The sequence below is a fragment of the Trichococcus paludicola genome, from assembly GCF_003052295.1.
GTDB classification, from domain to species: Bacteria; Bacillota; Bacilli; order Lactobacillales; family Aerococcaceae; genus Trichococcus; species Trichococcus paludicola.
The window spans coordinates 173,015-288,357 of record NZ_QBLC01000001.1; the positions used below are offsets into that span (position 1 = coordinate 173,015).

At 49.9% G+C, this 115,343-nt stretch carries 107 protein-coding genes, 1 pseudogene and 1 other annotated feature (2 of these 109 running past the window's edge); of the genes and pseudogenes, 79 read left to right on the forward strand and 29 right to left on the reverse strand.

Annotated elements, in window-relative coordinates; translation table 11 throughout:
• Positions 1–427 carry the end of an ATP-binding cassette domain-containing protein gene (locus C7R56_RS00760; protein WP_107994734.1) on the forward strand. 2,027 nt of this gene lie to the left of the window's left edge, so 427 of the gene's 2,454 nt are visible here — the last part of the coding sequence; its start codon lies off the left edge, out of view; it ends in the stop codon at positions 425–427.
• Positions 428–767: 340 nt separating this feature from the next.
• Entirely contained in the window at positions 768–1,700 is a 933-nt protein-coding gene (locus C7R56_RS00765; protein WP_107994735.1) for a LysR family transcriptional regulator, read from the forward strand.
• 132 nt (positions 1,701–1,832) lie between these two features.
• Here C7R56_RS00765 and C7R56_RS00770 read toward each other — a convergent pair whose 3' ends face one another.
• The 3 genes from C7R56_RS00770 to C7R56_RS00780 form a co-directional block, all read right to left on the reverse strand.
• Positions 1,833–2,945 carry a YncE family protein gene (locus tag C7R56_RS00770; RefSeq protein WP_107994736.1) on the reverse strand — a complete coding sequence of 371 codons (1,113 nt, stop codon included), beginning with the start codon at positions 2,943–2,945 and terminating at the stop codon, positions 1,833–1,835.
• Positions 2,946–3,043: 98 nt separating this feature from the next.
• Positions 3,044–5,392, reverse strand: a complete 2,349-nt coding sequence (locus C7R56_RS00775) for an ABC transporter permease (RefSeq protein WP_107994737.1) — start codon at positions 5,390–5,392, stop codon at positions 3,044–3,046.
• 15 nt (positions 5,393–5,407) lie between these two features.
• Positions 5,408–6,097, reverse strand: a complete 690-nt coding sequence (locus tag C7R56_RS00780) for an ABC transporter ATP-binding protein (RefSeq protein ID WP_107995064.1) — start codon at positions 6,095–6,097, stop codon at positions 5,408–5,410.
• Positions 6,098–6,355: 258 nt separating this feature from the next.
• Between C7R56_RS00780 and C7R56_RS00785 the strand changes: the two genes are divergently transcribed.
• The 7 genes from C7R56_RS00785 to C7R56_RS00815 all read left to right on the forward strand — a co-directional run bounded on the left by C7R56_RS00785 (position 6,356) and on the right by C7R56_RS00815 (position 13,930).
• Positions 6,356–8,437 (forward strand): HlyD family efflux transporter periplasmic adaptor subunit, encoded by a 2,082-nt coding sequence (locus C7R56_RS00785; protein ID WP_159072110.1) that lies wholly within the window; start codon positions 6,356–6,358, stop codon positions 8,435–8,437.
• 198 nt (positions 8,438–8,635) lie between these two features.
• Entirely contained in the window at positions 8,636–9,136 is a 501-nt protein-coding gene (locus tag C7R56_RS00790; RefSeq protein ID WP_107994739.1) for a hypothetical protein, read from the forward strand.
• 97 nt (positions 9,137–9,233) lie between these two features.
• Positions 9,234–9,734 carry a GNAT family N-acetyltransferase gene (locus tag C7R56_RS00795; RefSeq protein WP_159072111.1) on the forward strand — a complete coding sequence of 167 codons (501 nt, stop codon included), beginning with the start codon at positions 9,234–9,236 and terminating at the stop codon, positions 9,732–9,734.
• Positions 9,735–9,839: 105 nt separating this feature from the next.
• Positions 9,840–10,373: a GNAT family N-acetyltransferase gene (locus tag C7R56_RS00800; protein WP_107994741.1), complete on the forward strand. Its 534-nt coding sequence runs from the start codon at positions 9,840–9,842 to the stop codon at positions 10,371–10,373.
• A gap of 40 nt (positions 10,374–10,413) precedes the next feature.
• Positions 10,414–11,535 (forward strand): YibE/F family protein, encoded by a 1,122-nt coding sequence (locus C7R56_RS00805; protein WP_234402538.1) that lies wholly within the window; start codon positions 10,414–10,416, stop codon positions 11,533–11,535.
• Positions 11,532–12,293, forward strand: a complete 762-nt coding sequence (locus tag C7R56_RS00810; protein WP_107994742.1) for a YibE/F family protein — start codon at positions 11,532–11,534, stop codon at positions 12,291–12,293. The genes C7R56_RS00805 and C7R56_RS00810 overlap by 4 nt, the downstream gene beginning before the upstream one ends.
• 128 nt (positions 12,294–12,421) lie before the next feature.
• Positions 12,422–13,930 carry a DUF1846 domain-containing protein gene (locus C7R56_RS00815; RefSeq protein ID WP_107994743.1) on the forward strand — a complete coding sequence of 503 codons (1,509 nt, stop codon included), beginning with the start codon at positions 12,422–12,424 and terminating at the stop codon, positions 13,928–13,930.
• Between the two features lie 104 nt (positions 13,931–14,034).
• On the opposite strand, the gene C7R56_RS00820 is transcribed toward C7R56_RS00815, so the two are convergent.
• Positions 14,035–14,475 (reverse strand): Lrp/AsnC family transcriptional regulator, encoded by a 441-nt coding sequence (locus C7R56_RS00820; RefSeq protein WP_107994744.1) that lies wholly within the window; start codon positions 14,473–14,475, stop codon positions 14,035–14,037.
• A gap of 252 nt (positions 14,476–14,727) precedes the next feature.
• Here C7R56_RS00820 and C7R56_RS00825 point away from each other — a divergent pair, with 252 nt between their 5' ends.
• The 18 genes from C7R56_RS00825 (at position 14,728) to C7R56_RS00915 (ending at position 32,897) form a co-directional block, all read left to right on the forward strand.
• Positions 14,728–16,146 carry an aspartate ammonia-lyase gene (locus C7R56_RS00825; protein ID WP_107994745.1) on the forward strand — a complete coding sequence of 473 codons (1,419 nt, stop codon included), beginning with the start codon at positions 14,728–14,730 and terminating at the stop codon, positions 16,144–16,146.
• Positions 16,147–16,451: 305 nt separating this feature from the next.
• Complete coding sequence (gene uraA, locus C7R56_RS00830; protein ID WP_107994746.1) at positions 16,452–17,720, forward strand: uracil permease; 1,269 nt, start codon at positions 16,452–16,454, stop codon at positions 17,718–17,720.
• Between the two features lie 166 nt (positions 17,721–17,886).
• On the forward strand, positions 17,887–18,222 hold the full coding sequence (locus C7R56_RS00835; RefSeq protein ID WP_107994747.1) for a hypothetical protein: 336 nt from the start codon (positions 17,887–17,889) through the stop codon (positions 18,220–18,222).
• Positions 18,223–18,226: 4 nt separating this feature from the next.
• Positions 18,227–18,898, forward strand: coding sequence for a DUF3159 domain-containing protein (locus C7R56_RS00840; RefSeq protein WP_199902952.1), 672 nt, complete (start codon positions 18,227–18,229; stop codon positions 18,896–18,898).
• A 30-nt stretch (positions 18,899–18,928) separates the two neighbouring features.
• Complete coding sequence (locus tag C7R56_RS00845; protein ID WP_107994749.1) at positions 18,929–19,630, forward strand: molybdopterin-dependent oxidoreductase; 702 nt, start codon at positions 18,929–18,931, stop codon at positions 19,628–19,630.
• A gap of 237 nt (positions 19,631–19,867) precedes the next feature.
• The gene (locus C7R56_RS00850; RefSeq protein ID WP_107994750.1) at positions 19,868–20,479 is read left to right on the forward strand and encodes an anthranilate synthase component II; all 612 of its coding nucleotides are present in this window, start codon (positions 19,868–19,870) and stop codon (positions 20,477–20,479) included.
• Positions 20,460–21,839, forward strand: a complete 1,380-nt coding sequence (gene pabB / locus C7R56_RS00855; RefSeq protein WP_199902953.1) for an aminodeoxychorismate synthase component I — start codon at positions 20,460–20,462, stop codon at positions 21,837–21,839. The genes C7R56_RS00850 and pabB overlap by 20 nt, the downstream gene beginning before the upstream one ends.
• Positions 21,836–22,648, forward strand: a complete 813-nt coding sequence (locus C7R56_RS00860; protein WP_107994751.1) for an aminotransferase class IV — start codon at positions 21,836–21,838, stop codon at positions 22,646–22,648. The genes pabB and C7R56_RS00860 overlap by 4 nt, the downstream gene beginning before the upstream one ends.
• A gap of 165 nt (positions 22,649–22,813) precedes the next feature.
• Entirely contained in the window at positions 22,814–23,677 is an 864-nt protein-coding gene (locus C7R56_RS00865; RefSeq protein ID WP_107994752.1) for a tRNA 2-thiocytidine biosynthesis TtcA family protein, read from the forward strand.
• 47 nt (positions 23,678–23,724) lie between these two features.
• Positions 23,725–24,189, forward strand: a complete 465-nt coding sequence (locus tag C7R56_RS00870) for a hypothetical protein (RefSeq protein ID WP_107994753.1) — start codon at positions 23,725–23,727, stop codon at positions 24,187–24,189.
• 30 nt (positions 24,190–24,219) lie between these two features.
• Positions 24,220–24,780, forward strand: a complete 561-nt coding sequence (locus C7R56_RS00875; RefSeq protein WP_107994754.1) for an NUDIX hydrolase — start codon at positions 24,220–24,222, stop codon at positions 24,778–24,780.
• 185 nt (positions 24,781–24,965) lie between these two features.
• The gene (locus C7R56_RS00880) at positions 24,966–25,850 is read left to right on the forward strand and encodes a VOC family protein (protein WP_107994755.1); all 885 of its coding nucleotides are present in this window, start codon (positions 24,966–24,968) and stop codon (positions 25,848–25,850) included.
• 41 nt (positions 25,851–25,891) lie between these two features.
• Positions 25,892–27,097: a bactofilin family protein gene (locus C7R56_RS00885; RefSeq protein WP_107994756.1), complete on the forward strand. Its 1,206-nt coding sequence runs from the start codon at positions 25,892–25,894 to the stop codon at positions 27,095–27,097.
• Between the two features lie 101 nt (positions 27,098–27,198).
• On the forward strand, positions 27,199–27,453 hold the full coding sequence (locus tag C7R56_RS00890) for a DUF6718 family protein (RefSeq protein WP_107994757.1): 255 nt from the start codon (positions 27,199–27,201) through the stop codon (positions 27,451–27,453).
• Between the two features lie 372 nt (positions 27,454–27,825).
• Entirely contained in the window at positions 27,826–28,737 is a 912-nt protein-coding gene (locus C7R56_RS00900; RefSeq protein ID WP_107994759.1) for a LysR family transcriptional regulator, read from the forward strand.
• 200 nt (positions 28,738–28,937) lie between these two features.
• Positions 28,938–29,837 (forward strand): methylenetetrahydrofolate reductase [NAD(P)H], encoded by a 900-nt coding sequence (gene metF / locus C7R56_RS00905; RefSeq protein ID WP_107994760.1) that lies wholly within the window; start codon positions 28,938–28,940, stop codon positions 29,835–29,837.
• On the forward strand, positions 29,834–30,499 hold the full coding sequence (locus C7R56_RS00910) for a vitamin B12 dependent-methionine synthase activation domain-containing protein (protein WP_107994761.1): 666 nt from the start codon (positions 29,834–29,836) through the stop codon (positions 30,497–30,499). The genes metF and C7R56_RS00910 overlap by 4 nt, the downstream gene beginning before the upstream one ends.
• Positions 30,500–30,515: 16 nt before the next feature.
• Positions 30,516–32,897, forward strand: coding sequence for a homocysteine S-methyltransferase family protein (locus C7R56_RS00915; RefSeq protein ID WP_107994762.1), 2,382 nt, complete (start codon positions 30,516–30,518; stop codon positions 32,895–32,897).
• Between the two features lie 52 nt (positions 32,898–32,949).
• On the opposite strand, the gene C7R56_RS00920 is transcribed toward C7R56_RS00915, so the two are convergent.
• The gene (locus C7R56_RS00920; protein ID WP_199902967.1) at positions 32,950–34,191 is read right to left on the reverse strand and encodes an OFA family MFS transporter; all 1,242 of its coding nucleotides are present in this window, start codon (positions 34,189–34,191) and stop codon (positions 32,950–32,952) included.
• Positions 34,192–34,437: 246 nt separating this feature from the next.
• On the opposite strand from C7R56_RS00920, the gene C7R56_RS09040 reads away from it, so the two are divergent.
• Positions 34,438–35,571, forward strand: coding sequence for a Maf family nucleotide pyrophosphatase (locus tag C7R56_RS09040; protein ID WP_199902954.1), 1,134 nt, complete (start codon positions 34,438–34,440; stop codon positions 35,569–35,571).
• A gap of 77 nt (positions 35,572–35,648) precedes the next feature.
• On the opposite strand, the pseudogene C7R56_RS00935 reads toward C7R56_RS09040, so the two are convergent.
• Positions 35,649–36,197, reverse strand: a pseudogene (locus tag C7R56_RS00935) (sugar O-acetyltransferase); the annotation flags it as partial.
• A 220-nt stretch (positions 36,198–36,417) separates the two neighbouring features.
• On the opposite strand from C7R56_RS00935, the gene amrS reads away from it, so the two are divergent.
• The 4 genes from amrS to C7R56_RS00955 all read left to right on the forward strand — a co-directional run bounded on the left by amrS (position 36,418) and on the right by C7R56_RS00955 (position 39,977).
• Positions 36,418–37,326 carry an AmmeMemoRadiSam system radical SAM enzyme gene (gene amrS, locus C7R56_RS00940; RefSeq protein WP_199902955.1) on the forward strand — a complete coding sequence of 303 codons (909 nt, stop codon included), beginning with the start codon at positions 36,418–36,420 and terminating at the stop codon, positions 37,324–37,326.
• A 16-nt stretch (positions 37,327–37,342) separates the two neighbouring features.
• Positions 37,343–37,963, forward strand: a complete 621-nt coding sequence (amrB, locus tag C7R56_RS00945; protein WP_107994766.1) for an AmmeMemoRadiSam system protein B — start codon at positions 37,343–37,345, stop codon at positions 37,961–37,963.
• Positions 37,964–38,056: 93 nt separating this feature from the next.
• Positions 38,057–39,289: a methionine adenosyltransferase gene (gene metK, locus C7R56_RS00950; RefSeq protein WP_327229072.1), complete on the forward strand. Its 1,233-nt coding sequence runs from the start codon at positions 38,057–38,059 to the stop codon at positions 39,287–39,289.
• Complete coding sequence (locus C7R56_RS00955) at positions 39,282–39,977, forward strand: methyltransferase family protein (RefSeq protein WP_159072112.1); 696 nt, start codon at positions 39,282–39,284, stop codon at positions 39,975–39,977. The genes metK and C7R56_RS00955 overlap by 8 nt, the downstream gene beginning before the upstream one ends.
• A gap of 94 nt (positions 39,978–40,071) precedes the next feature.
• On the opposite strand, the gene queC is transcribed toward C7R56_RS00955, so the two are convergent.
• Genes queC through C7R56_RS00970 form a run of 3 tightly spaced genes read right to left on the reverse strand, consistent with a single transcriptional unit; the run spans position 40,072 to position 41,757 of the window.
• The gene (queC, locus tag C7R56_RS00960; RefSeq protein WP_107994769.1) at positions 40,072–40,740 is read right to left on the reverse strand and encodes a 7-cyano-7-deazaguanine synthase QueC; all 669 of its coding nucleotides are present in this window, start codon (positions 40,738–40,740) and stop codon (positions 40,072–40,074) included.
• On the reverse strand, positions 40,741–41,241 hold the full coding sequence (gene queF, locus C7R56_RS00965; protein ID WP_107994770.1) for a preQ(1) synthase: 501 nt from the start codon (positions 41,239–41,241) through the stop codon (positions 40,741–40,743).
• Positions 41,242–41,259: 18 nt separating this feature from the next.
• On the reverse strand, positions 41,260–41,757 hold the full coding sequence (locus tag C7R56_RS00970; protein ID WP_086989254.1) for a QueT transporter family protein: 498 nt from the start codon (positions 41,755–41,757) through the stop codon (positions 41,260–41,262).
• A gap of 364 nt (positions 41,758–42,121) precedes the next feature.
• Between C7R56_RS00970 and C7R56_RS00975 the strand changes: the two genes are divergently transcribed.
• The 3 genes from C7R56_RS00975 to mnmH all read left to right on the forward strand — a co-directional run bounded on the left by C7R56_RS00975 (position 42,122) and on the right by mnmH (position 45,417).
• Positions 42,122–42,598 (forward strand): SRPBCC family protein, encoded by a 477-nt coding sequence (locus C7R56_RS00975; RefSeq protein ID WP_107994771.1) that lies wholly within the window; start codon positions 42,122–42,124, stop codon positions 42,596–42,598.
• 167 nt (positions 42,599–42,765) lie between these two features.
• On the forward strand, positions 42,766–44,214 hold the full coding sequence (locus tag C7R56_RS00980; RefSeq protein ID WP_107994772.1) for a DEAD/DEAH box helicase: 1,449 nt from the start codon (positions 42,766–42,768) through the stop codon (positions 44,212–44,214).
• Between the two features lie 153 nt (positions 44,215–44,367).
• Positions 44,368–45,417 (forward strand): tRNA 2-selenouridine(34) synthase MnmH, encoded by a 1,050-nt coding sequence (gene mnmH, locus C7R56_RS00985; RefSeq protein WP_159072113.1) that lies wholly within the window; start codon positions 44,368–44,370, stop codon positions 45,415–45,417.
• 138 nt (positions 45,418–45,555) lie between these two features.
• Here mnmH and C7R56_RS00990 read toward each other — a convergent pair whose 3' ends face one another.
• Genes C7R56_RS00990 through selD form a run of 4 tightly spaced genes read right to left on the reverse strand, consistent with a single transcriptional unit; the run spans position 45,556 to position 48,658 of the window.
• Positions 45,556–46,716, reverse strand: coding sequence for an aminotransferase class V-fold PLP-dependent enzyme (locus C7R56_RS00990; protein ID WP_107994774.1), 1,161 nt, complete (start codon positions 46,714–46,716; stop codon positions 45,556–45,558).
• Entirely contained in the window at positions 46,709–46,981 is a 273-nt protein-coding gene (locus tag C7R56_RS00995) for a DUF3343 domain-containing protein (protein ID WP_107994775.1), read from the reverse strand. The genes C7R56_RS00990 and C7R56_RS00995 overlap by 8 nt, the downstream gene beginning before the upstream one ends.
• Positions 46,978–47,583 (reverse strand): sulfurtransferase-like selenium metabolism protein YedF, encoded by a 606-nt coding sequence (yedF, locus tag C7R56_RS01000; RefSeq protein WP_107994776.1) that lies wholly within the window; start codon positions 47,581–47,583, stop codon positions 46,978–46,980. Before yedF ends, C7R56_RS00995 begins: the two co-directional genes overlap by 4 nt.
• Before the next feature lie 43 nt (positions 47,584–47,626).
• On the reverse strand, positions 47,627–48,658 hold the full coding sequence (gene selD / locus C7R56_RS01005) for a selenide, water dikinase SelD (protein WP_107994777.1): 1,032 nt from the start codon (positions 48,656–48,658) through the stop codon (positions 47,627–47,629).
• Between the two features lie 266 nt (positions 48,659–48,924).
• Between selD and recQ the strand changes: the two genes are divergently transcribed.
• From recQ to C7R56_RS01020, 3 genes are all read left to right on the forward strand, one after another.
• A complete protein-coding gene (gene recQ / locus C7R56_RS01010) occupies positions 48,925–51,114 on the forward strand; it encodes a DNA helicase RecQ (RefSeq protein ID WP_234402539.1) in 2,190 nt (729 codons plus the stop codon).
• 219 nt (positions 51,115–51,333) lie between these two features.
• Complete coding sequence (locus C7R56_RS01015; protein WP_159072114.1) at positions 51,334–52,992, forward strand: L,D-transpeptidase family protein; 1,659 nt, start codon at positions 51,334–51,336, stop codon at positions 52,990–52,992.
• Positions 52,993–53,043: 51 nt separating this feature from the next.
• Entirely contained in the window at positions 53,044–54,042 is a 999-nt protein-coding gene (locus tag C7R56_RS01020) for an asparaginase (RefSeq protein WP_234402540.1), read from the forward strand.
• A gap of 118 nt (positions 54,043–54,160) precedes the next feature.
• On the opposite strand, the gene C7R56_RS01025 is transcribed toward C7R56_RS01020, so the two are convergent.
• The 4 genes from C7R56_RS01025 to C7R56_RS01040 all read right to left on the reverse strand — a co-directional run bounded on the left by C7R56_RS01025 (position 54,161) and on the right by C7R56_RS01040 (position 59,025).
• Complete coding sequence (locus C7R56_RS01025) at positions 54,161–54,835, reverse strand: DUF6512 family protein (RefSeq protein WP_107994781.1); 675 nt, start codon at positions 54,833–54,835, stop codon at positions 54,161–54,163.
• A 77-nt stretch (positions 54,836–54,912) separates the two neighbouring features.
• Entirely contained in the window at positions 54,913–56,799 is a 1,887-nt protein-coding gene (locus C7R56_RS01030) for an ABC transporter ATP-binding protein (RefSeq protein ID WP_107994782.1), read from the reverse strand.
• Positions 56,789–58,528, reverse strand: a complete 1,740-nt coding sequence (locus C7R56_RS01035; protein WP_107994783.1) for an ABC transporter ATP-binding protein — start codon at positions 58,526–58,528, stop codon at positions 56,789–56,791. Before C7R56_RS01035 ends, C7R56_RS01030 begins: the two co-directional genes overlap by 11 nt.
• Before the next feature lie 56 nt (positions 58,529–58,584).
• The gene (locus C7R56_RS01040; protein WP_107994784.1) at positions 58,585–59,025 is read right to left on the reverse strand and encodes a MarR family winged helix-turn-helix transcriptional regulator; all 441 of its coding nucleotides are present in this window, start codon (positions 59,023–59,025) and stop codon (positions 58,585–58,587) included.
• A gap of 182 nt (positions 59,026–59,207) precedes the next feature.
• Between C7R56_RS01040 and trxA the strand changes: the two genes are divergently transcribed.
• Entirely contained in the window at positions 59,208–59,522 is a 315-nt protein-coding gene (gene trxA / locus C7R56_RS01045) for a thioredoxin (RefSeq protein WP_107994785.1), read from the forward strand.
• Between the two features lie 168 nt (positions 59,523–59,690).
• A complete protein-coding gene (budA, locus tag C7R56_RS01050) occupies positions 59,691–60,404 on the forward strand; it encodes an acetolactate decarboxylase (protein ID WP_107994786.1) in 714 nt (237 codons plus the stop codon).
• A 104-nt stretch (positions 60,405–60,508) separates the two neighbouring features.
• Here the strand turns inward: budA and pfkB are convergent, their stop codons facing one another.
• On the reverse strand, positions 60,509–61,423 hold the full coding sequence (pfkB, locus tag C7R56_RS01055) for a 1-phosphofructokinase (protein ID WP_107994787.1): 915 nt from the start codon (positions 61,421–61,423) through the stop codon (positions 60,509–60,511).
• 235 nt (positions 61,424–61,658) lie between these two features.
• On the opposite strand from pfkB, the gene C7R56_RS01060 reads away from it, so the two are divergent.
• The gene (locus C7R56_RS01060) at positions 61,659–64,049 is read left to right on the forward strand and encodes an AAA family ATPase (RefSeq protein WP_107994788.1); all 2,391 of its coding nucleotides are present in this window, start codon (positions 61,659–61,661) and stop codon (positions 64,047–64,049) included.
• A gap of 54 nt (positions 64,050–64,103) precedes the next feature.
• Here the strand turns inward: C7R56_RS01060 and C7R56_RS01065 are convergent, their stop codons facing one another.
• On the reverse strand, positions 64,104–64,970 hold the full coding sequence (locus C7R56_RS01065) for a DegV family protein (protein ID WP_107994789.1): 867 nt from the start codon (positions 64,968–64,970) through the stop codon (positions 64,104–64,106).
• Positions 64,971–65,105: 135 nt separating this feature from the next.
• Here C7R56_RS01065 and C7R56_RS01070 point away from each other — a divergent pair, with 135 nt between their 5' ends.
• Positions 65,106–65,444, forward strand: a complete 339-nt coding sequence (locus tag C7R56_RS01070) for a hypothetical protein (protein WP_107994790.1) — start codon at positions 65,106–65,108, stop codon at positions 65,442–65,444.
• Between the two features lie 47 nt (positions 65,445–65,491).
• On the opposite strand, the gene rlmN is transcribed toward C7R56_RS01070, so the two are convergent.
• Both rlmN and C7R56_RS01080 read right to left on the reverse strand, forming a co-directional pair.
• Positions 65,492–66,556: a 23S rRNA (adenine(2503)-C(2))-methyltransferase RlmN gene (gene rlmN, locus C7R56_RS01075; protein WP_107994791.1), complete on the reverse strand. Its 1,065-nt coding sequence runs from the start codon at positions 66,554–66,556 to the stop codon at positions 65,492–65,494.
• A gap of 240 nt (positions 66,557–66,796) precedes the next feature.
• On the reverse strand, positions 66,797–68,074 hold the full coding sequence (locus C7R56_RS01080; RefSeq protein WP_107994792.1) for an Nramp family divalent metal transporter: 1,278 nt from the start codon (positions 68,072–68,074) through the stop codon (positions 66,797–66,799).
• 240 nt (positions 68,075–68,314) lie between these two features.
• Between C7R56_RS01080 and C7R56_RS01085 the strand changes: the two genes are divergently transcribed.
• The 4 genes from C7R56_RS01085 (at position 68,315) to C7R56_RS01100 (ending at position 70,584) form a co-directional block, all read left to right on the forward strand.
• Positions 68,315–68,692 carry an iron chaperone gene (locus C7R56_RS01085; RefSeq protein WP_107994793.1) on the forward strand — a complete coding sequence of 126 codons (378 nt, stop codon included), beginning with the start codon at positions 68,315–68,317 and terminating at the stop codon, positions 68,690–68,692.
• A gap of 42 nt (positions 68,693–68,734) precedes the next feature.
• Positions 68,735–69,073, forward strand: a complete 339-nt coding sequence (locus C7R56_RS01090; RefSeq protein WP_234402541.1) for a DUF1622 domain-containing protein — start codon at positions 68,735–68,737, stop codon at positions 69,071–69,073.
• A gap of 146 nt (positions 69,074–69,219) precedes the next feature.
• Positions 69,220–69,762, forward strand: a complete 543-nt coding sequence (locus tag C7R56_RS01095; protein ID WP_107994794.1) for a ferritin-like domain-containing protein — start codon at positions 69,220–69,222, stop codon at positions 69,760–69,762.
• A 102-nt stretch (positions 69,763–69,864) separates the two neighbouring features.
• Positions 69,865–70,584, forward strand: coding sequence for a pseudouridine synthase (locus tag C7R56_RS01100; RefSeq protein ID WP_107994795.1), 720 nt, complete (start codon positions 69,865–69,867; stop codon positions 70,582–70,584).
• Positions 70,585–70,620: 36 nt separating this feature from the next.
• On the opposite strand, the gene C7R56_RS01105 is transcribed toward C7R56_RS01100, so the two are convergent.
• Positions 70,621–71,046, reverse strand: coding sequence for an MmcQ/YjbR family DNA-binding protein (locus tag C7R56_RS01105; protein WP_199902956.1), 426 nt, complete (start codon positions 71,044–71,046; stop codon positions 70,621–70,623).
• Positions 71,047–71,161: 115 nt separating this feature from the next.
• Between C7R56_RS01105 and C7R56_RS01110 the strand changes: the two genes are divergently transcribed.
• The 6 genes from C7R56_RS01110 to C7R56_RS01135 all read left to right on the forward strand — a co-directional run bounded on the left by C7R56_RS01110 (position 71,162) and on the right by C7R56_RS01135 (position 80,571).
• Positions 71,162–71,641 carry a MarR family winged helix-turn-helix transcriptional regulator gene (locus C7R56_RS01110; protein ID WP_159072115.1) on the forward strand — a complete coding sequence of 160 codons (480 nt, stop codon included), beginning with the start codon at positions 71,162–71,164 and terminating at the stop codon, positions 71,639–71,641.
• 24 nt (positions 71,642–71,665) lie between these two features.
• Positions 71,666–73,894 (forward strand): ABC transporter ATP-binding protein, encoded by a 2,229-nt coding sequence (locus tag C7R56_RS01115; protein ID WP_107994797.1) that lies wholly within the window; start codon positions 71,666–71,668, stop codon positions 73,892–73,894.
• The gene (locus tag C7R56_RS01120) at positions 73,891–75,756 is read left to right on the forward strand and encodes an ABC transporter ATP-binding protein (protein ID WP_107994798.1); all 1,866 of its coding nucleotides are present in this window, start codon (positions 73,891–73,893) and stop codon (positions 75,754–75,756) included. Before C7R56_RS01115 ends, C7R56_RS01120 begins: the two co-directional genes overlap by 4 nt.
• A gap of 693 nt (positions 75,757–76,449) precedes the next feature.
• Positions 76,450–77,973 (forward strand): MFS transporter, encoded by a 1,524-nt coding sequence (locus C7R56_RS01125; RefSeq protein ID WP_107994799.1) that lies wholly within the window; start codon positions 76,450–76,452, stop codon positions 77,971–77,973.
• A 252-nt stretch (positions 77,974–78,225) separates the two neighbouring features.
• Positions 78,226–79,698 carry an MFS transporter gene (locus C7R56_RS01130; protein WP_107994800.1) on the forward strand — a complete coding sequence of 491 codons (1,473 nt, stop codon included), beginning with the start codon at positions 78,226–78,228 and terminating at the stop codon, positions 79,696–79,698.
• An 18-nt stretch (positions 79,699–79,716) separates the two neighbouring features.
• A complete protein-coding gene (locus tag C7R56_RS01135) occupies positions 79,717–80,571 on the forward strand; it encodes a creatininase family protein (protein WP_107994801.1) in 855 nt (284 codons plus the stop codon).
• Positions 80,572–80,708: 137 nt separating this feature from the next.
• On the opposite strand, the gene C7R56_RS01140 is transcribed toward C7R56_RS01135, so the two are convergent.
• The gene (locus tag C7R56_RS01140; protein WP_107994802.1) at positions 80,709–81,041 is read right to left on the reverse strand and encodes an iron-sulfur cluster biosynthesis family protein; all 333 of its coding nucleotides are present in this window, start codon (positions 81,039–81,041) and stop codon (positions 80,709–80,711) included.
• Between the two features lie 515 nt (positions 81,042–81,556).
• On the opposite strand from C7R56_RS01140, the gene C7R56_RS01145 reads away from it, so the two are divergent.
• Both C7R56_RS01145 and C7R56_RS01150 read left to right on the forward strand, forming a co-directional pair.
• Positions 81,557–82,837 carry an O-acetylhomoserine aminocarboxypropyltransferase/cysteine synthase family protein gene (locus C7R56_RS01145; RefSeq protein WP_107994803.1) on the forward strand — a complete coding sequence of 427 codons (1,281 nt, stop codon included), beginning with the start codon at positions 81,557–81,559 and terminating at the stop codon, positions 82,835–82,837.
• A gap of 320 nt (positions 82,838–83,157) precedes the next feature.
• Positions 83,158–84,384, forward strand: a complete 1,227-nt coding sequence (locus tag C7R56_RS01150; protein ID WP_107994804.1) for an MFS transporter — start codon at positions 83,158–83,160, stop codon at positions 84,382–84,384.
• 109 nt (positions 84,385–84,493) lie between these two features.
• On the opposite strand, the gene C7R56_RS01155 is transcribed toward C7R56_RS01150, so the two are convergent.
• The gene (locus C7R56_RS01155; RefSeq protein WP_199902957.1) at positions 84,494–85,012 is read right to left on the reverse strand and encodes a DNA-deoxyinosine glycosylase; all 519 of its coding nucleotides are present in this window, start codon (positions 85,010–85,012) and stop codon (positions 84,494–84,496) included.
• Between the two features lie 161 nt (positions 85,013–85,173).
• Positions 85,174–85,416, forward strand: a binding site (T-box leader).
• Between the two features lie 51 nt (positions 85,417–85,467).
• Between C7R56_RS01155 and trpD the strand changes: the two genes are divergently transcribed.
• From trpD to gpmA, 6 genes are all read left to right on the forward strand, one after another.
• Positions 85,468–86,535, forward strand: coding sequence for an anthranilate phosphoribosyltransferase (gene trpD, locus C7R56_RS01160; protein WP_234402542.1), 1,068 nt, complete (start codon positions 85,468–85,470; stop codon positions 86,533–86,535).
• A complete protein-coding gene (gene trpC, locus C7R56_RS01165; protein WP_107994805.1) occupies positions 86,532–87,314 on the forward strand; it encodes an indole-3-glycerol phosphate synthase TrpC in 783 nt (260 codons plus the stop codon). The genes trpD and trpC overlap by 4 nt, the downstream gene beginning before the upstream one ends.
• Positions 87,314–87,925, forward strand: a complete 612-nt coding sequence (locus tag C7R56_RS01170; RefSeq protein ID WP_107994806.1) for a phosphoribosylanthranilate isomerase — start codon at positions 87,314–87,316, stop codon at positions 87,923–87,925. Before trpC ends, C7R56_RS01170 begins: the two co-directional genes overlap by 1 nt.
• Positions 87,922–89,103, forward strand: coding sequence for a tryptophan synthase subunit beta (gene trpB, locus C7R56_RS01175; protein ID WP_107994807.1), 1,182 nt, complete (start codon positions 87,922–87,924; stop codon positions 89,101–89,103). Before C7R56_RS01170 ends, trpB begins: the two co-directional genes overlap by 4 nt.
• The gene (gene trpA, locus C7R56_RS01180; RefSeq protein ID WP_107994808.1) at positions 89,096–89,872 is read left to right on the forward strand and encodes a tryptophan synthase subunit alpha; all 777 of its coding nucleotides are present in this window, start codon (positions 89,096–89,098) and stop codon (positions 89,870–89,872) included. The genes trpB and trpA overlap by 8 nt, the downstream gene beginning before the upstream one ends.
• A 74-nt stretch (positions 89,873–89,946) precedes the next feature.
• The gene (gpmA, locus tag C7R56_RS01185) at positions 89,947–90,633 is read left to right on the forward strand and encodes a 2,3-diphosphoglycerate-dependent phosphoglycerate mutase (protein WP_107994809.1); all 687 of its coding nucleotides are present in this window, start codon (positions 89,947–89,949) and stop codon (positions 90,631–90,633) included.
• 48 nt (positions 90,634–90,681) lie between these two features.
• Here the strand turns inward: gpmA and C7R56_RS01190 are convergent, their stop codons facing one another.
• Entirely contained in the window at positions 90,682–91,458 is a 777-nt protein-coding gene (locus tag C7R56_RS01190; protein WP_159072116.1) for an NRDE family protein, read from the reverse strand.
• 229 nt (positions 91,459–91,687) lie between these two features.
• On the opposite strand from C7R56_RS01190, the gene C7R56_RS01195 reads away from it, so the two are divergent.
• Both C7R56_RS01195 and C7R56_RS01200 read left to right on the forward strand, forming a co-directional pair.
• Entirely contained in the window at positions 91,688–92,410 is a 723-nt protein-coding gene (locus C7R56_RS01195; protein WP_107994811.1) for a hypothetical protein, read from the forward strand.
• 43 nt (positions 92,411–92,453) lie between these two features.
• A complete protein-coding gene (locus tag C7R56_RS01200) occupies positions 92,454–93,452 on the forward strand; it encodes a sodium:calcium antiporter (RefSeq protein WP_107994812.1) in 999 nt (332 codons plus the stop codon).
• Positions 93,453–93,492: 40 nt separating this feature from the next.
• Here C7R56_RS01200 and C7R56_RS01205 read toward each other — a convergent pair whose 3' ends face one another.
• Positions 93,493–94,764 (reverse strand): AI-2E family transporter, encoded by a 1,272-nt coding sequence (locus C7R56_RS01205; RefSeq protein WP_107994813.1) that lies wholly within the window; start codon positions 94,762–94,764, stop codon positions 93,493–93,495.
• A gap of 201 nt (positions 94,765–94,965) precedes the next feature.
• On the opposite strand from C7R56_RS01205, the gene C7R56_RS01210 reads away from it, so the two are divergent.
• Positions 94,966–95,571 (forward strand): cob(I)yrinic acid a,c-diamide adenosyltransferase, encoded by a 606-nt coding sequence (locus C7R56_RS01210; RefSeq protein ID WP_107994814.1) that lies wholly within the window; start codon positions 94,966–94,968, stop codon positions 95,569–95,571.
• Between the two features lie 308 nt (positions 95,572–95,879).
• Here C7R56_RS01210 and C7R56_RS01215 read toward each other — a convergent pair whose 3' ends face one another.
• Positions 95,880–97,427, reverse strand: coding sequence for an NAD(P)H-hydrate dehydratase (locus C7R56_RS01215; RefSeq protein WP_159072117.1), 1,548 nt, complete (start codon positions 97,425–97,427; stop codon positions 95,880–95,882).
• A 249-nt stretch (positions 97,428–97,676) separates the two neighbouring features.
• On the opposite strand from C7R56_RS01215, the gene C7R56_RS01220 reads away from it, so the two are divergent.
• Together C7R56_RS01220 and C7R56_RS01225 are read left to right on the forward strand one after the other, a co-directional pair.
• Positions 97,677–98,597: a peptidase U32 family protein gene (locus tag C7R56_RS01220; RefSeq protein WP_107994816.1), complete on the forward strand. Its 921-nt coding sequence runs from the start codon at positions 97,677–97,679 to the stop codon at positions 98,595–98,597.
• A gap of 36 nt (positions 98,598–98,633) precedes the next feature.
• Positions 98,634–99,872 (forward strand): peptidase U32 family protein, encoded by a 1,239-nt coding sequence (locus C7R56_RS01225; RefSeq protein WP_107994817.1) that lies wholly within the window; start codon positions 98,634–98,636, stop codon positions 99,870–99,872.
• Positions 99,873–99,968: 96 nt separating this feature from the next.
• Here C7R56_RS01225 and C7R56_RS01230 read toward each other — a convergent pair whose 3' ends face one another.
• Positions 99,969–101,159 carry an MFS transporter gene (locus tag C7R56_RS01230; RefSeq protein ID WP_159072118.1) on the reverse strand — a complete coding sequence of 397 codons (1,191 nt, stop codon included), beginning with the start codon at positions 101,157–101,159 and terminating at the stop codon, positions 99,969–99,971.
• A 214-nt stretch (positions 101,160–101,373) separates the two neighbouring features.
• On the opposite strand from C7R56_RS01230, the gene C7R56_RS01235 reads away from it, so the two are divergent.
• Positions 101,374–102,396, forward strand: a complete 1,023-nt coding sequence (locus C7R56_RS01235) for a serine hydrolase domain-containing protein (RefSeq protein ID WP_107994819.1) — start codon at positions 101,374–101,376, stop codon at positions 102,394–102,396.
• Between the two features lie 363 nt (positions 102,397–102,759).
• Here the strand turns inward: C7R56_RS01235 and C7R56_RS01240 are convergent, their stop codons facing one another.
• Positions 102,760–103,878 (reverse strand): 5-methyltetrahydropteroyltriglutamate--homocysteine S-methyltransferase, encoded by a 1,119-nt coding sequence (locus C7R56_RS01240; RefSeq protein WP_107995071.1) that lies wholly within the window; start codon positions 103,876–103,878, stop codon positions 102,760–102,762.
• A gap of 561 nt (positions 103,879–104,439) precedes the next feature.
• Between C7R56_RS01240 and C7R56_RS01245 the strand changes: the two genes are divergently transcribed.
• From C7R56_RS01245 to C7R56_RS01305, 13 genes are all read left to right on the forward strand, one after another.
• A complete protein-coding gene (locus C7R56_RS01245; protein WP_107994820.1) occupies positions 104,440–104,730 on the forward strand; it encodes an ArsR/SmtB family transcription factor in 291 nt (96 codons plus the stop codon).
• A gap of 22 nt (positions 104,731–104,752) precedes the next feature.
• Positions 104,753–104,986: a thioredoxin family protein gene (locus C7R56_RS01250; RefSeq protein WP_107994821.1), complete on the forward strand. Its 234-nt coding sequence runs from the start codon at positions 104,753–104,755 to the stop codon at positions 104,984–104,986.
• A gap of 199 nt (positions 104,987–105,185) precedes the next feature.
• Positions 105,186–106,190: a permease gene (locus C7R56_RS01255; protein ID WP_107994822.1), complete on the forward strand. Its 1,005-nt coding sequence runs from the start codon at positions 105,186–105,188 to the stop codon at positions 106,188–106,190.
• Between the two features lie 34 nt (positions 106,191–106,224).
• A complete protein-coding gene (locus C7R56_RS01260) occupies positions 106,225–106,458 on the forward strand; it encodes a thioredoxin family protein (RefSeq protein WP_107994823.1) in 234 nt (77 codons plus the stop codon).
• 174 nt (positions 106,459–106,632) lie between these two features.
• Positions 106,633–107,184, forward strand: coding sequence for an arsenite efflux transporter metallochaperone ArsD (arsD, locus tag C7R56_RS01265; RefSeq protein WP_199902958.1), 552 nt, complete (start codon positions 106,633–106,635; stop codon positions 107,182–107,184).
• Between the two features lie 13 nt (positions 107,185–107,197).
• The gene (gene arsA, locus C7R56_RS01270; protein WP_107994825.1) at positions 107,198–108,949 is read left to right on the forward strand and encodes an arsenical pump-driving ATPase; all 1,752 of its coding nucleotides are present in this window, start codon (positions 107,198–107,200) and stop codon (positions 108,947–108,949) included.
• A gap of 92 nt (positions 108,950–109,041) precedes the next feature.
• Positions 109,042–109,365, forward strand: a complete 324-nt coding sequence (locus C7R56_RS01275; protein WP_107994826.1) for an ArsR/SmtB family transcription factor — start codon at positions 109,042–109,044, stop codon at positions 109,363–109,365.
• A 65-nt stretch (positions 109,366–109,430) separates the two neighbouring features.
• Entirely contained in the window at positions 109,431–111,098 is a 1,668-nt protein-coding gene (locus C7R56_RS01280; protein WP_107994827.1) for an FAD-dependent oxidoreductase, read from the forward strand.
• Positions 111,099–111,144: 46 nt separating this feature from the next.
• The gene (locus C7R56_RS01285; RefSeq protein ID WP_107994828.1) at positions 111,145–111,864 is read left to right on the forward strand and encodes an MIP/aquaporin family protein; all 720 of its coding nucleotides are present in this window, start codon (positions 111,145–111,147) and stop codon (positions 111,862–111,864) included.
• Positions 111,865–111,997: 133 nt separating this feature from the next.
• On the forward strand, positions 111,998–113,197 hold the full coding sequence (locus C7R56_RS01290; RefSeq protein ID WP_107994829.1) for a MalY/PatB family protein: 1,200 nt from the start codon (positions 111,998–112,000) through the stop codon (positions 113,195–113,197).
• A 382-nt stretch (positions 113,198–113,579) separates the two neighbouring features.
• Positions 113,580–114,278 (forward strand): zinc metallopeptidase, encoded by a 699-nt coding sequence (locus C7R56_RS01295; RefSeq protein ID WP_107994830.1) that lies wholly within the window; start codon positions 113,580–113,582, stop codon positions 114,276–114,278.
• 214 nt (positions 114,279–114,492) lie between these two features.
• Positions 114,493–115,098 carry a TetR/AcrR family transcriptional regulator gene (locus C7R56_RS01300; RefSeq protein WP_107994831.1) on the forward strand — a complete coding sequence of 202 codons (606 nt, stop codon included), beginning with the start codon at positions 114,493–114,495 and terminating at the stop codon, positions 115,096–115,098.
• A 49-nt stretch (positions 115,099–115,147) separates the two neighbouring features.
• A protein-coding gene (locus C7R56_RS01305; RefSeq protein ID WP_107994832.1) for a YcjF family protein crosses the window boundary here: on the forward strand, positions 115,148–115,343 show its 5' portion. The gene runs 995 nt beyond the window's last position; the window shows 196 of its 1,191 coding nt (coding positions 1–196); the start codon lies at positions 115,148–115,150; the stop codon falls past the right edge of the window.

A 115,343-nucleotide genomic window follows, 5' to 3' on the forward strand; every position in this document is an offset into this window, starting at 1 on the left:
AGGCGCGGAATTGTTTGCGGATTCCCCAAAAATCAGTGCCATCCTGAAGCTGCTGCAGGATGTCGGTCTCGGGTACCTTGAGCTCGGCCAGACGACAACGACTTTATCGGGCGGCGAAGCGCAACGGCTCAAGTTGGCCGTGGAACTCTTGGCAAATCAGGGGAAAAAGAATCTGTATCTGATTGATGAACCGACTACCGGCCTGCATCCGCTCGATGTCGAGAAGTTCCTGGTATTATTGGATCGGATGGTCGATTCCGGCAGCACGGTGGTCGTTGTGGAACACAATCAGCAAATCATCGGAGCCGCGGATTGGATCATCGACCTTGGTCCGGGGGGCGGAGATGACGGTGGTAGAATCATTGCGGAAGGAACGCCATCCGACCTCCGGAAAAACCCGAATTCGGTGACCGGAAAATTCATATGAGGCCTAAAAAGTGAAAATGATTGACAGATGCCGGGAAAATCGCTATCTTATTAGAAAGCGATTAGGAAAAGAAGGGGAGGCAGAACCATGCAGAAGATGATGTGTTGTATGTGCGGATGTAAGAAACATGCAGGAATATTCTTATCATCTTTTGATCTCCACAACCGGGCGTTTTTGCCCGCTCTGTAAAGGGGATTATGGGGCAGATTGTGCATCCGCATCCAAGTGAAGCGCTGAAATGATGATGAATACTCGTGCATGTGTGTTTTGTTGACGCGCATGCACTTTTTTTGTGGAAATGATGGGAACCCATCGGAAAATAGAGCGGGGTGGCAAAAATATGAATCTGCAACAATTGCGATATGTCATAACTGTGGCGAAATACGGCACTTTTCGGGAGGCCGCGAGGCAATTATATATGGCGCAATCCAGTCTGTCGTCAAGCATCAAAGATCTGGAGGAAGAATATGGCATTCAGATTTTCGAGCGTTCCAAAAAAGGGATTGAAATAACCAAAGAAGGGGCTATGCTTTTGGAATTCGCCGATCAGATCGTAGCCCAAGCGGACCAATTGGATTACCGTTATCTGTATGCGACCGAAAACAGGAGACTGTTTTCGGTTTCCAGTCAGCACTATGATTTTGCTTCGGAAGGGTTTGCCCGACTGGTTTCGGAAAAAAAGGAAGAATCGCTGAATTTCCGTTTCCTGGAGACGAGCACCTCGAAAGTGATGGAAGACGTGCGGGATGCCGTCAGCGAAGTCGGCTTCATCTATCTGAACGACTTCAATGGGAAAGTCATCAGGCAGCATCTCGACGCTTTTGACCTGAAATTCGATCCGCTGATCGCGTTCCAGCCGCATGTATTCCTCAGCGAGTTCCATCCGTTGGCGAAGCAGGAGAGAATTACGCAGGAGGAGCTCCATCCGTACCCCGTCATTTCATTCGATCAAAGTAAAAATAGCACACTGCAACTGATGGAAGAGTCGATCCAAGTCGACCAAAATGCCCAGCGGATCAGTGCAAGCGACCGTGCGACCGTATTAAATCTGTTGTCAGTGACGAATGGATACTTGGTCGGTTCAGGTCTCTTGAAATCGAATACGCAGGATCATATTGTCGTGGTACCGATGGATGTCGATCAAAAAAACACCATCGGTTTCATCTATTCGAAAGTGCGGCCGCTCAGCACGATCTCCAAGCGCTACATGAAAATCGTAAGGGAATTGTTGGAGGGCGATCAACGTATTGAACTGACTTCTGCTGAAGAGTGAATCAAGAAATTTTATGACGTTTCTTGTTCAACCAATATAAAAAATGGCTATCCACAACGAGCGTATGCGCCTGTTGTGGATAGCCATTTTTTATGGAAAACAACATTTCAAGCGCACACGTAAAAGTGAGTGTCACTCTGCGAAAAGATTATCGATATTCATCCGCAGCACGCGATCGATGCTCGGATTGCCGTGGTCGCGATAAGGATACGCCCCGGATTCGAAGAGGATGTATAGGTGCTTTCCATCCACGACGACCTGTTCCATGTAGGAGGGCATGATGATTTCGGTGCTGGCATTCCTGTCCGTGAAATTCTCGTCTTCCTCCAGACGGTTGAAGGAAAGCAGGGTTGAGTCATGCTTTCTGCCGGAAGAGCGTGACAGCATCAGCTTTTCCTGATGAAAAGCCAGTCCTTGGATCTCTTTGCCTATTTTATCGACATCGTCAGGAGAAGCTTCTTCCGTGCTTTTTCCGGTATCCAGTGCATGGACTTTCTCTCCGTTGTCGTTTTCTGTTGTGGAGATCAGGTAGCGGTGCATAACACTCGTCTCTTCGTCATCGAAATGCGCCACGTAGAGATCATCGCCGTGGACCGTGATGGTTGAAGCACGCTTGATGTCGGGCAGGTTGATGCTATCGGTATATGCGATCGGTTCAGCGGAATCCGTGAAATCATAGGCTTCAATGTCCTTCAAAGACAGAGTGATGACTTGAGCGGTGTCGCCTTTTTCCGAGGTGACCCAGAGCAACTCATGGTTGTTGTCAAAGGCGAGGCCGCCTACATGCGGGATGCCATCCAGGACGATTTCCTTGATGAAGGATCCGCTTTTTTTGTCCAACACATAGATGACGGAATTGTGCTTTTTGGTGTAGCAATAGGCCGAAATAAACAGGTAATCTTGGTTCACGGCCAACCCTTGCGGCGTCATAGTGGTGCAGATGTCCGTTTCTTCGTGTTCATGATGGAGCGTCAATGTTTCATCCATACCGGGGATGACATAAGTATTTTCTTCCGGGTCGACACCATGCTCTTCAAAAACCGCTTGGTACAGTTCAGGGTGTTTGGACAATTCATCTTTCAACGACTTAAATGAACCGAGGCTGGCTTCCGTGTTCGTTTCTTCAGCGAAAGCTAACCGTTCGATTTTTCCGTTCTTTGTGAGGAGGCCGAGCGTGACCGCCCCTGTCATCATGCTGCCAATCAGTGCAAGGCTGATGAACTTCTTTCTCTTTTTCTTTTCCATAGTATCACTTCCCGAATGAATATTTATACGAGGTCGTCCAGTTTTTATATTTTACTATAGAAGTCAGCGGCTAACTAACAAAAAGCTTCCCGATAAGCTTATTCCTGATAGGATTTGAGTACTTCCTGAAGTGGGATTTTGGCGATTTTTCGCCTGCTTATGTAGGTGCCGACGAAGAAGATGAGGACCAGGATCAACAATGTCTGCAGCAGGAAAATCGGTCTGTACTGCAGCGGCAGGATGACGCCGTATTCCTCCGTGAAGAACCGCATCATCAGGTTCAGTATACCCAAGGCAATGGGAAGGCTGATCAGATAGGAAATCAAGGCATAAAAAAAATAGCTGTTCAAAATCATCGCATTGACTTCCCGGCGTTTGTAGCCCATCACTTTGAGCAACGAAATCACATAGTAATTTTTTTCTACGGTAAAGGAAGTGAGCACGAACAGGATGCTCGCGGCGATGATTGCGGATCCACCGATCATGACGTTCGAGATGAACTGCGTGTAGTTGGACATCGCCTTCGATTGTTCGATGAGTCCCGACTTGCTGATGATTGTGCTGTAGTAGGCATCGGACGGCTTTTTGAGCGAATAGATGCCGCTGTACAGGCGCGAAGTGCTGTTTTCCGACAACATATTGCTGAGCTTTTCGATGTTCAGGTACACCTTGTCGGAAATGTATTCATCAGTCACGCCTTTGACAAGAAAGGGGAAAGTGTCGTCGTTCACTTCCAGGCGGATGGTATCGCCTTCTACGACACCGAGCTTGATGCTGAGCCGTTTCGTGATCACGGCGCCGTTCTGGATATTTACGGTTATGTCATTGCCTTCCTCATCATACAGGCTGTAAAGTTTGTTGCGTGAAGACAGCCCTTGCAGCGATACAACGTTGCCGTCGAGGGAAGCAAAGGGATAGATGAGGAATTTTTCGTCGCCGGGCCGCGTTTCGGGCAGCCTTTGCGTGACATCGAGATAGGCCTCATATTCGTAGTCGACCTTATTCAGGTAGTCGACCGTCATCCGATCGACCATGCCGCCCATCATGAAGGAAAAGCTCATCAGGATCGTCGAGAACATGATGCCCAGAAAGAAAATGAAGAAACTACCGGTGCTCTTGATGGCGTGCAGGTATTTGAATTTTGTGCTGCCTTTCGCCTTCGAAAGGACCCGGCTGAGGTACCTGCCGATCCGGTTGATCGACTTGCCCTCATGCGGCTTCAGCAGTTCCAGGGCATTCTCTCCGAGGATGCGGTAGATGATGATCCAGGAAACCAAGGAGAAGAACAGGAGCGGCACCAGGATCGCAGTGGCGAAGACGGTGAAGCTCTGGGCGATTTTGACTTGGGGCAGGAGATAGAAATCCAGATACAATTTTTTCAACGGCTCGGAATAGAGCGTTCCGAGGAAGTAGCCAAGGATCAGCATAAGGGCGGCGAAGACCATCATCGCGACGAAATAGGGCCGGGCTATTTCCGAACGGCGGTAGCCGAGCGCCTTGAGGATGCCAATCTGGCCTCTTTCGGCATGGAGCAGGTTGTAGATCAGGATCGATACGATGATGACGGCGATGGCCGCGATGAAGACACTGAGTCCCAAAGCCATGACTTTTCCTTGGGTCAGTTCATCATAGATGGCCCCGCTCCTCATGCTGGTCTGCGTATCCGTAATCTGGCTTACGAAAGGCAACGCATCTTTGTCGTAGGCGGTGTCTATGCTCTCCTCGGTCAGGTTCATGCCGGCTAAACGGAAACTCTCCTTGTCGTCGAAGTTCTCGTATTCTTTATCAGACATGAGCAGCAGCGTCTGCAGCCCGGTATCCAAGTTGAAGGTTTCATCGAACATAGGAAGGGTGTAGTCCGGGAAAAGCACAAAGCCCGTCACTCGGTAGCTTTTGTTTTTGATGATGAGGGCGTCCCCGATGGTGAGGCCGTTCTTGTCGGCATAGACTTTGTTGACAGCGACTTCATCATCAGCTGAGGGTTTGCGGCCTTCCTCCATATAGGAAAGATTGATTTTTTCGCCATCCTTCACGAGGAGCGCTGTATGCGACTGTCCTTGGTACGTGTAGGAGGTGTTTTTGTATTCCCTCAGTTCGAGACTGACATCGCGGTAGCTCGCTTCAAACTCGGTGATCCTGTTTTCCATGAGCTTGTAGAAGGTGGCAGGTTCGACTTTCTTTATGTCGCTTAGCGAGTAGAAGCCTCTGGCAAGCAGCGCTGCTGCGATGGGGTAGGCCGCCTCTTCCAGCGTGACCCTATTCAGCATCTCAACGGCGAAGTCCTCTTGGTTGTGATCCGCCAAGTACGTTTCCGTGGGTTCTTCGATGCCGCTCAATCCGTAGAACATCATGGTGTAGGTGGCGGAGCTCAGGATGATGATGAAGCCGATGGCAACCAACTGCATCCATTTTTTTCGCAAGGTTTTGATGACATTTTTCAGCAGCATGATTCGCACCTCCCCCTATCCCCAAGAGATGTCCTGGGCATTCTTTTTGACTTCGTTGAGGGTGACTTCCGTAATTTGACCGGAGTTCATCTTGATGACCTTGTCCGCCATTTCGGCGATGCCCAAGTTATGGGTAATCACGATGATGGTTTTGTTGTAGTCCACATTCAGGTTCTGCAACAGCTGCAGAATCTTTTTCGAATTTTCTTCATCCAGCGAGCCGGTGGGTTCGTCGCAGAAGATGATGTCGGGATTCTTGGCCAGGCTCCTGACGATCGAAACACGTTGCTGCTCCCCTCCGGAGAGTTGACTGGGATATTTGTTGCGGGCTTTTTCCAGACCGACTTTTTCGAGCAGGTCGGTTATGTCGAGTGGAGCTGTCCCGATGTCCGAGCCGATTTGGATGTTCTCGTAGACGTTCAGATTCTGCAGCAGGTTGTATTGCTGGAAGATGAAGCCCAGATGTTTCCTTCTGAAAGCGGTCATCTCCTCTTCATCCAGGTTTGTCAGCGTTTCGCCCCGGAAGGTGATTTCACCCGAAGTGACGGTGTCCAAGCCGCTGATGACGTTCAGCAAGGTGCTCTTGCCGCTGCCACTGGGTCCGAGGATGACGACAAATTCGCCCTCTTCGATGGTGAGGTTGACGTCTTTCAGGGCGTAGGTTTCCACATCACCGGTCTTGTAAGTTTTCGTCACGTTGGTCATCGTTATCACCGCATCCACCCTCTTTTGAGATTGCTTCAATCAGTTCAAGTATATTTGTGTCGGGATTTTTTGTCAAAAAATTGAGAATGGAAAATACTTTGCTGAAATAGGAGATACCCAAAAAGATGAATTATCCAGAATGGTTTTGTATACGCTGACAATATCTTCACGGATGCATCGGTCGATATGGTAAAATTGAGATACCGAAACGATGGAATCAACTGGATTATCCAAAAATTGCGCGAGGGGGTCTTCTTTATGGGGAAATTGAAAGCTATCCTATTCAAATCAAAAAAATCGATCATTGTCACGGCGGTCCTTCTGCTGACTTTGCTGGTGGGTGGAGGTACTGCTTACTGGTTGTATCAGAATGCCCAGGTCCAGGAAGTGTCGGTGCATACGGCCTGGAAAGGGCAATTGGCTAAGTATGTGCCGATAACCGGCGACATCGAAGCCAGCAGCAGGAGCAGCCTTTATCCCTCGCCCACAGCCAAGATTGTTGAAGTGTTGGCGGAGGAAGGGCAGGCAGTCAAGAAAGGCGATGTCCTGGCGAGGATTGATGCGACCGAGTACCGCACCCAAATGGATAAGCAGGTTATCAATCTTGCGAATGCAGAGGCGACGCTCGCCTATCTTTCCGGGAGCAGCGCAGAAATGGATAAGGCATCCTCCCAGAACGCGGTGAGCCAAGCGGGGATTGTGCTGGAAACTGCCCAATCAAATTATAGTGCGGCGCAAGGGAATCTGGATGACATCAATACGCTCAATGCGAATGCCATCAGCCAGGCTAACATAGCCCTGGAGAATGCTCAGTCGAATTATGCTGCGGCCAACTCCAATCTATCGGCGCGGGGGACGCTCTACGACAATGCTGTGAGCCAAGCTCAAATAGTCTTGGAGAGTGCCCAATCGAATGCTGCCGCATTAGCGGATAAACTGCATAACGTCGAAATAGCCAACGCGAATGCGGTCGGCCAAGCCAAACTGACTTTGGAAAATGCGAAGGCGCATTACTGGATCGCAAAAAAGAATTTGGATGATCTGGAAAATGCCCTGCATGAAGCCAAATGTGCGTTGGAAACAGCTAAAGCAACCTATGAGAGTGCAAAACTGAATCTGGATATCGTCAAAACCTTGTACGACGCCGATCCGATTCTGTACGCAGTGGACTATCAGTTGGCGCAACAGGCTGTCACCGCTGCCGAAACGGCGGTATGGAATGCGGAACTGACTTTTGATAGCGCTGAAATGGGCTATCAAGCCGGCTATGATACGGCGAAATTGGCGGTGATCGATGCGGAAACAGCTGTCCGTAGCGCAGAAATCGCTCTTTCGAATGCCGAAAACGCAGCCGACGCTGAATATGCTGCAGCCGCAAAAGCGGTTTCGGACAGCGAAGCTGCTGTGAGCAACGCGGAAATCGCTCTTTCGAACGCCGAAAGCGCGGGCTCTCTTGAATATGCTGCAGCTGAAAAAGCCGTCAGCGACAGCGAAGCCGCTGTCCGTAACGCGGAAATCAGCGTTTCAAATGCCAGAAGCGGCGCTGCCGTAAAGTACGAGGCGGCGATCAAGGCAATCAGCGATGGCGAAAAATCCGTCCGGAGCGCGGAAATCGCTCTCTCGAATCTGAACACCACGGCAACGTTTTCGAGCGCGACAGCGGAGGAAAGAATCTCCAATCAGGCCGACCAGATTGCTCTCCTGAAAACAGACCTCGCCTACTTGAACAAAAAAATCGAGGAGAGCGATCTGAAGGCCAATGTCGACGGCATTGTGACGAAGATGGACGTCGTTGCGAATGAATATCCTCAGGTCGGCGATGCCATCATCGTCGATGGGGCGACCGAATATGTGATCAGCTTGGCTGTCAGCCAGTATGACAGCGTCAATATGCGTGTAGGCCAGAAGGCGACCGTTAAGGTGAAAGGGGTCGCTGCGGAATATGATGGGGTTGTCTCGGAAATCGGCCAATCGGCGGAGAAATCCGCGACCTCCGCGGATCAGGATGCGAAAGTTACGGTAAAAGTCACAATCACCGATCCTGACGAAAACATCAAGGTAGGCTACGAAGCCGATGCGGAAATCATCACGGTCGAAAAGCTCGATGCCCTGCGCGTAAACTTTGAGGCTGTCCAAATCGATGTGGAATCGGGCAAGTCCTACGTGTACGTGGTGGACAGCGGGAACCGAGTCGAAAAAAGGTACATCGAAACCGGGCTGGAAACCGAATATGACATCGAGGTAGTGGATGGTTTGGTGGAAGGGGAGCGCTATGTCGCTGATCCGAACAAGGAACTTGTGGCCGGTGTGAGGGTCAAGGACAGCGGTGACGCTGATTGACGGACGCGTCCGAAGAAGGGTAGGCATTTTTGAGCAGGGGAGCAGATGTCGGGAGCTCCTCTGTTTTGCGTACTTTGGACAATACCTTTTCACTACAATGCAGATAGCGTATAATGGAAGAACGGAATCAGGCAAAGCGCAATCGGCCTGAGGAATGGATCAACACTAATAAATAATGATCAGAAAGAGGATTTTCCCATGTCGAAGTTAGGTTTGCAGCTCAGCCCAGCAGACAGCGAAAGCAAATGTTGGGTGGCGGAAATTACCGGTGCGGACGAGGTATACATTTTAAAAAGGGACTTCATCCCAGCCGAACCGGAAGGCGGATGGATCCTCTATGATGGCTGGTACCAACTGAACGGTGCGGTGCCCGGCGTCACGGAATTCAAAAAAGAATATATCCGCATCAAGGACGGAAAAGTCAGAAGGAACCTTCCATTCCGGGAACTCGTCGAAAGCCTGGATGAAATAAAAGCCGGTGAAGGCCCGCGCGTCGAGAGGATGCGCAAGGAAATCATCGCCATTTTGGATGAAATAAAAGAAGCTGCCTATTGTGAGCAGGTGGTTGAAGGCATCGAAAAGCAAAAGGAAGACCTGGATATGGCGGATGAGCCGGATCAGATCAAAAATGCGCTCTACATGCTGAAAAAACAAAAGCAATCCTATATCGAGCAGTACCGAAAGATGTTCAACCTATAAGAATCCAGATTATCCGGAATGAAAAACAATAGAAATGCATGAAACCGACCATGTTTCCGGTATAATCCGAATAGAGAAAAAGAAAGGCGGTGGAGCAATGATCAGAAAAGCAACGCCAACGGATCTTCCCGCAATCATGGAAATCATCAATGAGGCGAAAGTCACGCTAAAGGCGTCCGGCATCGATCAATGGCAAAAAGGGTATCCGAACGAAGCAGTCATTCTTCAGGATATCAATGGAGGATACAGCTATATCTACCTGCGGGATGGCGTTCCCGGGGCAACTTTTGCATTTTTTTACGGCGAGGACCCTACCTATAAAGTCATCACCGAGGGCCAATGGTTGACGGATAATCCTTACAGTGTCATCCATCGCATCACGATCAAAGACGCTTTCCGTGGACAAGGCGTCCTTGGGGAAATCGTCGAATGGGCTGCGGATGAATCGCGTAAAAAAGGCTATTCCAGCATGCGTATCGATACGCATCCAGATAACAAAAGCATGCAGCGTGCCTTGCAGAAGTCAGGGTATGCCTACTGCGGACATATCCTGACAAGTATCAGCGATATGCGATGGGCATATGAGAAAGTGCTGTAAAATAATTATGGATATGCGAGAAGGATTGCGCCCGAACCTAGCGGTGCAATCCTTTTCGCATGGAATCAAGCATATGATTGATAAACCCGAAGGAGCGAAGAAATAATGGACTTGCAACTAAAAAATTTAGCTTTGAACGAGGAACTGATCCAGACGATACTCCGTTGGGAAAATGACCTGGCTATTTCGCCGTTCATCACCCCGCACTATGATGAAGAAAGCAAATTGCCTTTGGGGACGGAAGAGGGTGTCCGCGAGAGCCTGTCCAATCCGGACAAGCGGACTTATTTCATTTGCGTGGATGACAAGCCGGTCGGAATCGCGTCGATCATCCGCGACTTTCCTGCCCTGCTCAAGAAGGACGGAAATACAGCCTGGCTGGGCATCTACATCGGCGATCCGGATTGGCGCAGCAAAGGCATCGGCAAAACGGTCATGGCACTGTATGAAGAAGAATGCCGAAGACTCGGCTATCAGCGCATCGAGCTGGGGGTCTTTTCCCACAATGCCGGCGCAATCAGCCTGTACGAAAGATCCGGCTTCACACAAATAGGCGTGATCCCTCACTTCACCTATTCACAAGGCGAATGGCGCGACGATATCCGGATGGAGAAAATACTCGGTTCCGTTCTAGGGTAAACCCCATGCGGAAATTTTTTGGAGGGAGGGAAAACAACGGATGAAAAAAGGATTGTTGGTCAGGAAAAAAGCGATATTCTTGACCTTATTTGCGGCATTTTTGGGGTTTTTGACGCTGTTCAGCTACCATAACTACGCGTGGTACGAAGAACCAATCGCCAAAATCATTGCAGCGGAAGCCATTGGAACCAATGAAACGATCGGCGCCAATCGGGAAAGCTATCACGTATACAACCAAAAACTGACGGCTGTACTGATGAACGGGGAGTCGAAAGGGGCGCAGGTCATGATAGAAAACAACTATTCCGACTCACTTGCCTATAGCCAGATGTACCGTTCAGGCGATGAAGTTTTCCTTTCTCTTAGCGAGAGTGCTTCGGATGCAGTGACAGGCAAAATAATCGGAGTAAAGCGGGATAAATATGTTGCCCTTTTGGGTGCCTTGTTTCTTTTCGTGCTTGTGGCGGTAGCGGGGAAAAAAGGCCTGCTTTCCCTCGTCAGCATAGCGGGGAACATTTTTCTGTTCAGCCTAGCTCTGGACAGTTATGAAATTGCGGATAACGCCCAACTATTATGGATCAGCAGTGCTGCAGTGATCGGTTGGACCATCCTGACGCTGTTCTTGGTCAGCGGGAAAAACAGAAAGACTTACGCAGCCATCCTTTCCACTTTGATCGGAACATTCATGACTTTAATCATCGCTTACGGGGTCATTGCCTTGACGAACGGGCAGGGCCTGCGTTATGAGGAAATGCAGTTTGTGACGCATTACCCGCGGCGCATCTTCCTGTCGAGCATTTTGATTGGCTCGCTGGGTGCGGTGATGGATGTCGCCATCACAATGACCGCAGCCATCCAGGAACTGTACGAAAAAGACCCTGCGATATCCGCCGGAGCCTTATTGCAGTCCGGACGCGAAATCGGCAAGGACATCATGGGGACGATGGCGAATGTGCTGCTTTTTGCCTATGTCAGCGGAGCGATTCCCACACTCGTTTTTTATCTGGAGAACGGCTCCGATGTGTTCCATACCTTTTCGATGCAATTATCTTTGGAAATTACCCGGGCCTTGGCAGGCAGTATCGGCATTGTTTTGACGGTTCCGCTGGCTATGTTCACAGCCGTCCGTCTGATTCCTAAGAAAGCGGGTGATCAACAATGAGCGTGCAGTTGGTATTGGCTCTCTTGCTTTTGCTGATGATGGGGGCGGTGGGCGGCAGACGAGGGGTTTCTTCGTTCCTGTCGTTGTTTTTCAACTTTGCGGTCCTCTATATATTGGTGCTGCTATTGATCAATGGCTTTCCTGCTCTTTTTGTGACCCTGCTGGCTTGTTCGGTGGTAGGGTACATCAATTTATTCTACATAAACGGCGTGAACATCAAAACCAAGGCGGCTTTTATCGCCACGATTGTCACAACGTTTTTCTTGCTGTTGTTGATCATTGTCGTGCATCGGTTTGCGATGATACAGGGCTTCGGTCCTGAGGAAGTGGAAGAGTACACCACGCTTTCCTTTTTTGTGAATGTGGATTTTGTTCAAATCGGTATTTGCACGATGATTACAGGAACGATAGCGGCCATCACGGATACGGCTATTTCCATCTCATCCTCGTTGCATGAAGTCCATCACCGCAACCCACAGTTGGGCGAGAGGGAATTATTCCGGTCAGGGATGACGATCGGCAAGGATATCATCGGAACGACAACGAATACGCTGTATTTTTCATTCATCGGCGGTTACCTCGCTCTTTTCCTATGGTTCAGGGATCTGTCCTATTCTTTTGGGGAGGCACTGAACGCAAAGGTGCTTGTCTCGGAAGTGCTCTCCATGTTTGTCATCGGCATCGGAGTGACCGGAATCATCCCGCTCACTGCCTGGGTCACAGCGCGCATGCTGTTGAACCAATCACCGCGGGCTTAAAATACGTATTGCCAATCAAAGAAAATACTCTATAATTGTTAGAGTTGAAATCAAAACGTTACGGACGAGTCAGCTGACGCGTAACGGCAAGTACACAGACACACAATTCAGATATTGGAGGAAAACAGATGAAAAAAATCGGCTTTGATCCGCAAAAATACATTGAAGAACAATCGAAATATATCCTGGAACGGGTCAACAATTACGATAAATTGTATCTTGAGTTCGGAGGGAAACTGATCGGTGACAAGCATGCGAAACGCGTTTTGCCTGGGTTCGACGAAGATGCCAAAATCAAGTTGCTGCAGAAATTGAAGGACCAAGCGGAGATCCTGATCTGTGTGTATGCAGGGGATATCGAACGCAACAAAATCCGTGGCGACTACGGCATCACCTATGACATGGACGTCTTCCGTCTGATCGATGAGCTAAGGGAATACGGATTGGCCGTCAACAGTGTCGTCATCACGCGCTACAACGGACAGCCGGCCACAAAAGTGTTCATCAACAAACTCGAAAAACGCGATATCAAAGTCTATACCCATGGCGCCATCGAAGGCTATCCTTCCAATATCGAAACGATCGTCAGCGAAGAAGGCTTCGGCCAGAACACGTACATTCCGACGACGAAACCGATTGTCGTCGTGACCGCTCCAGGCCCCGGCAGCGGCAAGTTGGCGACCTGCCTGAACCAGCTGTATCACGAACGCCGTCAAGGGCGCGCAGCCGGCTATTCCAAGTTCGAGACTTTCCCGGTATGGAACGTTCCGTTGAAGCACCCGCTGAACATCGCCTATGAAGCCGCAACTGTCGATCTGAAGGACGTCAACATGATGGACAACTATCATTTTGAGACCTACAACGAAGTGGCGGTCAACTACAACCGCGATTTGGAGACTTTCCCGGTCATCAAACGCATCATCGAGCGCATCACCGGCAAGGAATCCGTCTACCAATCACCGACTGACATGGGCGTCAATCGGGTCGGATTCGGCATCACCGACGATGAAGCGATCCGGGAAGCGTCCAAGCAGGAAATCATCCGCCGCAGCTTCGACACGGAATGCGACTACAAGAAAGGCCTGAGCGATGAAGAGACGCGTAACCATATGCGCCTGATCATGGAAGAGGTCGAATTGAAGCAAGAAGACCGGGCTCCCGTGAAGCCTGCTCGCGAATATGCGAAGCGTTTGATGAAACGCGCGGTCGACAACGAGATTCCGGCTGTCATCGCTTTTGAGTTGAACGACGGACGGATCATCACCGGCAGAACTTCCGATCTGATGGATGCGTGTTCTTCCGCCATCGTGAACGCAATCAAAGCCTTAGCGAACATTTCTGACGACATCCTGTTGCTGTCCCCGGTCATTCTGGAGCCGATCAAAAAGCTGAAGAGCGAAGGTCTGCATAAACGCATTCCGACCTTGACCGCGAATGAGATCCTGATCGCCTTATCCATTTCAGCGGTCACCAATCCGACCGCTCAGCTGGCCTACGATAAACTTTCCGAACTGAAGGATGTGCAGGCACACTCGACTGTCATCCTGAACAAAGACGATGATCAGATCCTTCGGAATCTTGGCCTCGATATCACTTGCGATCCGGTATATCCATCCGAAAATCTATATTACGTATAAGAGAGTTTGATGATTTGCGATTAATCGTCAGAAACTACTTTCAAAGACTATCCGCTCCCTGTCTTTTTCGGGAACGGATAGTTTTTTAGCATAGATTAGAATCATTAGTGGTCCTCAAAATGGATGCCCCTGGGACCAACCGAGGTGGAGAAGACGACCTGGGTGTAGGTCTTGCCGAACTGCTGCAGTTCCCCGATAAAAGTGTCCAATTCATTCGTCGTCGGAAAGGCGACTTTCAGCAGCATCGAGAATTCTCCTGTCACGCAGTTGCATTCCAACACATTCGGGATGCTGTCCACGAAAGGATAAAATACCGGTTTTTGCTTTGGATCGACCTCCAGATTGATGAAAGCTTTGATATTGTAGCCCAGCGTCTGCAGGTTCACATGGGCGCCGTAATCCGTGATGATGCCGTTCCTTTCCAGCTGGGCGATTCTTGCTGAAATCGCCGGAGAAGACAAAAAGGTGGCCTCGCCGATTTCCTTCAGGGAAGCTCGTGCATTAGTCTGCAAAATGTTCAAAATTTGCTTGTCGATTTTATCCATCAGAGGCTCCTTCCCAAGTTCTTGCTTGCTTTGTATTCTTAAGATTCTATATCAGACCTACCAAGGGAAGCAAACGAATGCTGACATGACTTAAGAAAATAAAGTTACATGGGAAATAGCGTGTGATTCTTCTGCGGAAATGTCGAATATGCAGGTTTTGTTCGCAACTTCCTTTGAGCTGTTTCATTCAGTTTGCAGGGGTGGTATTGTTTGGACTATGAATTATAGAAAAATTTCAGGGGGCAAACAGAGATGAACATGAGAATTGAAGCAGACTCGATCGGAACGTTAGCAGTACCCACAGAAGCGTATTATGGTGTGCAATCGTCGCGTGCAAAGGAAAATTTCTCCATCACGGGCACGAAGCTGCATCCGGAATTGATCAGCAATCTGGCGCGAATCAAGAAAGCCGCAGCTGTTGTGAATGCTCAGTCGGGTAACCTGGCAGTCGGAAAAAAGGATGCGATCGTCCAAGCCTGCGACGAAATTGTGGCGGGATATTTTCATGAAGCCTTCATCGTGGATGCCATCCAAGGCGGTGCCGGGACCTCGGCCAATATGAACGCCAATGAAGTCATCGCCAATCGCGCCATCGAAATATTGGGCGGGAGAAAGGGCGACTACCGCATCGTTCATCCGAATGACGATGTGAATCTCTGCCAGTCTACGAATGATGTCTTTCCGACAGCTGGGAAAATGACTGTCCTTCAATTGCTTCCGGAGTTGATTGCCGAACTGGGAAAGCTGGAGAGCGCGTTGGCTGATAAGGCCGAAGAATTCGCCGGAGTCATCAAAATGGGACGGACGCAAATGCAGGATGCGGTTCCGACCACTTTGGGAAGAACGTTCCAAGCTTATCGATCCTTCGTCAAAAGGGATATCCGCCACCTCTTGGGCGCTGCGGAAGAGATGAAGAGCATCAATCTCGGCGGGACCGCAATCGGCAATGCAATCAATGCGACGCCGGAATATTTGGAAAACATAACCGCCTTCGTGAGTGAAGAAGCGGGGATCGCTTTCACGCAGGCGGAGGATCTTTTCGATGCGACCCAGAACGTGGATGGCTTCGTCAGGGTGTCGGCGGCCATCAAGACGGCAGCGGTGAACTTGTCTAAGATGAGCAATGATCTGCGTTTGTTGTCGAGTGGTCCAAGGGCTGGCATCGGTGAAATCAATTTACCGGCTAAGCAAAACGGCTCTTCGATCATGCCGGGAAAAGTGAATCCGGTGATACCCGAAGTCGTTTCGCAAGTCGCTTTCCGCGTAATCGGAAACGATCTGACCATCACGATGGCTGCCGAATCCGGACAGTTGGAGCTGAATGCCTTCGAGCCGATCATTTTCCATTCGTTGTTTGAATCGATCGATTGCTTGGCGCATGCGGTCGCTACGCTGACTGTCAACTGCATCACAGGGATCCAAGCCAATGAGATGGTCTGCTACAAACAGGTGGAAGAGAGTGCCGGCATCGCGACTGCCCTCTGCCCGACGATTGGCTACCAAAAAGCCAGCGCAATCGCCAAAGAATCACTGAAGACTGGCAAAACCGTCAGGGAATTGGTGCTTGAAAAAAACCTGTTCTCGGTTGAGGAAACGGACAGCATCCTTGATCTCAAACGCATGGCCGGCATACCGGCGGAGCTAGTCTTGCTGGCAGGTAAGGCTGTCTGATTGAATTGTAGGGACCGCCAGAACGCCTGACAGGTTGATTCAAGGCTTTCTGGCGGTCCCGAATTTGTAATCCTAAAAAATAGCAGCAGTTTTCGAACCGAGCTTCATCGGCCGAAAGCGGGATTATCTAATCAATTTATAATTGTATTCCATCACTATTATTGCTAAAATAAGCGAAGCAGAGTCCTTTAAACTAATCCTGAGAGATTAAAAAGGGTAACAAATCGAATATTTGATACCTTAGGTCCTTTTGCGAATATCATAATTCAAGGGCTTTTTTTTGCGCCTATAGGAGGAAATATAGAATGTCTTCAAAGAAAATTATTCAGGTTGACGAAAAGGTGCCTGCAAATTTGCTGATTCCGCTTAGTTTGCAACATACTTTCGCAATGTTCGGTGCTTCAGTGCTTGTTCCTATCATTTTCGGTATTGATCCGAGCATCGTATTATTGATGAACGGGGTCGCCACGCTGTTATTCATTTGGATCACAAAAGGGAAATCGCCGGCCTATCTTGGTTCAAGCTTTGCCTTCATCGGACCGACAAGCATCATCATCGCTAATCAAGGCTTTGAGTATGCGCAGGGCGGTTTCGTCGTCTTAGGTATCATTGGCTGTATTATGGCCTTCGTCATCTATCGCGTCGGCACAAAGTGGATCGATGTTGTCCTTCCGCCTGCAGCGATGGGGGCTGTTGTGGCCTTGATCGGTCTGGAGCTGGCTCACCTTACGATTCAAGGAGGATCGATCGGTGCGAACTTGATGACCGACACTGCGACAGCACAGAACTTCGCTGTCTTTTTCATTACTTTGGGCACGGCTGTCCTAGGTTCCGTACTCTTCAAAGGTTTCTTGTCCACTATCCCTATTCTGATCGCCATCGTCGTTGGATACATTTCTGCGATTGCGTTCGGCATGGTCGACTTCACTCCGGTAATGGAAGCATCCTTGTTTACGATGCCCCATTTCCAATTGGCGAAATTTGATATGAATGCCATCTTGACGATGCTTCCGGTTTTGCTTGTGTTGACTTCGGAGCATATTGGACACCAGGTGGTTACTTCCAACGTCGTCGGCCGCGATCTGATCAAAGATCCGGGCTTGCACCGTTCCCTGTTTGCTGATTACTTTGCATCTGCTTTATCCGGTTTGATCGGTGGTGTTCCGACAACGACTTATGGTGAAAACATCGGGGTAATGGCCATCACACGTGTCTATAGCGTGCGCGTCATCGCCGGTGCTGCGATTTTCTCCATGGTCATGTCCTTCTTTGGACCGTTGGCGGCACTGATTTCCACCATTCCTGGTGACGTCATCGGTGGCGTTACGTTCTTGCTTTACGGTATGATCGGCACCAGCGGCTTGCGTCTGTTGGTTGAAGAAAAAGTGGACTACAGCAAATCCAAGAATCTGATCTTGACATCCATCGTTTTCGTGACGGGATTGAGCGGCCTGAAAGTTCAATTTGCAGGCATCCAATTAAGCGGAATGGTCTTAGCCAGTGTTGTCGGCATCATTTTGAGCTTATCGTTCTACCTGTTCGATAAAGCAGGCTGGATGAACGAAACAGACTGAGAATCTACGTTCTCTTGACTGCGTCAGCTTATTAAAATTTATGACGGCTCCAACCCGAAATTTTCCGGGCGGGAGCCGTCATTTTCGCTTTTTTGAACAGCAGTAGTATAATGTAGGCGAATGAGCAGGCTGATTTTCATGCTGACAGATGAGGGGAGTTGAGAACATGTTGACGAATAGGATGAAGCTTTCTATCGTAATGGGGGCTCTTTTGGGCGTAGTCTGCATCGTGGGTGCCCAATTGCGTTCCGGATTTGAGAAGGAGGCGCTGTATCTGTTCGCCTTCTGGTATAACCGGCTGTTGATGGGTGTCATCATCGGTCTTGCAAAGGAAATGCAGGAATTGAAACGAGCATTGGGGCGCGGCGCGATACTGGGGCTGTTGGTTTCCTTCGCCTTTTATAGCGCTACAGGATTCGAAGATGCTGTCGGTTTTGCGGCAGGCATCATCTACGGTGTCATCATCGAGTATGTCGCCTACAGATTCGCTGATAGGGGCTGATGATTTGAAAGCCAAAATAAAGGAAATTTCGGAAGAATTGAAGCTGGTCATTTCGGGGAAGACTTTCGATGCTCTATTGCCTCCCTTGTTGTTTGCGATCGTCAACGGCAGCTATCAGTTGACTGTCGCAAGCATTTTGGCGATTGCTTTGGCTGTACTGTTGGGCATCATCCGGTGGACCCGGAAACAACCGTTGCGGTATGCCGTGGGTGGATTGCTGGGGGTTATAGTTGCCTCCGGAATCGCTTATTTTTCCAATAATGCCGCCAATTATTACCTCCCCAAACTAGCGACCAGCGCGCTGCTCGTAGTGGCGGCGCTGGTGAGCCTCAGCCTGGGGAAACCGATGGCCGCTCTGACGAGCCATCTGACGCGCGGGTGGGATTTGGATTGGTATTGGCGCAAGGATGTGAAGCCGGCCTATCAGGAAGTGACGGTTCTTTGGTTTCTGTTTTTTCTGATGCGCTTGGTTTTGCAGGTCATTCTTTTCAAGCGTGGCGATATTATCGAGTTGGCTTGGACCAATACGCTCTTGGGGCTTCCGTTCACGATCGCTGGATTGATCCTCAGCTATCTCTATGGCATTTGGCGCCTCCGCAATCTTAAAGGGCCAAGCGTGGAGGAACACCGGGAAGGGAAATTGCAACCGTGGGAAGGGCAGACACGTGGTTTTTAATCGGAAGGGTTTCGGAAAGAAGGCGTTTTGATGAGAAGAGCGGAAATAATTGCAGAAAAGGGCCGCTATGCCAATTGTATTCCCGGAAAATGCCTGTTTTTGTTGCTGAGTCTGTTGCTTTTTGGCTGCGGAACATCCAATGATGGCGACACCAGTGAGACTGGTCTGGAAGAACTGACCAAAATCGAAGTGACCGAATACGAAGGACAAGATCTGTCTTCTTTGACCGATTTTCGGGAAAACTCAATCAAAGGTCCCCAGTACATAGACATAGATGCCTACACGCTGACGATTGACGGCTTGGTCGAGCAGCCGGTTTCCTTATCCTACGATGAAGTGTTGGACAATCAGAAGTACACAAAGGTTGTGACGCTGCATTGCGTGGAAGGATGGAGCGTCGACATCCTTTGGGAAGGGGTTCTGCTTGCGGACCTGTTCGAAGGAGTGGATGTTCAGGCAAGCGCCGATACAGTCATTTTTTATTCAGAAGATGGCTACAGCACAGCCCTGCCGCTGCAGACGATCATGGACAGGCAATTGATGATCGCCTATAAGATGAATGGAGTAGTGTTGCCACCAGAAAGAGGCTTTCCATTCCAGCTGGTAGCGGAAGATAAACTGGGATACAAATGGATCAAATGGATCACCCGGATTGAGCTGTCCGATGATGCGGACTATGAAGGCTATTGGGAACAGCGGGGGTTTGACAATGATGCGGATGTCAAACCCTGAATAGAGCGGCGGCAGTGACTTTCAGACTGTATCCGCGCAGGTTGCCGCGTTCGGTAAAGACAGAATGGCCCGGGCTTTTGTCCAGGTCATTTTTTCGTCATAAGTCAGTTTTCTCAAAACTATAGGCTGGAGTCTCAGCTTTTGGTATGATGGACCTATCATTTTATAAGGTTCGCCAGATACATGGGAAATGATAGACGCTAGAGCATAAAAATAATAATATTGATGAGGATACGTATGATACTTGTAATAGATAATTATGATTCTTTCACCTACAACCTCGTCCAATACCTGAAACAATTGGATGAGAGCGTTGTGGTGAAACGGAACGATAAGATAACGATCGATGAGATAGCGGCACTGGATCCGCTGATGATCCTGATTTCCCCGGGTCCGAAGACACCTGATGAAGCGGGCATCAGTCTGGATGTCGTCAGACATTTCGCAGGGACTGTCCCGATTCTGGGCATCTGCTTGGGTCATCAGACGATCGCCGGGCTGTTCGGCGCGGAAATCGTGAAGGCGAAAGAACCTGTCCATGGCAAGGTTCACGCCATCCAACACACCGGCAAAGGCGTCTTCCAAGGCTTGAAAAACCCGCTGAATGTCACAAGATACCATTCTTTGATCGTGGAAAAGGGAAGCCTTCCGGATGCACTGGAGGTCACAGCTTGGACAGCGGATGGCGAAATCATGGGCTTTCTTCATCGGCAAGAGTTGATCGAGGGGGTCCAGTTCCATCCCGAGGCGATCCTGACGGAACATGGGTTGGATATGTTGCGCAACTTTTATGAGCGCGCCAAAAAAAAGCGGGAAGGGGCGATTTTTGATGGAAAACAGAGCGACTGAGATCGTGATCAAGGAAATCGTTACCGGACTTTCGAGCTTCGAACTGTTCTCTTTGTTCCGCGAACGCAAGCATTGTTTTTTCCTTGACAGCGGGATGGATCCGGAAAAGTTGGGACGCTATTCCTTCATCGGATTCGATCCTGAAATGACGCTGACTGTCAAAGCGGGCGTGGATGCTTTTGCAGAACTGAAAGCACTATTGGAAGAATATCAGCTGGACTATGCAGGCGAGCTTCCTTTCATCGGCGGAGCTGTCGGTTACTTCGGCTATGAGTTGCGCCATCAGGTGGAACGGTTGCCGAAGGAAGCGCACGATGATGTTCAGATTCCGGACAGCTTTTTTGGCATCTATGATGGGGCGATTGTGGTGGATCATCTTTTGGGAAAAGTCCATCTTGCCTCGCCGGGGTTCTTCGGCGATCCGGAAAAGTGGGTTACCGAGGTGGAAAAGGCTATTACGGCAGCGGAAGGGATGCATTTTCCGGCTGCGGACTTTGAATTGACAAGCGAAGCCAGACCGAAGCTCACTGCGAACATGACAAAGGATTACTATTTGACGGCGATTGCGCGCATCAAGGAGTATATCCGGTCCGGCGACATCTATCAGGTCAACATGACCCAACGCTTCCAATGCCGTACGGAAGCATCGCCCTACGAGCTGTACACGCGCTTGCGCAACATCAACCCGGCTCCCTTCGCCGCGTACATCGACTTCGGTATGGGGCAGCTGTTGAGCAGCTCGCCGGAGCGGTTCCTGCAGATCCGCAACGGCAAGGTGCAGACGAGGCCGATCAAAGGCACCCGTCCACGGGGCGCCACCGAACAAGAGGATAGCGCCAATCGCCAGGAGCTGTTAGAAAGCGAGAAGGACCGTGCCGAATTGCTGATGATCGTCGATCTGATGCGCAATGATTTGGGCCGGGTCTGCAAAACAGGCAGCGTCAAGGTCACGGAAATGTACCATATCGAAGACTACAGCACGGTTTTCCAGCTCGTTTCGACAGTGGAAGGGGAGTTGGAGGAAGGCATCCATGCGCTCGATTGCATCAAAGCCGCCTTTCCGGGCGGATCGATAACGGGTGCGCCGAAAATCAGGGCGATGGAAATCATCGATGAAATCGAGCCGACCCAGCGCAACGTCTATACCGGATCGATAGGCTATGTCGGCTTCAACGGCGATGCCGATCTGAACATCGTCATCCGGACGATCCTGCAGAAAGGCGACACCGCCTATTTTCAGGTCGGCGGCGGAATCGTCTGGGATTCGGATGCGGAAATGGAATACGAGGAGACGCTTGTGAAGGCAAAGGCACTCATCGAGGCGCTGCAGGCGGAATTGCCGGAAGGGGAAAACGAATGAAAGTATTTTTGAATACGGCCTATCTTGAGGAAGATGCAGCGCTGATCAGTCCGCTGTCCCCAGGCTTCATGTACGGATACGGAGTTTTTGAGACGATCCGCGTTTCCGGTAAACAAGCGCTGTTTCTGGACCAACATTACACACGCATGGTCCGTGCGCTGTCGGTTCTGGGGATGACTTGCCCCTATCAAGAAACCGACCTCCAGCCGATCATCGAAAAATTGCTGAAGCTGAATGGCGTTTCCGAAGGTTTCGTAAAGGTCGTCTGCAGCAAACCGACCCCGGAAAAACAGGCGCATCAGGAAGCGGATATCCTGATCCTGACAGGAATGAAAACCTACAAAGAGGAATACGCGACAGGCTTGAAAGTATGCCTGGCCGATGCGAGAAGGAACGAATTCTCCAAGCTTGTCAGCATCAAAAGCATGAACTATGCGGAAAACATCCTGGAAAAGGAGGCGGCCGTCCAGAGAGGCTTTGATGAAGCTCTTTTCTTGAATACCCAAGGACAGGTTGCCGAGGGATGCGTCGCCAATATTTTTTGGGTCAAGGCTCGCGAGGTTTACACACCCGCTGCGGCCTGCGGCATCCTTGAGGGGACAGCCAGGGAAAGGGTCATCCAACAGTGCCTGGAGTTGGGTATGCCGATTCATGAAGGCAGCTATCTTCAGGAAGAACTGTTTGACGCGGACGAGGTTTTTTTGACCAATGCGTTGATGGGGATTATGCCGGTCAGCCGTTTGGAGGACAAGTACTTCGACCTAAAGGAATATCAAGTAGTGCCCCAGCTCCGAGGAAACGGGCGCTAAGCGGAGCACACCGTTGATTCCTAGCCGAAACTCCGATGAAGTTGTTTTTATCGGAGAAGGCATGCAAACTGTCGGGTGAACTCCTGCGAAGGCTCCGTTCACCGGAGCAAAAGAAAAAACCACAGTAACCACTCAGACAGCCCGCAAGAAAGGAAAACCGATTAGATGGAAAAATGCGATCAAATCGAAAGAAGCCTCATCAAAAAATACCGGAAATCCTTATGGCGGCCCTTCATAAAAGCGATCCAGGAATATGAACTGATCCAGAACGGCGACAAGATAGCCGTCTGCATCTCCGGTGGGAAGGATTCGATGCTGATGGCTAAACTGATGCAAGAGCTGCAACGGCATGGCACGATACGATTCGAGCTGGTCTTTTTGGCGATGAATCCGGGATACAGTGAACAGAACCAGCAACAGATTTTGGATAATGCCGCATTGATGGACATCCCGCTGACCGTTTTCGAGTCCTCCATTTTTGATGTCGTTGAGAATGTGGACTCGTCCCCCTGTTATCTTTGCGCGCGCATGCGCAGGGGCAGTCTGTACCAAAAAGCCCAGGAGCTCGGCTGCAACAAGATCGCTTTGGGCCATCATTTCGATGACGTCATCGAGACGATCTTGATGAATATGTTCTACGGCGGGACCATCGAGACGATGATGCCAAAGCTGCACAGCCGGAACTTCGAAGGGATGGAGCTGATCCGGCCGCTTTATCATGTGAAGGAAGCGGATATCATCGCCTGGAAGGACTACCATCAATTGACATTCCTCCAGTGCGCCTGCCGTTTCACGGAAATGTACGATAATCAACCGAGCGATATCGGAGGTTTCAAGCGCAAAGAGATGAAGGCATTGATCGGCCAACTGCGCGAAACGAGTCCGCTCATCGACGCGAATATCTTCCAGAGTGTGCAGAGCGTGAACCTCGAAAAAATCATTTCTTCCCGAGATCGGGACGGAAGGCATCATTTTCTGGAAAAATACGCGGATGGGGCTGAAAGGCCGCAGCAAGATATGGTAGAATGAGTCGAACCTCCGCAAAATCGGAGAACATTATTAGGGAGTTGAAAGAAATGACCTTGTCATTCGAAGAAAAAAAAGCGATATTTGATGATTATAAAGAACTGACGGCTGTTCCGGTCTCGATGAACCGGATCAATTATCATTTCAATGCGAGTGCGGTGGACCACAAAATCGCTGTCCGCTTCCTGCATCCAAACGGCAATGCCTTCATTTATGCAGGCTACCTGCCGAAAGAAGAGACGGATAAAGGCTATATTTCCGTATTGGAAAGCGATGAAGGAAGGATCCGTTTCCTGTTGGAAAAGGCGATTTCCTTTCTGAAAAAAACCGAAGACGGCTATGAGGAGGGCTACTCGGAAAAATGGGTGGATCGGTCTGGAGATGTTCTGTTGCTGATCTACGATAATCCGATGTGGTCGGTTGCGTTGAAGAACGGTCAAATGGAAGGGATTTTCAAAACCCGTGATGCAGCTGTCGGTTATCTGAATGATGAAGGTTTCTCGCGAACCAATTAACCGCTAAAAGCATGCGAAAGGAAGGCTGGCATGGGAATCAGAAAAATGCTTGCGGACTATTTTCCCTTTAATGAACAGGAAGAAAAGGACCGTGAGCTGATGCTTCGCTATCTGGATCAATTCGATGATTTGTTCAAGCGTGAGAATGCGTTCGCCCACTTCACCGCTTCGAGTTGGGTCGTGAATCGCGACCGTACCAAGGTGCTGATGGTCTACCATAACATCTACAGGTCCTGGTCCTGGATCGGGGGCCACATGGATGGCGAAACCGATTTTTTGGCGACGGCCATCCGGGAAACGATGGAAGAGACGGGTATCGAGCAGGTAAAGCCGATTTCGCAGAAGCTCTTTTCGCTCGAAATATTGAGTGTGGATGGGCACGTCAAAAACGGCAAACAGGTAGGGACGCATGTGCATCTGAATCTGACCTACCTGCTGGAAGCTGACGAGACGCAACAGACGAGCGTCAAACCTGACGAAAACAGTGGGGTCGCTTGGATGGGATTGGAAGAGGCGCTTTCCAAGTGCAGCGAACCTTACATGAAGGGCATTTACGCCAAGCTGAACGATAAATTGAAGACAATGCAATAACGAAAAAAATAGCCGCTCGGCGCCGATGGTTCTCATTTTCCATCGCCAACAAAAAGTGGCATAATGACAGGGGAGAGCATCGACTGCGCCGAATAACGGCTTCGGCGAGTCGGTGCAGCCGCTGTTTTTTTTGTCCATTTGCACTGTAGAGGCCGGCATGAAAGAGATCAAGGGGGAATTCAAATATGCAAAAAATTGTTCCGCATTTTTGGTTTGATACGCAAGCAGCAGAAGCCGCCGCATTCTATACCTCACTGTTCGATAATTCCAAAATCACAAACGTCAGCCAAATCCAGAATCCACCACCATATGGAACGGCCGATATTGTTTCGATGACGTTGGCCGGTCAGGATTTCATGGCGATCGCGGCAGGCCCGTATTTCCGCTTCAATCCGTCCATTTCCATCCGGATCGATTGCACATCAATGAAGGAAATCGATTTTCTTTGGGAAAAACTTTCGGAAGGCGGCGCGGTGCTCATGCCGTTGGATGCTTATCCCTTCAGCAAAAGGTATGGCTGGACGGAGGACCGTTACGGCCTGTCTTGGCAAATCATGCATGTCGGCGAACGGAAGATAGAACAGAAATTGACTCCGACGCTGATGTTCACCAAAAAACAGTGCGGCAAAGCAGAGGAGGCAATCCTTTTCTATGAGGCTGTATTTTCAGATACCTCAATCGATGCAATGGATTACTACGGAGTGGGGGAGGAACCGGATGCGCCCGGGACGGTAAGGTTCGCTTCTTTCAAATTGGAAGACCAATCGTTCGCAGCCATGGACAGCGCTCAGGCCCATGATTTTGAATTCAATGAAGCCATCTCTTTCATCGTCAATTGCGAAACGCAGGAAGAAATCGATTACTATTGGGAAGCCCTGTCTTACGTCCCGGAAGCGGAAAATTGCGGATGGCTGAAGGATAAATACGGGGTATCTTGGCAGATCGTTCCAACGGACATGAACGAGATGCTGCAGACCGCGGATCCTGAAAAATTGGCCCGCGTCACAGAGGCGACTCTGAAAATGAAAAAATTGGATCTTGCGGAACTGAGAAGAGTTTACGAAGCCTAGTCACTGTTTTTTTGCATGGTTGCATGAAAGAAGGATGCAGGATGAAAAGAGTTAAAAAGACGGTTTGGTGGAAAGGTGTTTTTTGGAGCATCAACTTGTTATTTTTGGCGATTTTGTTGGGATTTTCTGGAGTAGCTTCGGCCACGACCCTAAATGAGGAGAATCTGGATCATTTGGCTGCCGGTGAGACGATTGAAGGACCGGGTTTCTTTGCGGGTAATGTAGTGAAGGTAGACGGAAATGTGGAAGGGACGACTTTTGTTTCCGGGCAGGATGTGCGGATCAATGGCAACATCAACGGTGATCTTTTTGTGGCTGCCCAAACAATTTCCATCAAGGGAACGGTGACCGGCAATATTTATGGAGCGGGGCAAGCGCTCACCTTTGATGGGCAATCGGAAAGCGATGTTTTCTTCGCCGGTCAGAATATTTCTATCGGACAGGATGCTTCTGTTGGCAGGGATCTCTTCGTGGCGGGTGCAACCATCCTACAGGAAGGGATTATCCAACGCAACCTCTTCGGGGGCGGAGCCGAGGTTGTGCTCAGCGGACAGATTGGCGGGGATGCCAACTTGCAGACGGACAGCCTGAAACTCCAGGACGGCGCCAACATAGCGGGCGACCTCAACTACAAGGGTGAAAATGAAGCTGACATCGGGGCCGGCGCAACGATTGCCGGAGACACCGATTGGGAATTTGCCGAAACGATGGATAAGGGAACAACTGCCGTGAGGGAATCCAATAGGCCGTACATGAAGTTTGTCTGGTTCCTTTGGAGCTTGGCGAGCGCTTTGCTGATTTGGTTCCTGATTAGGATTTGGCGCCCCGCTTTTTGGCAAAACACAACCCGTCCCTTGGCTGAACAGCCGCTGAAGACGTTGGGTGTCGGTCTGCTGACATTGTTGGTGGTGCCGCCGATGATCATCTTGGCGATGGTCACCGTCATCGGGATTCCGATCGCGCTCATCCTTGGCGCCGTTTATCCGATTGCTTTGTATCTGTCGCGGATCATTGTGGCAGTGTTCCTCGGACAGTGGTTGGCGAATCGTTTCAAGTGGCCCGAGCTGCATAAAGGCGTCTGGCTGGTGCTTTTGGGATTGATCATCCTGGGTGTTTTGCGGATGCCTCCGTTCATCGGCTTCCTGAGTTCCTTGCTGATCGTGATGGCAGGGTTGGGATCGCTGGTGATGGCCTATCATCGGGCTACGCCTGAAACAGCAAGTGTGCAGACCGAATTGGATCTGTAGCCGGAACAGCAAAATGGAAGTCCGGGATGGAAATACAAACGCTTCATTTTCTTTTACCAAGAACGCGCTCCATTTGTTATAATGGACTTTGAGGTGAATGCATGAAATTCGTAGTGGCAAGGACATTCAAAAAGAACGGCAGTGCAGCGATCGCAATCGATGCAGTACCATCCATTATGGGCTATTCGGAAGAGTTGGAGCAACGTTTCGGCCGAAAAATCGAGGTGCTCCTCCTGAGCGGGGACTCCGCGGAAGCCCTTGAAGAGGCGTGGCCGGAATACGCGCCCATCGCGATGGCGGACAACAAAGAAACATTCGAACGCACGATAGAAGAAAAAGTCAGCCGGAAAAAATAGCATCGTATCGGCGCGGAAGCATATGGGAATGCTGCCGCGCCGGTCTTTTTTGATTGTGCTCCGATGAAGGCAAGCCTGGCCGTAGCACCGACTTCAGATTCGCCCGCAACTCCGGCGGGCACCGCCTGGCCGGAGCAGCCGGCCCGGAATCCGACATTCCTCCGGCCGATGTTGTCTTCGCCGGAGCAGGCATCGGTTTTCCAGTCCGCATTAGCCCGGCCTTGGTCGAGCGGGAACCCATCTGGTATAATCGATTCAGAAGCAAAAAAGCCCAAACACAGGACCGCTTCGGTGGTCAAAGCAGCGAGAGGAGGGGGCCTTTTACCGCGCGTATCCGCCATTCAGGGGATCCGGACAGGTAAGGCAAGAAACATGACATTAAAACAATTAAGATATATGCTGGCAGTCGCCCAATACAAATCGATCAACGAAGCCGCCAAAAAATGCTTCATTTCGCAACCTAGTCTCTCGAATGCCATCAAGGATCTTGAGGAAGAAATCGGCCTGGAGCTGTTCATCCGGACCGCCAAAGGCATCACTTTGACCGCGGAAGGCAGTGAATTCCTGAAGTATGCCCAACAGGTGATCGAGCAAGCGGAGTTGCTGGAACAGCGCTACCTCGACAAGAAACCAGCCAAGCAATTGTGTTCCATTTCGACCCAACATTACGCGTTCGCCGTTAGTGCCTTCGTCAACATGATCAAAAAGAGCGGAGCCGATGAATACAAGTTCACCTTGCGCGAGACGCGCACGCATGAAATCATCGAGGACGTCAAAAGTTTCCAGAGTGAAATCGGCATCCTCTATCTGGATTCGTTCAACCGCAATGCGCTGAAAAAAATCCTGCAGGAGAGCCAATTGGAGTTCCATCCTTTGTTTGAAGCGGCACCGCACATCTTTGTCAGCGTCCGCAATCCGTTGGCGACCAAACAAAGCGTTACCTTGGCGGATCTCGAGGATTATCCCTACCTGTCGTTCGAACAGGGCGAGCATAATTCCTTCTATTTTTCGGAAGAAATCCTCAGCACCGTCTTCCATAAAAAAAGCATACTGGTCAGCGACCGCGCCACTTTGTTCAACTTGGTGATCGGTTTGGATGGCTATACCATCTCCACCGGCGTACTTAGTGAAGAGTTGAACGGCACAGATATCGTTTCCGTACCTTTGGATGTCGAAGACCGGATGGTGATCGGTTGGATCGCCAACAAGAAAGCCGGAATCAGCCGGCAGGCAGCAGCCTACATCAAGGAGCTGAAGGCAGTGATCCGAACCTATGGCAATTAATAGGTTCGGTCTGCTTAGGATATAGCCTGTTGCTATAACTAAATATATTTTTTTGGTGTTACTCTATATCTTCATTCCATGTCATACTATTGGAAATAAATGACTTCTTGCGGGAAGTCATCAACTGACATGATCAATTGTACACAAAGTAAGTGCGCTTGGAATTGGCCACTTTGAACAAATTGAAGGAGGACATGATTATGAAGATTAGAGATATGATCAGCAAAGGGGAACCAACCGTTTCGTTTGAAATTTTTCCGCCGAAGAGCAGCTATTCCCTCGACACCGTGTTCGATACTTTGCAAGACCTGAAGGGCCTGCATCCCGATTTCATTTCCGTGACCTACGGCGCTGGCGGGACCGCCCAAAGCAACACGGTCGAAATCGCATCGCGCATCAAAAAGGATTTCGGCATCGAATCAATCGCCCATTTGACTGGCTGCACATCGACAAAAGAGGGCATGAAACGGACGCTGGCATCGATCAAGGATAGCGGCATCGAAAACATCCTGGCATTGCGTGGAGATATCCCGCAAGAAAAATTGGCGGACAAGAATTGGAATCCGGAATACCGTTATGCTTCCGAGCTCATCGACGACATCAAAGCAGCAGGCGATTTTTCGATAGGAGCTGCCTGCTATCCGGAAGGGCATGTCGATTCCATCAACAAAGTGGATGACCTGAAAAATCTGAAAAGGAAAATGGACCATGGTGCGGACTTCATGATCACGCAGCTTTTCTACGACAACGATCTTTTCTATCAGTTCAAGGAGAAATTGGATCTTGTCGGCATCGAACAGCCGGTCATCGCCGGGATTTTGCCGGTCCTGAACATCAAACAGGTGAAACGGATCCAGGAAATTTCCGGCTGCAATCTGCCGCCGAAATTTCTGCGGATACTTGATAGATACGAACACGATCCGGCATCGCTGCAGGAAGCCGGCATCGCTTATGCAGTCGATCAGATCATCGATTTGCTTTCTTCCGGGGTGGATGGCGTCCATATCTACACGATGAATAAGCCAGATGCGACAAGAAGAATCATGGAGAACATCTCCTGTGTCCGCAAGGCGGTCTGCCGAAAAGAGCCGCAAAGATGAAGACGGATCTGAAACTGGTCGCGAAGTACCTTGGCTTCGGCAACAAACAACCGGACGAACGGACAAGGAACGATATGGAGGCCATCGCCGCCCAGTTTGAGCAGGCAGTCAATGGGAAATGGACTTATGGACACTATCTCCTGGACCACTCAGTTGAGGGATTGATCACGCTGGAGGGGACCGCTGTGGTGCTGGAAGGGAAAAGCATCACCCGCACGCTTAAGCGATGCAAGGAGGTCTACATCATGGTCTGCACGTTAGGCGCGCAGGGGGACCTCCTCATCGAGCGCAATAAGATGATGTCGCCTACCTTAGGCATGATCGCGGATGCCTGTGCATCTGCATTCGTCGAGACGATCGCGGACAGTTGCCAGCAGGAAATCGAAAGCCAATTGCCAGCGGGAGCCGCATTGACTTTCCGGTACGCGCCCGGATACGGGGATCTTCCTTTGGCCACCAACAAAACGCTGCTCGGGGAATTACAGTCCGACAAGCGGATTGGGGTCCATCTGACGGACTCGATGCTGATGACGCCAAGAAAGTCAATCGTGGCGATTTTGGGCGTTCTGGAGGAAGGCACCTCCAAAGGCAAGAACCATCGCTGCGGAAACACCAGCTGCAGCGCGTGCGATCTGAACGACAGCTGCACAGCCAGAAGTTAAGCTAGGAGGCAAAGGAATGGATATCAGGAAACAAGTTGGAGAAGAGCTGCTTCTCTTTGATGGAGCGATGGGCACGATGCTCCAGACATACGGGATGAAAGCCGGCCAAAATCCGGAAGCGTTGAATGTGGAGGATCCCGAGCTGATCGGCCGGATCCATAGGGAATACGTCGAAGCCGGCGCGCGGTTCATCACGACCAATACTTTTGGTGCGAATGCCTACAAACTCAAGGAAACGGGCTACTCCGTCACGGAAGTGATCACTGCGGCAGTCGAAATCGCCAAAGCGGCAACGGCAGGGACCGCGGCGCAAGTAGCGCTTGATATCGGACCGGTAGGGAAGATGATGAAACCGATCGGATTGCTTGATTTCGACCAGGCTTACGATTATTTCCGCGAACAAGTGACGATTGGAACAGCGGCCGGAGCTGATCTGGTCCTCATCGAAACGATGTCGGATCTGGCAGAAATGCGCGCGGCCGTTTTGGCTGCGAAAGAACACAGCGACCTGCCAATCTTCGCGACGATGACCTTTACGGATGACGGCAATACGCTGACCGGAACCGAGCCGGAAATCATGGCGCTCTCCTTGGATGCATTGGGTGTGGATGTGCTGGGCGTAAACTGCTCATTGGGGCCAAAGGAACTGATTCCCATCATCAAAAGGATTCTGGCCTTCACGAACACGCCGGTGATGGTGCAGGCAAATGCCGGTATCCCTGTGACGGAAGCGGGCGTCGCCAAATATTCCGTCACTTCCGCGGACTATCTTGAGGTCGCGAAGGAGCTTGCCGGTTTGGGGGTTTCTGTGATTGGGGGCTGCTGCGGCACGACACCAGAGTATATTCGCGATCTGCAACAGGCATCAACTTCTTTTGCGAAAAGGGAAGTCAATCATTTGAAACGGTACGTTTGTTCCGCGCAGAAAAAAGTTTGCCTGGACGGCCAGATCACCCTCATCGGTGAGCGGATCAACCCGTCAGGCAACAAGGCTTTGAAGGAACAATTCGTGGCAGGCAATCCATTGGCGGCCATCAAAGTCGCTTTTGAACAGGTCCAAAAAGGTGCGGATGTTTTGGATGTCAACACCTCTTTGCCGATGATCGACGAAACGGACTACATGACAAAAATCATCGATGGGATGAGCGGACTGGTGGAAGCACCGTTGCAATTCGATTCGACCAAACCGGAAGTGCTTGAAGCAGCCTTGAGGCGCTACAGCGGTGTTGCGATCGTCAATTCGGTCAATGGGAAAGAATCCTCGATGGCCGAAATTTATCCGATCGTCCAGAAATACGGTGCCTTTGTCGTGGCCTTGTGTCTGGATGAAGCCGGCATCCCGGATGACGCGGACGGCCGGACCAAGGTCGCCCAAAAGCTGATCGATCGAGCGGGAGATTATGGTATCGGCTCTGAAAGACTGTTGGTGGATTGCCTTGTGCTCACTGCGGCTGCCCAACAGAAAGCGGTAATGGAGACGCTGAAGGCATTGCGCTGGGTCAAGGAAAACACGCAAGCGTTGACCACTTTGGGACTGAGCAACGTTTCCTATGGACTTCCTTTCCGAGCCTTGATCAACCGTACCTATTTTGCGATGGCCCTGACTTCGGGATTGGATACGGTCATCATCAATCCAGGGGCCGACGGAATCGTCGACACGATGCGCGCCTTCAATGTTCTGTCAGGACAAGACGAAGGTGCCATCGACTATATCGACTACAACAACAAAAAAGCTGTGGTCAAATCCGATGGGCCCAAGCAGGAAAACGTGGTCCGTTCCTACCGGGAAATGCTCTTGGAGGGCGACGAAACTGGGATCATGAAGGCGACCAACGCGCTGCTTAAAGACAATACGCCATTGGCTGTCGTTGACGATCACATCGTGCCGGCATTGGATGAAGTCGGCAAACTCTATGAGCAGAAGAACATCTTCCTGCCTCAGCTGATCCGCGCCGCCGAAACGGCCGGCAAAGCCTTCGAAACGATCCGCGCAAAACTTGCTGCAGGCAATGAGAAGCTGGAATCGAAGGGAACCATTGTGATGGCCACCGTAAGAGGGGATATCCATGATATCGGGAAGAATCTGGCGAAAGTGCTGCTTGAAAACTATGGCTACGACGTCATCGATCTGGGCAAGGATGTTCCAATCGAGGAGGTTGTGGCGGTCGCCAAGCAACATCAAGTCAAATTGGTCGGACTGTCTGCGTTGATGACGACGACCGTCACTGCGATGGAGGACACGATCACAGCCTTGCGCGAGGCTGGTTTGCCTGTGAAGGTGTTCGTCGGTGGAGCCGTACTGACTGAAAAGTACGCCAAGGCCATCGGTGCGGATTACTACTGCAAAGATGCCCGAGCCGGCGTCATGGTAGCCGAAGAAGTTTTTAGTAGAATGTAAAAAATCCCGGAAGAGACTCCATTCAAAATGGATCTCTTCCGGGATTTTTCTGTTAGGCTGGATGTCTCGTCTTATTCATGGCATCCGGTTTTGATCTTAAGATAACAGCACTGATAAGGAGCGCGACCGCATAAAGAGCCAACACAACGTAAAGTACGGTGTTATAGGAACCTGTCCTCGCAATGATGAAGGCACTCAATTGGTTCCCGGAAAGTCCGGCAAAAGCCCAAGCCGATAAAGCCAGTCCGTGGATGGTGCTGATGCTCGCCATCCCGAAGCGGTCGGCAAGCAATGGCGGAAGGCTGGAGAAGCCGCCACCGTAGCCGGCGTTGATGACACAAAGCGTGATGATGACTAAAGGAGCGATTGCGTTGTTGATGCCGTTCGCCAAAAGCGTCATTGCCGTAGCAGCGATAGACAGACTGAAAATCCAGATATAAATGGTGTTCCTGTCTTTCAACCGGTCACCGAACGATGCAAAGCCAAGCCTGCCGCTTGCGTTGAAGAGCGCCGTCAATGAGCTTATCGCTCCGACTGCACCGAAGCCGATGAAGTGCAGCAAATCCTTCTCCTGCGAGATGAGCGCCAAGCCGCAAGTGATGTTGATGAAGAACATCAACCAGATGCCGATGAAGGTTTTGTTCTTGAAGATGTCGAGGATATTCTCACCCTTCTTCTTCTGAATGGGCACTTCCACCCAATCTGCCGGTTTTTTCAACAGTAGATGGCCTAGGAACATCATGATGAAATAGACAACCGCCAGGATATAGAACAGTTTGTAAAGCCGAGTCGGGTCAACGAGCGTACCATCCGCGTTTGTCGTACCCAAAAGCATCTCGATGATCGGGCTGGCGATGACTTTTGCTAATCCGAATCCGGCCACCGCTATACCTGTGGCCAAGCCTTTATTGTTTTTGAACCACAGCATCAGGGTTTTGACTGGCGAGAGATAGCCGATGCCGCAACCGATACCCATCAGGACACCGTATGTCAAAAAGATGCCGATCAGCGATTTCTGTTGGATGAAAAATCCGGTTCCGGCCATCCCGGCGGCAAAACAAACGGCCGCAATCAGCGAAGATTTGTGGATATCCTTTTCCACGACCCTACCCGCGAAGGCAGCCGACATGCCAAGGAAGAAGATGGCGATACTGAAAGCCCATTCGACCTCGCCTTTCGGCCTGCCGATGTATTCGGCGATGCCCCCCTTCAGCAAAGACCAGCAATAGACTGTACCGATGCTGCAGTGGATCAGCAGTGCCGGAACCGCGGCACGCATCCATTTATTTTCGATGTTGTTCATTTTGAAGCCCCCCTTTAGGATATAATATGATGGAATTAGTGAATATTCATTCAATCTATCGTCATCATACTATCGAATTGCCGTTTGTGCAATCGCTTTCTGACACAGCCGGGGAGAGGCAGTTTGTCTAATCCGGACAATTTTTTCCCCTGGGAGGGCGCGCAGACGGAATTTTCTGGAAAAATCGAAGATTTGTCGGTAATATGAACTATGGAGAGTAAAGGAGGAATCATGAAGATGCAAGTGAATATTAGAAAAGCTGAACTGCAGGATTTGGCTGCATTGAAAATAATAGAGGATGCTTGTTTTCCGGAAGCCGAGGCGGCAACGCTAGAATCACTCAGCGAGCGGCTGCAGCTGTTCCCGGAGAGCTTCCTGGTTGCCGAAGTCGAGGGCGAACTGGTGGGATTCGTGAACGGCGCCGTCATCGATGAGCCGATCATCCGGGATGCCCACTACCATGATGCCGCCTTGCATAATCCAGAGGGTGCTTATCAAAGCGTATTCGGCTTGGATGTGAGTCCGACCTTCAGAAGGCAAGGAATCGCTGAAAAACTGCTGACGGCCCTGATCGCTGCGGCCAGGCAAGCGGGCAGAAAAGGCGTGACGCTGTGCTGCAAAGAGGAAAAGATCCCTTACTACGAGAAATTCGGGTTGGTGAATAGCGGTAGATCGGGCTCCACGCACGGAAACGCCGTTTGGTATGACATGATTCTGCATTTTGAAGAAGGAAGAGGCGAGCAAATGGAGCCGGAAATCATATTGGCGAGTCAATCGCCAAGGCGCAGCGAATTGCTGGCCTTGTGCATCAAGGACTTCACAGTCCAGGCTGCGGATATCGACGAAAAAGCGATAGAAGAACACGTTCTGGCCGAAGCGGGACAGGAAACGTTCCTGGACACTGCCACAGAGTTGGTGGAAACATTGGCGAGGGAAAAAGCGGCGGTCATCCATCGCGAAAACAGAGAAGCCATGGTCATCGGTTCGGACACTGTGGTCGTGTTGGATGAAAAGATCCTGGGCAAACCGGTTGATGAAGCCGACGCCTATGCGATGCTGCGCGCAATGGCAGGCAAGACCCATTCGGTACTGACTGGCGTCAGCATTTTATGGGGCGAAAAGGAAGAGACCTTTGCTTCCGAGACGAAAGTCAGCTTCTTTGAGTGGGACGATCGGATGGAGGCGGAAGTGAAAGCATATGTGGCATCGGGCAAGCCGATGGATAAAGCCGGAGCATACGGCATCCAGGAGGAAGCAGCACTCTGGGTTTCCAGTATCGAAGGCGATTACAACACGATCGTCGGGTTTCCGGTCGCCCTGGTCGATAAAGCCATCCACCGCTTGCTGATAAAAGCACAGACAGAGAAGTAGTTGTTGAAAGCAAGAAAAAACGATCGCGGTCAGCTGGATGCTGAGTGCGATCGTTTTTATTGTTACCGGTCGGTAAGTTCGATCTGGCGGATGACGCGCGCCGGATTCCCAGCAATCACGACATTGTCTGGGAAGGATTTGGTCACGACGCTGCCCATACCGACGACGACATTGTCCCCCAGCGTGACACCTGGACCAATCACGGAAGAGCCGCCGATCCAGACATTGTTCCCGATCGTGATCGGTTTGCCGTATTCCCAGCCGCTGTTCCGTTCGACAGGGTCAAGCGGATGGGTGGCGGTATAGAGGCTGACATTCGGCGCAATCATCACGTTGTCCCCGAAAGTGACCGGGCACGTATCGAGTATCGTGCAATTGAAGTTCGCATAGAAATTCTCGCCGACAAAAATATTGAAGCCGTAGTCCAGCGAAAATGTCGGTTCGATATAGATATTTTCCCCGGTTTTTCCGAACCAATTTTTCAACAGTTCACTGCGCTTGCGGGCATCCGTTTCGTTGTTGAAAAGGTGCATCTTTTCCCGGGAACTGTGTCGCATCGAGGAAAGCTCCGGATTGCTGGAAAAATAAAGTTCACCGGCGATCATTTTTTCTAGTTCTGATTTCATTTTATAGTCTCCTTACGTATAGGATGGTAAATTTTTTTGGTTATATTTACTAATTATAACCAAACATTTACTGATTTGATATACGAAATGAATCAGGTGCTATTTTATTTTTGCGTTAAAAAAAATCTTTTAACTGGAATAAGTCATTTTGAGTTTTTCAGAGATCCTTCTCATTTATTTTGGATTGTGGAACAAAAATGCAGTAAGATATGTGTAAGCGATGACATTTGCGAAGTGGATGATTGGGGTTGATGAGATGAAGGAAGCTATGTTGTACGAAAAACTGGGGGACGGCAGGGTCAGATGCGGCGTCTGTCCGCATCATTGCGTCATCGCGGAAGGCAAGCGGGGCATCTGTGCAGTCAGGGAGAATCGGGATGGGACGCTGTATGCTTTGAACTACGGGAAAGCTATCGCGGTCGCAATCGATCCCATCGAGAAGAAGCCGCTCAATCATTTCCTTCCCGGCACCACAGCCTATTCGTTTGCCACGATTGGTTGCAATCTGCGCTGTCTCTGGTGCCAGAACTGGGCGATTTCGCAGGCATCAAAACCGAATCGTCCGATTTATGGGGAGGACATCAGCCCGGAAGAGCATGTGCAGCGGGCTTTGGCTGCCGGCTGTCCTTCCATCGCCTATACGTATACCGAACCAATCATCTTTGTCGAATACGCGCTCGACACCATGAAGCTGGCCCGTGAAGCGGGATTAAAGAATATCTGGAAGACTGCCGGCTATGCGACGAAGGAGACATTGGATGCCATCATCCCATATCTGGACGCCGTTAATGTCGATCTGAAAGGTACCGATGACGAAGTATACACAGAATATTGCGGCGGCACAGCGCAGCCAGTATTGGACACCATCAAACATTTCCATGCAGCAGGTGTGCATCTCGAAATCGCCACGCTCGTTGTGCCTGGCGTGAATGACCGTGTCGATCAACTCGAACGGATGGCGCGCTTCATCGCCGAGGAGGTCGGCAAAGAAGTGCCGTGGCATGTCAACCGCTTCTTCCCGGGTTGGAAAATGATGGACACAGCCATCACGCCGATGGAGACTCTGGAAACAGCCGCGGCCATCGGAAAGAGCTACGGATTGCTGCACGTGCACATCGGCAACATATAGAAAAGGGGGAAAACTCATGTTGGTTTTTGGCGTCATCAGTCCGCATCCGCCGCTCATCATTCCCGAAATCGGCGGCAAGGACATCGAAAGGGTAAAACGCACAGTGGCAGCTTTGGAGACGGCGGGCAAAAGACTAGCTGACGCAGAACCGGACCGCTTGCTCATCATCTCGCCGCATGAAGGCCATGGCTATGAAGTCCCGCTGTATTATCTCGGCAAACAACTGCCTCCCAACTTGGAAATGGAAAAGATCCTGGTGACGGAGCCTTCCTACGAGCACTATTACGAATGGGGAAAACGCAATGGGAAAGCTTGCGACCAGTCGGATCTGCGCACAGCCATCATCGCCTCTGCGGACTTGTCGCATGTGCTGAAGCCGGAGGGGCCCTACGGCTACCATTCGGCGGGGCCTTTGTTTGACAAATTAGTGATCAAAGCCATCAAGGAAAAGGATGCCGCGCAGCTGTTGCGGTTGGATGCCGGGTTCCTTGAAAGGGCGGCGGAGTGCGGGCTGCGCTCCATCCTGTTCCTGATGGGAGCTTTCGAAGGCAGGGCATACGAAGCGGAAATGCTCTCCTACGAAGGGCCTTTCGGGGTCGGTTATCTTGTCGCAACCTTCACGCCTTCGGAGACCTAGTCCAAAGCTCAAATAAAGCTCACATGAAGTTGATGAAAGAGCTTGTGCAGGGTTGCAAAAATAATTTTCTCAATCAATAAGAAGAGGCGATAGATTATGAAAAAAACATTTTTCACCTCGGAATCGGTCATGGAGGGGCATCCGGATAAACTCTGTGATCAGATAGCCGACGGGATTTTGGATGCCATTCTGGAGGAGGATCCGTTCGCGCGGGTGGCTTGCGATGTTTCCGCCAGCACCGGTTTGATCACGGTTTTTGGCCAGATAACGACGGTCAGCATGGTGGATATTCCGGCCATCGTCCGGACGATCATCCAGGATGTCGGCTATACGGACAGCGACTATGGCATCGATGGGAAGGCCTGTTCCGTCCTGATCGGCTTGGACAGGCAATCAGCGGATATCGCTGCAGGGGTCGGATTTTCATTGGAAAAACGGCTCGGGTCGGACGATGAAGCGGACCAATTGGGCGCCGGCGATCAGGGGCTGATGTTCGGCTATGCCTGCAAGGAAACGCCGGAGTTGATGCCGCTGCCGATCACGTTGGCGCATAAGTTGGCCGAGAAGGTTTCGGAGCTGCGGAAAACAGGGGAGTTGCCTTACCTGAGGCCGGACGGGAAAACGCAGGTGACCGTGGAGTATGCAGGAGACCGGGTCAAAAGGGTCGAAGCGGTCGTAATCGCCTGTCAGCATGACGAATCGGTCGGCCAGGAACAAATCAGAGAGGATATGCTCCGGAAGGTGATTCCGGCCGTCATCCCTTCAGAGCTGTTGGATGATCAGACGAAATATTTCGTCAATGCCACCGGTCGTTTCGTCATCGGCGGTCCTGCCGGCGATTCGGGATGGACCGGTAAAAAGATCATCGTCGATACTTATGGTGGTTATGCGCGGCATGGCGGAGGCTCCTTTTCCGGGAAAGATCCGACCAAAGTCGATCGCTCCGCCGCGTACGCTGCCCGATATGTGGCGAAGAACGTCGTGGCTGCCGGCTTGGCAGACAGCTGCGAAATACAGCTAGCCTATGTCATCGGAGTGGCCAGGCCTGTTTCCGTCCGCGTTGAAACTTTCGGGACGGCCAGCATCGGCGAAGACCAGATCGAAGAATTGGTCAAAAAGCACTTCGACCTGCGCCCAGCTGCAATCATCCGCGATTTCGTTCTGCGGAAACCAATCTACAGAAAGCTTGCCTGCTATGGACATTTCGGCAGACCCGAATTGGATCTTCCATGGGAGCGGACCGATAAGGCCGATTTGCTGGCGGAAGAAGCGATGGATTTGAAACGATTGCCGAAACGTCAGATAGGGGATGGATTTCATGGATAGAAAGCAGGTTCGGCAGGAAAGGCGCAATTTGCTAAGGTTGGTCCTGTTCCGTCTTTTTTCAGGTTTGCTTCTGATCGGAGGACTCCTGTTCGCTTTTGCGGGGAGCTTCCGGTATTGGCAGGCTTGGCTTTTTCTGGCGGCGTTGGCGATCCCTTTGGTCATGACGCTCACCTTTTTGCTGCGGACGGATCCCGCTTTGCTGGAAAAACGGATGAACCTGAAGGAACCGCGCAAAGAGCAACGTAAAATCGTCCAAATTTCAGGGTTATTCATGCTCCTGGGCTTTTTTCTGCCGGGATTGGACTACCGTTTTCAGTGGTCCAATGTCCCGATTTGGCTGATTGTTGCCAGCGTCATCGTGTTCGAGCTCTCCTATATGATGGTGGTCGTCGTATTCGCCCAGAACAGCTATGCATCCCGCGTCATCGAAATCCAGGAAGGGCAGCAGTTGATCGATACCGGGCTCTATTCGATTATCCGCCACCCGATGTATTCGGCGTCCATCATCCTGTATCTGTCGATTCCGCTGATGCTAGGGTCCTATGTTGCCGTGATTCCGATGGCATTGAGTTGCCTCGAAATCATCGCGCGGATCAAAGACGAGGAGGAGATGCTGAAAGCAGGGCTAGCCGGTTACACAGCCTATACCCAGCGCGTCAAATACCGCCTGATCCCCTACATTTGGTGAGTTTGCGAGTCTGGTACGTTCATTCATACAACAAAAAAACAGCCCGCGGACTGGTTCGGATTTTTCCGAATAGTCAGCGGGTTGTTTGTATTGATCATTTATTCAAATATTCTTCCAGTCCGGCGTTTCGGAGTTTGCAGGATGGGCATTCGCCGCAACCGCCGGGGGTGCCCATATAACAAGTATGGGTATGTTCCTCGATGTAGGCGAGGCAACCCAACTGATCCGCCAGCTCCCATGTCTGCGCTTTGGTCAGGTACATCAACGGCGTTTCGACGTTGAAATTGTAATCCATGGCCAGGTTCATGGTCACGTTCATCGATTTGACGAACACGTCCCGGCAGTCCGGATAGCCGCTGAAGTCCGTTTCGCATACGCCCAGGATGATGATGCGGATGCCTTTTGACTTGGCAAAAATGCCGGCCAACAGCAGGAACAGGGCGTTCCGGCCGTCGACGAAGGTGTTCGGGTAGTCTTCGCTATCGGCTTCCTTGATTGTCTGCGACTCGTCCATCAATGCGTTCGTCGTGACTTTGCCCATTACGCTCGCGTCAAGTGTGTGGTGTTCGACCCCCAGATCGTTAGCGATCCAGGCCGCCCGTTCCAGTTCGATGCTGTGGCGTTGACCATAGCTGAAGGAAAGGGCCACTGTGTTTGCCGCGCCGTACTTTTGGATGGCTTGGATCAGGCAAGTCGTGGAATCCTGGCCGCCTGAAAAGACGACCAAGGCTTGTTTTTGTGTTGTCCCGTTTCCATTTTCCATCTAGCGGTTGTCGACTTTCTCAGGATAAAGATCGTGCTGCGACAAACGTTGCCAAGCCACGTCTGCCCACTTGGTGTCAGGCTTTCCGTAGTTGCAGTACGGATCGATCGAGATGCCGCCTCTCGGTGTGAATTTGCCCCACACCTCGATGTATTTCGGCGCCATCAACGCGATCAGATCCTTCATGATGATGTTCATGCAATCCTCGTGGAAGTCGCCATGGTTGCGGAAACTGAAAAGGTAGAGCTTCAGCGATTTGCTTTCGACCATGATTTCTCCCGGGACGTAGGAAATGTAGATGGTCGCAAAATCGGGCTGTCCCGTCATCGGGCACAGGCTTGTGAATTCGGGACAGTTGAATTTCACAAAGTAATCATTGTCGGGATGCTTGTTCGGAAAAGTCTCGAGTACTTTCGGATCGTAGTCCTGCGGATATTTTGTCTGTTGGTTGCCCAATTGGGTGATGCCGTTCAGATCGGCTTCATTTCGGCCAGCGGTCATTGTTGTTCCTCCTTGCGCTCAGGATTTCAGAAGCGCGCTTTTATAGAATCGTTTTTCCAGCGCCTGCACCAAAAAGTAGCCGACGAATGCCGGTACCGATTGGCCGATGCAGAGGCTGACTACAAGCGGCAGGAACGGGATGGCCAACAGTTGCGACAGGTAGATCGGCACAACGATTCCAGGGATGAAGATGATCGGCAGGATCAGACACCACTTCGGAAGGTTATATTTGCGGACAGCGTAAACGAGCGAAGCCGTGATGATACCGACGAGGGTTCCTCCAAGCATGTCAATGATCCCAAGTCCGCCGAAGAACAGGTTAGACATAAGATTGGCGAGACCTGCCGGGATGATCAGAAACGGGTTAAAATAAGCTAGGGCGTAAAGAGTTGTGGCGATGCGGATTTGATATTGTCCAAAAGCGAAAGATTGCGTCAGAGCCATGATGACGATGTACATAGCGATATACATTGCTGAGAAAGTCAATTTTTGTGTTTTTGTGAATGTTTTTTGCATCGGTCCACCTCCTAATATTTTTTTCAACGCCTTACAAGAATATGCACAAAAAAAAGACGCACGGATGCCGAGAAGGTTGTCTCTAAGGAGAGAACAAGCCAACTCAAAAAACATTCCTGCGTTTTGATTGCATGATTCTATTACCCTAGTTTTATTTTACGACAGGATGGTTACGAACTGTCCCGAACAGTTTAACAAAGAATGGTGTTATTGCCAAGAGTGGTGTTATTGCCAAGAGTGGTTTCGAAGTTTATCAAGCCAAGTTTGTATAAGAGAATTTATTTGATTATAATGAGGATAAAGATAACGCTATCAAAGTCGCATATGAGGGCAGTAGGTTCAACCAGCAGGAAGGATGAATAAAATGGACTACATCAAAAGCCACATCAAGAAAAGTATTTTTATCGAAGCACCACTGAGCAAAGTATGGCAATACGCCGCCAATGTGGGGAATTGGCAAGACATTCATGAGGGCCTGAAAATCGTCAAGCAGATCAGCGGGGACGGCGGCCTGTCCAGTGTCTACAAGGCAGAATACGACATGTTCGGGAAAATGGTGCCGGTGAACATCGAAGTGCAGCAGGCGGAACTGTTCCCCGAGGAATTCGTCATGCGTGCGGCCATCCGGGTGGACACGGTCGATCCGGCCGAAGATTCTTTCGTGCGGCAAAATTACACGGCCAAAGCGGAGGAAAGCGGAACGACTTTGAATTTGGAAAGCATCCAGAACATCCCTTATGTCGATAATCATAAATCGTTCGACAAGGAAGCTTACCAGGAAAAACGGGATGAGATGGCGCAACAAGCAATCGAGCGGATCAGGCTGTTCTGCGAAGAATGAACTGACGCAAACGATGATGGTGGAACTGGAAGCGGAACCCTTTGCGGGATTCAGATCCGGTTCCGTTTTTAATTCCTTCCCGGACACTCGTTTTCACAAAAACGCGGATTTATTAATGTTTTCCTGTTATACTGAGACGACAAATCAAAAAGTGAAAGTAGGACAAGATGAATTATACAACATTTGAAGACTTCGCAATCAGCGAAGAAATCGTTACGGCACTAAAGGCATTGCGTTATTTCAAACCGACGCAAGTACAACAGGAGGTCATCCCGATGACCTTAAAGGGCAAAGATATCATTGTCGAGTCGCAGACCGGCAGCGGCAAGACCGTCAGTTTCGGCGTACCATTGTGCGAAAGTGTAAGTTGGGAAGAGAACCGTCCGCAGGCGCTGATTTTGGTTCCTACAAGGGAACTGGCATTGCAGGTGAAAGAGGACATCACCAACATCGGAAGGCTGAAGCGGATCAAGGCCACTGCTGTCTTCGGCAAGACTTCCTTCGATACGCAAAAATCGGAATTGAGACAGAAAAGCCATATCGTAGTCGGCACACCGGGCAGGGTATTGGATCATCTGCAAAAAGGGACAATGAAATTTGACAAGATACGATACCTGGTCCTTGATGAAGCGGATGAGATGCTGAATATGGGCTTCATTGAGCAAGTGGAAGCCATCATCGATTTCCTTCCGAAACAAAGACAAACGTTGCTGTTCTCCGCGACCATGCCGAATGAAGTGGTGCGTTTGGCCAGCTTCTATATGAAGAACGACCGCGTATCTGTGAAAATGGAAAGCGACGAGGCATCCAAGCCGAAGATTCTGCAATCCTTCATCCGTGTCCAAGAGTCGGGTAAACCCAAGCAACTATTGGATCTGCTGACCGTTGAGAATCCGGACAGCTGCATCATCTTCTGCAATACGCAGGAAGCCGTAAACGGACTGTACACATTCTTGAGCAAAGCCGGTTTGCCGATCGATAAGATGCACGGTGGGATGGTGCAGGATGACCGCACAGCCGTCATGGAAGATTTCCGCAAAGGCAGGCTGCGTTATTTGGTGGCTACGGATGTGGCTGCGCGCGGGATTGACGTCGATAACGTGACGCATGTCGTCAATTATGACGTTCCCGAGGAGAAAGAAAGCTTCATCCACCGTACCGGTAGGACCGGCCGCGCCGGTAAAACAGGGATAGCCTTGACCTTGGTTACGCCTAATGAGGAAAGAAGCTGGCAGGCAGTGAAAGACTTCGCTCAGCAGGACATCACCGAAATTAATCCGCCGAGCGCCCGCTTCGTGCAGCATCATAAAGCGACTTTCGAAAAGAAACTCCAGGAACGCCCCGTCATCAAACAGGCACGCAACCGGGAATTGAACAAGGACATCACCAAAGTCTATTTCAACGGCGGCAAGAAGAAAAAACTGCGCGCCATCGATTTTGTCGGCACGCTGACCAACCTTCCGGACGTCGATGCGGATGACATCGGCATCATCACAATCCAGGAAAACGTGACTTACATCGAAATCCTGAACGGCAAAGGGCCGCATGTGATTTCCGAGATGCAGAACCGCACCGTCAAAGGCAAAGCGTTGAAAGTGCATAAAGCAAAGAAATAGCTGGAGCAAATTTGAATGATTGAATGATTGAATGTGAAACGACCCGCATGTCTCCGTTAAACGAGGAGCTTGTCGGGTCGTTTTAATACGCTTGCCTCAAGATTTCGGGTGGCATTCCTGCCCGGCAGCGGCTATACTAAGAAGCAGAAAGTGGTGAACCAATTGAAACCAGTCGCAACATATGAAGAAATAGAACAGCAACGCGGAGACAAATCGATTCTGTATGTGGATGTCAGAAGTCCTTCCGAATTTGCGAAGTCAACCATACCGGGCGCCGTAAATGTGCCCGTCCTGGATGATGAGGATCGGAAAACTGTGGGAACGCTTTACGTCGCCGGCAAAATCGACGATGCAAAAAGCTATGGCATCCAAACCATTTCCCCAAGATTGCCGGAAATGTTCAGCCTCTTCCAGGACTACACGAAGGCCTACGACCAAGTCGTCATCTTCTGCAGCAGGGGAGGATTCCGCAGCAATTCGATTTTTTCCTTGCTCAAATCTCTGGGGATGAATGTTTACCGGATGGAAGGCGGCTACAAAAACTACCGCAGCACGATCAACAACCTGATTCCCGTATTGTTCGAAAAGGTCCAATTTGTGACCCTCTACGGCAATACCGGGACCGGGAAAACAGCCATCCTGGAGGAACTGAAGCAGCGCGGCGCCAATGTGCTTGATCTGGAAGCCTGCGCCAACAACAGAGGTTCTGTCTTCGGAGGCGTCGGCCTTAAGAAGAAACAACCGCACAACCAAAAAATGTTCGAAAGTCTGTTGGCCGAGAGCGCCGCTGGCTGGAAGGAGCCGCTGATCGTCTTTACAGAAGGCGAAAGTAAGCGGATCGGGCAGGCCGTATTGCCGCCTTCCTTGGTGGATGCGATGTACAAAGGCCTAAACCTGAACATCGAAGCTTCATTGGATTACCGGATCGGACAAATCAAAAAGGATTATCTCCACAGCAATGAAGCGGAGCTCTTGGCAGCATTGGACCGATTGAAATCCTATTTGAACGAAGCGCGTGTCGAGGCATATAAGGAGCAGGTGCGCCAGCACGATTTCGATGCGGTCATCGAAGATTTGTTGGTGAAATACTACGATCCCCGCTACAACTTCAACAAGAAGGAATTTTCCGCCACCTTCCGGAACGAAGACGCCGCAACAACGGCCGAAGCCATTCTGGAATGGATGAAGCAACAGAACGATTGATAAAAAAACAGAGCAGCCGCCCTTGATCGGGGTGGCTGCTCTGTTTTTTTGGGTATTTTGTAAGAAGGCACTCGTCATATCAGGCCGCTCGTGCTCTGGTTGTCCGATTCTTCCCGGTAATCGGACAATGATTTGGTTTTATCCTTCTTCCGCTAAAATCCTCAGCGCTTTGGCTGCATAGTCGATCTCCTCCACCGTGTTGAAGCTGGAGAAGCTGAAGCGGACCATGCCAGTTTTTTCTGTGCCGAAAGCTTGATGGATGAGCGGTGCGCAATGGGCGCCCGGGCGAACCGCGATCGCGTAATCCATGAAGAGCGCATCGCTGAGGTCGCCTGAGGACCAGCCCGCCAGATTCAGCGAAACGACAGGTGCGCGCTCCACATTTTCAGCGAAACTGCCGTAGAGGGTGATTCCCGGGATATCTTTGATCTGGTCATGGAAGCGGAAAGTCAGTGCCTGCAGTTGCCTACAGATTGTATCCAGACCTTTTTGCTGGATGTAATCCAAACCGGCGGAAACGCCCGCCAAGCCATGGACATTCTGCGTGCCCGGCTCGAACAAAGTCGGCATCTGCGCAGGATAATGCTTGTCGAAAGAATGGAAGCCGCTGCCGCCGGTGAACACCGGCACGAACGCCAATGGCCTGTCGCCGAGGCAGATGCCCCCGGTTCCTTGCGGGCCGTAGAGTCCTTTATGGCCGGTGAAACAGAGGACATCGATGTGCTGCTTCATCATATCGATGGCGAGGACGCCTGCGCTCTGGGAAGCGTCGACGATGAAAATCAGGCCGTGCTCCCGACAGAAGCTGCCGATCCGTTCCAAATCCACCGCATTTCCGGTGACATTCGAAGCATGGTTGACCACGACGGCACGGGTATCGGGTCGCAACAGTTGTTCGAAATCGGGATAGCGGAGCGTGCCAAATGCATCGACGCCGACAAAGGACAGGGCAGCGCCTTGGTCTTCGAGTTGGTAAAGCGGACGCAGGACAGCGTTGTGCTCCGTCACAGTGGTAATGATGTGGTCTGCCGGCTTCAGCAAGCCCTTCAGGACCATGTTCAGCGAGGCGGTCGCGTTGGCCGTAAAGGCGACGTTTGCCGCATCCGGCACACCAAATAGTTTTGCTGTTTTCTGACGCAGCGTTTCCGTCAACCGCAATGCGTTCAGGGAAGCGGTATGGCTGCCGCGAGCCGGGTTGCCCAACTGACCGTCGGCGATGGCGTGATAGACAGCTTCAGCCACCGTAGCCGGCTTCTTCAGCGTAGTTGCGCTGTTGTCGAAATAATAGAGTTCAGTCATGCCAGACCTCCACGGATTTTTTCCGGTTCTCAAAACGGACCTCGTAGCAACCATCATTGGAAATGGAACGCTCCGACAGCAACAAACGGACAGCGTTCAGTTCATCGAGATGCGTCTGCAGCACCAATCCGCAACCGGCCGAAATCTGTTCCGGCATGGGGATCAAACGGCATTCCCGACCGGCATCCAGGACAACGGCTTCCGCGGCTGCGGCGGCCTGGGAAGTCGGAAACGCGACGATGCCGTAATGTTTGCGGTCGATCATGGCGATACGGTCTTGGATGTGCGCAGGATTTCAACGATGCGGTACATATTCGTGAAAGTGCCCACCGCCAATTTGTCCTTCACGCCGTAGAATTCCCCGCAGATGCCGCAAGTGAGGACCTCGACGCCGTCTTCCTCCAGCGCTTTTAGGTCGTCCAGGACGGCCGAGCCTTCCGTCGTCAGCAGCGCGCCGGCATTGTAGCAGAGCACTTTTTCGGGCAGGACTTCCTGCTCCGTCAGGGAGAAGAGGAAGCTTTTCATCAGCGTACGGCCCAATTCTTCGCTGCCGTTGCCGATGAAATCGCTGTTCAGTACGACGACATAGCTTGCGTCGGCGGCTTGCTCCGGAAGCGCGGGGTGTTCAGCGGCCGCGGGTTCATTGCCGGCGTTTGGATCGGAAAGCTGCACTTCATAAAGGGACTCATTGATTTTTTCGACTTGGACGGAAAGCTTCAGCTGCTCCGCCATCTTGGCAAGGTTCTGCGTCGCGATCTCATTGTCCACGCTGATGAGCACGGTCTCCCCCTTGCTCTCCTTCAAAGCCCGTTTGGTCAAAATGACCGGCATGGGACAAGCTTGTCCGACTGCATCTATTTTTTTCATGCTCTTTTCCTCCTGGTTAAATCATATTTTTGTCATTCTTTGCTCAATGGACGACCGTGATTTTCTTGGTGTCCTTTTCGGTCACCTCGCCGATGATGCCGCAGGGCAGGCCCAATGCTTCGATTTCGGCAAGCAGAGCGGCCGCCTCTTCGACAGGGACACTCACAAGCAGGCCGCCGGATGTCTGCGGATCGAAAAGGAGCTCCTCCATCGCGTAGTCAGCGATCTGGAAATCCACATCGACTTCCAGGTGATTCCGGTTGCGCTGTCCGCCGGCTGTGATCAGGAATTCCTGGGCTCCCTGATAGGCTCCGCTCAGGCAAGGCACGCTGTCGGCATAGACCGTTGCGGAACAGCGGTCGCTGACCATTTCCGAGAGATGCCCCAACAGGCCGAAGCCGGTGATATCCGTGCAGCTGTGGACGGTATATTTTTTCAGGACTTCCGCCGCATAACGGTTCAGCGTCGTCATTGAGACAACCGCCTGATCGAAGGCTTCCTGCGCCATTTCACCGGCGCTGTAGGCGGTCGTGATGATGCCTGTCCCCAATGGTTTCGTCAACAGCAGGACATCACCCGGGATGCACGTGTCATTCCGGTAGATGCGATCGGGATGGACTCTGCCCAATACCGATAGGCCGTATTTTGGCTGAGGGTCGTGGATCGAATGCCCGCCGACCAGCACGCCGCCTGCCTCCTGGACTTTCTTGAAGCCGCCCGCCAAGATTTTCCCGAGTGTATCGGTGCTTTTTGTTTCGGGCCAGCAGACGATGTTCATGGCCGTCAGCACTTCGCCGCCCATCGCAAATACATCGCTCAAGGCGTTGGCCGCGGCGATTTCCCCGAAAAGCGAAGCATCCGCAACCATCGCGGGAAAGAAGTCCAACGTCTGAATCATGGCCGTCTCGGCGTCTATCCGGAAAACAGCCGCATCATCGGACGAATCGAAACCGACCAAAAAATTCGGGTTCTCCTGTTTCGGAAACTGGCTGAGCAGATCGCCCAGAACGCCGGGGCCGATCTTCGCATTGCACCCCCCGCAGATAAATAGTTCATTTGATAATTCCTGTTCCATATTTCTCACTCCTGTAGGTCATGACGTGTTCACCTTACAATTATATACCACACGTCAAAACATAAGGCGGATAATCTGCATATTTAATAAGTAGGGGATTCAATCAGGTGCGCGGCGTACTATTTTTCTGTGAAAAAATAGGCCGCGGATGTGATATGATGAGGAGGTCATTTCTGACGGTTTGCCATGGCCTAATTGAGTGCAGGCAAGCCCGTCCAGGAATATTCGGTTCATAAGAAAAGATAAACAATTAAGGATGGATGCAAGTGGAGGCTAAAGAATTACTGTACGCGACGCTAAAAAAATATTTCGGATATGACAGTTTCCGGGAAGGCCAAGAGGAATTGATCACGAATTCCCTGCAAGGGAAGGATGTGCTCGGGATCATGCCCACGAGCGGAGGCAAGTCGCTCTGCTACCAACTGCCGGCCTTGCTGCTGGACGGCATGACGATCGTCGTTTCCCCGCTCGTGTCCTTGATGAAGGATCAGGTGGACAGCCTGCGGGAAATGGGGATCCCCGCGGCCTACCTGAACAGCACGCTTTCCAGAGAAGAGTTCCTGCAATTGATGGACGACATGCGCTCCGGCCAGCTCAAACTGCTCTACATCGCGCCGGAACGGATAGACAACGAGTCATTCATGAATGCTTTGCGCTTTGTGAAGGTGCCGTTGTTGGTGGTCGATGAGGCCCACTGTATCTCACAATGGGGCAGCGATTTCCGTCCTGCCTACCAAGGCGTGGCCCGACTGTACGATCTGTTCGACAGACGTCCGATGGTTGCCGCCTTCACCGCAACGGCAACCGAACCGGTCCAGGACGATATCCTGGTCCAATTGCGCCTGCAGCATCCGTTCCGCTTGGTGACCGGTTTCGACCGCAGCAACCTGGCCTTCAGCGTGGAAAAGCCCGCCGACAAGTTCAAGTTCCTCGTGAAGGACCTCAACCCGAAGGAAGCGAGCATCATCTATTGTTCGACCAGAAAAAATGTGGAATCGGTCCAGAAGAAATTGGAACAAAAAGGCTTTGCCGTGACGCTTTACCATGCCGGGCTGCCGGAACACGAGCGCCAGCGGAACCAGGATGATTTCCTGTTCGACCGCAAACCGATCATGGTCGCAACGAATGCTTTCGGCATGGGGATCGACAAAAGCAATGTGCGGACCGTATACCATTACAACATGCCCAAAAACATCGAAAGTTATTACCAAGAAGCCGGAAGGGCGGGGCGTGACGGAGAGGAAGCGCGTGTCATCCTGCTGTTTTCGACGCAGGACATCATCATCAATCAGTTGCTGAACAGCAAGACCAATGACAGCGAAGCGACCAATAAATTGAACAAGATGATCAATTATTGTTACACGAACCAATGCCTCCGCCGGTACATTTTGGAATATTTCGGCGAAACGACAGCGGAGCTGAATTGTCAACACTGCTCCAATTGTCTGCGCCTCACGGAGCAGATAGACATCACGGAAGAAGCCCAAAAAATCCTGTCCTGCGTTGTGCGGGTGCGCGGACGTTACGGCGTCCAGAAAATCATCGGTATCCTGACGGGGAGCAAACAGAAGGGCATCACCGATTTTGGGCTGGATAAGCTAAAGACATACGGCCTGATGAGCGCCTATAATGATGGAGAAATCCGCGAAATGATCGGGGTTTTGATCGCTGATGAATACCTGCAAGTGACGGGTGATCAGTATCCGTTGATCCAAGTCACTCCGAAAGCGCTGGAAGTCCTGAAGGAAGGTAAAAAAGTCGGGATGTCCTATGCGGTCGAAACCGGCAAGCGCACCGCCAAACAGAGTGGAGGCGGGGTGTACGATACCGAGCTGTTCGACCGGTTGCGTAGCTTGCGTACGGAAATGGCGAATGAGCATGGGATTCCTTCCTATATCGTCTTTTCGGACAGCACACTACATGAGATGGCCCGCAACTTTCCGACTGACGATGATTCCTTCTTGCGTCTATCTGGGGTTGGCGAATCGAAGCTGGAACGCTACGGCGAAGTATTCATGGGCGTCATTTCCGATTATCTGAAGGAATTTCCTGATGCCGAATCGGTTCTGCAGCAAAAACGAGTGGAGCAGAAAGAGCAAGCAGGCAGTCCGGAAACCGCGGAAAAACGCCCGAAACCGGCGCAGAAAAATTACGCCGGTACCACCTTTGAGGAAACCTATCGTCTGTATCAAGAAGGCAAGACGGTCGAGGAAATCATCGCCATCAGAGGCCTTGCCAGAATGACCATCGAAAACCATTTCCGCCATTTGGCCGAACTGTCGGCCTACGAAATTCGTTTGACGGATTTCGTCACGGATGAACAGGCGGAAGCCATCGCCAGAGCGATCGAGGAAGCGGAGGATCAGCACCTGAAACCACTCAAGGAAAAGCTGGGTGACGAATACAGCTATTTCCAAATCGGGATGGTGCTGGCTTTTCGGAAAAGAGCACAGTAGAAAAAATTTGGAGCCACTTCTTTTTTTGAGGTGGTCCCAAACTTTTTTCAGTTATCCGGGAATTCCGGATTCTCGACGGAGGATTGCCTAAAGAAATCGCAATCCGCGCTGCTTGTGTTTTTTTTAACGGGGTATTGTTTGGTATAATGGAGGAAAGAGAGCGGTTACGAATGGATGCTCCATTATTTGTCGCTTACAGTCCTGCCGGGAGGGATTACCATGAGAAGGAACATTTTGTTTATTCTGTTGGGGTTGTTCATTGTTGCCGGATTAGCCCCTGCCCGCATTGCGGCTCCAGCATACTCATTGGAGAACGGTGCAATTGTCCAGAAAAGTTTGCTGGAACTTTACGATCCAGCGTACCTAAATATAGATGGAATTCGTGCCGAAACCGGCAAAAATTATGTCGCGCTGCAGACAAGAAGCGTTGCTGCCCTTTCGGGGGCGCAGGAAATCCCGCTATCCCCGACAACAGCCGGCAGCGCGGAATTGACTTATACGACTTACGTTCAGGACAGCGGGTGGCAGTCCGAAGTCCTGGAAGGCGCAATCAGTGGCGGAGCGGCATTGCCGCTCGAAGCCATCCAGGTGCGCTTGACCCACTTGGCCGAAGCGGGCAGCGTTTCATACCGGACCTACAGGCAGGACATGGGTTGGTCAAGCTATGTCTCCAACGGCGGGACGGCGGGAACGATAGGAACCAGCGAACCGATCGAAGCTGTGCAATTCAAACTGACTGGCGCTTTGGCCGCTCAGTACGATCTTTATTACCGGGTCCAAACGAGCCGCTTCGGTTGGCTGGATTGGGCCGGAAACGGCGAGACAGCCGGCACGGACGGTTTCCGCTATCCGATTGAAGGAGTTGAAATCGTTCTGATGAACAAGGAACAGATTTTCTTAGGCAAGCGTGAGCAAAGCTTCATCGAACGCATCGAGCCGGTCCTGTCCTACGGTAGCTATCTGACGGATTCGGGCTGGCAGGAACCGGTCCTCAATCCAGCGCAAAGCGGCTCCCCGGATTCCTCGCAATCGCTGGAGGGCTTGCAGGCGAAATTGGATTCCCAGCCTTATCCGGGATCGGTCTCCTATCGCGCCGCCACAAGTGACAGTGGTTGGTTTGAATGGACGCAGGACGGATTGGAAGCGGGACTGCCAGGAACAGGTCAACGCATCGAGCGGATCGAGATGCAGTTGACGGATGAACTGGCTGCGCATTATGATATCTATTATCAGGTTCATGTGCCCGGAGTGGGCTGGCTGGATTGGGCCAAGAATGGCGAAACGGCAGGAACGCAAGGATACGACTATGAAGTCAGCGCCGTCCAGATGCACTTGGTCCAAAAAGACGGACAAGCACCAGGAAACACGGCTGTTGCCTTCATGAAATACGTACCGAAACCGCCGCCCCCTCCGGTTGTCCCGCCTGTCCCAACCTATCCGACAGGACCCGATTGGACGGTCCAGGATGGCACCTTCCAGACGAATACCGGCACCAACTATTATGTCGGCTCCAATTACATCATCATCAGCATCGCTTACCAGCGCGTCTGGGCCTACATCGGTAACCAACGGATTGTGGATGCTCCTGTCATAACTGGACGACCTTCGATGCCGACGCCGAGAGGACTGTTCGCAATCCAACCATACAAGGAATCGCCGAGTGTCTTGGTCGGAGAGGATTACGAGTCACCTGTCCAATATTGGATTCCGTTTTTGGGGAATGCTTACGGCTTGCACGACGCCTCTTGGCAAACCCAAGGCTTCGGCGGCGACCTTTATCTTTCTTTGGGATCGCACGGCTGCGTCAATACCCCTTACTATGCGGTTCAAACACTTTACAATACCTATTCTGTTGGTACACCGGTCGTGGTTTATTGACCACCAGACGCGGAAAACCATGAAAAAAATAATGAACAAGCAGGTGAATGTGTGACTAAGAAAAAAATATTAATGATTGGAACGGGCGGTACGATCGCCTCCAAAATAACGCCGAATGGGCTCGATCCCCAACTGACATCCGAAGAGATATTGGCCTTTATTCCCGGTATCTCAGAAATATGCGAAGTCGATACCCTTCAGATCTGCAATATCGACAGCACTAACATCGCGCCTGATATCTGGGTGCTGATGACGGATACCATCCGGGAAAAGTATGAACAATACGACGGGTTTGTCGTCACCCATGGAACCGACACGATGGCCTATACGGCTGCCGCGCTGTCCTATATGATCCAGGATTCCCCGAAACCAATCATCATCACCGGTGCCCAAAAACCGATCAATATGGAAATCACCGATTCGAAGACGAATCTCTTCGACAGTTTCCTGTACGCATCATCCGATTCCGCCAGCGGTGTCCAGATCGTCTTCAACGGGAAGGTCATCCTCGGAACACGGGCAAGAAAGACGCATTCCAAGAGCTTCCAAGCTTTTTCCAGCATCAATTACCCTTATTTGGCGATTATCCAGGATGGACGCGTGATTTCTTACATCACAAAAGAAAAAGCGCAAGCACCGCGTTTCTATGACAGTCTGAATGCGAAGGTCGCGCTGTTCAAGCTGACGCCGGGAGTGGATTCGGATATTCTTTCTTACATGCTTGAGCGGAACGATGCCATCATCATCGAAAGCTATGGAGTGGGCGGTATTCCTTCAGCGCCCGAGTACGGATATTTCGAGGTCATCAATCACTGGATCGGAAAAGGGAAGACGGTGGTCATGACAACCCAGGTCCCTAATGAGGGCAGCGACATGGAAATCTACAAAGTCGGCCACGAACTGAAATCCCGGGTCAATATTTTGGAGGCCTACGACATGATTACCGAAGCTGTCGTATGCAAATTGATGTGGATCCTGGGCCAAACCCAAGATCCGGCCCGGATCAAAGAACTTTTCTATACGACGATCAGCAACGATATCCTCTATTAAAAGAGCGGAAAAGCCATCCTTTGCGAGGGCTTTTCCGCTCTTTTCTATTTTTCGGAAGTTTGGGTTTTGTTGGAGGTCTGAACGCAGGTGGCCCGAATAGGCTCCCTCCTTAAGCAATCTAAAACCCGTAGCTTCCGGTCGGTGTATCCAGAAAGAGCGGCAAGGCGGGTGGCTGGAAACTGAACAGAGCAAAGGCAATTGCGAAAAGAAGCCAGAGTACAGCTGCCATTCCAAGCCACATGCGGCTTGGCTCGACAGAGCGATAGGTGCGGGAAGCTAGCAGTTGGCCGCTGATGATACCGATAAAGAACAGCATCCCGTCAGTGAAAAGGGATTCGATGTCGAAAGCGCCTTTGAGCGTGTAGAATCCGGTGACGATGACGAGCAGGCAGAACAGCGTGGACACGCCCCCCGCCAGCAGCCAGCGGGACGGCGAAAGCCGGTGCTTTTTACCGAAAGAGAGGAAAACGAAGAGAAACCACAGGAAGGTGGACCAGTAACTCATTTTCAGATGTTCCCAGACACTCTCGTTCACTGGGACGAAAGGTGCTGCCCAGTTTGCTTCCTCGATCCATGCGAATGCGAAGTGGGAGAGGCCGCCGAACATCAGAATGAATGGGATGCCGGCAATAAAGGAACGGATGACGAATGCATCGGATTGGAGAACTCTCTTTTCAGTCATCGCAAGGACCTCTTTCTTTCGGCCGGCAATCATCAGGAATTTGGTGGACGAAGCATTCTTCGTGATCATTTTACCACGCGTCGGCCCTGGCTTCATTAAAATCGACTGCATACAAAAAAACCGCAGAATGGCCGCTCCAATTGGAACGGCCATTTTCTGCGGGGTGTTTCAATTTGATTCTAAAAGATCTATTCCAGCTCGAATGCTCCAGTATAAAGCTGATAATATTTCCCTTGCTCGCCGATCAATTTTTCATGATCACCGCGTTCGATGATTTGGCCTTGCTCCATCAGCATGATTACATCCGCATTTTGGATAGTGGATAAGCGGTGGGCGATGACGAAAACGGTCCGCCCTTGCATCAAAGCATCCATGCCGCGCTGCACGATCGATTCTGTCCGCGTGTCGATGCTGGATGTCGCTTCATCCAATATCATGACGGGAGGATCGGCTACAGCCGCACGAGCAATCGAAAGCAATTGTTTCTGACCTTGGGAAAGGCCTTCGCCGTCGCCGGAAATGACAGTCTGGTAGCCTTTCGGCAGACGGGAGATGAAGTCATCGGCATTCGCTAAGCGCGCAGCGGCATAAATTTCTTCATCGGATGCGTGCAGATTGCCGTAACGGATATTTTCCAGAATCGTCCCGGTAAAGAGATTGGTGTCTTGCAATACGATCCCTAAGGAACGACGCAGGTCATTTTTCTTGATGTCTGCAATGTCGATGCCGTCATAAACGATTTTTCCGTCTTGGATATCGTAGAAACGATTGATCAGATTTGTGATCGTCGTCTTGCCGGCACCCGTCGATCCCACGAAAGCGACCTTTTCGCCGGGATGGGCATAGAGGCTGATATCATGCAGAATCTGTTTGTCGGGATTGTAGGAGAAGTCGACATCAAAGAATCGGACATCACCGGTCAGTTGCGTATAGCGGACCGACCCATCTGCTTGAGGCACTTTCCATGCCCAAAGGCCAGTGTGGTTTTCGGCTTCCTTCACTTCATCACCGACCATGGTTGCATTCACCAAAGTTACGGTGCCTTCATCCAATTCAGGCTTTTCATCCATCAGTTCGAAGATCCGCTCAGCACCCGCCAAAGCCATCACGATCGATGAAACTTGTTGGGAAATCTGGTTGACCGGCATCGTGAAGGAACGGCTCAACTGCAGGAAGGAAGCGATCGCCCCCAAGGTAAGGCCGCCGATGCCTGAGACAGCCATGGCTCCTCCAAACATAGCGATCAGAGCATATTGCAGGAATCCCAGATTTCCTAGGATCGGCATCAGGATATTTGCGTAGATGTTTGCGTTCGTCGCGCTCTCGCGCAACTCGTCATTGAGTTTGTCGAAACGTTCCTTGGATTCTGTTTCTCGTCCGAAAACTTTCACTTCTTTTTGCCCGTGCATCATTTCCTCGATATAGCCGTTCACTTTACCGAGCGTTTGCTGCTGCTTGACGAAGTTGACGGAGCTTTTTCCGCCGATCGTCTTTGTGACTGTGATCGACAAGGCTACCATCAAGGCGACAATAAGCGTCAACGGCAAGCTGACTGCGAGCATCGCGGCAAAGACGCTGACGATCGTGACCAAGGAAGAAAAGGCCATCGGGATACTTTGCGAAAGCATTTGGCGTAGAGTATCGATATCGTTTGTATAGCGGCTCATGACATCCCCATGCGCATGCGTATCGAAATATTTGATCGGTAAAGACTGCATATGCGTGAACAGTTCGTCACGGATTTTTTTCTGGATTCCCTGGGAAATGGAAACCATCAGGATATTGTAGACATAAGTAGCTATGACACCGATCATGTAAATGCCGGCCATCATCGCGATTGCGCGGTACATGTTGGTGAAGACCGGATTGGTTACGCCCAATAAAGGCGTGATGTAATCGTCAATCAGCGTCTCCAGAAATAGCGAGCCTGCGACATTGGCAAGCGCGCTGACCAGAATAAAGATCAATACAAGGCTAAAAGTGAATTTGTGCCCTTGGGCGATATAGGAGAGGAGACGTCTTGTCGTTTTGCCGGCATCTTTGGCTCCGCGTCGTTTTGGTTGATTAGGCTTCATAAGCAACTTGTCCCCCTTTCGTTTGTGAATAGTAAACTTCTTGATAAATGGTGTTTGTTGCCAGCAATTCATCGTGCGTTCCGATGCCATTGACGCTACCACTCTCCATCACGATGATCTTATCGGCATCCTGCACGGAAGAGACACGCTGAGCGATGATGAATTTGGTGGTGTTCGGGATTTCTTCCTTGAAAGCGGTCCGGATCAAGGAATCCGTCCGCGTATCCACTGCGCTGGTCGAATCATCGAGGATCAGGATCTTCGGTTGTTTGACCAAAGCGCGCGCGATGCAGAGCCGTTGTCGTTGGCCACCAGAAACGTTTGTGCCACCTTCTTCAATATAAGTGTCGTAGCCATCAGGAAGGCGTTGGATGAATTCATCGGCTTGAGCCTGTCGGGCCGCAAGCATCAGCTCTTCATCGGTAGCGGCAGGATTGCCCCAGCGCAGATTGTCTTTGATCGTTCCGGAGAACAGGATGTTTTTTTGGAGTACCATAGCGACTTCACCGCGCAATGTCTGCATATCATAATCGCGCACATTGACACCGCCGACTTTCACCGTACCACCAGTTGCATCATATAGACGCGGAATAAGGTGGACCAACGAAGTTTTGGCACTGCCGGTACCGCCGATGATGCCGACCGTTTCCCCTGATTTGACGGAAAAGCTGACATTTTTCAAGGCGAGCTTCTTCGGATCGTTGGTGTAACTGAAGTCCACCTGCTCGAAGGAGACCGATCCGTCAGGGATGACCGTGATTGGGTTGCTGTTGTTCTTCAGGTCGCTGTCCTCGCTCAGCACTTCTACGATCCGTTCCGCTGAAGCGCGGGAGATGGTGACCATGACGAATACCATCGAAATCATCATCAGACTCATCAGAATTTGGGAAGCGTATGTGATTAGACTCATCAGTTGACCTGTCGTCATCGAACCGGAGACGATCATGCGCGCGCCCAACAGAGACAATGTCAGAATGCTTGCGTACATCGTGAACTGCATCAAAGGGCTATTGAAGGCCAAGATTTTTTCGGCTTTGGTGAAATCAGTGTAGATTTTCTTGGAGACGGATTTGAATTTCTCAGTTTCATGCTCTTCACGCACAAAAGACTTTACGACCCGGATGCCATAGAGATTTTCCTGTACGACCCGGTTCAGCTTGTCGTAGGTACGGAACACCCTCTGGAATATCGGGAAGGCTTGTGACATGATCAGATAGAGACCGAAGCCCAGGAATGGGATCGCTCCAAGGAAGACCATCCCGAGTTCGCTGTTGATGCTCAAAGCCATCATCAAAGAGAACACGAGCATGAGCGGCGCCCGGACCATGATCCGGATGATCATCTGGTAAGAGTTCTGGACGTTTGTGATGTCCGTCGTCAGACGGGTGATCAGACTGGATGTCGAAAACTGATCGATATTCGAAAATGAGAAATCCTGGATATTGTAGTACATGTCCTTGCGGATATTTTTGGCGAATCCGGCCGAAGCTTTTGCCGCATGCAAACCGGACAGGACTCCGAACCCTAATGAAAAGAGGGTGGAGACAATCAATATCAGTCCGATTCGGATGATGAACGGCATGTCTCCTTCTCCGATTCCTTTATCGATGATCATAGACATCAAATAGGGGATCAGCACTTCAAGGACGACTTCCAAAGTGACATATATAGGGGCAAGGATCGAATCCTTTTTATACTCGCGTATGCTGCCCATGAGTTTTTTTATCATAGCGTTAATCCTTTCCGTAAATAATGATTGGGTGACTTTTAAAACGGTTGAGGCAATCAGCTCTCTGCATTTTTTGATATTTTTTCGAGAATGCTCAAAAAAGTGGCGATTTCTTCTTCAGTTAAACCTTTGGACAATTGCCTCTCCACGGTATCAATCACTTGTTCCGAATTTTTTTTTGCCTGCAAAGCCTTATCCGTCAGTATCATTTTCCGCAGTCTGGCGTCGTAAGGAACGGTTTCCCGCAGCAGCAAGCCATCCCTTTCCATCGTATTCAGGATGCCTGTGACGGTCGATTTGCGGATGTCGAATTTCTGCTCGAGATCTTTCTGAAAGACGTCCCGCTCTGCAGATTCTTTGGCGATGTAGGAAACGATCGCGAATTGCATGCCGGTCAAGCCATAACCATCATTTTCGGTCAAATGCCTATTCATGAGACGCTTTATTTGTTGCCAAAGCGATCTGATCCGGAATCCCAGCAGGTCTGTGTTGCTCATTATTTTTCACCACCCATATAGTTCGTGCCCTAACTATATTATGCCCATTCAGACGGATTGTCAATCATCTTGCTTACTCACGGTACATTTTTATTTACTAATAATACCGGGTGGGGTATAATAATTTTTGTCGATAGGAAATTAAAGCAAAAATACACAGCAACAGGAAGGATAGATAAAGAATGAGCACACAAGTAACAGATACAACATGGCAGAGTGAAGTACAGGAAGGTTTGACGTTGATGGATTTTTGGGCGCCATGGTGCGGGCCTTGCCGCATGCTCGGACCCGTTTTGGAAGAAATCGAAGAAGAGATGGACAGCAAAGTGAAAATCGTCAAACTGAACATCGACGAGAACCAAGCGACGGCTTCGCAGTTCGGCATCATGAGCATTCCGACAATGGTCCTGTTCAAAGACGGACAACCGGTTGAAAAACTGACAGGCTACCATCCGAAAGATGTTTTGGTTGATTACCTGGAGACTAAATTAGCGTAACATAGTATGAATGGAGGGCTGTCCCGTTTCGGGGCGGCCCTCATTGTTTGCCGCCTGAAAATCTGTGTGGCGCGATTGTTTGCCGCCTTCCCGCTGTGATATAATGGGCTATCATGATCAGACAAAATAATAAATGATTGCGCAAGGGCACAGAAGGGGCGGGAGCAGATGGGCGAAAGTACATTGTATCAGCATCAGACGATGGGAGATTTGATGGCGGGGGTATTCGATGGAACCCTGACATTTGAGGAACTATTGAAGCATGGGGATATCGGGATCGGGACTTTCCATGATTTTGAAGGGGAACTGATCCTGCTGGACGGCATCGCCTATCAAGCGAAGGCGGACGGAACGATTTCGAAAGTCGATCCATCCCAAACGACGCCGCATGCCGCGGTGACTTTTTTTCAACCGGATCGCGAATACGACATCGACCGGCCGATGACGCTGAGGAAAGTCCGCTCGGATATCGTCAAGCGCGTCCGCAGCCGGAATGTGTTCTCCGTCGTCAAAATAACCGGACATTTCGAATATATGCATACACGGGCAGTGCCGAAGCAGCAAAAACCCTATCCACGCCTCATTGAAGCAACGCGTGTACAGCCAGAATTCGAGTCCTACAATATGCAAGGGACGGCAATCGGCATCTATACGCCGGAATTGTTCGACGGGGTAGCCAAAGGGGGCTTCCATTGCCATTTCATCAGTGACGACCGCAAATTCGGCGGACACATACTCGATTACATCGTTGACGAAGCGAAATGCGAAATCCAAACCATTGAAAGCATCACGCAACATTTCGCCGTCCAATCCGATGATTTCATGGACAAAGAAATCGGATACCACAACTTGGCGGAAGAAATGGCCGAAGCAGAAGGCTAAGGAAGAAAAGCGGGCTTGGACCGCTAGCCATCATTTCAGATAAATAAAAAGCGTTGGATAGCCCCGGTTTCCGGAGGCTGTCCAACGCTTTTAAACTTTGTATTCTATTCAATTATTTCCAGAACAACTCGTCCCAATTGCGCCTCGATTTCTTCAGTGGTTGCGATATCCGGGGAGAAGGCTGTGGCAGTCCCGGCGGCTACGGCTACCCGGAAAGCTTCTGAAGCATCGCCCGTCCGGATGAAGGTACCGACGAACCCGGCCACCATGGAATCCCCGGCTCCAACCGGGTTGGCGACCTCGCCGGATAGCGGCGGCGCATAGATGACTTCATTCGGTGTGAAGAGTAGTGCGCCATCACCGCCGAGGGAAACAATGGCATGCTGGGCGCCCAATTCAACCAACTGCTTGCCGTAAGGGATAACTTCCTGCCAAGTGGTGAAAGTCCGGCCGAAAAATTCGCCGACTTCCTTCTGGTTAGGTTTCACGACCAATGGGTGGTACTGCAGGCTGTTGCGCAATTCATCTTTGGTGATGTCGCAGGCAAAAGGCACGCCTTCCTCATGCAGAGAGCGGATCAGCTGTTCATAAAAATCTTTCGGCATGGAAGGGAGCTTACTGCCTGACATCACAACGAAATCCTGCGTCGAAATGTCCTCGAAACCTTTCATGAAACGGGCAACTTCCTCGTCGGTTGCACTGGGACCGTAGTCGCTGATTTCGGTATCCTGGTCCGATTTCAGGACGAGATTGATGCGGGTGCGCTCCTTGATTATGGTGAATTGGTTGAGGATATTCAGTTCCTCCATGTAGTCGCGCACAAAGTCACCGGTAAAACCCCCGCGGAAGCCCAACGCGATCGAAGGGATCCCGAGCGCTTTCAGGACGCGCGAAACCATGATGCCTTTCCCGCCAGGCGTGATCAGTTCATCCTGCATGTGATGGGAATGGCCCAAAGTTAATTGGGGGACAGTGACGATATAGTCGATGGTCGGATTCAGTGTGATCGTGTAAATCATAAATAACTCCTCCAGTCTGGATGGCACGCAGTTCTTTTTGCTTTCAATCAAAGTATAACCTTGTCGGCAAACAAACTCAAAAAATAGCCTTTTTGAGCTGAAGCCTCAGTAGGATTGGGAAAAGCCGCGAGCATAAACGCATGAAAAGGAACGGAATTGTGCTAAAATAAAGGGCATCATGAAAAGGTCCATATTAGATAAATAGAGTATAAGAACGGGAAGGAAGAAGCTTCGGATGACAGACGAGAACTTAACTGAAAACGTAGACGAGAGGCTGAAAGGGATCGAGAACAACATCAGGAAAAACATGTCCTTGAGCAGCGTCCCGGTCTTGATGGAAGCCATCCGGACGCATCCGGATCATCCCCATGTGAATTACTTGCTGGGTCTCAGCCACTACAAGAACCGCAACATCGAAAAAGCGATGCATTACGCGCTGCGGGCGGTGGAATTGGACGGCACCGGCGATGCCTATTTGACGCTGCTGGCGAAGCTGTATGCGGAGGACGGCGATGACAAGGCAGCCGAGAGCTATGCGCAAGCCGCCTTCACCCGCAACCCCGCCAATTGGGAAGCGGCACTTGTCCTGGCGAAGATGGCCTTCGAAAAGAACGACCTCCCGCGAGCGTTGGAACTCGTCGATCAGGTGCTGAAGCACAGTCCGAAATCTTTCGCGGCTTTGCGTTTGAAGTCGAAGATCTACCTGCAGCAGGAAGAGGAGCTGGATACGATCCTGGCATCCATCGAAGAGTCCGAGAAATATGGCTATGACGATGCCATCGAGTACGACCGCGTCTATGCCTACTACATCCATGGCCGTTTCGATGAATGCCGCCGCATCCACAAGGAATTGGAACGGACACGACCGCTTTCGCACAGCACCGAAAAAGTCGGCAAACTGATTGCGACCATGCAATCGAGCCGGCTAGCAAGAAGGGCCCCGCATGCCGATTATTTCCATATGGATGCGACCCATTCCAACCGGAAAGTCAAAGTCTCTTTGGAAGAGTCCTTGGCTGAACTTAATGATCTGATCGGTCTGACTGAAGTGAAGGAAACCATCAACCGGATCGTGAAGCTGGTCGAATACGACAAGAAACGGGCCTACATGCTGTCGATCGAGAAGAATGAACAGCCTTCCTATCATTTTGCCTTTTCCGGCAATCCGGGCACAGGGAAAACGACAGTCGCCAGAATTTTGGGGGACATCTTCTATTCCTTGGGCATTCTCGAATCGGGTCAATTGGTGGAAGTGGATCGCTCGGATTTGGTCGGCGGCTACGTCGGCCAGACTGCCCAGAAGACCAAGGCTGTGATCGAGTCGGCCATGGGCGGCGTGCTGTTCATCGATGAAGCCTATGCCTTGGCATCCTCGGACAGCGATTCGCTCGATTACGGATCCGAAGCCATCGATACTTTGATCAAATCGATGGAAGATCACCGCAATGACTTCATCGTGATTCTTGCGGGTTATGACACCGGCATGAAGCAGTTGCTGAAATCGAATCCTGGCCTGTCGAGCCGGATCAATATGCAGATCGATTTCGAGGATTTTTCCGATCAGGAACTGTTGGAAATCGCCAAGGCGCAAGCAAAGGATAATCATTATACGTTGACTGAGGAAGCGGAGCAGGCATTCAGGGTCAAAATCAATCAGGAAAAAGTGGTCCCGCTGTTCGCCAATGCCCGTGCCGTCCGGAACATCATGGAGGAAGCGATGCGCGAAAGGGCCTTCCGTCTGAGCGAAAAGTCCGTGACGAAGGATGATCTGGTCATCCTCGAGCCGCTCGATTTCGGCATCGACCCGAACCAGCTGTTCGGAGATAATATTGAAGACTTGATGGCGCAGCTGCGCAATCTGGTCGGATTGAAGGATGTCAAAAAACAAGTCAGCTCGATCATGAACTATGTGCGCGCTGAAAAACGCCGCGAAAAGATGGGACAGCCGATGAACGATTTGTCCTTGCACATGGTCTTCACCGGCAACCCTGGCACAGGCAAGACCACAATCGCGCGGTTGATCAGCCAAATTCTGAAATCCATCGGTGTGCTGAAGCGCGGACACATGATCGAAGTCACAAGGGAAGATCTGGTCGGGCAGTACGTCGGCCAAACCGGACCGAAGACATTGGAGAAAATCAAGGAAGCGTACGGCGGCGTCCTGTTCATTGATGAAGCCTATTCCCTTTATTCCGCTTCCGAAAACGACTTCGGCTATGAAGCCATCAGCGCGCTGATCAAGGAGATGGAGGACAACCGCGACAAACTGGTCGTCATCATGGCCGGCTATCCGAGCGAGATGGAGCAGATGCTCAGCATGAATTCCGGCATCCGCAGCCGGATCGCCTACACGGTCGATTTCCCGGATTACGATAGCGAAGAACTGACGGAAATCTTCCACATGGCCGCCACCCAGCAAGGTTTTGTGCTGACGGAGGAAGCCCAGGAGAAAGTGAAGAACCTGTTCGTGCAGTCCTATACGACGCGCGACAGTCATTTCGGCAATGCCCGCACGGCCAGGAGCCTCTTCGAGAAGGCAAAGCTGCACCAAAGCAACCGCTTAGCCGAAGATGAGGACGCGGATCTGTTCACGATCCTCCCAGAGGATATCGAAGAGAATAGTTAGACAAACAAAAAAACTTCTGCACTCGGAATTCCGTAAATGCAGAAGTTTTTTTATTTATTCGTCGTTGCCTGTTTTTTCAATCCCAGCAATCCCAAAAGCGCCAGGACCGCCATGGGAAGTGATGACCCCGCCGGTCTGGACCCAAGTGACGTCCTGGAAACCTTTTTCCTTCGCGTAATTTTCCATTTGGGTCATGATTTCTTCTTCCAAACCGAGTGAATGGATAAGGTACAGCTTTTTGTCGTCGATGGCGTAAGCCTTCAGGTAGTCATCAAAAAAATCGACAACGACGCGGCTCATCTTGCCGCGGTATTTTTTTGTGGAAACCAATTTGCCATCGATCAACTCGATCGTCGGTTTTATTTTCAGGAGCGATGCCCCCAGATAAGCGGCGTTGGAGACGCGGCCCCCTGCCCGCAGGAATTCGAGACCGGATGGCATGAACGAGAAGTGCGTGCGCGGCACTGCTGCTTCGATGGCGGCAACCAATCGCTCCACTGCGATGTCCGGCTCCTTTTCAAGTAGATCAGCGGCATAAAGCACGATTGCCGCCAAGCCACCGGATACGTTCAGGGCATCGATAAGGTAGATGTTCTCGAAATCTTCCGCCGCCAACACGGCACTCTGGAATGAGGAAGAGGCCTTGGAAGTGTAGCCAATATGCACGATGATGCTATCGGGCTGCTCAGAGCGGATCTTTTCGAAAAAAGCGGTATATTCGTTCGGATTGGTTGCGGTCGTGGAAGGGGTTTTTTTGGTTCGCTCGTAATAATCATACAGATCCGTGACCGGAAAAGATCCATCAAGATGATCGATATCATCCATGATGACGTGCATCGATACAATCTGGATATTGTGTTTCTTTGCCAAATCAGTGGGTATATCCGCGCCGCTTTCAGTCGTAAGGATTACTCTGCTCATACTATTCCTCCGTCTCCAATGGTCAAATATATTATTGCCAATGGACTTAATTTGTTGGTTCCAATATACCACACTTTTAGTGCCCGACCAAAAAGTGTTATGATGGAATCAGAAACAGGAAAGGAAGAATGAGGCATGACCAAAAGTGGTAAAAACCGGAAATCGGACAGCGTCACGATGCTTGCGGTTGCGGGATATGTGCTGTTCTTGGTAGTTGGATTTCCTGCGGCTGAGAGAGCAGGCGGCTTTTATCCGGCGCTGATGATTTTAGGGGGGATCGCGGTTCTATTCGCGATCGTCTACTACCATTCGCGCGTGAATGCGTACGCCTGTCCACAGTGCAAGCGCAAATTCAAAATCAGCTTCCTGACTGATCTGTTGTCTTTGAACGGAGGCAAGCGAGGCAAACGGTTGACTTGCCCGCACTGCGGATTCAAAGGTTGGATGCAGGAGACAGCACCTGACGAAGAATAATTAAAAAAGCAACCTCATTTTACCGAGGTTGCTTAGTGAAAGGTCAATTATTTAGTTGCTTTTTCCAGATGCTTACTGCGCAGTTGGCCACAAGCAGCATCGATGTCGGTGCCGTGTTCCTTGCGGATGACGCAGTTGATGTTGTTCTTTTTGAGGATATCATAGAATGCCAAAATATCCTTTTTGGTGCTGCGTTCGTATTTGATGTGTTCAGCAACCGGATTGTAAGGGATCAGGTTCACGTAGGACAGGTGACGCTTATCCTTCAATAAGGCGACCAATTCATGCGCCTGTTCCGGTCTGTCGTTCACGCCAGAGATCATGATGTATTCGAAAGTGATGCGGCGGTTCGTCTTTTCCAGATATTCGTCGATGGCGGACATGACTTCCTTCAGCGGGTGTTTGCGGTTGATGCGCATCATACGGCTACGGATTTCATCGTTCGGCGCGTGGAGGGACAAAGCCAAGTTGACTTGCAGTCCGTTTTCCGCGAATTCCCGGATCTTCGGAGCCAATCCACTGGTGGAAACGGTGATGTGACGCGCGCCGATTGCCAAACCTTTGGCATGGTTGACGATGTTCAGGAAGGCGATGACATTATCGTAGTTGTCGAACGGTTCGCCGATGCCCATCACAACGATGTGGCTGACGCGTTCGCCATTGCCTTTTTGATCCAAGTAGTGCTGGATCTGCATGATTTGCGCAACGATTTCGCCGGCAGTCAGATCGCGTTGTTTCCGTTTCAGGCCGCTTGCGCAGAACGTGCAGCCGATATCGCAGCCGACTTGCGTCGTAACGCAGACGGACAGGCCATATTCTTGACGCATCAGGACGGTTTCAATCATCAGTTTGTCTTCCAGCTGAAAGAGGTATTTAGTTGTGCCGTCCGCTGATTCCTGGACGACCACTTGATTCAGGGGCTGCAGCAAGAAGGTGTCGGAGAGAAGGGCAACCAAATCTTTTGACAGGTTCGTCATTTCCGAGAAATCGAGGACCCGTTTGATATATAGCCAGTCCCAGATCTGTTGGGCGCGGAATTTTTTCTGGCCTTGTTCCAACAACCAAGCTTCCAGCTGATCCAAAGTCAATCCATAAATAGAAGGTGTATTCATTTTACTTTCCTTTCTTTACCGTTCAAATTTTCATTCCATATCATAACACATTTTTATGAAAATGGAATCACATCCTTAAAATAAGTAACATGGTGCAAAAATGGCAACTTATTGGATCTTCCGTGAGTTGAGTCCGCGCAGCCTCACGGAGACTTATGACTTGCGCGGAAAATAGGCCCCGGATAACCTTTATCCGAGACCCGATTCTTTTTTAGCCATTATTCACAGAAAAACAGCCCGCTAGAGGCCGAAGAAATCCTTCATGAAAAGCAAGCCGATGCCGAACATCACCAACGTCGCAATGCCGCCGACCACATTTCCCAAACGACGGTTCGTATGGCTGCCCATCACTTTTTTATTGTTTCCGATGAAGAGGATCAAGAGCATCAAGGGTGGGGCCATCAAGCCATTGATGGCTGCGGAATAGTACAAGGCCCTCATCGGATCGATCCCGATGAAATTGATCGTCAGTCCGATGAGCGTCGCGATGGTGATGACGCCGTAGAAACCATGCGCCTCCTTCAGTTTCTTCCCCAAACCCGTCTCCCAACCGAAAAATTCGGAAATGGCGTAGGATGAGGAGCCAGCCAAAACAGGCACACCAAGCAGTCCCGTTCCGATGATGCCCAAAGCGAACAACCAATAGGCAAAGTCTCCCACCAATGGCCGAAGCGCCTGAGCGGCCTCCGTCGCGGAGTTGATGGTGGTGATGCCGCTAAGATGAAGGGTCCCTGCCGTCGTCAACACAATCATGAAAGCAGTGACGGTTGTAAAAAACATCCCGACTATCGTATCAATTTTCATATTCTTGATATCCTTGACAAAGATGCGGGGTTTCCCGATGCCGATTCCTTTGATTTTATGCTCGACAATCTCTTTTTCCACTTCTTCATCCGCTTGCCAAAAAAACAGGTAAGGGGAAATCGTCGTACCTAAAAAGGCCACCACATTAAGCGTGAATTCCCGGGAAGGATAAAAGGTTGGGACAAGGGTGTGCTGAAGGACAGCCCCCCAATCTTGGCGGACCATGAATGCCGTGAAAAAATAAGCGAACAGAGAAAGCGTCAGTAGCATCAGAAATCTCGAATAATGTTTGTAGTCCATGAAAATTTCCAGAACCAAGGTCAGGGCCGTCATGACTAGGATCCAAAAAATGAACGGTAAACCGAGCACCATCTGAGCCACCGCGGCCATCGCACCCAGATCGGCACCGATGTTGATCGTATTGGCGATGAACAGAAGGGAGATTGCCGGATAGCTTACCCACTTAGGATAGGACTGTCTCATGATCCCGGTCAGCCCTTTACCCGAAACCAGCCCAATCCGTCCGCACATTTCTTGAATAGCAATCGCAAAGATGCAAGAAATCGGAGAAAGCCACAACAGATGAAGGCCGAACATGGCTCCTGTCTGCGAATAGGTGACGATGCCGGATGGATCATCATCAGAGGCTCCAGTGATGACGCCCGGTCCAAATTTTTTGAGGAATTTTTTGGTATTTTTGAGAATTTTACGCATGTTTCTCACTCCCTTGTTGGGTTGTACATCTGCAACCAGACTTTCCTAAAAATAGTTATGTTAGGCATCATCAGTGCCGGTCAGTAGTGGGTTAAGGGAGCGGCTTGTCCAGTTTTTTTATCCTCTTTGCCATCATCATACCTACTATTCGTTAAGCTTGCAAGCACTTGCATCAGCATATGATATACTATTTACAGGAACGCAAAAAACAGAAAATCGAGATCATCGAGGTGGATTAAAATGGAAGAATCAGCTGTAAAAATTGAAACAATTGATGCATACATCAGCCGCTACGACGAGGATATTCGGGCAATCCTGCAGGAATTTCGTCGGCTGATAAAAGAAGAGGCACCTGATGCGACAGAGAAAATCAGTTATCAGATGCCGACCTTCTACCTAAACGGGAACTTGGTGCATTTTGCTGTGCAGAAAAATCATATCGGTTTCTATCCCGCGCCAAGCGGCGTTGCGGCTTTCAAGGAAGAATTGACGGATTACAAGACCTCAAAAGGCGCCATTCAATTTCCGCTGACGAAACCTATCCCATACGAGCTTGTGCGCCGGATCGTCCGCTTCCGGGTTGAAGAAGCGATTGGGAAAAAGAAACAGGACAAATAATGAACCGTCCTGCTTGATTATCTGAATTCTAAAAGGAGGAGTATGATGGATCTACATGCTGTCTTAACCAAAGTCATCCCAACACTTGCGAGCCTGATCGAGGGCATCGGTGTCCTGATCATCCTTTATGGGTGCGTCAAGTCGTTGTATCTGTTCATTCTGGACAGGCTGAATCTGAGCAACAACCAACCGAAACTTGAATTGGCCAAAGCTTTGGCGTATAGTCTGGAGTTCAAACTGGCCGCAGAAATATTGAAGACGGTCATCATCCAGACGATCGATGAATTTATTGTGCTCTCGGCCATCGTCATCCTGCGGGTCGTTCTGACGGTCGTCATCCATTGGGAAATCAAGAGCACTAATTCAGAAGAAGGGGAGTGACTTGCGCACTCTCTCTTTTATTAATTTTATTTTTGAAAAGCGTTCTCTTTTCGCCCCTGTTTTGCCATGCTTTCGACATACTTCTTTCCTATACTGAACTTGTAGAAAAGAAGATCACGAAGCATACAAAAAAGGAGCGGATAAAAATGAAAAAGTGGATGAACGGAGCAGTAGGCGGGGCTTTGGCAATCTTATTGTTCAGCGGCACCGGCGTCATGGCATCCGAAGATGAAGAGTTATCTGGCGCAGCAGCGGTCAGTGAAGGAGAAACGTATACAATAGAAGAAATGTTGGTTTACGCTATCCAGGATGAATATATGGCCGAAGCGGCCTACGAAGCGATCATGGATGCATACGGAACGGTCAAACCATTCACAAGCATCGCCAAAGCGGAAGGCACACACATCTCATTATTGTTGCCGCTGTTCGAAACTTATGGATTTGAAGTTCCGGAAAATGAAGCGGAAGCCCGTATTGAATTACCGGCGTCCTTGGCGGAAAGCTTTGAAAAAGGCGTGGCCGGTGAAATCGAAAACATCTCTGTTTATGGACAATTCCTTGAGGCAGATGATTTGCCGGACGATGTCATAAGCGTCTTTGAACGCCTGATGGCCGCATCCGAAAACCATTTGGCAGCCTTTGAACGGGGCGTAAGCGGAAATCCCGACGGAGCCGGAAGAATAAAATGATGCAAAACTATAAAACAAGTCCCGCGCATAATCAACTTGCGCCAAGTATCTTTTCCGCTTAGAATATAAGGACTGCAATAAAAACGGAAAGGATGACGATGGATGCGATTGGACAAACTGCTCAACGAATGCGGCTACGGTTCGCGAGGACAAGTAAAAAAAATGATCAGAAGCAAACAAGTCAGCATCGACGGGGAAATCGTGCTAGCGGACAATCACAATGTTGATCCACAGCTCCAGACGGTCATCGTCTCGGGGGAAACGCTGACGCAACACACCAATGTCTACTATATGCTGCACAAACCGGCTGGCGTTGTCACGGCGGTATCCGATGAAGGCAACCCGACCGTCATCGATCTGATCGACCCGTCCGACCGCAGACCGGGCCTCTATCCTGTGGGACGGTTGGACAAGGATACGGAAGGGCTGCTGTTGATCACGGACAATGGGCAGCTAGGATATCAGCTGCTGCTGCCGCACAAAAAAGTGACGAAGCGCTATGTGGTCGTCGTGAACGAGCTTGTGACAGCCGCCGATCAGGAAGCCTTCGCTGAAGGAATCGTCTTCCACGGAGGGACGACCTGCAAGCCGGCCTATTTGACCATCCTCAGCCACGGGGACGATGAAAGCCGCGTGCTGCTGGATATCAGTGAGGGGAAATTCCACCAAGTGAAGAAGATGTTCCTCTCGGTCGGCAAGAAAGTCACCTATCTGAAACGACTGACGATGGGACCGATTGAATTGGATGAATCGATTCCACTGGGGAGCTATCGGCCGCTCAACGAAGCGGAATTGGAACAACTGAAGCCGTATTTCCGCTAGAAAGAAGGCAAATCAACCAAAAAGAGGAGGAGCTAATCAAAGCTCTTCCTCTTTTTGGCGTACTATTGTTTTTTTCCTCGGTTTTGTCTGCGTCAACCGGTAGCTTTCCGTGATGATGCGGTCAGCAATCGGGAAAAGCTCTTCAGAAACGAGCCGCAGGGTGATCCAGTGGGTCTTGTTCATATGATAGGCGGGCATGATTTCCGGAATTGTCTCGCGCAGATAGTCGTTCCGCTCGGGGGTGTTCTTCACATTCAGCCAAGTTTCACCATTCCGTTCATAGATGTAGGCAAAGGTTTTGCGGTTGCCTTCGTGGCGCATGACGGTCCATTCGGAGTCACCGAAAGGATAGTCTTCAATGACGTGCGCGTGCTCTTGGCAAAGGGCAATCAGCCGATTCCTGACAGAAATTATCTCTTCCATACTGATCCTTCTTTCCGGTTCATTTAATACTACAATCATTATATTAAATTTTCCTGAAAATGGCTCGTATTGTATCGAATCCATTGACATATGGATGGATAATGAGATAATAGATAGCATGCTATGTATAACTGGTCGGAAAGGAGGAAACATTTTGATATCACGCGAGATGATGGGTGTATATATCCCGATGCTCCATAACCAATTTAAGGAACAGATGAACCGACTGGTGGGTAAAATCGACTTGACCACGTCCCAAATCCACATCCTTTTCTATCTGAAGGGCCGTGGTGACGAGGAAGTGATCCAAAAAGACATCGAGGAGACTTTCAACCTTACCAATCCGACCGTGACCGGAATCATCAAACGGTTGGAAGCGAAGGGATTCGTCACACGCACGGTCAGTTCGAAGGATGCCCGTTCCAAGAGCATTCATCTTACCGAAAAAAGCATCGCCGCCTCGGAAGAGATGAAGAGGGCTTTGTATGAAGCCAACAAAAAAGTTTTCGAAGGCTTCACCGATGAAGAACTGGACGTATTAGAAGGGTGCTTCAAAAGGATGCTGCACAACCTGGAAGGCGGCTGCGGTCACCAACACGGGCACGGGCATCTGCATAAAAAAGAAAACAACTAAATCAGGAAAGAAAAGGTAAAGCATATGAAAGTGATAATGAAATACTTAAAACCGTTTGCCGGTACGATCCTGATTAGCTTGCTGATTTTATTCGGACAAGCAATCGGGGAATTGAGCCTGCCGAATCTGATGAGTGACATCGTCAACACCGGCATCCAGAACGGAGGCGTCGAACAGGAAGCGCCTGAAGCTCTGCCGGCGGAAGGCTTCGCACTCATGACACTGTTCATGGATGAAGAGGACAAGGAAACGTTCCAGAACAGCTATCAGCTGATCGAGGGCGGATCGGCTGAAGCTGAGGCCTACAGCGCAGAATTTCCGGAAAGCCAACAAGCGGATTTCTACGTGCTTGATGAAACCGATCCGGAAAAAATGACTTCGTTGGAGAGCATCTTCAGCAAAGCCAGCTACAGCTTCGTGACGTTCATGCAGGAAATGTCTGCTCAGCAAGGCAACGCTGCGGCGGTCGATGCCGAGAGCGGCTTCGAGGATGCAGATATGAACCAACTTTACGCACTGTTGCCGCAATTGCAGCAGCTACCTCAGGAAGCTTTCACAGCCTCAATGAAGGTTGCTGATGCTGCCGAGCCGATGCTCTACAGCCAAATCGGGATCCTGTTTATGAAACTCTTCTATGAAGATCTGGGAGCGGATATGGATGCGCTCCAGAACCAATACATTATGACAAAAGGCGCACAGATGCTCGCCATCGCAGTGGCTGTCTCTGTTGCTTCCGTAGCGGTCGCATATTTCTCTTCGCGGATCGCCGCGAAAGTTTCCGGCCGGATGAGAAGGGATGTCTTCGCCAAAGTCGAAAGTTTTTCCAACACCGAGTTCGATAACTTTTCGACCGCATCCTTGATCACCCGCACGACCAATGATGTGCAGCAAATCCAGCAACTGATCACGATCGGTATCCGCATGCTTTGCTATGCACCGATTTTGGCAACTGGTGGTCTGATCATGGCGATTGACAAGAGTGTCTCGCTGGCATGGACAATCGCCGTTGCGGTCATTGCCCTTGTCGGCATCATGATGACGATCCTGTCGATTGCGATGCCGAAGTTCAAAGTGTTGCAAAGCTTGACGGACAGATTGAATCTGGTCAGCCGCGAGAACCTTTCCGGCATGATGGTCATCCGCGCTTTCGGGAATGAACCATTCGAAGAAAACCGCTTCAATGATGCCAATGAAGAGTACACCTTCACAAACCGCTTTGTTCAACGTTTGATGTCCCTTTTGATGCCGGCGATGATGCTCATCATGAACGGTGTTTCGCTGCTGATCATCTGGTTCGGTAGTCAGCAAGTCGCTGATTCTGCCCTGCAGATTGGGGATATGATGGCCTACATCCAATATGTGATGCAGATCATCATGGCATTCTTGATGATTTCAATGATGTTCATCTTCCTGCCGCGCGCTTCTGTATCGGCAATCCGGATCGGGGAAGTGTTAGATACGGATTTGAGCATCACGGATCCGATCGATGCGCAACCGAGCGGAAAGAACGAAGGACTCATCACCTTCAACCATGTTTCTTATCATTATCCGAAGGCGAACGAGAATGTATTGACCGACATTTCCTTTACCGCTAGACCAGGCGAAACGACTGCAATCATCGGCTCGACAGGTTCCGGCAAATCGACGTTGATCAATCTGATTCCGCGCTTTTATGACGTGACAGACGGCGCCATCGAAATCGATGGCATCGATATCCGGAAAATGACGCAAACCGATCTGCGCCGCAACATCGGCTATGTTCCTCAAAAGGGGATGCTCTTCTCCGGAGACATCGCTTCAAACGTTCTGTACGGAAAAGACGATGCGTCGATGGATGACATCATGAAAGCTATTGAAGTCGCCCAAGCGAAAAACTTCGTATCGGATATGGAAGACGGCATCGATACGGCCATCGCACAAGGCGGAGGTAATGTCAGCGGCGGGCAGAAACAACGCTTGGCCATTGCCCGCGCGTTGGTAAAAAAAGCGTCGATTTATATTTTTGACGACAGCTTTTCAGCGTTGGACTTCAAAACGGATGCGGCACTGCGTTCTGCATTGCATGCCTACACGGACAACGCAACCGTCCTGATCGTGGCGCAACGGATCAGCACCATCATGGATGCGGAGCAGATCATTGTCCTCGATAAAGGCAAAATCGTCGGGATAGGGACTCACGATGCATTGATGAAAAACTGTGAGACTTATCAAGAAATTGCTAAATCTCAGCTTTCAGAGGAGGAATTAGCATGAGCGAAATGAAACAAAGAAGACCGCAAGGCGGCCCTGGCGGAGGCCACGGTCCGATGGCAGGAATGAGCGCACCGGTCGTGAAAGCGAAGGACTTCAAAGGCGGATTCAAAAAATTGGCCGCTTATCTGTCGCCCTTCAAATGGCTGATGGCAGTCGTCTTCATATTGGCGATCGCTTCCTCCCTGTTTGGGATTGTTGGACCAAAAATCATGGCTTTGGCCATCGACAAATTGGTAGCCGGAGTCATGCTGAAATTCACAGGCGGGGCCGGCGAAATCGATTTCGATTACATCGGAACAGTCCTGTTGGGGCTTTTGGGCTTGTACGTTCTGAGTGCCGCGTTCTCTTATCTGCAAGGTTTTCTGATGTCGGGGGTTTCCGCAAAAGTTTCCTATAAACTGCGCAAAGACATAATGGAGAAAATCAACAAATTACCGCTGGCCTATTTCCACAAGAATAGCCAAGGGGATGTTCTTTCCAGGATCACGAATGACGTGGATACTCTGAATACCAGCCTGAACCAGAGCCTTACCCAGATCATCACGTCGATCACGACTTTGGTGGGTGTCTTCATCATGATGCTGACGATCAGTTGGCCGCTGACGCTCGTCATTCTTGCTGTGCTGGTCGTTTCTATGATGCTCCTGATGCTGATCATGTCGAAGTCGCAGAAGCACTTCGCCAACCAGCAAAAATACTTGGGTGCGGTCAATGGCCATGTCGAAGAGATGTACGGCGGACATGTGGTCATGAAAGCCTTCAACGGGGAAGAAAAATCCGTTGCCGCTTTCGACAAAGAGAACGATCAATTGATCCAAGCCGGCTTCAAGGCCGAATTCCTTTCCGGTTTGATGATGCCCTTGTTGAGCCTAATCGGAAATCTTGGTTATGTCGTTGTCTGTATCATGGGTGGCGCGATGGCGGCTGCCGGAAACATGACAATCGGGGATATCCAAGCCTTCCTGCAGTACGTGCGCAACTTCACCCAACCTTTGACGCAAGTCGCTCAAGTGGGGAGTCAATTGCAACGGATGGTGGCTGCCTCCGAACGTATTTTTGAATTCCTGGAAGAGGAAGAAGAGACAGTGACCGAAGCGAAAATCGAAATGGCGACCGCTGATGTCAAAGGGAATGTCCGCTTCGAGCATGTTAAGTTCGGTTATGAACCGGATCATCTGGTCATCAAGGACTTCTCCGCGGATATAAAAGAAGGACAAAAAGTCGCGTTAGTTGGTCCTACCGGCGCCGGCAAGACGACGATGGTGAAATTGTTGATGCGTTTCTACGATTTGACGGGTGGAGCCATCTACATCGACAACCACAAACTTACCGATTTCACGCGCAGCGATCTGCGTACGGAATTCGGGATGGTGCTGCAGGATACGTGGCTTTACAATGGTACCATCATGGAGAACATCCGCTACGGGAAACTGGATGCGACGGATGAAGAAGTCATCGCTGCCGCAAAAGCTGCGCAGGTGGATCACTTTGTCCGGACGTTGCCGGATGGCTATGATATGATCCTGAACGAGGAAGCCAACAACGTTTCTCAGGGAGAGAAACAATTGCTGACGATCGCGCGCGCCATTCTAGCCGATCCGCAAATCATGATCCTGGATGAGGCGACAAGTTCGGTTGACACGCGGACGGAAGTGCTGATCCAGAAAGCGATGGATACGCTGATGCAAGGCAGAACAAGCTTCATCATCGCGCATCGCTTGTCGACCATCAAAAATGCCGACCTAATCCTCTGCATGAACAACGGGGACATCGTCGAACAAGGAACCCACGGAGAACTGCTGGCGAAAGGCGGCTTCTACGCCGACCTCTACAACAGCCAATTCGACGAAGGTGAAGAATAATAAGAAAAGCGGAACGGGTTCGCTCAGCCCTGAAAGAAATTTAGGAAATCGTGCCGACTGAGCATCGCAGAGCGCAATATGCTGAGAGACTTCCTGCGTCAGCAGGTTAGTCGAACAGTATCCTTGGCTCGCAGAGACAAGGGGTTCCTTTATCCTTTCCGAAGGGCTTACCCGTGAAGCTAGCCATCATTATTGGATGCATAGAACATTTTGCAACTCTATGAAACACCTATGGTGATGCACTTTTTATTCTAAATAGTTCTCGATTATGACAATAAAAACTGCATCATGCAGCCTAAAGAAGATGATTCCGATACGCAATCGGGATCATCTTCTTTATTTTTTTTGCCCACTTCCCAAAGAATAGTCGTGAAAGCGGATTTGTCAATACTGAATATAAAAAAATCCTCATCGAAGAGTTCCCCAATGGTAATCAGATCATCCTCAAGAAGGATCTAAACCTTTGACGAATGCCATCGCAACACACTTACTTCAGCAAGGATGACAGCGTTCACAAAGTATTAACAATAAAAAAGTTGTAACCGGTTACCAGCGATGGTATTATTTCCTTAGTTATTACAACTCAGTTTTACCAATCGCATTTCGAATACTTTTAAACGCAACGTAGTTTCATAATGTGATAAAGATTATTGAATTGTAAGCGCTGGATTTCATGATATGGAGGGGATTTTTATGTCAAAAAATGATTCAATGATTCAAGGGGAAACGAAACTCAATCGCGCCAAACTATGGCAGATCGTTTTATTCACTTTGAATAACTCATCAACAAATATTTATATGTTCGCTTTTGGGTTTGTCACCTATTATTCAACGGGTCTTGTTGGTTTAGCCGCACTATTCGTAAGCCAAATTATGGGGTACATCCGTATCTTTGATGGGGTTATTGACCCGGCTATCGGCGTTTTGATCGATAAGACAGACACTAAATTCGGCAAATATCGTCCCATCATGGTTCTAGGTAACATTATTACTGTTATTTCATTCTTGATATTATTTAATATTCATAGCCTGGGCGGTGGAATGAAAATTCCAATTTTCCTACTTTCGTTAGTCGTGCATAAAATCGGTTATTCCTTGCAAGCGACGGTTACAAAAGCCGGTCAAGCAGCATTGACAAGCGATCCAAAACAACGTCCCATCTTCAATATTGTTGATGGTTGGGTAACGACTTTATTGTTTACTGGTGGTCAAATTGTTGTCGCAAACTTCTTGGTGCCAAAATATGGCGGTTTTACTCCGGAATTCTTCAAAGTGTTTATCCCAGGAGTTATGGTCATCTCAGCTATCCTCGGAATTTTGGCAGTTATCGGTATTGCAGAAAAAGACAACAAACAATACTTTGGTATTGGTGAAAAAACGACTAAAACATCATTTAAAGATTACTGGGAAATTGTCAAAGGTAACAAACCTTTGCAAATGTTAACCATGGCAGCAGCTTTTGTGAAGTTCAATTCTGCAATGTTCGGTGACCAAATTGTGTTAATGATCCTGTTCGGTATCATCTTTGGTAACTTCGGTCTATCCGGAACGATCTCTTTAGTGCTGATTTTGCCTAACCTTATGTTCACTACTTTTGCAGCAACCATTGCTCAAAAAAGAGGCTTGCGTTACTCATATGTTCGTTATTTGCAAGGTGGCGTTATTTCATTAATTCTATTAGGCGGCTTGCTTTTCTTTGCGAACCCAGGTGATTTGAGCTTCTCTAACCCATCCTTATGGACAGTTGCCTTCGTAATCATTTTTGCTTGCGCGAAAGGATTTACATCCACACCAACAGGCTTGGCCTTGACGATGGCAGCGGATGTCTCCGACTACGAAACAAGTGTTTCGGGACGTTATGTTTCCGGAATGTTGAGCACCATGTTCTCATTGACCGATTCAGTCGCATCATCGTTCGCGCCAATGTCGATTGGTTGGGTGTTAGCCGCTGTAGGTTTTGCAAAAGTATTTCCAACGGCTGACACACCACTTTCGCCACAATTGCGTATGGCTGGTATTGTATTGCTTGCAGCTTTGCCTTTAGCCGGTACACTGATTGCTCTAGCGTTTATGAAATTCTACCCATTGAATAAAGAAACAATGGAAGGCATTCAAATAAAAATTGCAGAAATGAAACAGGGTGATCCAAGTGATCATGATAATGGAGCAGAAATGCCTCAAGCAATCCCTAATACAATCCCTGCAATGAATGACTAAAGCTACGACTTTTCATTTTTGAGTAATAGGAAAAATAATAATGTCAGCGATTGCATGGATAGTCAGCCTAAACTAGACACCAAAAATAACTCTATCATGTAGCCCGAGAAGATGATGACGATAAACTATCGGGGTCATCTTCTCTTATTTAATACCATGATGCTTGGTGGGAGAATTAGCTGATCTGAAAAATATAAATTCAACTTATATAGAATAGTTCACCAATTATTATAGAGAAAAGAGGAAAATATTATGGCAGAAGAAAAAGTTGTTAAGCAGCAAAATTCAGCAAACGAAATGAAAAGCAGTCTAACCCTGAAGCATAAATTGGGTTATGGTGCCGGAGATGCCGGTGGGGTTGCTACCCTGGTCTTGATCGGAACATTTATGAACCGATATCTTACAAACGTATTAGGCATACCATTTGCAACGCTATCTATACTGTTGCTCGTTTGGAATATTTGGGATATGGTCAATGACCCGATGATGGGTACTATAATGGATAAGTCCTTCTCTAAGGCACATGGCCAAAAAGATAAGTTCCGTCCTTGGATGTTGCGCTCTATTCCTTTGATTGTTATCGGTCTTATTGCATTCTTCTCTGTACCTTCAATGTTTGATGGTATGATGCGTTTAGTAGCTATTTTTCTATTAAAAATTATCTACGAATTAGGTTACACTATGATGAACATTGCCATGGGATCAGTTCTTGGGGTAATGGCCTTAAACGATAGAGAAAGAACTACTTTATCTTCGGCTCGTGGTATGGGATCAACAGTCGGTGGTTTAATCAGTTCAATGATTATACCGGTGATTCTTTCGCGTTTAGGTGAAAACACAACAGGTTATATGGTTTCAGGTATCTTCGCGGCTATCTTAGGTGGTGCACTGATCTTCTTCCACTATTGGGGAACTGAAGAACGGAATGTTGCAGCGAAACTTGCCGCAGAAGAACAAACAGAACCGACAAAAGTCACAGATATTTTTGTTACATTAGCTAAAAACAAAGCGTTCTTGTCACTTTGTTTACACTCGATTGTAATCGTTTTCGGTTCAACCTTATTCAATACAACGCTTCCTTATATTTATGGCGATGTATTTGGTGATATTGGTTTAATGGGAACTGCTGCTTTAATCGGTCAAGGGTTACCAGTAGTGCTGTTACTTATCGCTCCATACTTGGTAAAATTCATTGGATCTACAGTTAAAGTAATCCGTACTTATTTACTATTGAGTGCCTCTATCTTTATTGGATTGTACGTCTGGAAATTAGTGGGTGACTTGCCACCATTCTTATACATGGTTTCTGCCAGCGTCGGTATTGCTTTCATGCTGATGTCCGTTCAACTTCAATGGGGTCTTGTTTCAGAATCTATTGACTACAACGAATACATCACTGGCAAACGTTCCGAAGGTTCCATCTACGGTAACTTCTCGCTGACAAGACGTCTTGGCCAAATGTTGGCGCAATCCCTTGTTGTCTTGATGATTGGTTGGGTTGGTTACAGCCAACAGGCCGCTCAAGCTGGTCAAGCGCAATCAGCTCAAGCTGTTGATGGATTAGTTCTAATGAACCTTCTTGGTCCAGCCGTTTGTGCTTTATTATCATGGGTTTCATTCAAATTCATTTGGAACATTACTGATGAAACACGTGAGGCGATGACTTCAGCTCGTCTGGCAAGACTTGAGGAATTTGCTAAGAAAAATGATGAACCAGAAGTATAATAGCGAGGTGCGCTGGTCATGAAATTAAGAAGTCACTTATTGAATGTTTTAATAAATGATGAAGTGGAGGCTTACTTAAAGGAAAACGATGTCATCATCGTGCCTTTTGGACCAACCGAACTCCACGGAGGGCTGCCCTTGGATTGCGAAACCATCTTGGCTGAGGGGATTGCCTTATTGATGGCAGAAAGGACAAACTCACTTGTGCTTCCGCATGTGCCTTATATTTATTCAGGGGCGACCGCCTCAGGGAAGGGAACCATCCAATTGACCGTCAGGGAAAGTGCCGATATGCTGCATGGTCTGGCACAGTCCTTACTGCGATCAGGCTTCAAAAAGCAAATATATATTAGTCTGCACGGCCCAGCCCATATCTCCATCAATCCGGTTGTGCGTGATTTCTTTGATGAAACAGGGGTAGCCATTCTCTATATCGACGGCATGATAACAGCCCAGAAATCCGGCGTCTTTTCAGATCCGAAAGAGATGATGCTTCATTTTGATAAGATGATTCTTGGGGCTTACAAGCTGCGTAATCGTTTGGATGATATATTGCTGACTTCTGATTATGCAGAACCAGTTACCCAGACCCCATCGGTTTTCGGTAACCTAAGTGCCCAAGCCTTTCAATCTGGAGCAACAGGTTACTATTTCAAGGAACATTCAGACCATATGGCAACCTCTGCTATACCTGATATTGAAACGCGAGACCGCATGGCAGAAGAGGGACTAGTGCTGCTAAATAAGATGGTGGATACAATTGATTTTCCAACTTTGCTTAAGGAAATGGCGATTCAAGAAGATTATCTTGAAGAGGTTTACAAACGTTACCCACACGTGCCAGCTGCCTACAATCGACACAAAAACATTTAAACAGTTTCACAGACTGCTCCCCGTAATGTGGGGCAGTTTTTTTTGATTTAAATTTATCCAAAAAATTCCCGGCGAAATCATGCTTCGCCGGGAATTGCTGCCAGAAGGAATGGACACTTTATCTGTTGCCGCTTTTCTCAATCTTTCAACTTCATATTTTTGTAGTTCATGTGCGGGTTCAACAGTCCACGGTTGCTTTTCAGGACGAAAGAAAAACTGCTGTCGTTGAAATCGATGGTGTTGTCCTCGTCCAGTTGCTGCAGGCTGTCCTTGGTGGCTTTGACCGCGCCGAAGTTGGTGTCCAGAACAGTGTCGTAATTCTGATTTTCCGTATCATACGCTCGGATCGTGAACATGCTGCTGTCCGGTCCGCCGCAGCCGTAGATGGTGCTCATATACAAAGAGAGTTCCTCGGCCATCCCCAATTTTTCCAGTCTTTGCATGGCATTTTCAGTAAACGTCAATTTCATTTTCCATCACCTCTTGTACTAATTATAGAGCATGCCCCGACAAAACAAATCAATTATGCTCACCCTGATAAAAATGTTTGACAAGGTTAGAAACAGATGCTATATTTAATTAAATTCTAATAGAAGAGCGATGAAGAGAAGAGTACCTTTCGATTGTCATTCCAGAGAGCCCCGGTAGGTGAAAAGGGGTATGATGAAAAAAAGCGAAGATGGTCTCGGAGCAAAGCAATGCGGATAGTGTTGCTTCGGTTTGTGCACGATAAAGCACAAGAGTATAACAAGCTGGAGCTTGCGTACTTTTTAAGGTATGGATCGCGAGGTCCCTACGAACATGGGTGGTAACACGAAGAGCTTTCGTCCCTGTATTTCAAGCAGTTGGAATATAGGGACGAGGGCTTTTTTGCTTTTTGCAATATCAGAGTAACGAACAGAAGCAACCTCGGCTAATCGGAAATGACCCAGAAGAGCAACTGCCATGAAAAAATAGATCGAAAACCAGAAGGGAAAGATGACAAATGACAGAGAAAAATTACAGTTTTGAAACGTTGCAAGTACATGCAGGCCAAGTGCCGGACCCCGTTACCGGAGCCCGTGCGGTGCCGATCTACCAAACTACCGCTTTCGTCTTCGACAGCGCGGAACAGGCTGCCGGCCGCTTCGCTTTGACGGATGCCGGAAATGTCTACACCCGTTTGACGAACCCTACAACCGCAGTCGTGGATGCGCGGGTTGCAGCGCTTGAAGGGGGCACATCCGCAGTTACAGTCGCTTCAGGCTCGGCGGCTATCACGTACGCTATCCTCAACGTAGCGAATGCGGGAGATGAAATCGTGGCAGCCAGCACGCTCTACGGCGGAACCTACAATCTTTTCAGTGCGACTTTGCCTAATTTGGGCATCAAAACAACTTTCGTTGATCCTGAAGATGGAGCTAACTTCGAAGCTGCCATCACGGAAAAGACAAAAGCCATCTTCATCGAATCGATTGGAAACCCGAGCACGAACCTGATCGATATCGAAAAAGTCGCCGAAATCGCGCATAACCATGGCATCATCTTGATCGTGGACAACACATTCGGTACGCCATACCTGATCCGTCCTTTCGAATTCGGCGCCGATGTTGTGGTCCACTCCGCTACGAAATTCTTGGGCGGACACGGCACAACAATGGGCGGAGTCGTCATCGAATCCGGTAAATTTGATTTCGCTGCCAGCGGAAGATACCCTGGATTCACGACGCCGGATGCGCATTACAACGGGTTGGTCTATACGGATCTGGGACCGGGGGCATTCACGACCAAAATCCGCGTGCAATTGCTGCGCGATACCGGAGCCTGCATTGGGCCGATCGATTCCTTCCTGTTGCTGCAAGGGATCGAAACTTTGTCATTGCGCGTCGAACGCCATGTCGAAAATACCCGCAAAGTTGTTGCATATTTGGCGAACCACCCGAAAGTGTCCTGGGTGAATTATCCGGAACTGCCTGATAGCAAATACAAGGCTCTTGCCGACAAATACTTCCCTAAAGGAGCCGGTTCGATCTTCACTTTCGGCATCGAGGGCGGCAAACAAGCCGGCATCGAGTGGATCGATAAGTTGGAATTGTTCTCGTTGCTTGCGAACGTTGCCGACGCAAAATCATTGGTCATCCACCCAGCCAGCACGACCCACGCGCAATTGAGCGACGAAGATCTTATAGCTGCCGGCGTTTCCGGGGACATGATCCGCCTGTCCATCGGGATCGAAAATGCCAATGACATCATCGCCGATCTGGAACAAGCTTTCGAACAAATCTAACAAAATGGAGGTGTAGCCTGATTTTCAAGGCTGCACCTCCATTTTGTACATTATTTGCTGACCAAACGACGGAATGATATACTGTTCCTAGTTATGATTAAGAATAGAGGCGAGCGGTCATGAGCGCGAAATTGAGAATTTTTTTGACCTTGATGCATGGTATTTTTTCCGATGCGGCAATTCAAGGGGTAGAGTTTGCCCAAAAATCAAAAAAATTCAAACAACAATACGCTTCTTGCTGCTTATCCTGAACAAAGAGATAAGTCCGGCTATGGGGCCTCCCATAGCTTTTTTTGTGCAAGAAAAGAAGGGACTTTCAAATGGAAAATCACACATCATTACATAAAAATATTTCTCTGGCGAAAAAATATGCTTTCATCCAATACTTTGGCATCACCTCATTATGGCTCCTTTACCTGAGTTCATTCAAAGGGATGACCTTGGTGCAGATTGGATTTCTGGAGGCTATCTTCCATATAACGAGTTTTGTTTTCGAAGTGCCATCAGGTGCTTTGGCGGACCGTTTTGGCTACAAAAAAATCCTGTTGTTCGGGAAAGTGATGGCCATCATCAGCTCGATCGGGATGATTTATGGCCAGAGCTTCTCGCACTTTGCGGTTGCTTTCGCGTTTTCGGCGCTTTCCTACAATTTCAACTCTGGGACCTACGAAGCGCTGGTCTTTGAAAGCATGAAAGGACTGGACGAGGAAAGCGGCTATCTGGACAAGCTGGCCCACATCAATTTTCTGATCGAGATCAGTGCCCAAAGCGGCGTGATCCTTGCCGGGATTTTGGCTGACACTTATTTTCAAGCCGTATATCTGGTTAATATCATGCTCTGCTTGCTGAATATGTTCCTGATTTACCGCATGGTAGAACCAATCAAGCGACTGGATCCGCAGTCGGATGAAACAGTCGGATTATCCAAAAAAGTGGGGCAGTCCTACACCCGGATTCTGGGGAATGCTTGGCAGTTGCTGAAGCAGCATAAAGAGCTTCGGGGCTGGATACTGTTTTTTGCCCTGCTGGACAGCTTTGCGGCGACTTATTATTTCTATTTCCAGAACTACCTGTCAGTGCTGGGTTACAACGGTAAAGCTACGAGCTTCTATCTGTTGGCGGCTGCCCTGTTCGGCATCTTCGGAGCAAAATTTTCTCCATCCATCGAGCAGAAACTCCGTAAAAACCGCATTCCCTATGTCTTTCCGGTAGTTGTTTCGTTGTCATTACTGCTCTCGGCATTGGGGAATCAGCTGCTGATTTTTGTCGGATTTGTGCTTTCGATCATTTTTTCTGCGGTGTCGCCGACAATCGCGAGCGCCTACATCAATCAGTTGATCCCTTCCGAAGAACGGGCGACGCTTTTGAGTGCGAACAGCATGGCCTATAGCCTCTGCATGATCATCCTTTTCCCGGTGATTGGAGGCGTCATTGACCTGTTGGATTTTCAGATCGCCTATTTGACGATGGGACTATCGATCTTGGTTGTAGGTGGAACTTTCGCTGTAGTCGCAAAAAAACGATATTACCGAAAATCAGCGGATTGAGTAAGATGAAGAAGGAGGCTGTCTCTCGAGGCAGCCTTTTTGCATGGTAATTGAGCTGTGGATGTCCGATTCATCAGCGATATCGGATATCTTCCGACTTTCGTCTTCATCAAAGATACTCCTCCAACACCGACCAAGCCTCCAGTTTTTCCGGCAACGTTTTGACATGTTTGCCGCGCATCGGGCTGGTCGAGGGGAGCGGCAGGTAGACCAAGCCGGAATCCTCATCCAGATCGAAGTGCTTTTTGTAGCTGCGGTAAGCTTTCCCGCCGTTGAAGGCGATGGCTCTGATCTGGGGATGATCGCGCAGGAGGCTGTCCAGGTCATTCGGATGTTCCTCTTTGATGGCCGAATCGAGGCTGCCTTCACGGTAACAGGAATGGATGACATCCCAGAGGGCGACATGATGCTCTTTCAGCAGCGATAGGCGGTCTTCGTAGGTCACCGGATCCTCTTCCCCGAGCAGGGAGAAAATGATTATCCAGAAATGGTTCCTCGGGTTCCCGTAGTAGTGCTGTGCTTCCAGCGACTTCGCGCCGGGCATCGATCCCAGAATCAGAACCTTGGCATGCGGATCGATAACGGGTGCCATCGAGTAAAGTTTGTCGGATTGTTTCAGTCGGAACACATCCTTTCAAAGTTATTGTGTATCCATTCTACCAAAATCGCGCCGGAGCAGGAAACATTCGAGCTTGCCAAATTTTTTGAATAAAACAGTTGACGGAAGGTTAGCGATGCGTTAAAATAATCCCAACATTAAGAAATCGTTAGAAAAATCATTTCCATCTAATTAAACCGATAATCAAGAGAAGTACGCATCATACCTTGTTTCCAGAGAGTCGCCGCCAGTGAGAGTGCGATAGCGAAGGGGATGCCGAATGGACTTGAGAGGGTTGCCTTGAAAAGAGTAGGGGCAAACGGGGAACCTGATCCGTTAACAGACAGGCACATATGTTGGTATGTGAACGAGTGGGCGATTCATTTCGTCAATTTGGGTGGTATCGCAGGAGAATACAAGCTCTTGTCCCTTTAAAGGGGGGACAAGGGCTTTTTTTGTACACAAAAAATGATGAGGTGAATGAAATGCTAGAGATAAAAGAGACGAAACTGACCGAAGAAATTCTCCCGCAAGACAGCATGAAAGCCGCTATCGATAAACTGGTGAAAAAAGAAGAACTTTCCCCGCAATTGACGAAGACCATCATGCACCAGATCATGAGCGGTCAAGCCAGTCCGGTCCAGATCGCATCTTACCTGACTGCTATGCGGATGAAAGGCGAGACGGCCGGCGAAATCAGTGCTTCCGCTGAAGTGATGCGGGATTTTTCAAATAAGGTGCGGACTAAGACTACGGCATTGGACATCGTCGGAACCGGCGGCGATCAAGCATTCACCTTCAACATCTCAACCGTCTCTTCCTTTGTCATCGCAGCCGCAGGGATTCCGGTGGCGAAACACGGCAACCGCAGCTCCTCAAGCAAATGTGGCAGCGCGGATGTGCTGGAAGAATTAGGTGTGAACATCGAAGCCAGCGCGCAACACAGCGAAACGATGCTGGAAGAAATCGGGATGTGCTTCATGTACGCCCAAAAATACCATCCATCGATGAAGCATGCGGCACCCGTCAGGAAAGAAATGGGTGTCCGGACGATCTTCAACGTTCTGGGGCCATTGGCGAACCCGGCCAACGCGAACATGCAATTGCTCGGCGTGTATGATGTCGCACTGGTGGACACGATGGCTGAAGTGCTGAACCAATTGCAGATGGAACGGGCGCTTGTGTTCGGCGGAAATGACGGATTGGATGAAATCACATTGACCACAACATCGGAAGTCGCTGAGCTCCGCGACGGCAAGATAACCCACTTCACGTTCGATCCGAAAGACTATGGTTTCGAGTACTGCACGAACGAAGATCTGGTGGGCGGGGAACCGGCTGAGAATGCGGCCATCGCCTTGGCTATCTTGAGCGGCGAAAAAGGGCCGAAGCGCGACACGGTGTTATTGAACGCCGGCATGGCCATCTATCTTGCTAATGACGACTATACGATCGCTGACGGCATCAAGCGCGCAGCCGAACTCATCGACAGCGGAGCGGCTCTGGCGAAATTAAAGCAATTCATCACTGCATCACAGGAGGCGACGAAATGATATTGGATGACATCATAGCAGCGACAAAGATACGTGTGGAAAAAGCCAAACAGGCCATCCCTTTGGAAGAAATGAAGCAAGCCGCTTTGGCATTGCCGATCAATCAGGGTTTCCCCTTCGAAAAGGCGCTGACCGGTGAAGGGATCCGCTTCATCTGCGAATGCAAGAAGGCGTCCCCTTCGAAAGGCGTGATTGTGGAGGACTTCCCATACTTAGAAATCGCCAAAGCCTACGAAGAAGCGGGGGCATCCGCAATTTCGGTATTGACGGAGCCCGATTTTTTCAAAGGCGAAAACCGATTCCTGACGGAAATAAAACAGGCAGTATCGCTTCCAATCATACGCAAAGATTTCATCATCGATGCTTATCAGATTTATGAGGCGAAAGTCATCGGCGCGGATGCCGTGCTGTTGATCGCGACTATCCTGAACGAGGACGAGTTGGATGACTTCCAGCGTTTGGCCCGCGAACTGGGGCTTTCGGCGTTGGTTGAGGCCCACACCGAAGAAGAACTGCTGAAGGCTCTACGGACCCACCCGAAAATGATCGGCGTCAACAACAGGGACTTGAAGACTTTCAAGGTGGACATCCAGCAGTCCATCAGGCTCCGCGCACTGGTGCCGGATGACATTATCTTTGTGGCCGAAAGCGGCATCTCGGAAAGACAGCAAGTCATCGAATTGGAAGAGGGCAATGTCGATGCCATCCTGATCGGCGAAACGATGATGGTCTCGCCGGATAAAAAAGGCATGCTGGACCGCCTGCGGGGGATCGGCTGATGGTCAAGGTGAAAATTTGCGGCCTGAAACGAGTTGAGGATGCTGAAATGCTGAATGAGCTCCGCCCGGATTTTGTAGGCTTCATTTTCGCCCCCAGCAAGCGGCAGATTTCACTGGAGCAGGCGCTGAAAATCAGGGCAGCTTTGAAGGACGCCATTCCGGCGGTCGGCGTCTTCGTCAACGAACCGATCGAAAACATCGTTGCTATCGTGGAAAGCCGGGCGATCCAGATCGTGCAGCTCCATGGCGATGAGGACGACGCCTATATCGAGGAACTGGGTAAGCGGATCACACTTCCGATCATCAAAGCTGTCGCGGTCAAGGACGCCTCTGATGTCAAGAAGGGTTACGCCTCCGATATCCTCCTCTATGATACATACCAAAGCGGCGGGGCAGGTGGGACCGGAAAGACATTCAACTGGGACTTGCTGAAGGAAGCAACGCACCCATTCTTCTTGGCGGGCGGCCTGCATGCGGGCAACCTCGAAGCGGCCATCCAAAAGGTGCAGCCATACGCAGTGGACATCTCGAGCGGCGTCGAAACGGACGGCGTGAAGGATTTTGATAAAATCAGGTCAGTAATGGAAATCATTGGGAGGTCAATAATATGAAAAGTTATTTTGGTGCACACGGGGGACAGTTCATTCCCGAAACCTTGATGAACGCTTGCTTGGAACTTACGGAAGCTTTTTTCCGATTCAGTGAGGATCCGGAATTCAAAAAAGAATTGAACAATCTGTTGGACAACTACGCAGGCAGGCCATCCCGCCTTTATTTCGCGGAAAAGATGACAAAGAACCTCGGTGGAGCGAAAGTCTACCTGAAACGAGAAGACCTGAACCACACGGGCTCGCATAAGATCAACAATGCGCTCGGACAAGTGTTATTGGCCAAAAAGATGGGCAAGAAGCGGATAATCGCGGAGACCGGCGCCGGCCAACATGGCGTGGCAACCGCCACAGCAGCTGCGCTTTTGGACATGGAGTGCGTCGTCTACATGGGCGAAGAGGATACCCAGCGTCAAGCCTTGAACGTGTTCCGGATGGAATTATTGGGCACGAAAGTGATTCCCGTGACGAGCGGCACCGCCACCCTCAAGGACGCGGTCAACGAAGCGATGAAGGATTGGGCTTCCACGTTTGAAGAGTCGCATTACTGCATCGGGTCGGTCATGGGGCCGCATCCATTCCCGACCATGGTCCGCGATTTCCAAAAGATCATCGGGGAAGAGACCAAAGCCCAGATGGCCGAGGCGGAAGGCAAGCTGCCGGATGTCGTGATGGCTTGCGTCGGCGGCGGTTCGAATGCGATCGGGACTTTCTATGACTTCATCGGCGACGAGAGCGTGCGGCTGATCGGCTGCGAAGCTGCCGGCAGAGGAATCCACACGCAAGACACGGCTGCGACAATCGCGACCGGTACGCCGGGCATTTTCCATGGTATGAAATCCTATTTCTGCCAGGATGATTACGGCCAGATTGCACCCGTATATTCGATATCGGCGGGACTGGACTATCCGGGGATTGGGCCTGAGCATGCGGATCTCTATGACCGCGGCCGCGCCGAGTACGTTTCGGTAACGGATGACGAGGCTGTCGCAGCCTTTGAATACCTGGCGCGGATGGAAGGAATCATCCCGGCTATCGAAAGTTCACATGCAATCGCGCATGCCATGGTTTTGGCGCCGACGTTGGATCCGGAAAAGATCATCGTCATCTGTCTGTCGGGCCGTGGGGACAAGGACGTCGCCGCAATCGCTAGATACAAGGGAGTGGACATTCATGAATAAAATTACAGCGGCCTTCAAGCACAAGGCATTCATCCCTTTCGTGACGGCTGGGGATCCAGATCTGGAAACCACGAAGGAACTGATCAGGGAAATCGTTGCGAATGGAGCAGACATTGTTGAAATTGGCATCCCGTTCTCCGATCCGGTTGCGGAAGGTCCTGCCATCCAAAAAGCGGATGAGCGGGCTTTAGCGAACGGCATCAATACGGATGACATTTTCCAGATGGTTGCTGAGTTGCGCACCGAAATCGACACACCTTTCGTCTTTATGACCTACATCAACCCTGTTTTCGTCTACGGCATCGATAAATTCATGGCGCGCTGCAAAGAGACAGGCGTAGATGGCATCATCATCCCAGACGTTCCGTTCGAAGAGAAGGGCTTCATCCAGAAATCCTGCCGGGAACATGGCATCACTTACATTTCCATGGTGGCACCTTCTTCTGCTGAACGGATTGCCATGATCGCTAAAGAAGCGGAAGGTTTCCTGTATGTCGTTTCTTCCTTAGGTGTCACCGGCGTCCGTAGCGATATCACCACCGATATTGGCAGTATCCTCGATGAAATCCGCAAAATCAGTGACATCCCTTGCGCCATCGGCTTCGGGATTTCCAACGCGCAACAAGCGAAAGCGATGAGTGAAATAGGGGATGGCGTCATCATCGGTTCCGCAATCATCAACATCATGGAAAAATACGGGAAAGATTCGCCCAAACCGGTCGGAGCCTTCGTGGCGGAAATGGTGGAAGCCATCCGCGGCGGTAACTGAAGTCCTTATACGTGAATCGTACTGCCTGTAGCAGTATAATGAAAGAAAATTACAGGCAGAAAGTGGTGACGGTGATGAGGAAAATCATTTTGATTCGTCATGGTGCAAGCGAGTGGAATTTACTGAACTTGTTTACGGGCTGGACAGATGTCGACTTGAGTGAACAGGGTGTCACGGAAGCGAGAGAAGCCGGCCGGAAACTCAAGGAAGCCGGGATTGAATTTGATATGGCGTTCACGTCCGTGCTGCAGCGAGCGATCAAAACCTGCCATATTATTCTGGATGAAATGGATCAATTATGGATACCGGAAGTGAAAAGCTGGCGGCTCAATGAACGGCACTATGGCGATCTGCAGGGGCTGAACAAACAGGAAACAGCTGAAAAATACGGAGAAGACCAAGTTCTGAAATGGCGACGCTCCTATAATACGTTGCCGCCGTTGATGGATCCTGATAATCCGCTGTCGCCGGTCAAGGATCGCCGCTACGCCAACCTGCAGAAACGGGTCATTCCGATGGGGGAAAATTTGGAGACCACGTTGGACCGTGTCATTCCATTTTGGGAAGATCAAATCGCTCCGGCGGTATTGGACCGTAAGACGATTTTAGTGGCGGCCCACGGGAACTCCTTGCGGGCTTTGATCAAGTACCTCGAAGAAATACCCGATGATGAGATCATGGCCTTGGAAATACCTACAGGGCAGCCGTTGGTCTATGAATTGAATGATGACTTGACGATCATCAGAAAATACTATCTATAATAATAGATGCGGCTGGGGTTCCGATTCCCGGCCGCATCTTTTGTTGCTTCATTTTTCTTCAGCCTTCAATTGAAAGTTGAAACGGACATCCTTGCTGGTTCCGTCCGGCAGGTAGGATCTTTCCACAAAAGTCACCTGATCGGAATAGTCGATGAGGATCAGTGTCGTGGAGCGGGTGCCGTAGCGTTCCGTCTGGATGAAATTGGCGGAAACAGCACGCAAAATCGGTAAATCCAGCGGCAGATCAGGCAGTTGGTCATCCGGCGGGGGCGTCCGATCAGACATGATGCGGAAGATGGCCTCTTCGTCAAGAGTGGCTGAACTAGCCAGTTCAGCCATTGCCGCTTTTGTGCGAGTGACTTTCGGCCAAGGCGTATCGAGCGTGGCATTGCTGATGGTATGGTTGCCGGATTGAAGGACGCTGCTTTCGTCCAAAATATTGTTGTAATGATGGAGGCTATCGCTCGATCCGACAATCAGATTGAAGCCGTTGTAGTCGGTCCGTTGCTGTTTGACTTGGTTCAGGTAGTCCTGGGGTTCAGTACTGCCGGTCAAGTAATCCATCACAAGGTTGCCGCGGGACAGTTTTTGGTCGGACTCCTGATCAGTCGTCAGATAACTGTTGGTCACGGCGGCAATCCTGCCTTGTTTGGTGATTCCAAGCCAAGCGCCGTGAGCGCTCAAGTCTTTACCTGCCAACAGATCGGGATGGTCCAGCCAAAAGTGTGCAGCCAAGGAGGGACGGTCATACTGCTCGTCCCGATTGGCCACGAGCATCAATTTGTACGATGCGTGTTGACTGAGTTGCAATGAAATCAGACACATAGCTATTCCCCCAGTAAGATGTTGTTCTTTTGTTAAGTATAGCATGCGCAAGCTTCAAGTCTGAAATGGAGAACCCCTGCAGAGGCAGGCCCTGCTGAATGCAGCTCGACTGCTTATTCCAAATTTCAAAACGCGCTGGATATGAGCTATAATGAAGATAACAGTAACACCATCACGCCAATCGGAATTGCAGCGACAGGATCAACACTATTCGAAGGGGTTGTTAAGGATGCTAAAAGATAGAAAAAAATATTGGACAGTCCTGCTGGTCAGTCTTTTTCTGGCAAGTTGCAGCCAAACGCAAGAAACATCTGAAGAAAAAAGTTCCTCTCAAGCGACAGCGCAAAGCAGTTCGGCAGTCAGCACAGCGAGCAGCGAAACAAAAGCAACGTCGGCAGAATCCACGGAAGCCGGTGATAGGCTCGGCAAACTGTCGAAAAGCTACATTGATATCATGGAAAGCGGCAATTACTATATGGCTTTCCGCTCCACGACGACATTTGAAGGCGAAATGATGGAATCCGAGACGATGATGACCGTTTCGGGCGACAGGACCGCGATGCATTCTAAGTCCGTAGATACTGACACGGTAATGATGATGATGGATGGCAAAACGTATTTGATCGACCATGTCAACAAAACGGTAATGGTTATGCCTGAAACAATGATGGAAGGGGAAGAAACCTTACCGGAAATCCCGGAATCAAGCGAGCCGGTCGAAGTGGATGACATCGAATACATCGGCAGCGGTGAGGAAGACGGCTTGGTGTACGAGGAATATCGCACAGAGAGCGGTACACAAATCTTCTACTATTTTGATGGCGCCGACCTGAAGAAAATCAAGACGATCGATGAATCATTTGAATCGGTCATGGAAATATTGGAATTATCCGATAATGTGTCGGAGGATGCTTTTGAAATACCAGCAGACTATCAGCAAGTGACCTACTGAGCACATTAGCCAGCCAGTTCCGGATGGAAGGAAGTGGAGGTTCTTGACGAATTTATTGGCTCCAGCAGCCAACTATGTGTTAGCGGGAGTACTGATTTTCTGCATCTGGGTACTGTCCAAGGCAACGGATGTTTTGGTGGACGAAGCGATTTCGCTTTCGTTGGATTGGGGAATATCCGAATTGGTGATCGGTGCTACGATTGTTTCCTTAGGAACCTCTTTGCCTGAGTTGGCGGTGTCTATTTTGTCAGCTATCCAAGGGAACAGCATAGTTGCTCTGGGGAATGTCATCGGTTCCACGATTGTGAACACCAGCTTTATTCTCGGTATCGGTGCCCTTTACGGCAGCATTCCCGTCAACCGAAAGACTGCAAATAAGCATGCGGTGTTGTCCGGGATCTCTTTGTTTTTGATTCTGTCCGCATTGCCTGTCTTCTACGCAGACGGGCAGGGCAAGATACCGCAGTGGATCGGCTTTCTCCTGTTGCTGTTGAGCCCCTTGTATTTTGTGTGGATGCTGCGGGAAGGGAAGCAACAACCTCAAGAAATCACTGTCGACACATCCGATAAGGAAGACGACAAGCCAATACTGATCAAACTCTTAAAATTATTTGTAAGCGCAGGTTTTGTGATTGCGAGTGCCTCAGTTATGGTGACAACGGTTGAAATTGGAGCTACCCGAATCGGCATCCCTGATTCGGTCATCGCTTCCACAGTTGTGGCCTTCGGGACGGGGTTGCCGGAAATCAGCACAACCATCGTTTCTGTAAAAAAAGGCTATGGCGCTTTGGCGATGGGGAACATCATGGGCTCTAACCTTTTGAACACGCTTTTGATCCTCGGTACGGCGATCAGTTTGACCCCTGGAGGAATTGTTGTCAGTCCGGATTTCTATCAGATCCATTTTCCGGCTTTAGGGATTTTGTTGGTTGTTTTGGGTTATTTTTCCTACAATACTAAACGGGAAATCATCAGCAGAAAAGAAGGGCGCATTTTGGTGCTTTTTTACCTAGCCTATTTAGTATGGAATTACTTGATATAAAAAGGTTCGTGCCCTTACGGGAATCACGAACCTTTTTGTGTTATTCTTCTTTATCGTTTTCCGGAATATCCCTTTCCACATCAACAGTCGCGAAATCCTTAACGGGAGTGGAGCCGTTCACCAAGACGGGCTCTTCATCGTCCAGCTCGAATGGACCGGCCACTTCGCCAAAATAACGATTGTACCGCAGCTTGAATTTTTCGAGTACATGTTCAATCAGAATCTTCAGCATCGCGAATAGCGGCACACCTAAGATCATCCCGATAAAGCCAAGCAGATTGCCCATGATCAGCAAAACGATGATGATCGTCAGCGGGTGCATTTTCAAATTTCGGCCCATGATGCTCGGTTCGATGATGTTGCCTTGAACGAATTGCGCCAAAGCCCAGACGACGGCCATTTTTAGGAGCATGGCCGGAGACGTGAACGCAGCAACGAACAAAGCCGGGATTACACCGATTGTCGCACCGATGAAAGGGATGACCGCTGTCAAGGTAGCAATCAAGGCAAGGACGACGGCATAATCCAGGCCGATGATCAAATAACCAACGATCAGCAAGGCACCCAGACTCAAGGCAACAAGCAGTTGGCCTTGAACATAGGAACCGACCTGAAGCGACATCTGTCTGGAAATCTTTTCGATATCATTGCGGAAAACAGGCGGGATGTTGTTCATGACAAACGGTTGAAACTTCCCTTGGTCCTTCAGCATGAAGAAAAGGATGACCGGGAAAGTGACTGCCACGACCACTACGCTGGAAATGGTGGAAAAAATGTTCAGGATTTTTTCGCTAGAGTTGCCGATCCATGCCAGAATCATCTCAGGGATACTACCCACTGTGTTATCCAACCAACTTTGCGCCTGTTCATAATAGTCCTTGAATGTACTGTTCGCGAGCAGCTTGTCGAAATAGGCATTCATCTGTTCAATGTAGGTAGGAAATTCATTGACTAGATTGGTGAGCTGGCTGGACAAGATCGGAACCAAAAGGACAACCCCATAGACCAGCATGAAAATGAAGAGGACAAAGACGATTGATGTCGCCATTCCTCGGTTGATTTTCCTACTTTCAAGGAAGGTAACCATCGGATTGAATATATAATAGAAGACGATTGCTAAAATAACGGGTGCCACAATGGTCGAAAAAATGACCTGCAGCGGTTTGAAAATGAATGAAATGGTATCCATCGTAAATATGAGCACACCGATCAAAATCAGGGTGGACAGGATATAGATGATTGTCTTGCCGCCCAAAAAGGAGATGAGGCGCGTGTCTTCGGGTACGGTTATTTTTGTTTCTTTCTTTTGCATATGCTGTCCTTTCTTATGCCATCCCCGGACTGGATCCGTAAAGCGACATAGCGGTTTTCTATTGTTAGTTTACCAGAGTTGCCTCTGAAAGCCATACTGCAAAGGTCTTATTTACGGAAAAATTCTGTCGTTTGATTGAGAGGGCGTGCTTGAAATGTGATAGAATAACAGAACAAGAAAATGCATTAAAGGAGGCAGCCTATGAAATACAGCATCTATACACGCACAGGCGACAAAGGCAACACACGCATCGGAGGCGGGAAAGCTCTTCCGAAGAATGCCGAAAGGATCGAAGCTTTCGGCACGCTGGATGGGTTGAACTCATGGTTCGGGCTTGTCCGCACGAAGAATGATTGCGGCGAGGATATCCAGGAGGACATGGCGCTCATCCAGCAGTTCCTGTTCGATTGTTCCTCAGATTTGTCGATTCCGAAAGGGCACCGGGAGTACAAGCTCACGCAGGATCACATCGACTGGTTGGAGCAGAAAATCGACGGCTATAGCGAAGAACCGGAGGAAATCCAGTATTTCATCATACCGGGCGGAACGGAGTTGGCTAGCTGGTTTCACATTTTGCGGACGACGACCCGTGATGCCGAACGCCGGATCGTCACCTTCATGGAGCAAGAGCCGGATGAAGTGAATCCGTTTGTGCTGACGTTCATCAACCGTCTTTCGGACTACCTGTTTGTCGTGGCCCGTGTAGTAAATGTACGCAAAGGCGTTCCCGACGTGCCGTACGAACGGAGCGAAAAAGTGTTCCGGATTTCAGGAGATAAGGACAGTTCCAAGGCGAAACCGGAATAAAAGGGTAGGGTAGAAATCGGTTTTTCCTGCGGTGAAGGGCACTTTCGCCGGAGAAGAGAATCCCACCAAAATGTCACCTCCGGTCCACGCGGCTTCACCGGATTTGGGCTTCTGGAATTAAGTCTCCTCCGGCCATCAGGTCTCCCGCCGGAGCTGAGCGTACCCCCACAGGAGCATTTTCTCCGGCCACCCCCACCACGCCGCGCCGCGATGGTCATTCATACATTCATCCAATCAAAAACGCACAAGGAACCCGGCCGACCGCTGCCGGGTTCCTTGTGCGTTTCGTTCATTTTAACAGGAAAGAATCAGCGTAATACCGCTGGCAAAGCTTCGATGAGATCCGAAGCCATCAAGCTGTACTCCGATTTTTCTTGGGCAGCGATGTCCCCCGCCAAACCGTGGATGTAGACACCCAATTTGGCCGCTTCGGAAGGTACTAAGCCTTGAGCCAATAAACCGGCGATGATGCCGGTCAAGGCATCGCCTGAACCGCCCGTCGCCATGCCGTTGTTGCCTGTCGCGTTGATGTAGTGCTCATCCTGATGGGCCACGACAGTCCGGGCATCCTTCATGACAAAGGTCAGATCCGAATCAGCCGTGCAAAACGCAGCAGTCCCTAAGAGATCCGCTTTTATTTCCGCCAAGTCCTTATCCAAAAGCCGCGCCAGTTCCTTCAAATGAGGGGTAAGGATGCTCCCCACTGGAACGGACTGCGACACTGCGTTGATGCGGGCACGGGAATCGTTCCCCGGCAAAGCCGCGTCGTTGAAACGATCGGAAAGGATATTCAGAGCATCCGCATCGATGATCAGAGGGATCTGGCTGTTTTCCAGAACCAAATCGACTACCGTGCGGGCTGCATCGGACTTCCCCATTCCTGGTCCGACAACAATCGCATCTGCGCAGGAAACCGCGGCGATGATTTTAAGGCGTTCGCTCTCCTTATCCAATCCATCCGTTTGGTAAGTCGTCAGGATGGCTTCAGGCAGCTGCATCTGAAGGATGGCGCGGTTCTCATCCGGCGTGACGATCTGGACCAGCCCGGCGCCAGTACGGTAGGCAGCTTTTGCCGAAAGGAAAGCAGCCCCGCTCATGTTTGCGGATCCGGCGATGATCACGACCCGGCCGTAAGTGCCTTTGTTCGAATAGGCCGCGCGTCTCGGCAGCGAAAAAAGATCGCTCTCGTCATAGAACAGCACATTCGAAGAAATGACGTCCATGGCGCTCGGTGGGAAACCGATATCGCTGACAATCAGTTTGCCGGTATGCAAAGAACCGGGGTAGAGCAGCTGGCCGATTTTTTCGATCCCGAAAGTGATGGTCACATCTGCCCGGACAGCGGTCCCCAGCACTTGTCCATTGTCGGCGGAGATACCGGATGGGATGTCGACAGCAAAGACATATCCTTGGAACGCGTTCATGAGTTGGATCGTCTCCGCGTATTTCCCTTCTGCAGGTCTGTCCAAGCCGATGCCGAAAATCGCATCGACCAAGACGGTGTAGCCTTTGAAGTTGATTTCGCTGACGTCATCCCAGATGACCATGTCCAAGTTTTCGATGATGTCGAGTTGTTTTTTGGACTCAGCAGATAATTTGTCGTGTTCGCCGATCAAGAATACATCCACCTGGAAGCCGTGGTTCAATAAAATGCGGGCTGCCGCCATTCCGTCGCCGCCGTTGTTGCCTGAACCGCAGACCACGAGGATGATGTCCTCTCTTGAAATGCGTTCTTCCATGGCTGAGACGACCTGATTCGCCGCATTTTCCATCAGCACCAGGGCTGGGATGCCGATTTCATTGATCGTAAAGGCGTCGATTTTTTTCATCTGTTGGCTGTTGACAAGTTTTTTCATTGAATATTCCTCCTGATGGTTGGTGGATGTCATTCCATTTTCACATTTGCTATTATACCATTCTTGATGCGGGAAAGAATACGGGGAGCCTGATATAGCTCTATGCCAGGGGGAAACCAAATGATTGCTTTAACAAGCCGTGACTATTCTGCACAACAATTTTCTGAAAACTTAGGGAAAACAGTCATTCACTTTTTATAAGTAATGTGATAATCTTATCAAGGAACTCGAATAAGGGAGGAATGTATGATGATCGAGCTGATTGCAACAGCCGAGTCAGTAGCGCAAGCCAAGGAACTGGTGGATTGCGGCGTAGATATACTATATATAGGAGAGGATGAGTACGGCCTTCGTTTGCCGTATTCCTTCACCAGAGAGGAACAACGTGAGGTCATTGCCTATGCGCATGAGAAAGGCGCGCAGGTCAGTGCCGCGGTGAATGCGATCTTCCATAACGATCGGATCAATCAAGTGGCCGAGTATCTGGCTTTCTTGCGTGAAGCGGAAGTCGACAGCATCACGTTGGGCGATCCTGGCGTAGTGCAAGTGATGAGGGAACAGGATTTATTTATCCCTTACCGTTATGATGCACAAGTCATGGTGACCTCAAGCGGACAGATCAATTTCTGGGCGAAAAGGGGAGCGGTCGGTTCCGTGCTTGCCCGCGAAGTGCCTTTCGAGGAAATGAAGAAATTGGTCCCGGGTGCGTTGGTGCCGGTTGAAGTATTGGTATACGGTGCCACTTGCATCCACCAATCGAAACGCAATTTGCTTGAAAATTACTTCAATTTCATCGAGAAAGAGGAAGCCGTGAATAAAGAACGCGGATTGTTCATTTCGGAGCCGAAAAAAGTGGATTCCCATTATTCCATCTATCAGGACCGCAACGGAACACATATCTTCGCCAACAATGACCTTGATCTGATGCCTCATCTGGGCGAACTGACGGCTATCGGCGTCTCGCAATGGATGCTGGACGGTTTGTTCACCCCAGGAGAAAATTTTGTCGCAATCGCGAAACTGTTCGTGGAAGCGCGTGAAGCCTTCACGGAAGAGATCTGGACGGAAGAATTGGCGGAACGATTGGATGCCGAACTACATGCCTTGCATCCCGCAAACCGTGAGCTGGATACCGGATTCTATTCCAAGGACCCGAATGAAGTTGTCTGATACTTTGATACTGAAAGAAAGAGAGTGTACACACACATGCGAACAATAACAAAGAAGCCCGAGGTCTTGGCCCCGGGCGGAACATTGGAAAAATTGAAGACAGCCATCCACTACGGAGCTGACGCCGTCTATATCGGCGGAGAAGCGTACGGTTTGCGCAGCCGCGCAGGCAATTTCGACTATGAGGAAATGGCGGAAGCAGTCGCTTTTGCGCATAGCCACGGTTCGAAAATCTATGTCGCCGCGAATATGGTCACACATGAAGGCAACGAGGAAGGCGCAGGCGAATTCTTCCGCACAATCCGCGATATCGGCATCGATGCGGTCCTGATTTCAGATCCCGCGCTGATGGAAATCGCCGTAACCGATGCACCCGGCTTGCCGATCCATTTGTCGACCCAGGCTTCCGCGACCAACTACCAGACGCTTAACTTCTGGGCGAAAGAAGGCTTGGAGCGCGTCGTTTTGGCCCGTGAAGTATCGATGGCAGAAATTCAGGAAATGAACGAGAAGACCGATGTCGAAATCGAAGCCTTCGTCCATGGGGCGATGTGCATCTCCTACTCGGGCCGTTGTGTCCTGTCCAACCACATGTCGAACCGTGATGCCAACCGCGGAGGCTGCGCGCAGTCTTGCCGTTGGAAATATGGCTTGTACGATATGCCGTTGTTGGGGCAACAGAACCCTGTAGGTGCCGGCGAAGAAGGCATCGAAGAAAAATTCTCCATGAGTGCCGTCGATCTTTCGATGCTGGAGCACCTGCCCGATCTGATTGAGAGCGGCGTCGACAGCCTGAAAATCGAAGGGCGCATGAAATCGATCCACTATGTGTCGACGGTAGTCAACGTCTACCGCAAAGCCGTGGATGCCTACTGCGCCGATCCCGACCATTACGAACTGAAGCAGGAATGGGTGGATGAATTATGGAAAGTCGCGCAACGCGAATTGGCTACCGGTTTCTTCTATAAAGATCCGACCGAGGATGAACAACTCTTCGGCCAGCGCCGCAAAATTCCGCGCTACGGTTTCATCGGCCAAGTGATGGCCTACGATCCGGAAACGCAGATGGCTACGATCCAGCAGCGGAACAATTTCGGTGTCGGGGACGAAATCGAATTCTACGGACCGGGATTGCGCCACAACGTACTGACGGTGGAAGCCATCTGGAACGAACACGATGAAGCAATCGACCGTGCGCCTAACGCTATGATGACTGTGAAGATGAAAGTTCCTTTCGTGGTCGAACGTTTCGATATGATCCGCAAAAAAAAATAATACCGGAATGACAAAAAGAATGGCCCCGCGTGCTGATACAAGCTCGCGGGGCCATTCTTTTTATTTTCGATAAACGATGGTGCATTCAGCCATTCATCAAGAAAAGAGGCGTTCTTTCGGCTGAGCCGGTACTTTGAACAGCAAGGCGATCACTGCAGCGATGACCGTGAAGACGAAAAGCAGGAGATAAAGGTAATTCAGCCCGATTTGATCGATGATGGGGCCGGCCATCAATTGGAAGAAGATGGTGCCGATGTTCCTGGAGAACATGGCGACGACTGCCGTTCCTGTGGCGATCAGTTTCCGGTTCAACAAGGTGGAGACCATCTTGAGGTTCAGCATGATGAAGGTGCCGGAAGCGAAAAACTTGGTCAGGACGGTCGCGATGGAAAGCACCAGAAAGTCGTTCGAAAGGAAATTGATCAGATACTCTGTCCCCGATAGGAACAAAATGGCAAGAAGGAGCTGCTTGTTCGTGAAATGGTCCATGAAGCGGTGAGACAAAGCCATCGCGATGACTTCCGCAAACAGGGCCACTGTCAGGGTCGTGCTGACAAGTGCGACCGGAGCGCCCGTATCGGTCAAGAGCAACGGCAGATAACTAGTGTTGACTGTGTTCGTGCCGAAGATGATGAACGCCAAGAGCAGATAGGTGATGAACAGTTTGTTCTGGAAGATATTCTTGAGTGTGTTGCCGCCGGAAGTATCCTCCTGCTTCTCGGCTGCATGCTCTGGAGAGGCAGCCGCTTGCTCCGGTTTAGGCAAGAGATAAAGGAACACGATGCTTGCAAAATAACAGGCGAGATAGAGCACGAAAATGGATTTCGGCGATACAAAATCGTAAATGATTCCTGAAATCTGTTGCCCGGCAGCATAGCCGATTGTTCCCCAGAGGCGAATTTGGCCGAATCTGTAAGGGCTGTTGGCCGCAAGCACATCGAACAGCGGTGCGAGCCCTAAGGTGATGGCGTTCGCCAAACCATAAACGAGTCCGAAGAGCCAGTTGCCTGTGAAGAAAAAGAGTCCGCTGCTGATTACAGCGGAAATCAAAACATAAATGGTGACCGTTTTGCGGGTTCCCCATTTTTCATTTGAATACCCGATAAGTCCTTGGATGATGAGTGCGATTATGTTTGAAAGGATAAGGATGAATGAAATTTCCGACCCGCTTTTTCCCAGGTCGCGCATGTAGACGGTGATTAATGATGATAAAGCCGCCATGGACATAAAGTAGAAGATGAATAATATCACGTATTGCTGATACAGACGCTCCTTGAAATACCCCATCGAATTACATTCCCCCAATAAGTTCACTAGTATACAATATTCTAACACATGATCCGCTGATAAGGCTGTTTCTTTCTCAAATTGAAAAGTGCTTCGCAAATCTCGCGCCATTCTTCCCCAAAATTGTAAAAAGCGTTCGAAAGGTGCCGCGCATCAGGCTTCGGATGCGTTATAATGATAGATAACTATAGTAAAGGAAAGGAGGCGCTTGCTGATGTATCCGGAAACCCAAAAGAAGATCGCTGAGATGCTGGAAGGGAATGTTTTCCCCGGGGCGACTTATACCTTTATCGATAAGGATGAAACGGAAACCCAGCTGATCGGATCGGCGGCGATTTTGCCCGAGCGGGAAGACTTGCGGGAGGGCATGCTCTATGATGTGGCGTCTTTGACTAAGGTGATCGTCACGACGACGCTGCTGCTCCAATTGCACGAGGAAGGCAAAATCAGCTTCGAAGATCCGGTGCGGGCGTATCTGCCGGCATTCCCTTCTGATGCGGTGACGATCCGCCATCTGTTGACGCACACGTCCGATCTGAAAGGCTATATCAAAAACCGCGATGCGCTGCCGGCCGAAAAACTCGCCGCCGCCTTGACAGCCCTTGAGCCGGGAGAAAACTTCGGAGAAAAAGTGGTCTATACCGACACCGGATTGATCCTTGCCGGCTTCATCATCGAGAAGCTGACCGGGAAATCGGTAGCGGAAAACTTTGAGCAACGCATCAAGCAGCCGCTGGCCATGATGGACAGCAGCTATCAGCCAACTGATCCGATGCGTTGCGTTCCAACGCAAAACCATCCGACCAGAGGGGTGATTCGGGGTGTGGTGCATGATCCCAAAGCAGTGATCTTGGGTGGACACTGCGGTAGCGCAGGACTGTTTGCGCCGATGCAGGACCTGATTCGATTCAGCAAAATGCTGCTGCATTTTGGGGAGTGGGAAGGCCAGCGGATCTTGCGGAAAGAGACGGTCCAAGCCTTGCTGCGGGATTGGGGAATCGTTCCGGACCAGCCGCGCTCCTTGGGGTGGAACTTGTTTCAAGATGGGGAAGACTTTGTGTTGTGGCATACCGGCTACACCGGCACCTTCATGATACTGGATCCGAACCGTCAAAAAGGTTTTTTGCTGCTTTCAAATCGGGTCCACCTCGAAGACCGCAGACCGGAATGGATTGCGGTCCGCGATGAACTGGTTGCCATCTACCTGAAGGAGGCCAAGGCAGAAAAAGCAGAATAACAAAAAAACGCCACTTTTGGGTGGCGTTTTTTGCTGTCCTTGGATGGACGAATTTCTTTAGAAAGTGGCAGATGAAGTTGCAGCTTCATCGAACCGGTTCGGAGGTCTAAAGAAAAAGAGTAAATTCTCTCAGTAACTTTAGAGTATACAGGGACAATCTGAATATAGTATGACAGCTTATTAAAAATTTGGAAAGTAGTAAATGAAAAATTTCACATGAAAATTAATCCTGGTACACTCGTGAACCGTCTACACCCACTAAATCTCATGCAAAAAAACGCATCGCCACTCAGGAATTGAGTGGTGATGCGTTTTTTGCTGTAGGGATTTTTGTGTGCTCGAACATTAAGCTGCATCGAACGATCAGTCGCCCCAGACTTCGTCAGCGATTTGTTTGACCAAGGCCAATTTCGCCCATTGTTGTTCTTCCGTCAGATTGTTTCCTTCTTCAGTCGAAGCGAAGCCGCATTGCGGGCTCAGACATAATTGTTCCAAAGGCACGAATTTAGCAGCTTCAGCGATACGCGCCTTGACTTCGTCGATATCTTCCAATTCCGGTGTCTTTGAAGTTACAAGGCCTAGGATAATTTGGCCGTCGCCTTTGTAGTAGCGCAATGGTTCAAATCCACCAGCTCGGTCGGTGTCGTATTCCAGGAAGAAGCCGTCTAAGCCGGTTTCGCCGAACAGCTCTTTCGCAACAGGCTCATAAGCGCCTTCCTGCGAGTAGGACGAGCGGAAGTTACCGCGGCAGATATGCGTCGTGACGACCAAATCTTCAGGCAGACCGATTTGGATGTTTTTGACGTTATCAGTAGCGACGCGTTTCAATTCATCGTAGGTTTCCTGAGAACCGAAAATTTCCAACGCTTTGTCCGAGCAAAGATCGCCCCAGAAAGTGTCATCGATCTGGATGTAACGGTTCCCCAGCGAGTAGAAGTGCAGGATCGTGTCGCGGTATGCCTGTTGCAGATCAGCAGCATACTCTTCCAAGGTAGGATAGATTTCTTCGTTTCGGAAACCGAGGCGGATCAATTGGTTCGGGCTCGGAATCGATACTTTCGCAATGGCTTTGTCGCCGACTGCTTCAGCCAAGAAAGCATAGTCCGCAAAGAAGGGGTGTTCCGGATTAAAGGCGATCTTGCTGATATTGCGTACGCTGTGGGCGCTGGTCACAACATTGTGGAATTGTTTGCCTTGCGCCGCAAGGTAACCTTCAAAGCCCAACAGGTTCTCAAGAAAATCGAAATGCCAATAAGAGCGTCTGAATTCTCCGTCAGTGATGCCTTTGTAGCCAAGTTCAATCTGTTTTTCGACGATGCGTGTGATCTCAACATTTTCGATTTCGCGCAGGGCTTCCTTCGTGATTGTGCCTTCAGCCAGCTCTTTGCGGGCTTTTTTGATGCTTTCGGGACGCAGGAAGCTCCCTACGTGGTCTGCGCGGAAAGGCGCTTTCGTTCTCCTTAAAGTTGCTTGGGTTGTCATGATCGTTTCCTTCTCTCGTTTGTTTTTTGGTAAAAAAATACGTCCTTGCGCATGATGCTGCGCAAGGACGTATGAAAGATTCATCGTGTTACCACCTTGGTTCAGAAAAACCTCGCGATTTTCCCCTTAACCAGTACGCCACAGCAAATCGCTGTTCAGGGATACTGTGATGCTGTAACGGGCATTCCCGTGGAGGGCTAAAGTTCTAAAAAGAGCGTTCGCCGTCCACTCACTCGAAGACCATTTTCCGGATAGCATCCCTGTCCTCTTCTCAGCAGCCGAGGTTCTCTGTGCATTTCGTCCATCCGTACTTATCTTTTCAATGTGAATTTATTTTGAAATTTATATAAATAATAACAAGTGGATAAGAATCAGTCAAATTTTTTTCATCAATTTTTCATCTTTAGTCATTTTAACATGCTTTTTTTCTGTCCAAGATGGGAATTGCAATTCATGCTGTGAGGGTATATACTTCATATAGATAGATGTCTATGTGTGGGCGCCAAGAGCGATAGAGCGAGCTGAAGTGCCTTAAATGACAGCAGGAAAGAGGAACTGAATATGGCGATCGAATACAAAACATATGCGAAATGTCTGAAAGTATTATCGGACGAAACCAGATTGGAAATCATGGATTTATTGTCGGAAGGCGAAATGTGCGCCTGTGCGTTATTGGATCAATTTTCGATCACACAACCGACTTTGTCCTACCATATGAAGATGATGAAGGACTGCGGTTTGGTGGACAGCAGAAAAGACGGCATTTGGGTTAAATACTCCGTGAACCATGAAAAATTGGACGAGTTGAAGGATTTTTTCCAGATAATGGCCAAGCAAAATACCACTGTGTAATCATTCGAAAGTAGGGATGGAAATGGAAATCAAAATATTGGGTCCAGGCTGCCGCAACTGCGAGAAACTGCAAGTCAATACAGCCGAGGCGTTGAAGAAAATCGGTATGGAAGCAACCATAACCAAAGTGGAGGACCCGAAAGAAATCGCAAAATACGGCATTATGCAGACACCGGGGCTGGTCATCAACGAAAAGGTCGTCTCCTATGGGCGTATCCTGACGCCCAAACACATTGCAGAACTGCTGCAAAAGTGACAAAAAGAGAAAAGCCTATCCTTGAATGAATAAGCTGCGAAAACCGGAGTGCTGATCCGGCATTATCGCAGTTTTTTTTGTAGGGCATCATCACCTGAAAACAACACATTGACATTCATCTATGTGTGGGCGTATACTAACACATAGATAAACGTCGATGTGTTATGTAGAAAATACAAACTAGAAGGTGCAGTTCATCATGGGAATTTTTCAATGGTTAAATGATCAGTTATTAAAAATGCAGTGGCTAAGCGATTTAGTCGTTGTGCTTGTCCGGGATGTCTTCGGATTGGACCTCGCCAGCAGGGTAGGCGGCAGCATCCACTTCTTCATCTACGACGTCATCAAAATATTCATCCTGTTGTCGGTGTTGATTTTCGGCATTTCTTACGTGCAAAGTTTCTTCCCGCCTGAGCGGACGAAGAAAATCCTGGGCCGCTTCGATGGGATCACCGCCAATATCCTGGCGGCATTGCTTGGGACGATCACACCTTTCTGTTCCTGTTCTTCGATTCCGCTTTTCATCGGCTTCACCGGATCGGGATTGCCGCTGGGTGTGACGTTTTCGTTCCTGATCTCTTCGCCGTTGGTCGATTTGGCATCGATCATCCTCTTAGCCAGCATTTTCAACTGGAAAATCGCCATCGCCTATGTCGTTGTGGGACTTATCCTTGCGGTTGTCGGCGGAACCTTCATTGGGAAAGCGCATATGGAAGACCAGGTCGAATCCTTTGTGTTCGGCAGCCCTACGGTTGAACTGGAGGAAGCCGAGTTGACAAGGAAAGACCGTGTCGATTATGCATTCGATCAGGTGAAGGAAGTCGTCCAGAAAGTATGGATTTACGTGCTTCTTGGGGTCGGCATCGGGGCTGCCATCCACAACTGGATTCCCGAATCGGTCATCACAGCTCTGCTGGGCCAGGATAAATGGTATTCGGTATTGGTGGCAACAGTCGTCGGCATTCCGATGTACGCGGATATTTTCGGGACGCTGCCCATCTCCGAAGCGCTTGTCGCAAAAGGGGTCGGCTTGGGTACCGTACTTTCCTTCATGATGGGCGTGACGGCATTGTCCTTGCCGTCGATGGTCATGCTGAAGCAAGTCGTCAAACCGAAATTGTTGGGGCTTTTCTTCGGAATCGTGGCAGTCGGCATCATCATCATCGGCTATCTGTTCAATTTCTTGGGACCCATTTTTATGTAATCAAATCAAAATATGAAGCAGGAGGAATATCATCATGGAAATCAAAATCTTGGGCATTGGCTGCAAAAATTGCGTGAATCTGGCCAAAAACACGGAAGAGGCATTGAAGGAACTGGGGATGGAAGCGACCATCACAAAAGTGACCGACATGAAGGACATTGCGAAATACGGCATCATGCGCACCCCGGGGTTGGTCATCGACGAGAAAGTCGTCTCCTACGGTAAAGTCGCCAGTACACAAGAGATCACAGAATTGCTGAAAAAATAGAAATTTTCAGAAGTGCCGGATGGGGAAATATTCTCTATCCGGCACTTTTTTTACGCATTTTCCATTTTATCATTGACTATAGATAGAAGAAAATCTATATTATAAATGTGACCAAAAATATTTAGGCTTTGAAGAGCTTTTCTAAATAAAAAACAATCAAAGGGGAAATGAATCATGACAAACATCACTATTTTTGAACCAGCAATGTGCTGCAACACAGGGGTCTGCGGACCATCCATCGACCAGGATCTATTACGCATCACCGCTGTAATGGACGCTCTGGGAGGTTTGGAAAATTACGAAGCTTTGCGTTATAACCTGTCCAGCAATCCGGACCAGTTCGTTCTGAACAAAGCCGTCAGCGAAAAGCTACAGGCTGAAGGCATGGATGCTTTGCCGCTGACAGTGGTGGATGGACAAATCGTCAAAACCGGAGGCTATCCGACAAACGACGAAATCACTGAGTACATCGGTGTCCGCTTCATCGAAGAGACTGAAGATTCTTGCTGTGGTGGGGGTTGCGGGTGTGGCGGTTCAGAGGAATTTGACGAAGCAGAAAAAGTAGAAACCGAAGAAAAAGAAGAGTCAGGCTGCTGCGGCGGCAAGGGTAATAAAGGCGGCTGTGGCTGCGGTGGACAGGGTCGCCACCATCACCACCACGACCAACATGAGGAAGTGAGCCAAGAGAAAGGCTCTTGCTGCGGCGGACAATCAGGTTGCTGCTGAGGGAGACAAAATGATGGAATCTTTTAAACCGAGCAATCAACATTTGACGAAATACCTTTTCTTCACTGGAAAAGGCGGGGTCGGCAAGACATCGACAGCCTGTGCCACTGCAGTTGCCCTTGCCGACAGCGGCAAAAAGATCATGTTGGTCAGCACGGATCCGGCAAGCAACCTGCAGGATGTTTTCGGCAGGGAACTGACCAATAAGGGAACGGCCATCCTGGAAGTGCCGGGTCTTACGGTCGCCAATTTCGATCCGATCAGCGCAGCGAACGATTACATGGAAAGTGTGGTCGGACCCTACAGAGGCTTGCTTCCCGAAGCTGCCATCGCGAACATGGAGGAGCAACTTTCGGGATCCTGTACGGTAGAAATCGCTTCTTTCAACGAATTCGCAGGATTTCTGACCAATAACGAGACGAAAGAGCACTTCGATCATATCCTATTCGATACGGCCCCAACAGGTCACACATTGCGCATGCTGCAGTTGCCGTCCGCTTGGAGCGATTTCCTCGATGAGAACACGACCGGTACTTCTTGCATGGGCCAATTGTCCGGTCTGGGTGATAAACAGGAGATGTACCGCTTAGCTGTGCAGACGTTGGCTAACGAACAGGAGACGACTCTGCTTTTGGTGACGCGCCCTCAGATTGGTCCCATTTTGGAAGCGGACCGGGCATCACGGGAGTTGCGCGAAATCGGCATCCGCAATCAACGTTTGCTTGTGAACGGATTGTTGGAAGAACCGAATGATGATATCTCCATGAATATATTCGAAACCCAACAACAGGCGTTGGCTGCCATGCCGCCCCAGCTGAAGGGATTTCCGCAATTTGGGATTCCGCTGCGCACCTACAATGTGACAGGAATCGATAATCTGCGCATGTTGCTGCAATCAGATCAGCCGAAACAGCAAACTGAAGCCCACATCAAGCCCAATTTCCCGAATCTGCAGCAACTAGTGGACGATTTTGCGTCGAGCAACAAGAAAGTCATCTTCACGATGGGGAAAGGCGGCGTCGGTAAGACGACGATCGCCGCTGCCATCGCAACTGGCCTGGCAGCCGCAGGCAAAAAGGTCCATCTGGCAACGACCGATCCGGCTGCCCATCTGGAACAAGTCATTTCGGAGTCGGCAGACATCCGATTGAGCCGAATCGACGAGAAGAAAGAACTGCAGGACTATACGGAAGAAGTCCTGCAGCAAGCGCGCCTGACGATGTCGGAGGAAGATTTGGCCTACATCGAAGAAGATCTACGTTCGCCGTGCACCCAGGAAATCGCTGTGTTCCGCCGCTTTGCGGAAATTGTAGATACTGTTGATTGCGACGTGGTGGTCATCGATACAGCCCCGACTGGCCATACCTTGCTGCTGTTGGATTCCTCGCAGAGCTACGCGAAGGAAGTGGAACGCTCCTCCGGGGACGTACCTGCAGCTGTCCGCAATTTATTGCCGGTCTTGCAGGACCCGCTTCAGACTGAAGTTGTGATGGTTACACTGCCGGAAAATACGCCGGTTTATGAATCCTTACGGTTGATGAAAGATTTGGATAGGGCAGGCATCGCCCATACATGGTGGGTAGTCAACAACAGTATGCTGACAAGCGGCACGACCAATCCGGTATTGGCTGCGCGTGCGCAAAGCGAACGGGTTTGGATTGATAAGGTCAAAGCTGTGTCGCAAGGGCATTTTGTTGTGGTCGAGTGGTCAGCTGTGTCATTGCAAGGCAAGGCGATTACCTCGCTTTTGGGAAACAAAAAATAATGGGGAAACCCGGGACTGGAAGTTGTCTGTCCCGAGGCTATCCTCTATACTATAAATAGATAGATGTCTATATGAGAAGGAGGACATTGTCGATGGATTATGAGAATTATGCAAAAGTCGCAAAAGCCTTATCGGATGCGAAGCGAGTCAAAATAATGGATATGCTTTCCTGCGGTTCGATGTGTGCCTGCGATATCCTGGAACATTTTGACTTCACGCAACCGACACTGTCGCATCATATCAACTTGTTGTTGAAAGCCGATTTGATCATCGTTGAAAAAACAGGCACGTGGCACCATTATTCCTTGAATCAAGAAAAGTTCGCCCAGTTCATGCAGGACACTGTGGCATTGACGGCAAGCAAAGCCGACTGCATCTGCTCCCTGGAAAAACCAAAAACAGGGTGTGGAGTCTGAAAGTGACGACCAATGATACATGCATCGAAAAGGATTCAAACTAAAAAAATTGAAGGAGTTGCACTATGAAAATCATCGTTATCGGTTCTGTAGCCGCTGGGACATCCGTAGCGGCCAAAGCAAGAAGAAATACGGAAGAGGCAGAAATTGTCGTCTACGATCAAGGGAAGGACATTTCCTATTCCGTCTGCGGAATCCCTTACAAAATCGGTGGAGAAGTCGAATCGTTGGATAGCTTGACGCCGCGCAATGCAAAGTGGTTCAAGAAAAGATACAATGTTTCCGTATTCACGGAGCACCGGGTGACAACGATCGATCATGAAGCAAAAAAAATCGAAGTAAAAGATTTGGTGACAGGCGAAACGAAGCACGACAACTATGATGTGTTGGTCCTTGCAACTGGAGCTTCGCCGATGACGCCGCCGCCGTTTAATCAAGCTGAATATGAGAATGTTTTCCACGTCCGCAATATTCAGGATGTGCGCGATATCGAAGGGTATGCAGCTGCAAAAAATCCGGAAAAAGCGCTCATCATCGGCGCCGGGTTCATCGGTCTGGAAATGGCCGAACAGCTTGTGCATAAAGGCTGGGATGTCACCATCGTTCAGCTGGAAAATCAAGTGATGCCACCGATGGATGCAGATATGGCTTTCCGTGTGGAGGAAGTGCTGATGGCCAATGGCGTGCATATGCATCTGGGCGATACGGTCAAAACCATCGAAGGTGATGGTACAGTCAAAAAAGTGGTGACGACAAAAGGTGCGACCATCGAAACGGACATCGTCATCTTGGCGGCCGGAGTGCGCCCGAACACCGAACTGGCGAAGGAAATCGGCGTGACCATCGGAGCGACGGGGGCGGTTGCCGTCAACAGCAAAATGCAGACGAACCTTGCGGATGTTTATGCGGTCGGGGATGTGGCAGAAAGCTTCTCCGTCATCACAGGCAAGCCGATCTACCGTCCATTGGGCTCTACGGCCAATAAAATGGGACGGATCGCCGGTGATGTGATTACCGGTGGGGATCTGGAACACCGCGGCGTATTGGGTACCGGGATTTTCCGCGTATTCAATCTGCATGTCGGTCAGACAGGCATGACCGAAAAAGAAGCGAAGGCAGCAGGCTATTCTGTGGAGATCCTTTACAATATCAAGCCGGACCACGCCGAATACCTTGGCGGCAAGGAACTGATCATCAAGGCATTGGCCGATAAGGCTACTGGACGCGTCTTGGGCGCTCAAATCGTAGGAACGCAAGGTGTGGACAAACGGATCGATGTCCTCGCAACGGCCATCACCTTCAAGGCGAAAGCGGAAGACCTGTTCCACTTGGATCTGGCCTATGCACCACCATTCGCAACGACAAAAGACCCAATTCTTTATACAGGTATGGCCTTGGATAACGCCTTGCACGGAAATCCTTTGATGACGCCGGCCCAGTTGGTCGAAACGCAGCATAAAGGCGAATCAATCCAAGTGGTCGACACACGGTCCCTCAAGGACTTTGAGAAAGGCCACGTAAAAGATGCAATCCACATCCCGTTAGGGGAACTAAGGACACGCGCCGGTGAACTTTCCAAAGATATCCCGACAGTGACTTACTGCAACAAGGGCGTAACCGGAAATGCCGCTCAGAACGTCTTGATCAATTTAGGCTTCCAGGAAGTCTACAACCTTTCAGGCGGCAATAAGAATTATCAAAGTTACCTCAAAATGCTGAAAAGAAAAAGCTAATATGTGAATCATCCGACGGAATGGATGGCATAAGGAGAATGAGTGAATGGCAAATGGCATCGGCACGCAGTTGTTGGGCGAATTAATCGGTACCTTTTTATTGATAGTGCTTGGATGCGGCATCGGTGCAGGCGCATCCTTGAAGAAGACAAAGAGCGAACAAAATTCTTGGTTGACGATAGGGATCGGCTGGGGGCTTGCCGTAGCGATTTCCGTGTATGTTTCCAGCCCTTTGGGACCCGGCCATCTGAATCCGGCGGTAACGTTGGCGATGGCTGTTACCGGAAATCTGCCCTGGTCATCTGTCCTTCCCTATATTGTAGCTCAATTTGTGGGTGCATTTTTGGGAGCAGTGGCCCTTTGGTTGAAATATTATCCACATTGGGCTGAAACAAAGGATTCCAGCACGATATTGGGTGTCTTTTCAACATCTCCGGCAATCCGACATTTGCCTGCCAATATATTGAGTGAAGCGATGGGGACAGCGGTACTTGTTTTCGCCGTACTAAGTTTTTCCAAAGTCGAATTCGTTGCAGGTCTGCAGCCGATTGTAGTCGGCATGCTGATCACTGTGATCATCTTGGCCATGGGAGGGACGACAGGTGCGGCCTTGAATCCTGCCCGCGATTTGGCTCCACGGCTGGCGCATGCCATCCTGCCGATAGCGAACAAAGGGGATTCAGACTGGGGGTACGCATGGATTCCCGTAGTGGCTCCGCTGCTCGGCGGACTCGCTGCAGCTGGCATCTATCTGGTGCTTCCCTGAAATGTACAGAACAAACAATGGAGGATCCAAAACGGATTCTCCATTTTTATTGCATTAAAATCTGATTAGGGGTGGCAATTGTCAAAACGAGTGATAGAATGAAAAGTAAGTCAAATGTTGGGAGGATGCATTTATGAATTATGATTTTGAAACGCCCGTCAACCGGAGCAATACCGGGTCCGAAAAATGGGCAGCCATGTACAGAAGCAATCCGAATGTGGGGAAGGATGTTTTTCCTTTTTCTGTAGCGGATTTGGACATAAAGACAGCACCGCAGATCGTCAAAGGACTGCAGGAATATATCGAAACAGCCGTAATGGGCTATGATCTGCCGACCGAAGACTATTACCGCGCCATCATCAACTGGATGGGGAACCGCCATGCGTGGGAAATCAAGAAGGAATGGATCATCTGCACACCGGGCATCATTGCGGCGTTCTACTCCGCTATCCGAGCGTACACGGAACCGGGCGACGGAGTCCTTTACATGGGGCCGGTCTATTACCCGTTCATGAAGTCGATCAAGAACACGAAACGCAAGCTCATCAACAATTCGTTGGTCCGCAACGGCGATCGCTACGAAATCGATTTTGATGGTTTGGCGGAAAAAGCCAAAGAGCCGAACATCAAACTGATGCTCTTCAGCAACCCGCATAATCCGGTCGGTCGCGTCTGGACCAAAGCGGAACTGGAGAAAGTGGTCGACATCTGCGCCGCCAATGATGTCGTGATTTTGGCGGATGAAATCCACCACGATCTGATCATGCCAGGGCATAGCTTCACGCCGATGGCAGCCATATCGGAAGCAGCAGCGGACATCTGCATCACGGCAACCGCCGCCAGCAAGTCCTTCAATATCGCGGGACTCCGCAATTCCAATGTCATCATTTCGAATCCGGAGCTCCACACGGCTTTCAAGATGGATATGGAAATGACCGGCATCGGCGGAGGAACCAATGTCATCGGCTTGAAGGCGACAGAAATCGCCTATACGGCAGCCGAGGACTGGCTGGAAGAATTCAAAGACTTGATCTGGCATAACCACGAAGTGCTGAAAGATTTCCTAGCGAAGGAACTGCCGGAAGTGACCGTCTTTGATCTGGAAGGGACCTACCTGCAATGGATGGATTTCAGCGCCTTCGGATTGTCGCACAAAGAATTGGAAACCATCACGGAGCAGGAGGCGCAAGTCTTCCTGGATGAAGGCTACATCTTCGGAGACGAAGGCCGTGGATACGAAAGAATCAGCCTGGGTGCCCCTACGAAAACGCTGATGGAAGCGATGCAGCGCCTGGTCACAGTCATGCAAAAATACCGGAAACACAATCAATAGAACTGGGGGCTGTCTCGTTGCGGGGCAGCTTTTGGTTTGGAGGAAACGTAGGTTGCAGCAGCGATCCATCGAGCAGCAGCGTAGCGCGCTGCTCCGGTGATCGAAGGCTTGGCCGGAGTTCAGCCAACATTTTTTTGTGTTCTCCGATGAGGCCAGCTTCCCCGGAGCTGAGGTCGGAATTCAGTCGCGTCCTCCGGCGGGCGGACCCTCGCCGGAGCAGGGGCTACCTCCAGCTGATTTCCTCTGGCCAACCAGAATCCGATGTTGCAAACAACGGATATCTAAAGAATTTGATAAAATTACACGACCGTAAGCATTCTTCACCTTTTCTTCATAATCGGATGCTATACTGTAGAGTAAATAAAAGAAAGGTTGATGAGACATGTTGTATCCATTCTTCGATAGCACCTATATATTGATCATCCTCGGTATCGTGGTTTCCATGATTGCTTCGGGATTCGTCAAACGTACCTTCAATACCTATAACAAAGTGAAAAGCCAAAACGGTTACACCGCTACGGATGCAGCACGCTTCATCCTGGAGCAATCGGGCATCCATGATGTGCAGATCGAACGCGTCCGTGGGGATTTGACGGACCACTACGACTCGCGCGCCAAAGTGCTGCGTCTTTCTGATACGACAGCCAACTCGACTTCAGTTGCAGCTATCGGTGTCGCTGCCCATGAAGTCGGTCACGCGATCCAGGACCAAAAAAATTACATTCCGTTGCGCATGCGTGCAGGTTTGGTCCCGGCCGCCAATTTCGGCCAGATGCTTTCCATGCCGATGATCATGATTGGCATGTTCGCAGGCATGAATCAGACGTTCCTCAATTTGGGGATCCTCTTCTTCTCGTTCAGCTTCTTGTTCCAAGTGGTCACATTGCCTGTCGAATTCAATGCATCCGGACGCGCGCTGAAGATCCTGTCGAACGGTGGCATCCTGAACGCGCAAGAAGTACCGAAAGCCCGCAAAGTTCTTGTGGCAGCAGCCATGACATATGTCGCGGCTGCCTTCATGAGCTTCCTGCAACTGCTCCGTCTGCTGTTGCTTTTCGGCGGCGGAAGCAACGACGATTAACCAACAGGAGCGCGATTAGTCCGCCTTCCATCCGAAAAAGCTGCTTAGGTCCATTCCAACGGACCAGAGCAGCTTTTTTTTGTTGTGCTGGCTCCCCTGAAAGGCGGCCATTTAACTTGTTATCTTGGGATGGCTATACTATAATCATGTTAGCATTTTGGAAGTCTATATCAAGAAAGAGTTCCAAATCAGACTCTGGAAGCAGGAGCTACTAATGAATCCTAATAAACAATCGCAAGACAAGCGCGTCATAGCCACAAAGAAAAATCTTTTGCATGCGTTGATAACACTGCTGGAAGAAAAATCCATCGAAGAAGTGACGGTGAGGGAGCTTACCGGACGGGCAAAAGTGAATCGGGGAACTTTTTACCTGCATTACGTAGATAAACATGATCTGTTGGAGAAAAATATCGATGCGCTGATCCTGGAACTCCAGGACAGAGGGAAAGCCATCACGAGAACGGTTTTATCCGATGCAGCAGAAATAGAATTCAGGCAAATAACGGTTGAGGCGTTCACGGATATATTCAGCTACATCAAACAAAATGAGCGCTTCTTCAGCGTTCTTTTCAACGGGCGAAGCAGCTACTCCTTTCCGCTCAAATTCAACACCTATTTGAGGGGACGTTTGGAAGATCAGCTCCGGTCGAAAAAAACCGTCATACCTTATGAACACTGGATCACAGCCGTTTCCTTCGCCTATCAGGGCATGATCTACTCTTGGGTGACGAACGGCATGAAAGACTCGCCGGAGCGGATGGGGGAGTATGGGTATTATTTCATTTCCCAAAGCGTGGTGGAAATAACCAGAGGAACGTGATCGTTCCGAAAATTAGCATGTTTGTGTTTGAGCGACAGGAGGAAGCGTCATGGGAAGAGGAAACCTTGATTTGAATGTGGTCCAGGAGATACTGAACAAGACAAAAGAAGAAGTGGAAAACATGCACCCTGTCAATATCCTGCTGGCGGGGAAGACGGGTGTCGGGAAAAGTACGCTGATCAACAATGTCTTCCGGGAACGGATGGCTGAGACCGGCATCGGAAAACCTGTCACGAAACATCTAC

Bases quoted from the DNA above. Each gene is read 5' to 3' on its own strand.
- C7R56_RS01260 (WP_107994823.1), top strand. From the start codon at position 106,225: ATGGAAATCAAAATCTTGGGCATTGGCTGCAAAAATTGCGTGAATCTG.
- rlmN (WP_107994791.1), bottom strand. From the start codon at position 66,556: ATGAATACACCTTCTATTTATGGATTGACTTTGGATCAGCTGGAAGCT.
- C7R56_RS00765 (WP_107994735.1), top strand. From the start codon at position 768: ATGAATCTGCAACAATTGCGATATGTCATAACTGTGGCGAAATACGGC.
- C7R56_RS00810 (WP_107994742.1), top strand. From the start codon at position 11,532: ATGAGCGTGCAGTTGGTATTGGCTCTCTTGCTTTTGCTGATGATGGGG.
- C7R56_RS01250 (WP_107994821.1), top strand. From the start codon at position 104,753: ATGGAAATCAAAATATTGGGTCCAGGCTGCCGCAACTGCGAGAAACTG.
- C7R56_RS00795 (WP_159072111.1), top strand. From the start codon at position 9,234: ATGATCAGAAAAGCAACGCCAACGGATCTTCCCGCAATCATGGAAATC.
- C7R56_RS01105 (WP_199902956.1), bottom strand. From the start codon at position 71,046: ATGATTGTAGTATTAAATGAACCGGAAAGAAGGATCAGTATGGAAGAG.
- C7R56_RS00845 (WP_107994749.1), top strand. From the start codon at position 18,929: ATGAGAAGAGCGGAAATAATTGCAGAAAAGGGCCGCTATGCCAATTGT.
- C7R56_RS01130 (WP_107994800.1), top strand. From the start codon at position 78,226: ATGGCAGAAGAAAAAGTTGTTAAGCAGCAAAATTCAGCAAACGAAATG.
- C7R56_RS00780 (WP_107995064.1), bottom strand. From the start codon at position 6,097: ATGACCAACGTGACGAAAACTTACAAGACCGGTGATGTGGAAACCTAC.
- C7R56_RS00865 (WP_107994752.1), top strand. From the start codon at position 22,814: ATGGAAAAATGCGATCAAATCGAAAGAAGCCTCATCAAAAAATACCGG.
- C7R56_RS00770 (WP_107994736.1), bottom strand. From the start codon at position 2,945: ATGGAAAAGAAAAAGAGAAAGAAGTTCATCAGCCTTGCACTGATTGGC.
- queF (WP_107994770.1), bottom strand. From the start codon at position 41,241: ATGACCGCTGGCCGAAATGAAGCCGATCTGAACGGCATCACCCAATTG.
- C7R56_RS01080 (WP_107994792.1), bottom strand. From the start codon at position 68,074: ATGCGTAAAATTCTCAAAAATACCAAAAAATTCCTCAAAAAATTTGGA.
- C7R56_RS01150 (WP_107994804.1), top strand. From the start codon at position 83,158: ATGGAAAATCACACATCATTACATAAAAATATTTCTCTGGCGAAAAAA.
- C7R56_RS00870 (WP_107994753.1), top strand. From the start codon at position 23,725: ATGACCTTGTCATTCGAAGAAAAAAAAGCGATATTTGATGATTATAAA.
- C7R56_RS01115 (WP_107994797.1), top strand. From the start codon at position 71,666: ATGAAAGTGATAATGAAATACTTAAAACCGTTTGCCGGTACGATCCTG.
- C7R56_RS01120 (WP_107994798.1), top strand. From the start codon at position 73,891: ATGAGCGAAATGAAACAAAGAAGACCGCAAGGCGGCCCTGGCGGAGGC.
- C7R56_RS01170 (WP_107994806.1), top strand. From the start codon at position 87,314: ATGGTCAAGGTGAAAATTTGCGGCCTGAAACGAGTTGAGGATGCTGAA.
- pabB (WP_199902953.1), top strand. From the start codon at position 20,460: ATGGAAAACAGAGCGACTGAGATCGTGATCAAGGAAATCGTTACCGGA.
- C7R56_RS01225 (WP_107994817.1), top strand. From the start codon at position 98,634: ATGCGAACAATAACAAAGAAGCCCGAGGTCTTGGCCCCGGGCGGAACA.
- C7R56_RS01295 (WP_107994830.1), top strand. From the start codon at position 113,580: ATGTTGTATCCATTCTTCGATAGCACCTATATATTGATCATCCTCGGT.
- C7R56_RS00835 (WP_107994747.1), top strand. From the start codon at position 17,887: ATGTTGACGAATAGGATGAAGCTTTCTATCGTAATGGGGGCTCTTTTG.
- C7R56_RS01095 (WP_107994794.1), top strand. From the start codon at position 69,220: ATGAAAAAGTGGATGAACGGAGCAGTAGGCGGGGCTTTGGCAATCTTA.
- C7R56_RS01040 (WP_107994784.1), bottom strand. From the start codon at position 59,025: ATGAGCAACACAGACCTGCTGGGATTCCGGATCAGATCGCTTTGGCAA.
- C7R56_RS00900 (WP_107994759.1), top strand. From the start codon at position 27,826: ATGACATTAAAACAATTAAGATATATGCTGGCAGTCGCCCAATACAAA.
- C7R56_RS00890 (WP_107994757.1), top strand. From the start codon at position 27,199: ATGAAATTCGTAGTGGCAAGGACATTCAAAAAGAACGGCAGTGCAGCG.
- C7R56_RS00860 (WP_107994751.1), top strand. From the start codon at position 21,836: ATGAAAGTATTTTTGAATACGGCCTATCTTGAGGAAGATGCAGCGCTG.
- C7R56_RS01300 (WP_107994831.1), top strand. From the start codon at position 114,493: ATGAATCCTAATAAACAATCGCAAGACAAGCGCGTCATAGCCACAAAG.
- C7R56_RS00790 (WP_107994739.1), top strand. From the start codon at position 8,636: ATGTCGAAGTTAGGTTTGCAGCTCAGCCCAGCAGACAGCGAAAGCAAA.
- C7R56_RS01135 (WP_107994801.1), top strand. From the start codon at position 79,717: ATGAAATTAAGAAGTCACTTATTGAATGTTTTAATAAATGATGAAGTG.
- C7R56_RS00885 (WP_107994756.1), top strand. From the start codon at position 25,892: ATGAAAAGAGTTAAAAAGACGGTTTGGTGGAAAGGTGTTTTTTGGAGC.
- C7R56_RS01195 (WP_107994811.1), top strand. From the start codon at position 91,688: ATGCTAAAAGATAGAAAAAAATATTGGACAGTCCTGCTGGTCAGTCTT.
- C7R56_RS01280 (WP_107994827.1), top strand. From the start codon at position 109,431: ATGAAAATCATCGTTATCGGTTCTGTAGCCGCTGGGACATCCGTAGCG.
- C7R56_RS01035 (WP_107994783.1), bottom strand. From the start codon at position 58,528: ATGATAAAAAAACTCATGGGCAGCATACGCGAGTATAAAAAGGATTCG.
- amrS (WP_199902955.1), top strand. From the start codon at position 36,418: ATGACATTTGCGAAGTGGATGATTGGGGTTGATGAGATGAAGGAAGCT.
- C7R56_RS00815 (WP_107994743.1), top strand. From the start codon at position 12,422: ATGAAAAAAATCGGCTTTGATCCGCAAAAATACATTGAAGAACAATCG.
- C7R56_RS01210 (WP_107994814.1), top strand. From the start codon at position 94,966: ATGAAATACAGCATCTATACACGCACAGGCGACAAAGGCAACACACGC.
- C7R56_RS00805 (WP_234402538.1), top strand. From the start codon at position 10,414: ATGAAAAAAGGATTGTTGGTCAGGAAAAAAGCGATATTCTTGACCTTA.
- C7R56_RS01255 (WP_107994822.1), top strand. From the start codon at position 105,186: ATGGGAATTTTTCAATGGTTAAATGATCAGTTATTAAAAATGCAGTGG.
- C7R56_RS01060 (WP_107994788.1), top strand. From the start codon at position 61,659: ATGACAGACGAGAACTTAACTGAAAACGTAGACGAGAGGCTGAAAGGG.
- trpB (WP_107994807.1), top strand. From the start codon at position 87,922: ATGAAAAGTTATTTTGGTGCACACGGGGGACAGTTCATTCCCGAAACC.
- C7R56_RS00775 (WP_107994737.1), bottom strand. From the start codon at position 5,392: ATGCTGCTGAAAAATGTCATCAAAACCTTGCGAAAAAAATGGATGCAG.
- pfkB (WP_107994787.1), bottom strand. From the start codon at position 61,423: ATGATTTACACGATCACACTGAATCCGACCATCGACTATATCGTCACT.
- C7R56_RS00785 (WP_159072110.1), top strand. From the start codon at position 6,356: ATGGGGAAATTGAAAGCTATCCTATTCAAATCAAAAAAATCGATCATT.
- metF (WP_107994760.1), top strand. From the start codon at position 28,938: ATGAAGATTAGAGATATGATCAGCAAAGGGGAACCAACCGTTTCGTTT.
- C7R56_RS01245 (WP_107994820.1), top strand. From the start codon at position 104,440: ATGGCGATCGAATACAAAACATATGCGAAATGTCTGAAAGTATTATCG.
- C7R56_RS01230 (WP_159072118.1), bottom strand. From the start codon at position 101,159: ATGGGGTATTTCAAGGAGCGTCTGTATCAGCAATACGTGATATTATTC.
- gpmA (WP_107994809.1), top strand. From the start codon at position 89,947: ATGAGGAAAATCATTTTGATTCGTCATGGTGCAAGCGAGTGGAATTTA.
- C7R56_RS01190 (WP_159072116.1), bottom strand. From the start codon at position 91,458: ATGTGTCTGATTTCATTGCAACTCAGTCAACACGCATCGTACAAATTG.
- C7R56_RS00880 (WP_107994755.1), top strand. From the start codon at position 24,966: ATGCAAAAAATTGTTCCGCATTTTTGGTTTGATACGCAAGCAGCAGAA.
- arsA (WP_107994825.1), top strand. From the start codon at position 107,198: ATGGAATCTTTTAAACCGAGCAATCAACATTTGACGAAATACCTTTTC.
- trxA (WP_107994785.1), top strand. From the start codon at position 59,208: ATGAGCACACAAGTAACAGATACAACATGGCAGAGTGAAGTACAGGAA.
- yedF (WP_107994776.1), bottom strand. From the start codon at position 47,583: ATGAAAAAAATAGATGCAGTCGGACAAGCTTGTCCCATGCCGGTCATT.
- C7R56_RS01070 (WP_107994790.1), top strand. From the start codon at position 65,106: ATGACCAAAAGTGGTAAAAACCGGAAATCGGACAGCGTCACGATGCTT.
- C7R56_RS01145 (WP_107994803.1), top strand. From the start codon at position 81,557: ATGACAGAGAAAAATTACAGTTTTGAAACGTTGCAAGTACATGCAGGC.
- uraA (WP_107994746.1), top strand. From the start codon at position 16,452: ATGTCTTCAAAGAAAATTATTCAGGTTGACGAAAAGGTGCCTGCAAAT.
- C7R56_RS01275 (WP_107994826.1), top strand. From the start codon at position 109,042: ATGGATTATGAGAATTATGCAAAAGTCGCAAAAGCCTTATCGGATGCG.
- C7R56_RS01100 (WP_107994795.1), top strand. From the start codon at position 69,865: ATGCGATTGGACAAACTGCTCAACGAATGCGGCTACGGTTCGCGAGGA.
- C7R56_RS01215 (WP_159072117.1), bottom strand. From the start codon at position 97,427: ATGAAAAAACTTGTCAACAGCCAACAGATGAAAAAAATCGACGCCTTT.
- C7R56_RS01125 (WP_107994799.1), top strand. From the start codon at position 76,450: ATGTCAAAAAATGATTCAATGATTCAAGGGGAAACGAAACTCAATCGC.
- C7R56_RS00980 (WP_107994772.1), top strand. From the start codon at position 42,766: ATGAATTATACAACATTTGAAGACTTCGCAATCAGCGAAGAAATCGTT.
- C7R56_RS00800 (WP_107994741.1), top strand. From the start codon at position 9,840: ATGGACTTGCAACTAAAAAATTTAGCTTTGAACGAGGAACTGATCCAG.
- C7R56_RS01285 (WP_107994828.1), top strand. From the start codon at position 111,145: ATGGCAAATGGCATCGGCACGCAGTTGTTGGGCGAATTAATCGGTACC.
- C7R56_RS01290 (WP_107994829.1), top strand. From the start codon at position 111,998: ATGAATTATGATTTTGAAACGCCCGTCAACCGGAGCAATACCGGGTCC.
- trpA (WP_107994808.1), top strand. From the start codon at position 89,096: ATGAATAAAATTACAGCGGCCTTCAAGCACAAGGCATTCATCCCTTTC.
- budA (WP_107994786.1), top strand. From the start codon at position 59,691: ATGGGCGAAAGTACATTGTATCAGCATCAGACGATGGGAGATTTGATG.
- C7R56_RS00970 (WP_086989254.1), bottom strand. From the start codon at position 41,757: ATGCAAAAAACATTCACAAAAACACAAAAATTGACTTTCTCAGCAATG.
- C7R56_RS01140 (WP_107994802.1), bottom strand. From the start codon at position 81,041: ATGAAATTGACGTTTACTGAAAATGCCATGCAAAGACTGGAAAAATTG.
- C7R56_RS00915 (WP_107994762.1), top strand. From the start codon at position 30,516: ATGGATATCAGGAAACAAGTTGGAGAAGAGCTGCTTCTCTTTGATGGA.
- C7R56_RS00820 (WP_107994744.1), bottom strand. From the start codon at position 14,475: ATGGATAAAATCGACAAGCAAATTTTGAACATTTTGCAGACTAATGCA.
- C7R56_RS01205 (WP_107994813.1), bottom strand. From the start codon at position 94,764: ATGCAAAAGAAAGAAACAAAAATAACCGTACCCGAAGACACGCGCCTC.
- trpC (WP_107994805.1), top strand. From the start codon at position 86,532: ATGATATTGGATGACATCATAGCAGCGACAAAGATACGTGTGGAAAAA.
- arsD (WP_199902958.1), top strand. From the start codon at position 106,633: ATGACAAACATCACTATTTTTGAACCAGCAATGTGCTGCAACACAGGG.
- C7R56_RS00955 (WP_159072112.1), top strand. From the start codon at position 39,282: ATGGATAGAAAGCAGGTTCGGCAGGAAAGGCGCAATTTGCTAAGGTTG.
- C7R56_RS00990 (WP_107994774.1), bottom strand. From the start codon at position 46,716: ATGACTGAACTCTATTATTTCGACAACAGCGCAACTACGCTGAAGAAG.
- C7R56_RS00825 (WP_107994745.1), top strand. From the start codon at position 14,728: ATGAACATGAGAATTGAAGCAGACTCGATCGGAACGTTAGCAGTACCC.
- C7R56_RS00910 (WP_107994761.1), top strand. From the start codon at position 29,834: ATGAAGACGGATCTGAAACTGGTCGCGAAGTACCTTGGCTTCGGCAAC.
- C7R56_RS00875 (WP_107994754.1), top strand. From the start codon at position 24,220: ATGGGAATCAGAAAAATGCTTGCGGACTATTTTCCCTTTAATGAACAG.
- C7R56_RS09040 (WP_199902954.1), top strand. From the start codon at position 34,438: ATGCAAGTGAATATTAGAAAAGCTGAACTGCAGGATTTGGCTGCATTG.
- C7R56_RS00995 (WP_107994775.1), bottom strand. From the start codon at position 46,981: ATGATCGACCGCAAACATTACGGCATCGTCGCGTTTCCGACTTCCCAG.
- C7R56_RS01030 (WP_107994782.1), bottom strand. From the start codon at position 56,799: ATGAAGCCTAATCAACCAAAACGACGCGGAGCCAAAGATGCCGGCAAA.
- C7R56_RS00975 (WP_107994771.1), top strand. From the start codon at position 42,122: ATGGACTACATCAAAAGCCACATCAAGAAAAGTATTTTTATCGAAGCA.
- C7R56_RS01240 (WP_107995071.1), bottom strand. From the start codon at position 103,878: ATGACAACCCAAGCAACTTTAAGGAGAACGAAAGCGCCTTTCCGCGCA.
- C7R56_RS01065 (WP_107994789.1), bottom strand. From the start codon at position 64,970: ATGAGCAGAGTAATCCTTACGACTGAAAGCGGCGCGGATATACCCACT.
- C7R56_RS01015 (WP_159072114.1), top strand. From the start codon at position 51,334: ATGAGAAGGAACATTTTGTTTATTCTGTTGGGGTTGTTCATTGTTGCC.
- queC (WP_107994769.1), bottom strand. From the start codon at position 40,740: ATGGAAAATGGAAACGGGACAACACAAAAACAAGCCTTGGTCGTCTTT.
- amrB (WP_107994766.1), top strand. From the start codon at position 37,343: ATGTTGGTTTTTGGCGTCATCAGTCCGCATCCGCCGCTCATCATTCCC.
- C7R56_RS01085 (WP_107994793.1), top strand. From the start codon at position 68,315: ATGGAAGAATCAGCTGTAAAAATTGAAACAATTGATGCATACATCAGC.
- C7R56_RS01090 (WP_234402541.1), top strand. From the start codon at position 68,735: ATGATGGATCTACATGCTGTCTTAACCAAAGTCATCCCAACACTTGCG.
- trpD (WP_234402542.1), top strand. From the start codon at position 85,468: ATGCTAGAGATAAAAGAGACGAAACTGACCGAAGAAATTCTCCCGCAA.
- C7R56_RS01025 (WP_107994781.1), bottom strand. From the start codon at position 54,835: ATGCAGTCGATTTTAATGAAGCCAGGGCCGACGCGTGGTAAAATGATC.
- C7R56_RS01220 (WP_107994816.1), top strand. From the start codon at position 97,677: ATGATCGAGCTGATTGCAACAGCCGAGTCAGTAGCGCAAGCCAAGGAA.
- C7R56_RS00850 (WP_107994750.1), top strand. From the start codon at position 19,868: ATGATACTTGTAATAGATAATTATGATTCTTTCACCTACAACCTCGTC.
- C7R56_RS01235 (WP_107994819.1), top strand. From the start codon at position 101,374: ATGTATCCGGAAACCCAAAAGAAGATCGCTGAGATGCTGGAAGGGAAT.
- selD (WP_107994777.1), bottom strand. From the start codon at position 48,658: ATGGAACAGGAATTATCAAATGAACTATTTATCTGCGGGGGGTGCAAT.